This is a genomic window from Neorhizobium sp. NCHU2750 (assembly GCF_003597675.1).
Taxonomy (GTDB): Bacteria; Pseudomonadota; Alphaproteobacteria; order Rhizobiales; family Rhizobiaceae; genus Neorhizobium.
The window spans coordinates 785,031-897,139 of the sequence record NZ_CP030827.1; the positions used below are offsets into that span (position 1 = coordinate 785,031).

Consider the following 112,109-nt stretch of genomic DNA (forward strand, 5'->3'; position numbering starts at 1 on the left):
GCTGAAGGATTGCGCAGGCGATGCGCTTGCCGAACGCGTTCATGTCTCCGACCGCATCGCGCTGATGCAGGCCTTCGACATGCTGCGTCAGGGCGCCTCGAGCGCTGAGGCAGATGTCCGGGTGCGCAAGGCGCTGTCTGCCGAAGACAGCCGCCAGTTCGTCCTCATCCGTTTCGATTTCACCGCCATCCGCAATGCCGAGGGCAGCCTCGTGCAGGTGTTTGCCCAGGCTCGCGACATTTCCGAATATGACGCCCTGCGCCGCGAGGCGGAGCATCGGCAGGAAGAGGCCCGTTCGGCGCATGAGACGAAGTCGCGCTTCCTCGCCGCCGTCAGCCACGAGATGCGCACGCCGCTCAATGCCATTCTCGGCTTTTCCGATGTTCTGGCCGGCGAATATTTCGGCAAGCTCGAAAACGATCGCCAGCGCGAATATGTCGGGCTGATCCGGCAGTCTGGCGGCCACCTGCTTTCGGTCGTCAACACCATGCTCGACATGTCGAGGATCGAGGCCGGCCGCTACGAGCTGATGGTCGAGCCGTTCGCTGCCGCCGATGCGGTGGAAACCTGCCGCGCCATGCTCGACCTGCAGGCGCGCGACAAGGGCGTGCTGCTCACCACCCGCGTCTCGCGCGGCCTGCCGGAGGTCACAGCCGACCGCCGCGCCGTGCAGCAGATCCTCATCAATCTCGCCGGCAATGCCATCAAGTTCACCGATCGCGGCGGCGTCGTGTCGATGGACGCCGCATTGTCGGGGTCCGATCTCGTCATCACCGTCAGCGATACCGGCATCGGCATCGCGCCGGAAAAGCTCGGGCTCCTCGGCCAGCCTTTCACCCAGGTGGAAAACGGCTATACCCGCCATTACGAAGGCACCGGCCTCGGCCTGGCGCTCGTCAAGGGACTGGTTTCGCTTCACCGAGGCACGTTTGCGATATCGAGCCGACCGGGCGAGGGCACCCTTGTGACGATCACCCTGCCGCTGGCCGGCCCCGATGCCGAAGGCGGCGATGACAGGGCGGAAACGGTGGAGTTCCCGCCGCGTCTTTGCCCCGTGCAGTTGAAGACAGTCAATGAAAAGGTCATGATGGAAGAGCCCGCGATGGAGCGGGGCGCAAGAGAGCTGGCAAACGAGCCGGCCAACGGGCTGGGATGTGTGAATGACAACGCGGAAGCGAAAATCGCCTAAAGGGCGACGGACAGCGAAGGAGAGAAGCCTTCCGTCCCGCATCCTTGCGGGCGCGGGCGGCGCTATGGTGTCCGGCGCCGGCGGTGCCGCATCCGGTATCGGCCGCACCATCATCCGCAATCCGAAGCCGAGCTTCTACGCCTCCGTCTTCATCGTCGCCTTCTCCTTCGTCGCCGCCAACGCGCTGTGGTACCAGCCGCAGGGCGGCCACCTGTCGCCCTTCCTTGCGACGCGCGATCCGGGCGATCCGAACGCCATTGCCGGCTACCGGCCCTTCAAGCCTGCCGATCCGGCCGACGTCACGACGTTCCGCATCGAACGCGCGCCGGTGGGCGGCAAGGCTGCCCAGAACCAGCAGGGCCAGAACCAGCAGGGCCAGCAGGCCCAAAACCAGCAAGCTCAGAACCAGCAGGCCCAAAGCCAGCCGGCCCAGAACCAGCCCTATACCGGCCTGCCGGCTGCCGTCCCCGCAAACCAGACCGCGAGCACGGCCGCGCCGACCGACGATGTCCGCGCGCTCATCGCGGGGCAATCCGGCGCCGGGCAGACGGCCTCCGGCTCGACACCTGCGGTCGACCCGATACTCGTCTCCAGCATCCAGAAGGCACTCGCTGGCCGCGGCCTTTATGATGGCGCCGCAGATGGCTTGATGGGCCCGCGCACCCAGGCCGCGATCCTGTTCTTCGAGGAAGCCTCAGGCCTGCCGCAGGATGGCTCCCCGACGCCCGCCGTCCTCGCCGCCCTGCAATCTCAAGCGGGACAATCCCAGCAGAACCAGGTGCAGACCGCTAACCTGCAGTCGTATCCGCAGGCGCCGACGCCGATCCCGCGCCAGGCACCGCGCCCGGTTGTTGCCGCAAGCCGCCCGCAGGCAATGCAGCCGGTCAGCCAGCCCATGGGACAATCCTCGGGCCAGCACGCCGCCCAGCCGGTCAAGGTTGCGGCCCGCGGAATGGACCCGATCACGGCGGCGATCCGCTCCGCCGAACACCAGCCCATGCTGCCGCCTGCCTCCATACCGGGCAGCGGCGGAGCAGCCGTCGTGCCGGTCGCAAAGCGCAGCGATACGCCGCTACCGAGCAATATGGTGCTGCAGATCCAGAAGGGCCTGTCGAACATCGCTTATACCGATGTCGAACTCGACGGCGTTGCCGGCACCCAGACCAAGGCCGCCATCCGCCGCTTCCAGAAACACTACCGCCTGCCCGAAACCGGCGAACCGGACCAGATGGTCCTGAACAAGCTGAAGGCGATTGGGGCGCTCTGAGGCGCTCTGTTGTTCGAAAATTCGTCACCCGCGCGGAACGCCTTAGGGCATCGCCGCCTCTATCCCCGCATCGTTGATCCTCAGCACCGGCAGGGTAAGCTTTGCCGTCTTGTCGTCCTTACGGAGCGCGATCTCCTCGAGAAAATGCGGAATGTTGTTGAACCCGATCCCGGATAAAATCTTCGGGTGATAGGTCCACCATTCGCTTGCGAGCAGGCGTGATATCGTCTCCTCGTCGAAGCGGTAGCGGATGATCCTTGCCGGATTGCCGCCGACGATGGCGAAGGGCGGCACATCCTTGGTGACCAAGCTGTTGGCGGCAATCACCGCGCCGGTGCCGATCGTGATGCCCATCTGCAAGGTGCAGTCGCGGCCGATCCACACATCGTGCCCGAGCGTCGGAAACGGCCTGTTGCCATAGACGTCCCAGTTATATCGGGAGACCTCATCCTCGCTGGTGAAATCGCGGCAGAGCACGTTCTTATCCCGAAAGGTGATGATCGAGGTCGTCACCAGATCGAGCGGGTGATAGCTGTCCAGAATGGTCAGCCCCGATGAGATCGAACAGTAGCGCCCGATCGTCATCGGCTCGGGCAGGGGCGAATAGGCGTATGACAGGAGCCCGATCGAGCTAAAGCCGGAATAGGCAAGCCCGCCGATGCTGGGAACATAGGGGCCGCCATAGAGACCGGTATAGGGTTCCATGGTCACCTCGGTCTTCACCTCCAGCCGCCGCTCGGAACGCAGCCATCCATAGCTGTTTGCCTGCGGCGGCGGCGCATTGGGCTGAAACAGGACGCGAAATTCCCACATCAGGCTGAGGTCCGACGCCGTTAAGATCATGTCCCGTGCTACGCCTCTGAACGATTTGCAAATCCAGTCGATCCCGGTCTCATTTTCGGGGTCTTGCTTGCAATTTATCAGGTGAGTCTACCGGGGGTGGAAGTCGCGCAATGTGCCGCCGCACTGTTTCCCCCAGAAATAATCAACCGGGGGTGGATCGCTCCGGCAGGCCGAGAAACCCATGCGCAGGCGTGCGCCCAGGTGCGACTAAAGCGTGTCGCATTTATTCAGCCTCGTATCCTGCTGCCTTGAAGAAGTTTATGCATTCTGTGACGGAGAAGAGGCTGATGATGTCACCGAGAGCATTGGCAATTGCATCGAAGCTTCGTGCCGCTCGCTTTCGCAGGAGTGCCTTGAGTTTTGAGAATGCCATTTCGATGGGGTTCAGGTCTGGCGAATAAGGCGGCAGGAATAGAAGCCATGCGCCTTCCGCCTTGATCAACTGTTCCGCTCGTTCGCTTTTGTGGAAGCCGACATTATCGAGGATGACGACGTCGCCGGGCGACAGTGTCGGCACAAGCTGTGTCTCAATCCATGTTTCGAAGATGCGGCTGTTCATCGGAGCGTCGACGATCCACGGTGCGGTCAGGCCATGGCAGCGCAGTCCGGCAATGAAGGTCTGCGTCCTCCATTTCCCGAACGGAGCATAGGCGGCAAAGCGACTGCCTTTGGCAGACCATCCGGTGCGTTTTGTCAGGCGCGTATTCGTGGATGTCTCGTCGATAAAAATGAGCCGTGACAAGGCTTTGTTGAAGAACCGCCTTCGACGGTTGATCCACAGGTCACGCGCCTTGGCGATCTCCGGCCTGCGCTGCTCGCTTGCCTTGAGGCTTTTTTTTATTGCTGAGCCCGAGCCGGTGCAAAAACCGCCCGACCGTGGCGCGGTGAACCTCGATGCCGCGCTCGGCAAGCGCAACGCACAGTTCATCCAACGTCGTTTCGCCGTGGGCCGACATCCGCTCGCGGACCCAATCACCATGCGCCAAGAGCTTCGCACCACCAGGCGGGTGCCCCTGCTTGGCGGCGATCAGAGAGCCGGATAACCGATGCAGGATCACCATGTTGTTGACGAACCGAGGCGAAACCCGGAAATGCCGAGCGGCTTCACGGTTACTATGACCCTCATTCACAAACGCAACAACACGCTCACGCAACTCGATCGGATGCGGCTTGCCCATGGTGCTTCTCCTTCCGTGGGCAAAGTGAATCATACTTCAAGCCAAACTGGAATCCTGAATCCGGTTAACGGCGACACGCTTTAGTCCCGTTGCCGGGCCGTCGCTGACGCATTCCACACGGGCTATGGTAACAACCTATGGTGACATGGGGATGACACAATCCAGGCGGTGTATCGGCCCGTCGGCGAGGATCGCCTGCGCTCTACGCCTCGGACACGATCGCGCTCGTCTCGACCATCTCGGCGAAATCGGATTTCAGATGAGCCATCGTCACGTCGAAGATCGTCCGCGCCGACAGGTGTTCGTCGGGCAGGTCGAAGCCCATCACCGCGTCACGCACGACGATCATCGTGAAGCCGAGATCCGAGCCGGCCCTGACCGTCGTGTTGACGCAGAATCCGGCAACCGCGCCGGTGACGACGAGCGTGTCGATACCGGCGTCGCGCAGGTGCCTTTCCATGTCCGTCGAGGCAAAGGGAGACGAAGTGGACTTGACGAACACCGCTTCGCCTTCGCAAGCCTCCGCACCCGGCATGATCTCCTGGGCAGGGGCGCCCGCATGCATGGGGGACGTCGGGTCGGGCTCGGCATGGCGAACATGGATGACGCTCTCGCCGGCCTTGCGAAATGCCGAAAGAAGCGCTGCGATCCTGTCCATCGCATCGCCATTCACGCAGTCACGCCCGGCATCGAGCCGCTGCTGCATCAGCATCTGCATATCGATAATGACAAGTGCCCGTTTCAATGTCTCGATCCCCTTATGCCCGAAGATGCCATGAGGCGGGCCTAGCACGGGAAGGTGTGGGCGGATAGGGGCGGGAATTGGGGGGCTCCCCACTTCCCCGGACCCGCAAACCGCTCTAAACCCTCACCATGCGCCTTCGCTCCGAAATCTATGTCTCCGCCCTTGTCCGCCGCGTCTTCTCGCAGGGGGGCTTTGCGGCTGTGGAGCACAAGGGGGCGGAGCAGGCAGGGGCGATCTTCATTCGCCAGCGGTTCCGTGACGGACTGGAGAGCCTGTTCGCGCCGGCGCCGCAGAATTTCTTCGATGCGGAGGATGACGGCCAGCGCAAGTTCGAGACGCGGCTGGTCCGGGCGGAGGCGGATGACGTCCGCAAGGCACTGGAAAGCGAGCTGCGCTTCGATCCGGACCTGTGGCTCGTCGAACTTGAAATCGACGAGATCGGCGATCTTTTTCCGGTGGTGACGTCCGGGTGAGGCCTTGCCGCGTCAAGCGGTCTCGATCCGGCAATGCCCAGCCTTGCCTGCGTATCCGCGCCGGGTCAGCGCATGCGTGAGCCGGAAACGCGCCGGCGGATGGTCGCCGACGTCCTGTGCGGCCGATCGTGGAGTTCTATACCCTCAAGATCCTGCCAATAGTCCTGATCCCTGTAGAGATCGTCCCCCGAGGCCTGTTCCTCAGCCACGGATGCGGCGGGAGAGGGGGCCAGAGAGGAGGCAAGGGAAGAGGTAAGGGAGGGGTAAGCCTCGGGTGAGGTGGTGGCGAAGGCGGGTTGCGGATGCGTCTGCCGGTCTGCCCGGCGCCAGCCTTCCACCCGCTCGCCGCAGGCATTCTCGTCGAGCGACTGCCACAGGGCTTCCGCCTCGCTGATGCCGTCTTCCGTCTCCGCCAGATGGCCGTAGAGCCGCGTCAGCACATAGACGGCGTCGGAAAGGTTGAGCCCGAGGCCCTTCAGCACGGTGGCAAGCTGGCGGCCGGAAAGGTCGAGCAGGATGCGTTCGGCAAGCCAGCGGCTCGCGGTCAATATGTCGGAAAGCAGCGAGACGATGAAATCCGCCTCGCGGTTGCGGGCAAAGCGGATGAGCAGCGCTTCCTGCACCGGCGTCAGGCTTCTCAAGCCCAGCCGGTCACCGGGCATGCGCTCCATATGGCCGGCGAGAAGCTTGATGCGGCGGCGCAGGTCTTCTTCGCGCGCAAGCCTTTCGGGATCCTGCGGGCCGACGTCGATGGCCGCTTCCTCTGCTGCGACCGGCGTTTCGGCCGCGCCATTGCGGGCCTGCCGCGCGGCTTCCGGGCGGATACCGACCAGCGCATCGATGACGGCAGGCGACAGCGCCTCGCGCCGCACGATCGCGCGCGCATGCTCTGTTCCCTGGCAGCGGGCGATCGCCACCAGCGCCTCGTCGCTCAGGCAGGTCGAGGTCATCAGGAAAGGGGCTGCAATCGCGATCGGCTGGCTGCCGATGAAGAAGGCGACGGGGCCGGGCACCGTCTTCGACTGCGACAGCGCGGCCACCGCCTGGCGGCGCGCCTCGTCGGAGGAGGCGGAAAACAGCGGCATGAAAAGTTCGGCAAACTGCCGCAGTTCCGAACGGGTCGGATGGGGCAAACCCTCGAAGCTCGTCACAGTGGCCATCAGCACGACGTCCTTCCTGCGCATCGCCTGCGGTCTTTCAAGATCTCGAAACTCACCGGTCACGGGCCAACTCTTCGAACGCAATACAAAACAAAGTCGCCGGAAATACATCACCCGCCGGACGGAACCGGCAGTCGATCGCATCCTACCTTGCCTGGGGAACTCCCGGTGAAGGGTTCAAACGAGCGGGCGCCACATGCCCGCACACCTCGCCCCTCTAGGTGAAAATCATGCTAGGGCGGCAGGGTTAACGCTTGGTGAAGACGCCCCGTTTCGGCACAGCTCCGCTGTGGAAAAACTGCGGCGATCCATGGGATTTGTGACGCGATGCCGGATGGCAGCCTGCGTTTAAAGCATCCGCGACAAAACTTCGTCCCGCTTGACGAACCGGTGCCAGATGACGGCCAGCAGATGCAGGCCGAGTATGGTGAAGAAGGCATAGGCGCCGTATTTGTGGACGGTGCCGACCATTCGGCCGAAAGGCTTGTCCTCGGCAAGAAGGTCGGGCCAGGTGAACAGGCCGAACCACGGCACGGTACGGCCTTCCGACGTTGACGTGATATAGCCCGACAGCGGCATCAACAGCATCAGCAGATAGAGGATGCCGTGTGCCGCATGCGAGGCGATCCGCGTTGCCCGGCCGGGAGTAGCCTTCCATCCGGGCTCGCCGCTCGTCACGCGGATGGGAATGCGCAGCACGATCAGCACCAGCGCGGTCATGCCGAGCGACTTGTGGATGGTCATCAGCAATTCCCGTTGCGGCGAACCGTGTCCAAGATAGGCACAATAGAGCCCGAGCCCGAGTGCGGCGATGATCACCAATGCCATGGCCCAGTGCAGCAGGCGCTGGGCGCCGGTATAGCGCAGCCGTGGCCGCGATGAAGCCGCATCGTGATAAGTGGTCGTCATCGAAGTCTCTCGGGTCTGGCAACAGGGGCGAATCTTGTGCCTCCAGCATGGCATGAAGCCGCTGCGGTTGCGCATTAATTCCCGGCAATGTTGTGTTGCCGTCCCCTGTGCCATCTCTTTCGCCATCGCTCGCCGTCGGCAGAGCGTCCGGCCGGCCGGGATAGATCAGCCGAGGGCAGCTTGCTTCGGAGAGATCACCCGGTTGTCGAGGAGCCGCGTCGTGCCGATCCGCACGAACAGCGCCAGCACCACCGGCGCCGTAATACGGGAAATCCGCTCGAGCGTTTCGGCATCGCGCAGGGCAACGATCTCCGCATCGGCAAGCGGCTCGGTCGCGATCAGTGTCCTTGCCCGCGCTTCCACTTCGTCCGGGTCGGTGATGCCCTCGGCGACCAGTCGCTCGGCCTCGTCGAGCACGCGCGGCAGGATGATTGCCGCCCGCCGCTCTGCGGCGTCGAGATAGACATTGCGCGACGACAGCGCCAGTCCGTCGTGATCGCGCACGGTGGCGACCGGGCAGATCGTCACCGGCATGGCCAGATCCTCCACCATCTGCCGGATGACGATCACCTGCTGGTAGTCCTTCTCGCCGAAATAGGCATTGTCCGGCTGGACGATGTTGAACAGTTTCGAGACGACGGTGGCGACCCCGGCAAAATGTCCCGGCCTGACCTCGCCCTCGAGCTGCCTTCCGATCGCCGGCACGTCGACCACCGCCCGCATCGGGCGAGGATACATGTCCTTCACGCCGGGCGCGAAGAGAATGTCGACGCCCGCTTGCCGCAGAAGCGCTGCATCCCCGTCAAGATTGCGCGGATATGTGTCGAGATCCTCGTTTGCCGAAAACTGCAGCGGATTGACGAAGATCGACACGACCGTCACCGCGTTTTCGGCTCGCGAGCGGGAGACGAGGCCGAGATGGCCGTCATGCAGATACCCCATGGTCGGCACGAAGCCGACGCTCTGCCCCGGCTGCCTGAGGGCGGCGATTGCGCTGCGCAATTCGGTGATGGTGGAAATGATCTGCATGGTGTCTCCAGCCCCTTTGACGTGCCGCACCTCTACAGGAGAGGGGGGCCGACCGGTACCGGCTTTGCTGCAATTCTCGTCTGCCAATGCCGGGAAGGTGGCCGGGATGAGGGCCTTGTTTGCGACAACCCCACAGATTTTTGCCGTTCCCGCATCTATCCGGTGAACCAAATCTGCAACACCGCGTTTCTATGGCGGATCGGACCGATGGAATGCTACCGGGCGTTACATTAGCGTTAACCTCTTGTTTACCGCGTTGTGGCTCACTCGAAGACACAACCGGTCGAATGGCCGGAAACGGGCAGTCGGACGAAATGTCCGTTGCCACCTGCCGGCCGAGGCGGAACCGGTGGATGAACTGTCGCTGCGCCCGGAAAGCGGGCGCTTTGACGAGAAAGGCGCGGATGTCCGGGAACTCCCTAATGAGGAAACGGGTGCGTCAGCCCCTTGAGGGCAGGATGAAATAAAACCGTCTTTCATCCGTCTCGATCCCTTGAATGGAGACGAGCATGGCAGAGATAGTGGTAATGAATGCATGGCGGGACCGACAGGGGAAGAAGGCATCTCCCTCCGGCCAGCGTCGTGACAAGGCAACATCCTCCGATCTCGCACTTGCGGGCGAAGTGGTGATGTTCACCGGCATCCGCTACGAACGCTTCGACGACCGCATGGACCGCAAGGCGGAGAACCACGGCGGCCGCGTCGAGCTGATATAAGAGAAGAGATCGACCGGTCTCTAGGGCTGGCCCCGCGTGCGCCACTGGAAGGGTGCGCAGGTTGCCTGATCGAAAAACTGCGACACGGCCGGCGCGACGCTCTGATGCGTGACGAGCCCCCGTAACACCGCATAGCCTTCCGTCTGCTGGCTCTCGACCAGCACAGTCTGTGAAAATCCGCGCGGCAGGCTCTTGCGCAACACCGCAAGCTGCGCCGGTGTCCCGATCACCACATCCAGAACATGGTCTGCCGATGTCCGGTCGTTGATCGAAAACACCTCGTCCGAAGAGGCATCGAACACGCCGAGCGACCAGAACGGTACGCCGCCATTCGGTGCCGCAAGCCTCACCGGTGCATCGCTGATATCGAACGAGCAGACCGCCGTCTCCATCATCGGATCCTCCTTGGCAAGCCCCGCCCGGTCGGGCTTTTCGCCAAGCCGGTAGAAACGATGGCTCTCACCCTCGGCGATGATCCGCGTATAGGCGTCGTGCTGCGAAAACTGCGGCAGCGAGAAGATGATGATCAGATGCAGAAGTGCCGCGCCGACAAGCCCGGTGACGATGGCAAACAGGATCTTCAGCCAGAGAAAATCACGCCGCAACGAGCCGATCCCCAGAAAGCCAAGAAAGCCACGCAAGCCACGAAAACCGGAAAAATCAGGCATGGCCGCATCCGATCTTGCGGATCGACGGCATGGAAAGGTCGATCAGGCCGGAACTGCCGGCCGCCGGGGTGTCGAGCAGCGTCAGCGTCAGCCGGAACGGCGCCTGTGGCGACACCGCAAGCCAGTTTCCGGCGCGCGCCGTGGCGGCGATGGTAATGTCGGCGGAACCATCGGCTTCGCGCAGCACCATACGGGAATTGAGCGCCGTCGGCCGGTCGGCGCCGAAAGAAGGCGGACGCCCGTCCGGCCCGGTGGCAAACAGCGTCCAGTAGCGCGCCGAAGGCGTATCGCCGGAAAGCGCGTAGCTACAGCTGCCGACCAGCCGCGCGCCGCTGTCATCCGTCGAGGCGATGAAGCTTAAGCCCTCCGCCGTCGCATAGAGCAGCTTTCCCGCATTGGCCCGGTGCGATTTGGCATAAGGGTCTGCATCGGCCGTCTGCGCCTGAGGGAATGCTTCCCACGCGCCGAGCTTGATCGCGCCGAAACCGATCGTGGCATTGAGCGCCAGCCGGGTCGACCAGATCCCGCCCGAAAAGGCGATGGCGAGCGCGATTGCGACGAGAAGGGGAACACGCAACACGACTGATTTTCGTCCTCGAATCCTTTGGCCAAGGGGTAGCATTGATTTGGCCGGGACGAAACCGTGTGCAGCAGGCCACCGATTGTCAGCCATAACGCGATGCGTTATGATTGCCTCATGATCCAGGGGTTTACCGATCGCGAGACCGAGAAAATCTGGTCGGGCATCCGCAGTCGCAAACTGCCTGCCGACATGCAGGCCGTTGCTTTGAGAAAGCTGCGTCTTCTTCATCAGTCACGCAGCCTTTCGGATCTGCGCATCCCGCCCGGCAACCGTCTGGAGGCGCTCAAGGGTGATCTCGCCGGGCGTTTTTCGATCCGCATCAATGACCAATGGCGTATCTGTTTCATCTGGACCGAAGGAGGGCCCACCAATGTCGAAATCGTCGATTACCACGGCTGAAGTCGAATGGTTGCCCAATCCGCATCCGGGCATCATCCTCTTGGAGGACTTCCTCAAACCCATGGAATTGAGCCAGAGCGGGCTTGCCCATGCAATCGGTGTTCCGCCGCGCCGCATCAACGAGATCGTGCTCGGCAAGCGCGCGGTGACCGCCGATACCGATCTCAGGCTTGCCCGTTATTTCGGCCTGTCGGAAGGCTTTTTCCTTGGCCTGCAGGCCGATTACGACCTGATGCAGCGCCGCCGGGAACTGGGAAGCGCGCTTGAACGGATTAGTCCGCGAGCTGCCTGACAGGTCGCTTTCAAGTCAGCCCTCACGGTATCGTATTCGTCCGGATCGGGCTTACCACCGCCTTGCCCTTGCGTACATCGCCGGTGCGGAGGCTGTCCGTGCCAGGCCCCAGCAGGGAAGCGGGCACGGCCGCGGGCTTTGCAGCATCGGCGAATTTTTCCGGGTCGGCGGTGATCGGCGGGGCGGTCTTCAGCATCTGGGCGATCTGCTTCAAGACGCGGGTCGTCTCCGAAGACAGGGAGCGCGGCCGCGTCAGCGCCAGGATTGCCGGGTCGGTATCCTTGCGCTCGGCCACCGTGTCGCCCTTGCGGTGGGTGCCGGTCGGCAGCGGATTGTCGATGCCGGGAATGGCGCGAAGCTCGACGCCCTGATGCGCATAGTCCATCAGCTTCTTGAACGCCATTGCCGGCAGCGTGCCGCCGGTCATGTTGTTCATCGGCGAATAGTCGTCGTTACCAAACCATACGGCGGTCGTGTAATTGCCGGTAAAGCCGATGAACCAGGCGTCGCGATAGTTCTGCGACGTGCCGGTCTTGCCGCCGGTGACGATGCCGCCGTCGAGCGCTGCCCGCCTTGCCGTGCCGATCACCGGGATCTGGGTGAGGATGCGGTTCATCGACGAGACCGCCTGTTCAGACAGCACGCGCTTGGCCGCCGGTTCGTCGCGGTTGAAATCGTAGAGAACCTCGCCGCCATAGCCCTGCACCTGCTCGATCCCGTGGCGGCGTGACTGCATGCCGCCGGCCGGCATCACCGCATAACCGGTCGCCTGGTCGAGAACCGTCACTTCCGAGGTGCCGAGCGGCACCGTCTTGTCTTTCCGAAGCGGCGTCTCGACGCCGAAGGCCTTCGCCGTCTTCACGATCGCATCGATGCCGAGATATTCTTTCGCAAGCCGCACCGGCACCGTGTTGAGCGATGCCGCCATGGCCGCAAGCAGCGTCACCTTGCCCTTGTAGGACCGTTCGTAATTCTGCGGCGACCAGCCGTTCCAGGTGATCGGCGCATCCGAGATCGTCGTCTCCGGCGTGAACCCGTGCTCCATCGCCGTCGAATAGGTATAGAGCTTGAAGGAGGAACCGGGCTGCCGCAGCGCCTTGGTGGCGCGGTTGAACTGGCTTTCGCCATAGTCGCGGCCGCCGACCATGGCGCGAACCGCCCCGCCATTCTCGATCATCACAAGCGCGCCCTGCTTGACCTTGTAGTTCTCGCCATATTCGCGAAGGCTCGATTCCATCGCCGCATCCGCCGCCTGCTGCAGGCCGGTATCGATCGTGGTGCGCACCACGAGCGAATGTTCCTTGATCTTGCCTTCCGCCGCCAGCCGCTGCACCTCGTCGAAGGCCCAGTCGAGGAAATAGTCCGGTGCCTTCACCTCGGCCCGGTCGATCGCGGTCGCCGGGTTGCGCCGTGCCCCGATCACCTGGCCCTCGGACATGAAGCCGCTCTGCACCAGGTTGGACAAGACGTCATTGGCACGCGCGCGCGCCGCCGGCAGGTTGACATGCGGCGCGTATTTCGCCGGTGCCTTGAACAGGCCGGCCAGCATGGCGCTTTCGGCAAGATTGATATCGGTGACGTTCTTGCCGAAATAAAACTGTGCCGCCGCCGCCACACCGAATGTGCCGCCGCCCATATAGGCGCGGTCGAGATAGAGCGACAGGATCTCCTTCTTCGACAGGTTGGCCTCGAGCCACACCGACAGGAAGGCTTCCTTGACCTTGCGCTCGATCGACCGCTCGTTGGTCAAAAACAGGTTCTTGGCGAGCTGCTGGGTCAGCGTCGAGCCGCCCTGCACGACACCGCCCGCCTTGGCGTTTTCGGTGAGTGCGCGGGCGAGCCCGATGAAATCGATGCCGTAATGGTCGAAGAAGCGTCGGTCCTCGGTCGCCAGCACCGCCTTGATCAGCGTATCCGGCAATTGGTCGATCGGCACGGAATCCTCGTGAATGATGCCGCGATGGCCGATCACGTTGCCGTAGCGATCGAGGAAGGTGACGGCAAAGTCGCCGCGATTGCGCCAGTCTTCCTTGGTCTCCTCGAAGGCGGGCATGGCAAGCGCCAGCAGCACCAGGGCGCCGGCGGTGCCGAGCGTCATCGCCTCTCCGGCAAGTTCGAAAACGAGCTTTTTCCAGCCGCGCACCCGGAAACGGCGGAAGAAGATGGTGATCTCCTCCCACAGTTCGGCAAGCTTGAAGCCGAGGTTCCAGACGGTCGAATCGATCCAGCTGTCGATACGCAGCAGCAGGTGGCGCTTCTTGCGCGGCCGTTCCTCAGGTGACGTCGATCGGTCCTTGGGTTCGTCCTGCAACTTCTTTCCCCCGTCCGCAAAAGCCCTTGGAACCCCATGAGACCCAGGGAAACATTGCGTTTGGCTTGACGTAGCGCCTGACAACGATCAAGAGCATAAGTTGGCCACGGTTAATCAGCATTAGCTGACAATTGGTTGATGCGCGATCCTAAAATCGCAACATGCAAGGGGCGGCCGACACGATTTGTATCGTCCTGCCGCAAAAGTGATGATGAACGATCTGCCTTTCTGGAAACTGAAGACGCTCGACGAAATGAGCCAGAGCGAATGGGAAAGCCTGTGCGACGGCTGTGGCCTCTGTTGTCTCAACAAGCTCGAGGACTGGGACACCGGCGATGTCGTGTTCACCTCGGTCGCCTGTCGCCTGCTCGATGGTAAGAGCTGTCGCTGCAGCGATTATCCCAATCGCCAGAAGACTGTGCCGGACTGTATCCAGCTCACCCCGCAGGAAGTGCGCGAGATCCACTGGCTGCCGCCGACCTGCGGCTATCGGCTGGTGCGCGATGGCGAGGATCTCTACTGGTGGCATCCGCTCGTATCCGGCGATCCGGACACCGTCCACGTGGCCGGCATCTCCGCCCGCGGCCGCACCGTCAGTGAACTGCAAGTCGATGTCGACGATTTCGAAGACTATGTCGTCGACTGGCCGTTGCATGTCGGAGAGACTGAGCGCGCCGAAAAGGCTTAAGAGTCAATGGCAAGAGATGGTTCGCTCCGCAACGTACGGTAGCGTACCAAAGAAATAAATTTCTCTCGCCATGACGTTTTTCTATGTCATTTAACGCATATATTGTTGATGGGGTGGGCAATACACTCTGCCCGAACGGACAATAGGCGTGAATGTCGTGGTGAATGCTCAAGGCAGTATGGCAGATCGGCTGTATGAGGCAGCTCTTGTTCCGGAATTGTGGACGGAGACTTGCGAGCGGCTGGCCATGGAAGCCGGATCGTCGACCGCCTCGATCTTCACTGTCGATGCCAATGGCAGGCATCGCTATGTGACGACGCCCAATATTGCCGATCTGTTCGCCAAATTCGTCTCAAGCGACCTGAGGTTTCAGAACCCGCGCCCGGCGCGCGCCATGCAGGTCTCGCCCTTCTCCTTCGTGCGCACCTCCGATATCCTGACGGAGGAGGAGATGCAGGGTGACGTGATCGCCCGCGAATTCCTGAAACCCCACGGCATCGATTGGGAAGCCGGCTGGGCCTTTCAGGAGCCGACCGGCCACGTCATCGTCATCACCCTGATGCGCAAGGCCGGCCTCGACAATTTCACCCATGAGCAGATCGCCAGACTGAACGACCTGAAGCCGGATCTCGCCCGTGCCGCCTACATGGCCTCGCGTCTTGCCTTCAACGAGGCGCGCTCGATGACGGAGACGCTTTCCATGCTCGGCCTTCCGGCCGCCGTCATCGGCGATACCGGCCAGATGATCGCCTCCAATCCCGAAATGGAGGCGTTGTCGCCGCGTATCCGCACCGGTGCCGGCGACAGGATCGTGCTGGAAAGTTCGGGCGCCCGCGCGCTGCTCGACGAGGCGATCGAACGCTACAAGGCGCAGGCCGCGCCGACCGTGCAATCGGTGCCGATGGTGTCGCTTCGGGACGGAACGCCGCCGCTGATCCTGCATCTGATGCCGGTGCGTCGTGCGGCGCGCGATATCTTTTCCCGTTCCATGGCGGTTCTCGCCGTCACCCAGGTCGGCCAGGTCGGGCCGCCGGACATGCGGGTTCTCTGCGGCCTCTTCGACCTGACGCCGGCCGAAGCACGTGTCGCCCGCGGGATCGCCATGGCCCAGACGCCCGAAATGGTGGCAGCAGCCCTCGGCATCTCGCTGGAAACCGCCCGCTCGCATCTGAAGCGCATCATGCAGAAGACCGGCACGACGCGCCAGGCCGAACTCGTCCTGCTCCTGTCGGGCCTCAACACGCCGGGCACAGGGCAGGGCGGACGCTGAACCCGAGCCGCAGTCACACTTTCCACCCTTAAGAGGTGGACGCTCCGTTTTCGCCCCCTATCTTCCCCTCCGTCTCCATGGCCTGTCGTCCGGCGGGCCTTCTCACGACCGAGGACTGTGATCGAGGGGGAATACCCGACATGCTGATCAAGTATGCCGCAACGCTTGCCGACCGGATGTTCGAAAAGCGCCTGGCCGGACCGGGCCAGAAGAAGCGCTGGGACGGGCTTTATCAGGTTCCCGTCAAGGAACTGGAGGCTCGGGCCAAGGCAGGCGAAGCCGATGCCGCCTTCGTGCTGGGTGACATGTTCGATCAGGGCAGCAACGGCGTCACGCGCGATCTCGTGATTGCGCTCGACTGGTATCATCATGCCGCCAAGCTCGGCCATGGCGATGCGATGAACAATATCGGCAGCATGTACGAGCATGGCGACGGCCCGCTGAAAATCGATCTCGACAAGGCGCGCGACTATTACGAGAAGGGTACCAAAGCCGGCTGCGGCACGGCAGCCAACAATCTCGGCCATTTCTATGCCAAAGGCGTGGCGGGCCTGAAACAGAACCAGCGCAAGGCGTTCAAGCTGTTTCGCAAGGGTGCCGGATGGGGAGATGGCAATGCCATGATCGGCCTCGGCCTGCGCTACGAAGAAGGGCGCGGCACCCGCCGCCATCCCATCAGGGCGGTCTACTGGTATCGCCGCGCCATGCAGGAGGGCAAGTCCGGCGGTGCGCAGAATCTCGGTGTTGCCTATCACCGTGGCAGCTTCGTCCGTGCCAATCCGAAAAAGGCCGTGGCGCTTTTCCGCGAGGCTCTGCCCGGCGGCATGGGCAACACGCCCTTCATGCTGGCGCTGGCTTATGAGCGGGGCAGCGGCGTCGAGCGCGATCTTTCCGAGGCGCTCTATTATTTTCGCATGGCCGACGACCGGGGTTACAAGGCTGCCGCCGAAGGCATCGACCGTGTGCTTGCTGCAATGGGCGAGGAGTTTTCAACCGCCCTTGCGCCGGAAGATCGTCTGGAAGACCTTCGCCAGATGATCCGCGATCCGAACCGCACCTTCAGCGTTCAGGCGCTGCTGCTCGAACTCGCGCGTGTGTGCGAGCAGCTGGTGGACGACAAGGGAAATCCGGCGGCCGACACGCCCTATGTGCTCGGCAAGTCCACGATGATCCGCGGTTTCGTCCTGTGGAAACAGGGCAATCCCGAGCATGAGGGCCCGGTCGAGACGGCGCTTGCCATTGACGAGAAACATCCGTTCATGACGCCGGGCGAGCGCGTCTCGCTCCTGACCTCGAGGGCCGTCACCCTCGGCCGTCATGGCAAGTGGGACGAGGCGATCGCCCTCCACCGCCGCGTCCTTGCCATACTGGAAAAGGACCCGCCGCCGGAAGAGGTCGTCACCCTCGGCGCCATGGTCGATCTCGCCTATTGTCTGCATGAGAATGATGAGTTCGACGAGGCGCAAAGGGTGAATGCGGAAGTTCTGTCGCGCGCCGAACGGGCCTTCGGCATGGAGGATACCCGTCTGCTGCGGGTGCTTTCCAATCTTGCCCAGAACGAGTTTGCCCTCGACCGGCCCGAGCGCTCGGTGGCCCTTCTGAAACAGCGACTGGCGATCGCCGAAAAGGAGGGACTGCTGGAGGTGATCGATGAGACGCTGCGCGATCTGGCCATTGCGAGCTTCCATATCGGCGAGCGCGACGAGGCCGAACAGCTGTTTCGCCGCCGCATCGCGCTGGTGGAAAAGAACGGTGACAGCCGCGATATCGAACAGGCCCGCCGCGATCTGGAGGAACTCTTCTCGCGGGAATGAAGCCTTGGCGGCAATTTGTCCGCGATCGGCAGGTGCGTGCCCCTTGACCTTCCCATGATGGGAAGCCTTACATGGGAATGCGAAAGGATCGCATCCCATGACCCAGCTCGTTTCAAATCAGGTTCCAGACCATGTCTCAGGCCATCTGCCAGACGATGTATCGGACAAGGCATCGCTCCGTTTCGAGCCGCTGACCATTCCCGTCGAAGGCATGCATTGCGCCTCCTGCGTGCGCCGGGTGGAGACGGGCGCGGCCAAGCTCCCCGGCATCACCTCGAGCGCCGTCAATTTTGCGACGAAGAAGCTGACGGTGGAGACGGGCGAGGGGTTCGATCCAGAGGTTCTGGAAAAGACCATCCGCAAGCTCGGCTACGAAGTCCCCGCCGGCGCCATGGACCATGCGCTGCGCGAAGCGGGGATGGTGGTGGATGGCCTTGGGCCGGAAAGCCATACCGATGGAAACACCCCCTCTGGCCTGCCGGCCATCTCCCCCACAAGGGGGGAGAAGACTCGCGGCTACCGCCCGCTTCATTTGGGGCACGGCGGCTCGGCTGGGTTAAGCCCTCCCCCTTGTGGGGGTCCGAAGGACGGGTTGAGACCGGTGACTCAACCCCGGCATGGTGGGGAGGGGTATTCCTCTCTATCCGCGCCGTCGGCCCACAACCACGCAGCCGCCCACGACCACGCCCACATGCATCACGGCGAGCAGACAGCGCTGAAGCGTGATCTCGCCATCGCCTTCATTCTCACCCTGCCGCTTTTCGTGCTGGAGATGACCGGCCATGTCTACGCGCCCTTCCATCACTGGCTGATGGGCGTCATCGACACGCAGAACCTTTATTATCTCTATTTTGTCCTGGCCACGGCGGTCATCTTCTGGCCCGGCTTGCGCTTCATCCGCATCGGCCTGCCAGCGCTCTTTCGGGGTTATCCCGAGATGAATTCGCTGGTCGCCGTCGGCGTGCTGGCGGCCTATCTCTATTCGCTGGTCACGACCTTCGCGCCCGGCCTCCTGCCGGAGGAGGCCCGCTACGTTTATTATGAAGCCGCCACCGTCATCGTCACGCTGATCCTCTTCGGCCGGTTGATGGAAGCGCGTGCCACCGGCCGCACCGGGGCGGCGATCGAAAAACTCGCCGGCCTGCAGGCAAAGACCGCCCGCGTCGAGCGTGACGGTCGCGAGATCGATGTGCCAGTGGCAGAGGTCGTCCCCGGAGATATCCTCGTCATCCGTCCGGGCGAGCGCATCCCCGTCGACGGCACGGTGATCGACGGTCAGTCCAATATCGACGAATCGATGATATCCGGCGAGCCGATCCCGGTGTCGAAATCCGCCGGCGCCACCGTCATCGGCGGCACGGTCAACACCACCGGCTCGCTGCGCTTCACGGCCGAGAAGGTCGGCCGCGACACGATGCTTTCCGGCATCATCCGCATGGTCGAGCAGGCGCAGGGGGCAAAGCTGCCGATCCAGACGATGATCGACCGAGTGACCGCATGGTTCGTGCCGGCGGTGATCGGGCTCGCCGTCGCAACCTTCGTCATCTGGTATATCGCAGGCCCCGAGCCGAAAATCACCCATGCGCTGATCTCGGCCGTCGCCGTCCTCATCATCGCCTGCCCCTGCGCCATGGGGCTTGCCGTTCCCGTCTCGATCGTCGGCGGCGGCGGGCGTGCGGCCGAGCTCGGCGTGCTGTTCCGCAGGGGTGACGCGCTGCAGGGGCTGCAGGATGTCTCGACCGTCGTCGTCGACAAGACCGGCACCATCACCAGGGGCCGGCCGGAACTGACCGATTTCATCCTGGCCGACGGCCTTGACGAGGCCGAAACGCTGGCGCTTATTGCCGCCGTCGAGGCGCGCTCGGAACATCCGATCGCCGCCGCCATCGTCAAGGCCGCCACGCAGAAAGGCTTGGCCGTTCCGCAGACCGAGGACTTCTCCTCCGTCACCGGCTACGGCATCCGCGCAAATGTCTCCGGCCACGAGATCGCCGTCGGCGCCGACCGCTACATGGAAAAGCTCGGCGTTTCGGTCCAACCTTTCGCCGAGGCCGCAGGCCGGCTGGGCGGCGAGGGCAAGACCCCGCTCTATGCCGCGATCGACGGCAGGCTTGCCGCCATCATCGCCGTCGCCGACCCGTTGAAGCCATCGAGCATCGCAGCGATCCGCGCGCTGAAGGAGATGGGCGTCGAGGTCGCCATGGTCACCGGCGACAACCGCCGCACGGCAGAAGCGATCGCCCGACAGGTCGGCATCGACAAGGTGGTCGCCGAAGTCCTGCCCGAGGGCAAGGTCGAGGCGGTGCATGCCCTGCGCGGCAAGGACTTCAAGAAACTCGCTTTCGTCGGCGACGGCATCAATGATGCGCCGGCACTCGCCGAGGCCGATATCGGCATTGCCATCGGCACCGGCACGGATGTGGCGATCGAAAGCGCCGATGTGGTTCTGGTCGGTGGCGAACTGACCGGCGTCGCCGCCGCCATCGCCGTCTCCCGCGCGACGATGAAGAACATCCGCCAGAACCTGTTCTGGGCCTTCGGCTACAATGTCGCACTGATCCCGCTTGCTGCCGGTGCGCTCTATCCGGCCTTCGGCATCACGCTCTCGCCGATGATCGGCGCCGCCGCCATGGCCATGTCGAGCGTCTTCGTGCTTGGCAATGCGCTGCGGCTGAAGACTTTCAGGCCGGCGGCCACACTGGAGACAAAGGCATGAATATCGGCGAAGCATCCGGCGCATCCGGCGTCTCGGCCAAGATGATCCGCTATTACGAGCAGATCGGCCTGATTTCGCCGAAGGGACGGACCGAGAGCAATTACCGGCTCTATGGCGAGGACGAGGTGCATGTGCTGCGTTTCATCAAGCGCGCCCGCTCGCTCGGCTTCTCGCTGGAAGAGACCGAGACGCTGCTGAAACTCTGGCAGGACAAGAGCCGCGAAAGTTCGGCCGTCAAGGAAGTGGCCACCACCCATATCGAGGATCTCGAACGCCGCATCGCCGAGATGCAGGCCATGGTCGAGACACTGAAACATCTCGCCCATTGCTGCGGCGGCGACCACCGCCCCGATTGCCCGATCCTGGACGATCTGGCCGGCGCAAAACCCGGAAGCCCGAAACATGACCATCACGCATAACCATCTCATCAATCAGGAGTTTCTGACATGACCAGTATTTTCACCGTATCCGACATGACCTGTGGCCATTGCGAAAAGACCGTGCGCGCCGCCCTTGAGGAAGCGCTTCCGGGTGCGGCCGTCACCATCGATCTTTCCGCCCGCAAGGTCACCGTCGAGGGCGACCGCGAAAAGGCCGAGGAAGCCATCCGCGAGGCAGGCTACACGCCGCAAGCCGCTTGAACGGAGACTTGAAAAGTAATACCTCTGTTCAATCGGGTATTACGAGGCTTTCGACATGGCGACGACCGTGACGGCCAAGGGGCAGGTGACGATCCCGAAGGCAGTGCGCGACCTGCTCGGCATAAAGCCGGGCAGTCAGGTGGATTTTCATCGCACTGCCGATGGCAGCATCGTGCTGTCCAAGGCCGGCGGCAAAAAGCCCGAAAGCCGCTTTACCCGCCTCAGGGGCCATGCCGGCGGTGCCGGTAAGGGCCTCGATACGGACGCGATCATGGCGCTTACCCGTGGCGAAAGCCAGGATGACGGCCAGACGCAGGACTACGCCGGCGAGCGCTACGACAGGCGCGGCCAGTGACGCTGGTCGACACCAATGTCCTGCTCGATCTCGTGACCGACGATCCGGTCTGGGCCGGCTGGTCAGTCGAACAGCTCGAGGCGGCAAGCCTTGCCGGCCCGCTCTTCATCAACGATATCGTCTATGCCGAACTTGCCGTTCGCTATCCGCGCATCGAAGATCTCGATGCCTTCGTGGCCGAGGCGGGGCTGGTGATGCTGCCTCTGTCCCGCGCCGCCCTTTTTCTCGCCGGCAAGGCCTTTACCCGCTATCGCCGCTCCGGCGGCCTGCGCACCGGCGTGCTGCCGGATTTTCTCATCGGCGCCCAGGCGGCGGTCGAAGATCTGGCCCTCCTCACGCGCGATACCGGCCGCTACAAGAGTTATTTCCCGACCATCCGCCTGATCGCACCGCAAGCCGCCTGAATGGCAGATACGTTTATCGCCGCTTGCCGGGCGGCGATAAAGCGATAATCATGCCGACGGGCACAGGATCGGGCGAAGAGGGGGACGGTGATGCAATCCCTGCCAAGTCATGCGGAATATTTCGGCCATGTGCGAACCATTATCGGCATGGTTCTGGCGCTGAGCCTCGCCCGGCTGGTCAATGGCCTCACCCGCTTCGTCCAGCATCCGGGCACGATCAAGGTCTATCCCGTTCATCTGGGCTGGGTCGTCTTCCTGCTGATCTCCATCGTGCATTTCTGGTGGTACGAGTTCCATCTGGTACTCGTGCCGGTCTGGACCTTCCCGCTCTACGGCTTCCTGATCTTCTATGCCATGGTATTCGCAGCGCTCACCGCCTTGCTGTTTCCCGACCAGATGACCGAATATGACGGTTTCGAGGATTATTTTACCAGGCGCAAACGCTGGTTCTTCGGCCTTCTCGCCTTCGCCGCACTGCTCGATGTCGGCGATACGCTGGTCAAGGGGCAGGACTATTTCCGATCCCTCGGCATGGAATATCCGATCCGCCAGGCAGCCTTTGTCGGCCTCTCCATCACCGCCATGTTCATCAGTTCGAAACGAGCCCAGCTCGCACTCGTGCTTGCGGCCATCGTCTATCAGGTCAGCTGGATCGTCAGGCTTTACGATATCCTGTGAGGCAGGGGGAGCATGTCGACGCAGGGCGGCCGATGCAATTCATCCCATTCGTCAAAACCGCCCCGCGGCACTGGCCAAAGCCCGTTCCTCCCTTATCTCCCCCAATGCCGAAGGGTGAAGCGCGCCCGCGGCAGCAAACGATATCGGCCGGGGGAGGGCTGAGCCATGCACAAGAACACCATCTGTCTCTGGTATGACGGCGAGGCCGAGGCCGCCGCCCGCTTCTATGCCAAAACCTTTCCGGACAGCGCGATGGGCGCCGTCATCCGCGCGCCGGGCGATTATCCGGATGGTCGTGAGGGCGATGTGCTGGTGGTCGAGTTCACCCTCTGCGGCATTCCCTGCATCGGCTTGAACGGCGGCCCGATCTTCAAGCATAACGAGGCCTTCTCCTTCCAGATCTCAACCGAAGACCAGGAGGAAACCGACCGCTACTGGAATGCCGTCGTCGGCAATGGCGGTGAGGAGAGCGAATGCGGCTGGTGCAAGGACCGCTGGGGCATATCCTTCCAGATCACCCCGCGCACCCTGATGGAGGCGATGAAGGCCGGCGGACCGGAGGCCAAGCGCGCCTTCGATGTGATGATGACGATGAAGAAGATCGACGTCGCCGCCATCGATGCTGCCCGCAAGGGCTGAGCGCGGAAGATTTTAGGTCTGAGAAGTGCCGGTGATCGGGTCGAGATTGACGATCGGCTCGAGATTGGTGATCCGGTCGAGATTGTCGATCAACCGCAGAAGCAAATCGGTAAACTGCTGCCTCTCCTCGTCGCTGAACCCGGTAAGCGCCTCGCGATTGCCGGCAAACAGCGTGTCGATCGCATCCGGCATGCGGGTCTTGGATAGTTCCGTCAGGCTGACAAGACTGCTGCGACCGTCATTCGGGTCGGGCGTGCGGGCAATCAGCCCATCGCGCTCCATGCGCGACAGCATCTGCGCCATCGGCGGCTGTTCCACTCTCGCAAACCGCGCGAGATCACGCTGGGTGCTGGCCTCGCCATCCTGCAATGCCACCAGAACCGGCAATTGCCCGACACCGAAACCCAAAGGCTTCAGCCGCATTTCGCTCAGCCGCGCAAAGCCGCGCGCCGCAAGGCTGATCAGATGCCCCGGCGTCGACAGCACATCCTCGTCCATTCTCTTGCCTTTCCAGACCCGTTGACAGTGATTTACATACGTACATATATATCTGCGCGCCGCGCCGATCAAGCATGGCCTTGACGTTGGAAATCACGCGGGACGAGTAGGAGAACGACATGTCGGAAAACCACGCCGAGCTGGTGAAGCTCATCTATGACCGTTTCAACGCCCGCGATACCGATGGCGTTCTGGCGGTGACATCCGAAGATGTCGCCTGGGCCAATGCGATGGAAGGCGGCCATGTCCACGGCCACGCGGCCCTGCGCGACTACTGGACCCGCCAATGGGCGATCGTCCGCCCGGTGGTCGAACCCGTGGCGATTCGCAGGCTCGCCGGCGATGCCCCGGACGACAAGGCGCAAGGCATTGCGGAAGAGACGATCGAGGTCGAGGTGATCCAGAAGATCTACGATCTCGAAGGCCGCCCGCTGGGCGAGCCGTCACAGGGCCTGAAGGACAAGACGGTGCTGCATCTCTTCCGCCTGCAGGATGGCAGGATCACCCGCTTCGACGTGCGCGACACGGCCTGAACGATCTGGTGATCCATCTTGCCCCCCCGTGATCCGCGGGCCATCCGTGCCATGGCGGCGGGGTGGCTGAGGAAAGCCGCCCGCAACGCTCAAGCCGCCGGTTTCGCTTCACGCTAGGCAAGCACGCCCTAGAATTTCACCACCGACACCACCCGAGCAGGCGTGGTAGTCGGCGCTGCCCGCCAGATTTCCCGCATCGTCTTCATGCCGCCGATCTTTGCCGAAAGCGTGGTGCTGCCGGGAACAGCGGCCTCGATCTGCGCCAGATGGGCATTGCTCACCTTTTCGCGGGCGCAGGCGCCCTTCACCGTCCACAGGTTCTCGGCTATGCCGCTGCCGACCGCAGAGGTGATCGCGCTTGCCGCCACGTCGTCCCGCTGTACCTTCTTCGCCTTGACCAGGCCCTGGATCGCCTCGCCGAGAATGATCGCCGAATCCTTGAACGTGACCCCCGCCATTTTGTCGTATTGGGCATTGCTCTGCTTGTCGACGATGCAGTGCTGCGCGGTAAACAGCCAGTCATGGATCATGTAGGCCGGCGCATAGCCCCACGGATTGAGGCCCTTGAACACCTGCGCGATCCGCGGGATCGAGCCGCCGTCGGTATACATCACACCAGGACGGATCACCTTGGCGGGCCCGTCGCCTGGACGGGTGAAGGTCAGCGGATCCGCCGGATCGGGCACGAAGACGAATTGCCCGTCGCCGCTTTTGTCGCTGCCCGCCCCGACCCACATGACGATCAGGCTGCCGGTAAAGCCGCCGGGTTTCAGCCCATCATAATCGATGCTGACGCAGCCGCCGAGCAGCAGTGCGGCCGTCGGTAGCAGCCGCCGCGCCAATGCCTTCCAGCGCACGCCGGTTTTCAAGACCGGCTTGCCCGGCGCCGTATAGGCTCGGCCACGGTTCGTGAGTTTGACCTCGGACATGCTTCATCTCCCCCATTCTCCCGGTTGAATATTGAAATCAACCAAAGCGGGAAATCAACGAGGAATAAACGTCCATCGCGCATTTGCCGCGAGCTGTGGTCCGGCGATCACGCTCCGGCCATGCCGGCAAAGTCGATGGACGCGCGTGTTGCCGCAGTTGCAACGGTTTGCCCGTAAAATCGTCATGACGCTGCATAAATAGGCAGATAAGCTCTTGCAAAACGTCAGCAATGGCGCATAAGCAGCGCCATTCCAACAGGTATCGAAACGATCCCGGTCAGGCGCGGCGCTTCCATCGCCGGGCATCCTCGGGCGCTTTCGAAAATGGCGTCGCGGAGCGCCTTTTCATCATGAAGACTACAACGGCTTATGCCGTCGGCGGTAACGTCATTCTGGCCGGCATCCTTCTGATGCTGGTGGGCGATTTCATGTTCGCCTTGAACGATGCCATGGGCAAATGGCTGGTCGCAAGCTTCTCGGTCGGGCAGGTCCTGCTCGTCCGCTCGCTGGGTGCCTTTCTCGTGCTGGGGCCGATGCTGTCGCGCGCTCCGGCCAAATCGCTCCTGAAGGTCGACAAACCCCACTGGCAGTTCGCCCGCGTGCTGATGGCAACCGGCGACACGGCGCTGTTTTATGCGGCCGTCACCTATATGCCGCTCGCCGATGTCATGACCTTCTACATGGCCGGACCGATCTATGTCGCGGCCATCTCGCATTTCCTCCTCGGCGAGCGGATCGGCTGGCGGCGCTGGCTGGCGGTCTTAGTTGGCTTCATCGGCGTCGTCATCGCGCTGCGGCCGTCCTCGGCCATGCTCTCCTGGCCGTCGATCTTCGCGCTGGTCGGCAGCCTGTCCTTCGCGCTGTCGCTGGTGCTCGGCCGGGTACTGCGCTCCACCCCGGATGTGACGCTCGTCACCTGGCAGACGCTCGGCAGCCTGTTGACCGGCATCGTCCTGAGCATCGGCACCTGGAGCACCTTCAGTGGCCAGCAGCTGGCAGCCCTGCTGCTGCTCGGCGTCGTCTCCTGCTCGGCGCATCTGATGATCACCCGCTCGCTCAAGCTTGCCCCCGCATCGCTGCTGGCGCCGCTGCAATATACGCTGCTTTTATGGGCGATCGTCTTCGGCTGGACCTTCTTCGGCGATTTCCCCGACAGGCAGACGCTTGTCGGCGCCGTCGTCATCGTCTTTGCCGGCATGTTCATCTTCCATCGCGCCAAGGTGAAGGCGCAGGAGCCCGTCGTGCCGAATAATTCGAGCCACGGCTGACCACGCGGCCTCAGGATGACAAAAGCCGCCCGCGCAGGCTGCACGGACGGCTTTTCCTCGTGCCCTGTCGGGCGCGTCTTCATGAAATTTGGTCGAAACGGCCCTAGAATTTCACCCCGATACCGACCTGGATGATATTCTGGTTGAAATCGACATTGGCGCCGTCGAGGCGGCCATGGCCGTAATCGTTGTAGCGATATTCCAGCCGGCCGAAGACATTGTCGGTAAAGGCGTGGTCGACGCCGGCGCCGATCGTCCAGCCGTTCAGCGTGTCGCTGTCATTGCCGGTCGGCGCCTTCAGCCTGACATCGGTCGCCGTCCAGCCGCCGGCCGCATAGATCAGCGTGCGGTCGATCGCGTAACCCAGCCGGGCGCGCACCGAGCCGTTGACGCCGCCTTCGAGCTTCACGCCGCCGCCGTAATTGTTGTCGTTCCAGTCGTAGTTGATGTCGCCTTCGACACCGGTGACGAAACCGTTGGAGAACTGCCAGTTATAGCCGGCGAACCCGCCGAGCCGCCATCCGTCGAAATCGTCGGAACCGGCACCCTCCAGATGCCCGTCACCCCAGCCATAGCCGGTATGGGCACCGAGATAGGGGCCGCTCCAGGTGAAGACGGGCATCGTATCGACGGCGGCCGGCGCGGTCGGCACTTGCTCCACAGCATCCGCCGCAAAGGCTTCAGTGTAGGCTGCGGTCGACGCGGCAAGGGCCGTGGCCGCAGCAAGAACGAAAATACCCTTCATGGGCATGACCTCCTGATGCGTTACATCGAATGATCTAGGAGCGAATGCTAAAAAAACCAGAGGCGAAATCTCAGGTAGCACAAGAGTGATCGGGCAGGGCGGTGCAGGCGATGGCGAAGGCGGGTTCAAAACCGGTGGCCGGGCGTCTGAAAACGGCTGGTTTGCCGCTGTAAGTGGGCCGGCTTCGGCGCTGGGGCTTGACCGCGGACGGGATTGCAATCCTAAGTCTATACCATGGATGTGAGGGACGCCGAACACGCAAAGGACGGGACGACGCGGCGCGCGACAGGCGCGGCACCCAGCCTCATGTCCGGCGAAAACGGCCGTATGCTGGCACTGATCTCGAGCGGCATCGGGCTGCATGCCTTCAACCAGTTCGCCATCGTCGCCGCCATGCCGCTTGCGGCGGCAGAACTTGGCGGGCGCGGCTGGTTCAGCTGGGTCTACAGCCTCTATTTCATCGGCTCGATCGCCGGCGGCACGCTGGCCGCCTCGCTTCGCGACCGGCTCGGCGTGCGCCTGAGCCTCGCCATCGCAGCACTCGTCTTCGCGCTTGGCGGCGTCATGGCCATGCTGGCGCCGGCCTTCGGCTTCATCGTCGCCGGCCGCCTGCTGCAGGGCGTGGCCGACGGGCTGATCGTGGCGATCTGCTACAGCCTCATCCCGGCCAATTTTTCGGCCGCGCTGATCGCCCGCGTCTTTGCCGTCGAGGCAACCGTCTGGGCGGTGGCGGCATTGCTCGGCCCGCTCGTCGGTGGGCTTTTGGCGCAGGGCATATCCTGGCGGGCATCCTTTCTCGCCGTCCTGCCGCTTCTCGCGGCACTGGCGGCCATGACCGGCCTTACCAGGCCGAAAACGGGCGAGGGCAGGGCTGCAGCCTTTCCGCCGCTCACCATCGGCCTCTGGGTCGCCTCCGCCTTTGTGCTGGCACTCTCCTCGGCCGGCAGAAGCCCGCTCTGGCAGGGCGGCATGCTGGCGGCGGGACTGGCCGTCCTCGTCTTCGCCATCCGCCTTGATGGGCGGTTCGGCGCGCCGCTGTTTCCCGCCGCCGCCTTCAGGCCGGGTTCGGTGCTCGGTCGCGCCTTCCTGATGCTGTTCCTCATGTCGGCCGGCCATTCGGCGGGCAGCACCTATCTGGCACTTCTGCTGCGCGAGGTCTTTCAGCTTGCCCCGGCCATAACCGGCTATGTCATCGTCGTCATGGCACTCACCTGGAGCGCGGTCGCCATGGTCGCCGCCCGCGTCACCGGAAAGACCGCCCGCCACGCCGCAATGCGCGCCGGCCCGCTGTTTCAAGGTGCGGGCTTTGCCACGATTGCCGCGGCACTCGCACTGCAATGTCTGCCGCTCGTCATCCTCGGCCAGATGCTGATCGGCACCGGCTTCGGGCTTGCCTGGGCCAATGTCAACCAGGTGGCAATGGAAGCGGCCGATCAGGGCGAGCGCGACCGGGCAAGCGCGCTGCTGCCCACCATGTCGACTGCCGGCTATGCCGTGGGTGCGGCACTCTCTGGCACGATCGCGGCCGCCACCGGGCTTGCGGCAAGCCTTGGCGCGGGATCGGCCGGCGATACCGCCACCTGGCTTTACGGCACGGCCGCCCTGGGCGCGCTGGCAAGCTTCATTCTCGGTTTCGGCGTCAGGCTGAAACCTGTCGCTTGAGCGCTCCCTTCAATGCCTCGAAAATCCGCCCATCCAGCGTCTGCGAGACATTGAACCGCATGAAGCTTTTCGCCGATTGCGACAGGCTGAAGGCATTGCCGGGGGCAAGCACGATATTCTGCCCGATACAGGCCTGCGCCAGTGCCGCTGCATCGGCCTCTCCCGGCAGCCGGCACCACAGGAACATGCCCGATTGCGGCCGGATCACCGGCTCGATGCCGAGATCCGACAGTCTGCCGCTCACCTCCGCCATCGCTTTCGCAAGCCGTGCCCGCAACAGGTCGAGATGCTTTCTGTATCCGCCATCCGAAAGCGCGGCATGGACCATCTCCTCCGTCAGCCGCGCACTGGCAAACGAGGTGGCGATCTTGAGGTCGGTCAGTCCCTCGATCCAGTCCGGCCGCGCCGCAATGAAGCCGCAGCGCGCCGCAGCCGACAGCGTTTTCGAAAAGCTGCCGATATGGATGACCCTGTCCAGGCCGTCGAAGGCGGCAAGCCGCGGCGCCGCTACCGATCCCGTTTCGAAATCGGCGAAGATGTCGTCCTCGATGATCGTCAGGTCGAATTCCTCGGCGATTTTCAGCACCCGATGCGCCGTGACCGGCGAAAGCACCGCCCCGGTCGGATTGTGGATCGCCGAATTGGTGATGTAGAGCCGCGGCCTGTGCGCCGAAACGGTTGCGGCAAAGGCCGCAAGATCCGGCCCGTTCGCCGTATAGGGCACACCGACGATTTTTGCCCGATGGGCTCTCAAGAGCGCATGAAAGTTGAAATAGCATGGGTCGTCGACCAGAACCGTATCGCCGGGCTCGATCAGCAGGCGGCAGAGAAGATCGATCGCCTGCGTGCCCGAGCCGGCAAGGATGATCTGTTCCGGCGAGGCCTCCATGCCGCGCTCGGCCATCCGCCGCGAGATCAGCCGGCGCAGCGGCAAAAGCCCGAGCGGCGTGCCGTAATCGGCAAGCGAGGTCGCGTCCGCCCGCGCCACACCGCGCAGCGCCCGCCGCATGGCGTCTTCCGGCAGCCAGTCCGGCGGCAGCCAGCCGCAGCCGGGCTTCAGGCTGTCCTCGCGGCTTTCCAGCGATTGCCGCGAGATCCAGAACGGATCTACCGCCCGGTCGAGCTTCGGCCCGGCCTCGGCCGGCGAAAACGCCGCCGCCTGGTTTGCCACATAGAACCCGGAGCCCGGCCGCGAGGAGATCGCCCCCTCCGCCACCAGCCGCTCATAGGCATCGACCACGGTCGAGGTCGAGACCGACAGCGTTGCCGAAAGCGACCGCACCGAAGGCAGCTTCGCCCCCGGCGTCAGGGAACGGCCGGCAATCCGCTGCCGGATCGTCGCCATCACCATCTCCACCTTGCCGGCCGGCTGCTCCGTCGTAAGATCCATGTCCGCACCCTCATCCGTACTGGTCGTGTGACCACAACAGTTTCACCGAATTGTATCAGACTGTTTCTGGCGAGGCGAGGGCTTCGGGAGGATAAGGGCGGTGCATCATCTGCGATGACAATCGGCACGACACCGCGTGCCACTTGAGGACTGGAGAAAACATGGACCGTGGTTTGTCGGGTTGGCTGAACGGCTTTATCGGCGTGCTGATCTTTTCCGGATCGTTGCCGGCCACGCGGCTTGCGGTAATCGGTTTCGATCCCTTGTTCCTGACGGTGGCGCGCGGCGCGATCGCCGGGCTCCTGTCGCTCCTGCTGCTCGTCGCCTTCCGCCAGAAGCGGCCGCAGAGGAGCGAGTTGATGTCGCTCGTCATCATCGCGCTCGGCTGCGTCGTCGGCTTTCCGCTTCTGACCGCCTTGGCGCTGCAGCACATCTCGTCCGCCCATTCGGTCGTCTTCATCGGGCTTCTGCCGCTGGCAACGGCCATCTTCGCCGTCATCCGTGGCGGCGAACGGCCGAAACCGGCCTTCTGGCTGTTTGCCATCCTCGGCAGCCTCCTGGTCACCGGCTTCGCCCTGGCGCAGGGTGGCGCATCTACGGCAATGGGAGCTTCCTCTTTCGGCCTCTCCTTCGGCGACTGGCTGATGCTGGCGGCGATCGTCGTCTGCGGCCTCGGCTATGCGGAAGGTGCGGCCCTGTCGAAAAGCCTCGGCGGCTGGCAGGTCATCTGCTGGGCTTTGGTCGTCTCGCTGCCGGTCATGCTCGTCGGCACGCTGGCGCTGCTGCCGGCAAGCTTTGCCGGCATCGGCGGCCCGGCCTATGCGGGTCTTGCCTATGTCTCGCTGTTTTCCATGCTGATCGGCTTCATCTTCTGGTATCGCGGCTTGTCGCAGGGCGGCACGGCAACCGTCGGCCAGCTGCAGCTGGTGCAGCCCTTCTTCGGCCTGGCGCTGGCGGCGCTGCTTCTCGGCGAGAAGGTGACGCCTGCCATGTTCATCGTCACGCTCGGCGTCATCCTTTGCGTCGCCGCTGCCAAGCGGTTCGCGCGTTAATTCAGGCTCAGCATCGTCGTCCCGATAATGGCGAGCAGCGCTCCGCCCCAGGCATAGGCGCGCGGCATCTGGCCGCTGCGGATCCACACCATCGGCAAAATGACGATCGGCGTCATCGACGACAGGGTCGAGACGATGCCCACGCTTCCCGTCTGCAATGCCGCCAGCAGCAGCGATGTGCCGAGCGAAGTGCCGAAAAAGGCTGCAGCAATGGCGATGCCGAAATCCTGGCGGCGGAAAGTCTCGCCCTTGCTTGCCATGGAGCGGCGACGCAGGAATGGAACGGCGAGCATTGACCAGTAGCATATCGCTGCAAAACCGCAGCGGACTGCCATGCCGGCAAAGGGCTCGACGCCGGAAATCATGGCGGGACGGGCCAGCAGGCTGCCGGATGCCTGACCGAGCGCGGTGATCACGCCGAGAACTATGCCCATGGTCGAAACCGACTGGAGCAACCCTGCCGGGGCAGGTTTCTGCGGGCCATCGGCCAACGGGATCAGCGGCGGAGGTTCTCGTCGGCGAACGCCGATCGCAACGACGATCCCGATAATGATCAGGCTGACGCCGCAAGCCTGCAAAAGCGAGATCGTTTCGCCATAGATGAGATAGCCGAAGAGCAGGGCGAAGGGGGATGCCAGTGAAAACAAAAGGGCGGTCACGCGCGGGCCTGCCGCATAGATTGCCGCCAGATAGGTCGTGCTGGCAATGACGATCCCGGCAAAGCCGGAAGCCACCAGCATTTCAATCTGCCACCAGCCAAGCGTTCTCCATCCGTCAAGCACGGTGGCGGCCGCCGAGGTGAACAGGAAGGATGCCGTCAGCTGCCAGCGGGCAAGCCTCAGCACCGCCACGCGGCCGTTCAGCTCGCTGATAAGCATCGAGCTCAAGGCCGAGCAGACCGCCGCGCTGACCGCGAAAATTTCCGAAATAAGCACTGCGCGCCCCTGCCAGAGATTGTCCTGTCGCCTTCCCCACAGACGGGAATCGGAGGCAGTCTTCGCTTCTGTAGCGCGGGAGGCGCTGCATGGCGAGGGTAGACCCGCAACGGGTTGCCCGTCTCCGTTCATGCTCTCGCCGGTCAGGAACGGGGCCACCCGGCGCTTTCGACGCCGGGTGGCGTTGCGTGATCCGATCCGTCTCAATCGGGGTTCAGCATCGCGAAAATGTGGTCATAGCTGCCGTCGTGTTCGGCAAAACGGCGGACATGGTCGCGGGAAAGCAGAAGCTCGCCTCCCGGATACCGGCCTTCTTCCAGCATGGCCATCACCTCGGCCGTGAAGACGTCGAGCGGCATGGCGCGCGGATCGGCAAGCTGTCCGGCGCCGGTCAGCTTGGTCTGCACATAGGGCGGCGACAGTTCCAGCACCTCGATCGGCATATGGCGCAACTGGTGGCGCAGCGAGACCAGCCAGGAATGCAGGAAGGCCTTGCTGGCGCAATAGCTCGGAAAGTCGGCGCGCGGCACGAAGGCAAGCGCCGAACTGGTCGCCATGATCGTCGCCTGTCGCTGCCGCTTCAACAGCGGCAGGAAGGCCGCCACGGTCCGCAACACACCGACGACATTGGTCTCGACCACCGTCTCGGCATCCTCCGCGCTCCAGTCGTCGGATGTCATGTCCTCGGTTTTCGAAATCCCTGCATTGGCGATCAGCACGTTGAGGTCGGCAAATCGCTGCGCGACCTCGCCCTTCAGCCGGGCAAGCGAGGCGCGATCGGCAAGGTCGAGCACAAGCCCGCTCATGCCGGGGCGGTCTGCGGTCACCGCGTTGATGAGGTCCTGCCGCCGGCCGGTGATGATGACGCGGTTGCTGCGGTCATGCAGGGCTTCCGCCAGCGCCCGACCGATGCCGCTGGTGGCGCCGGTGATCAGGATGGTGTTGTCTGTCATGTTCATGGTTGGATCCTTTCCAAACGTCTGTCGGGGAAAGGCAGGTGCAGGCGTGTATGTCAGTACCCCGCGCCACACCGATCCCTGACCCGCTGGACGGGTTGGAAAAGTCGGTCTGTCAGGGGCTGGATCACTCCATGCCGCGTGCCTTCAGGCCGAGTTCTCCCAGCGGGGACCCTCTCGGCCAAGGACGCGTTGGATGACGGTAACGCCTACGGCAGCGCCAAGCGTGCGGCTGCGCCAGAACACCTATGCGACCGGTCGCAATTGGTCAATCCTGCCGCCGTCGTACGCCGGCACGCGCAAGTGTTCGACGGGTCGATGTCGGGGAAATTGAAAGGACGGCCAGCGTGATCTCGCGGCAGCAACGTGACGTCAATCTGTTGCCCGAACCCGTTCTATAGATAACGGCGGTCGCGTCCCGAAGGTCTACTGGCAGACACGGGCGATCCTGTCCATCGAAATGCGCCATCCGGATGGCGCGAAGATCTCCGCCCTCGGCCATCCGCCGCGTCGGGAAAACATGTCTCCTTGTCGGCATTCTGCTGGTGGTTTTGCTGCATTGCACAGTTGCAATGCTTCGTCGCCAAAGATTTCGCCGGACTTCACCTATATGGGGTATGAAAAGACCATGAAATGGCGTTAAGTTAATTTTTGATGAACAAGGTATACGCCATGGAAAAACTGCCTCGTTACCTTCACGTGCCCTGCGGCTTCTCCAGAATGCTGCTCATGTCGGCCCTTATTTCTGTCGCAAGCCTCGTCACGGGCAACGGCCTGTGGTGGAGCCTCGGCTTTGGCTTTGCTTCGCTCGTCCTCATGCAGATCGGTTATTTCGGTGCACTTCTGCTCGTCGTGCGCCGGGAAAACCAGTCGGTTGAAAGCAGGCTTGCAGAAGCCAGGGTGCCGGACGCCGGATTTGCGGAAGTCAGGCTTACGGAAGCGAGATTGACGGAAGGCAGATTTGCGGAAAGCCGATTTGTCGACGCCAGGCTTGCGGATGGCAGCCTGGGCGAGGCCCGCCAGCCCGATTGAACTGATCTTGAACGGAAGACCCCGCAGGCCACAGGCATGCGGGGCTGTTTCGCTTGCGATGGTCGGGCCGCGGGCCTTTCCCGTTATAATGAGCCCTGAGCCCTAATACCTGGTCCTCAGGCCGGCAGCGGTGCCGCGGGGTTGACCAACCCTTCCTGCCTCAGTTCCCGCCAGAAGTCGGCCGGAACCTTTTCCTTCAGCGCGGCACTGTCCTCGGCGATGCGCGACGGCTGGCTGGCACCGGGAATGACGGCGGCGACCGCCGGATTGGCGAGCGAGAACTGCAGGCCCGCCGCCTTCATGCTGATCCCGTAGCGATCGGCGATCGCCTTGATCCTGGCGATCTTCTGCTTCATCTCAGGCTTCACCGGCGCATATTCGAAATTCGGGCCGCCGACGAGGACGCCCGAACTGTAGGGCCCGCCGACCACGACGCCGAGGCCCCGTTCCGCCACCATCGGCATCACCCGTTGCAGCGCCTTGTCATGGTCGAGCAGCGTATAGCGACCGGCCAGCAGGAAGGCGTCCGGGTTCGGCTCGTCGAGTTCCAGCACCAGCTCGATCGGCTCGACGCGGTTGACCCCGAGCCCCCAGGCCTTGATCACCCCTTCGTCGCGCAGCCGGTCGAGGGCCTTGAAGGCGCCGTTGCGGGCTTCCTCGAACTTTTCCAGCCATTGGTCGCCCCAGAAATCCTGGGCGAGGTCGTGCACGAAGGCGATCTCGATATGGTCGGTCTTCAGCCGCTTCAGGCTGTCCTCGATCGAGCGCAGCGTCGCGTCGTGGGTATAATCGTTGACCACCTTGTTCGGCCGCCCATGGGCAAACACGCCCGTCTTGTCGCCGTCGAGCGCGCTCGTGTCCTCGATCTCGTCGAGGATCACCCGGCCGACCTTGGTGGAGATCACGTATTCATCGCGCGGCCGGCCCGAAAGCGCCTCGCCCATGCGGATTTCGGCAAGCCCGGCGCCGTAGAAGGGGGCATTGTCGTAATAGCGGATGCCGTCCTCCCAGGCGGCCTTCACCGTTGCCAGTGCTTCCTCTTCGGGAATGTCGCGAAACATGTTGCCGAGCGGGGCGGCGCCGAAACCGAGCCTGCTCGGCAGGATATCCTTCAAAGTGGCTTTCCGTGTCATTCTGTCGTCCTCCTGTTGATGGGGCTTCAGCCGAGATCGACGGGGGCAAGCACATAGGCCACCCGCTCCGCCAGGCCGGGGATTTTTGCGGCATAGTCCTTGAAATGCGGCGTCTCGCGATGCGCCGCCACCGCGTCATTGTCGACATAGAGCTCGTCGAGCACGAAACGCTCGGGATTGGCCCGGTCCTGCCAGATATCCCAGCGCAGGTTGCCCGGCTCCGCCCGGCAATCGGCCATCATGCCAAGAAGAAGCGCCTTCAGCGCGTCAGCCTTGCCCGGCAGCGCGGTCAGCGTCGCGGAAATCTTGGCGGGGTTTTTGCTCTCAGTCATTAGATGTCTATCCTTGGATCTTCATAAATTAGCTGTGACAAGGCCCCCTCCCAACCCTCCCCACAAGGGGGAGGGCTTAACCCAGTCGCCCCGCTGAAGCCCGATTCAGGCAGGGGATTGCGGCACGTTTTCTCCCCCCTTGTGGGGGGCTCGAAGAGCGGGTCGAGACCTGTGGCTCGACCCAGGTAAGCCCGGCAGGGCAGAGGGGGTATTGCTTCCGTTAAGGCACAACTCCTTAGGCAGCCTGCCTGCGATCGAGTGCCTCGATCAGGGCGGCGGCGATCGGGTGGTCCGAACGCGGGTTCTGGCCGGTGATCAGCTCGCGGTCGATGACCACGTTCGGCTCGAAATCCACCTTCGTCTTGCTCACGTTACCACCTGCTGCCGTCAGCGCCTCGATCATGTTGAAATAGAGCTTGGCATGCAGAATATAATCCTCGACGACCGTTTCTTCCGTGTCGGAAAATACTGTCATCTTGTAACCGGCATATTGCCAGCCCTTTGCCCATTCGCGAGCCTTTTCTGCGTCGCCGGCAATCAGCGCCGAGCGGAATTCGCGCGCATGCGGCATGGCGGCAACCGTTGCGGCCGGGCCGTGGCAGAGGAAAGCGGAAGGCTTTGCCGCCTCGTGGAAATGGCGGGCGATTTCGCCCATGTCCGGATCGGTCATCAGGTCGACGACCGGGCCCTGGCCGCCGGGCACGAAGATGGCCGCATAGGTGTCGAGACCCTGTTCGATGGCGCCCTTCAGCGTCAGGCCGCTATTCATCGACGGATCGTCGTTCCAGAAAGCCTTGGCCGTCTCATAGGCGGCAACGTCGCCGCCGAAATGTTCGGCGCTGTCGGAGGCCTCGTCCATATGCGGCTTGCCGCCCGTCGGCGTTGCCAGCACCACCTCGTAGCCGGCGGCGATCAGTGCCTGCATCGGCACGACCGTTTCGTTGAGATACTGACCGGTCGCACCCGTGCGTCCGTCCTTCGTTTCGATCCGGGTTGCATTCGACCCGATCACCAGAACCTTGCCCTTGCTTATCGTCTTTCTCCTTTGAAGTGTTCCGTCCGCCTTGGACAAGAATGACGATGCGCCCGCTCGACACATTTCGGAAATTTATTTATGTTATTCCAGATATTCGCTTTGCTATATAACTGAATAGGTATTGTATTCGAATGCGATACGACCTGAACCTCTTGCCGGTCTTCGTCGTGCTGATGGAGGAGCGCAATGTCACCCGCGCCGCCGAGCGCCTCGGCATCACCCAGCCGGCTTTGTCAAACGCGCTGAACCGGTTGCGCGAGACCCTGCGCGATCCGCTTTTCGTCCGCGAGCGCTACGGCATCCGCCCGACGGAACTGGCGCAGGAGATCGCTCCTGCCATCGCCGAGGCGCTGGCAAAGCTCGATGACGTCGTGCTCGGCCAGCAGGAGTTCGATCCCGGCACCGCCGAGCGGCTGTTCACCATCGCACCCAACGACTATGTGGAATTCGTGCTGGTGCCGGCAATCGTTGCCCGGCTGCGTGACGTGGCGCCGGGGATCCGGCTGCGCCTCACGCCCTTCGGCAGCGACCTCTCCGAGACCGGCATTCTATCCGGCACGACGGCAATGGCGCTCGGCCGGCCGGTCGATCCGCCGGATAATCTGGTCGTCCAGCATCTGATGAATGACGGGCTTGCCTGCGTGCTGCGTGCCGATCATCCCGAGATCGGCGACAGCATTTCCCGCGAGGAATACGAGCGGCTGAAGCATGTCAACATGCTGCCGCCCGGCCGCCTGCGTGCCGGCCTGTTCCAGTCGCTCGAAAAGCAGGGGCTGAAGCGCGAGGTAGCGGTCTCCGTCACCCATTTCCTGTCGATCCCCGAACTCATCGCCGTCACCGATTACTGCACCACCCTGCCGACTCTCATCTGCCGCCGCCTCGCGCTCGATCCACGATTGAAGGTGCTGCCCGCACCCGTCGATCTCGGTACCTTCCCGGTCGAGATGGCCTGGCATGTGCGCTATCGCAACGATCCCGCCCACCGCTGGCTGCGGGGGCTGATCGTCGATGTGGCGCGGGACCTGTCACGGTCGGACAGCACGCTTTCGTGACCGCGTTGCAATTTAGCCGATGCCTGGTGCTGCTATTAACGAAATGCTTGTATCGTCACTATCTCGGACGGGGATGACAGATGCAGCCGAGACGAATGAGGGTGATAGCACTGGGGGCAGTGTTGGCGGTCGTCGGGGCAATTGTCCCGCTGGCTGTCATGGCCTATGCGTCCTGGCGGATTGCCACCGGCACTGAACTCGATGCGCTGCAACGGGCCGGCAAAAGGGCGGTGGCGCGGGCCGAGAACACCTTTATGGAAGCAGGCTGGGCGCTCCGCTATGTCGACGCCTCCAGGGTCGAGCCATGCTCGCCGTCCCATATCGCGCTGATGCGGATCGCCACCATCAACACCGATGCCGTCAGCGAGGTCGGCTATTTCGATAATGGCCGGCTGAAATGCACCTCATGGGGTGCGGTGACGGATACCGTCGAGCACTCCCATGTCGACTACATAACGCCGGACGGTTTCGACGTCACGCTTCGGCTCATGCCGACCATCAGCATCGGCAAACCGGTTCTGGGCCTCAGCCTCGGCAGTCACTATGTCCTGATCGCGCCGTCCCGTTTCGTCGATGTCGGCCTTACCCCGGAAGTGTCGTTGGCCCTGATGAATACCACCGGCCTGCTGATCGACATGCGCAACAATGCCGATATCGTCTTTGCCCAGCACCGTATCGGTGGAAAGCCGAGCGGCATCGAGGACGGTCGCATGTTCGCCAAGGTGGAAGGCAAGGGCGTGATCGCCGTCGTCACCGAGCCGGCCCGCATGGTCTATCACCGGCTGAAAACGGAACTCCTGCTGCTGCTGCCGGTCGGCCTGTTCATTGCCGCCTTCATCGTCGCCATCGTCGTTCTTCTGTCGAAACGCCGGCTCTCGCCACGCGCCGAGCTGGAACTCGCCGTCCAGAACCGCGAATTCGTCGTGCATTACCAGCCGATTATCGAGCTTGCGACGAATATCTGCGTCGGTGCGGAGGCGCTCGTCCGCTGGAAGCGGCCCGATGGCACGCTTGTGCGGCCGGACCTGTTCATTCCGCTTGCCGAGGAGACCGGCCTGATCAAGCCGATCACCGATCAGGTGGTCGATGCCGTGGTGCGCGAACTCGGCTCCCTTCTGGTCGAGGATCGCGGCCTGCATGTCGCCGTCAATCTGTCGGCCGAGGATATCCGGACCGGCCGTATCCTCGATCTGCTGGTCAACAAGCTGTCGGGTACCGGCATCCGCAACGAGCAGATCCTGCTGGAGGCGACCGAACGCGGCTTCATCGATATCGAGGCGGCAAACAGGACCTTCGCCCGTGCCCGCAGGGTCGGCCATACGGTCGCCATCGACGATTTCGGCACCGGCTATTCCAGCCTGCAATATCTTCAGGGCTTGCCCATGGATGCCCTGAAGATCGACAAGTCCTTCATCGATACGATCGGGCGAGGCACAGCGACGAGTTCGGTGACGCTGCACATCATCGAAATGGCGCGCGAACTCGGCTTTCTCTCCGTTGCAGAGGGTGTCGAGACGGAAGAGCAGGCAGATTATCTGCGCCGGCACGGCGTCAATTTCGGCCAGGGCTGGCTGTTTTCGAAACCGCTGGAGGCCGCCGCCTTCATCGCTTTCCAGAAGGAGGCCCGCCGGCGCTACGGTGCCGCCCCGGAAGTCATCCGTTCTGCTGCCTGAAGCGCGACAGGAGAACTGATTTTCGCCTGCAAGGCGCTGTTTCATCAGGGTTTGTCGATTCTTCTAACATATATTTCACACGTCATGCTTAGATATGGGATGACCGACCCTTTCTGAGGACATGAAGACCTTGGGCGATAGCCACACCCTGTTGCAGACGGCGCGACTGATGGACGAGGCCGGTGTGCTTGTCGCCGTCTTCGATGATCAGGACCGGCTGTGTTACGCCAACCGCGCCTTTCGGGCGGCGTGGTTCATCGGTGATGACGAAAGGGGCGATGACGAAAGACTTGTGTGGTCCGAGCTGATGCGGCGCAATTTCCATGCGAGGCAGGGGACGATCATCAAGGCTCGGGATTTCGAGACCTGGCTCTCTTCCACCCTGTCGCGCCGCGGCAAGGCCGGCTTCCGCGCCTTCGAGACCGATCTGCACGACGGCCGCTGGCTGTGGATGACCGAGACGACGATGGCCGATGGCTGGATGCTCTGCGTCGCAAGCGACATCACCTCCATCCGTTCCGACGAGCGGACGCTGAGGCAGGATCGCGACGATGCCATTAAGGCCTCGCAGACCGACGAGCTGACCGGCGTGCCGAGCCGCCGCTTCGTCATGGCAAAGCTCAACGACATGCTGGCGGCCCAGGAAGAGATGAGCGAGGGATCGGCCGGTGAGGCGAGATGGGGCCGGGTCGGCTGCATCGCCGTGCTCGATATCGACAATTTCAAATATATCAACGACCGTTTCGGCCATTCGGTCGGCGATCTGGTCTTGAGGGATTTCGCCGCAACGCTGCAGCGCCAGATACGCAAGACCGATGTCTTCGGCCGTGTCGGCGGCGAGGAATTCGTCCTCGTCCTGCCCAATACGATGGCGGACGAAGCCGAAACCCTGGTCGGTCGCATGCTCGATGCGGTGAGGAAGTCGCGTCCGCTGCCCGATCAGACAAGCTTCCGCTACACGTTTTCCGCCGGCATCGCCTCTGCAGAAAGCGGCGAAACGGCCGACGATCTCTATCGCCGCGCCGATCTGGCGCTTTACGCCGCCAAGATGCGTGGCCGTGACCAGATCAGCCTCGACCCGAATGCCAGGCTCGGCTCCGTCTGATCAGAGCCGCCCGGCGCCATTCGTCTCGCCCACCAGCGGCAACACCTGCCTGATATGCTCGCCCAGCATCGCCGCCGCTGCCGAAGGCCGGCTTTCGGCAAATTCCAGCGCAATGCCGATCGTCGGCAAGGGCGGCAGGTCCTCGGCCACGATGAACAGATCCGGTGGAACGGCCGTTTTGGTCAGCACGCTGATGGCATGGCCCGAGCGGGCGATCGCCACCAGCCCGGCCAGGCTGTCGCTGGCAAAGGCCACCCGGTAGCGCCTGTTGACCGCCTCCATCGCATCGCAGGCGGCGCGGTGGTCGAGCGTCGCCGGGGCGGACAGCGCCAGCGGCAGAACCTCGTTGTCCAAGACACGCGGCTGCTTCCTGTCCGCCACCCAGACGAAGCTCTCCCGACGGATCACATCCGGATGGCCGGGATCGGCAAGCGACACCAGCGCCATGTCGATCTGTCGGCGCTGCAGAAGCGGCTTGAGGCCGATCGTCGGGGCGCAGACCATCCGCAATTCCACATCCGGATTGGCGGCGCAGAAACCTTTCAGGAGTTCCGGCAGGAAGGCGATTGAATAATCCTCCGGACAGCCGAGGCTGACCGAACCTTTGAGCGTCGGCCCGCCCATATCGGCCAGAATTTCATCATGCCGGGCAAGCAACTGCTCCGCATGGGCAAGCAGTCGCTCGCCGGACGCCGTCAGCCGCACGCCGGCGCCGGTGCGCTGCAGGAGAGCCTGGCCGACTTGATCGGCAAGCCGCTGCATCTGCATGCTGAGCGCCGACTGCGTCCGCCCGACCTGTATCGCCGCAACACTGATCGAACCGGTGCGGGCCACGGTGACGAAATTCTTCAGCAGGTCGAGATCGAGCATGGGCGTCACGATATCAGATTTATCGATATCGGATTGAAATACTATCAATTGGACTTTGGCGCCAGACACCTGCACCGTGAGGGTCGATTATGGGTTGTCGTATGTGAAAGGACCCTCTCTGGCCTGCCGGCCATCTCCCCCACAAGGGGGGAGAAAACCCGCGGCACTCGCCCGGCACCATTGGGCCTCGGCAGCGCGGCTGGGTTAAGCCCTCCCCCTTGTGGGGAGGGTTGGGAGGGGTCTTTTCTCGACATGCGACAGCCCGCTCCATCACGATCGAAAAAAGGGGAAAACCGCCATGGACAATAGTGCAAAACCGTCCGCTTCATTGAACGACGATGCCGCCTTCTGGGCCGATGCCAACAAGCATCTCACCCGCTACGGACCGGCCTTCGAGGAGGTCATCATCGAGCGGGCCGAGGGAAGCTATGTCTATGATGCCGATGGCCGCGCCATCCTCGACTTCACCTCGGGCCAGATGAGCGCCGTGCTCGGCCACACCCATCCCGACATCGTTTCGACCGTCAACCGCCAGATGGGTGCCGTCGCCCATCTCTTTTCCGGCATGCTGTCGCGCCCGGTGGTGGAGCTTGCCACCCGGCTTGCGGCTCTCGCTCCCGGTCTCGATCGCGTCCAGCTGCTGACCACCGGCGCCGAATCCAACGAGGCGGCGATCCGCATGGCAAAGCTCGTTACCGGCGGGCACGAGATCGTCGCCTTTGCCCAGAGCTGGCACGGCATGACGGGTGCCGCCGCATCCGCCACCTACAGCGCTGGCCGCAAGGGCTATGGCCCGGCCTCTGCCGGCTCCTTCGTCATTCCCGCGCCGAATTCCTATCGCCCGCGCTTCAAGAACCCGGATGGTTCCAACGACTGGCAGGCGGAGCTCGATGATGCCTTCCAGCTCGTCGACAGCCAGTCGACCGGCAATCTCGCGGCCTTCATCGCCGAGCCGATCCTGTCGTCCGGCGGCATTCTCGAACTGCCCGTCGGCTATCTCGCCGCGCTCAAGAAGAAATGCGAGGAGCGCGGCATGCTGCTGATCCTCGACGAGGCGCAGACCGGCATTGCCCGTACCGGCAACATGTTCGCCTTCCAGCGTGATGGCGTCACACCCGATATCATGACGCTGTCGAAGACGCTCGGTGCCGGCCTGCCGCTTGCCGCCGTCATGACCAGCGCCGAGGTGGAGGAAAAGGCGCACCGGAAAGGTTTTCTCTTCTACACCACCCACGTCTCCGATCCGCTGCCGGCAGCCGTCGGCGTCACCGTGCTCGATGTCGTGGCACGCGACAATCTGGTCGGGCAGGCGATTTCTCGCGGCAAGCGCCTCAAGGACGGGCTCCTGCAGCTGCAGCAGCGTTTCGAATGCGTCGGCGATGTCCGCGGCCGCGGCCTGCTGCTCGGGCTCGAAGTCGTCACCGACCGCCACACCAAGGCGCCGGGCTTCGAACTCGGGGCAAGGATCATGGAAGAGGCGATGCTGCGCGGCCTGTCGATGAACATCGTCAAGCTTCCGGGCATGGGCGGCGTCTTCCGCATCGCCCCGTCGCTCACCGTCTCCGAGGCCGAGATCGACCGCGGCGTCGCGATCATGTCCGACGCGATCGAGGCGGCGCAGAGGGGATAACTCTCCGAAGCCGGACCTGAGGTTCGGTGGCCGGCATCTACCTTTCAGCCTGTGCGAACCCGGCGGCATTGTCGCCGGGTTTGGCGTTTCTTTCGGCCGATACGAAACCGGGCGGCTGATTGTCTCCGGGCAGTTCAACCGCCTGCTGCGCCTGTATGATTGCGACATGGAGTCGGATTTCTGGTGCAATGGCGACGAACATCCGGCCGTTGCCGCGCAATGGCGTTGCAACTCTTCAACACAATACTGGAATTTGTGTCCAAAGGACTTTCGTTCGTTGCGAAGCCGCTGCTCGACGCTGGACTTTCCATTTCTGTCCCCGCATCATTTATTGGTTAACCGAGTGCAAGGATGCTTGCAGTTCTTGTTTCATAACTGGACGGCCATGATGACCGATCAGATTATCGCTGCCGGGGACGTGCTCATGATTCGCAGGGTTTATTTTCAGCTGCGTGCAAAAGGCCTGTGCGCCGATGCCGATCCGAAAGTGCTTGCCGCCAATCTCGTCTATCTCTACCGCATCGGCGTGAGAGAGGAAAAACAGCTGCTCGAATTGACGCCCTATGTGACGTGACGCCTTATGTGACGTGAAGACGGGGGCAACGCGCTGACCTTGCGGACTGCTGCATTGGCATCGGTATCCGGCATTTTCCCGTTGTTGCACAAATTGGTCGCCGCAATCACAGGTAATTAAGCATATGTGAATATGCGTTGGCACCATTTCGCATGCTGTCCGTTTTCGCGGACATGCGACGCTTTGATCAGTCATATCGCGGCATCGTCTTGGACCGTGCCGGCAATTTCGGGATGATGACTGCTCTCATCCTGCCGGTTCTGCTTGGCGGTGCGGGACTGGCGATCGACGTCACCAATCTGATGCTCTCCAAACGCCAGCTGCAGGAGGCGACCGATGCGGCGGCGCTTGCCGTCTCCGGTGCCATGGCCAATGGCGCCGATACCGCCACCGCCCAGACGCTCGGCAAGGATTTCGTCGCGGGCCAGCTTGCCAATTATGTCGACAGCACCCAGATCGCCGCCGTCAAGAATGCGACGGTGGTCTCGATCAATTCCGCCACCGATGCAGCAACCGGCGCCAAGACCTATGCCGTCGCCGTCACCTCCAACGCCAATATCGCCTTGACGCCGCTGACCGGCCTGTTCGCCGGGCAGTCGGTCGCGGTCTCGGCCGCCAGCAATACCCTGTCGGGTGCAGGCGCGGGCGCGGGAAGCGGCACGGCGGCGGCGTCGAACGGCATATCCATGGATATCCTCCTCGACGAATCCGGCTCCATGGCCGAAAATACCACGACGGTGAAGGGCACGACCTGTATCCTCAACCTGCTCGGCATCTGCATCGGCCAGCAGACCACCTATGTGACGAAGATCGAGGCTTTGAAAAAGGCGGCGGCCACGCTGTTCGATGCGCTCGATAAGTCCGATCCCAACACCCGCTATGTCCGCACCGGCACGATCTCCTATACCAATGGCATCAAGGGCCAGTCGGCCATGGCCTGGGGCACGACGGCGTCGCGCACCTATGTCACCAGCATGACGATGAACCCGACCGGCGGCACCGATGCCACCAGTTCGGTCACCACCGCCACCACCAACATTCAGAAGAACCAGTACGGCACAGACCCGGAAAGCGTTGCCCAGGCCAAGAAGAACAACAAGACCTCCGACCGCATCATGGTGCTGATGACCGATGGCGAGATGACCGGCAATGGCACGACATGGAGCCAGAAGCTCGATCTGAGCGTTCGCAATGGCTGCGATGCCGCCAAGGCATCCGGCATCCGGATCTACACGATCGCTTTCATGGCGCCCGATCGCGGCAAGGCGCTGCTCCAGTATTGTGCCTCGACGGCGGCCAACTACTACCAGCCGGACACGATGGATGCGCTGGTCGCCTCTTTCAAGGCGGTCGCCGACAACACGATCAAGCCGGTCAACCGGCTGACCAACTGAAACTCGACACGGCTGAGAATATTCCTTTGGGAACACCGGCACGAGTTGACTGTTCTGCTGTGAATGAAAAGAAAGGGAACCGCCATGCAAGATATGGATGCGTTAAAGACCCATGCACTTGAACTGGCCGAGGAATATCGCCGTCTCGGCGGCACGCGTCTTGCCAAGATGGATGACGATATCATCGAGACGCGGCTATGGGACGAGGAACCCTACATGGCGGCCGAGTTCTGGCGAGAGCAGGTCGAGGTGCTCGACGACCGGGCCCAGGCGGAAGTCGTCAGCCACCTGAAAAGCCTGAATTCCTGACTGCAGCCTAAAAACGTCTCCCAGGGCGAAAGCCGCCCCGCTCCGGCGGGTCCCGCAGAGAATTCCTCGCAGGGCCCGCCGGAGCGAAGGACAAGGCGATGGCTCGCCTCAAAACGTGGCCTCAGAACACGGCAAGGTATTTCAACAGCGAGATGATGCCGATGATGATGACGATCACGCGGGCGATCTGGCGCATCCGCGCATCGAGCGGCAGCATGTTGATGAGATAGAGAACCAGCACGATCACCAGGAAGGTGATCAGGATGCTGATCAGAATTGAAAGACCCATAGCCCCATTCTCCTTTTTCGGGCGCGTCCTGCGCCACTCACCCCGGCGTAATTATGGGCCGATCGTCAAAAGGGAAGGGGAGACAACAAGATAGCGGCGGCTTTGTACGCTGGTGCGCAATCGCATCCGCCGGATCGGAGCAAGGCGTGACGGAAAGGCCCGCCTGCGCGAGCCTTTCTTTGCAAGCATCTGGCAGGTCAGCCCTTTTTCAATGTGACGGAAGACGAGGCATTGGTGCCGCGCCAGGTATAGGTCACCGCATCCTCGCCCTTCGGCGTCAATGTCACCTTGGCGCCTTCCGCATGGGTGATCGACACGGTCGACTTCGACACCGACGAGGCGCCGATCTTCTGCGACTGGCCGTTGGACGACCATGAGACGACCTTGCCCTTGGCGATCTTGATCACCGTGCTGCGGCCATTGGCGGCCTTGCCGCTCCAGGTGCCGTTCCAGTCGAATTCGGCGGCCGATGCCATCGGCGCGGAAAAAAGCGCGACGGCGGAAATTACGGTCAGAAAACTGCGTCTTGCCAGCATGTTACCCCCTTGGCATGGTTGTCGGACATGCCATGGCTAGCAGGCCGGCAAAGTGTGGGCTTCACCCGAATGAGGGATATCGGCTTGTTCGCATGCGCTAATTTCCCATATTGGTAAAAAGCCCGCGGCAATCTGTTTCGCTGCCCCGGCGACAGGTCAAGCCTCGCCCTTGGGAGACACCCCGTGTTCCATTTCGACAATTCCTATTCGCGCCTTCCGGAGAAGTTCTTCGCCTCCGTCTATCCCGAGCCGGTGGAGGGGCCAAAACTTCTGAAATTCAACGAGAAGCTGGCAAGCGAACTGGGCATAGAGGTCGATCTTTCCGACCCGGACCGGCTCGCTGCAACGCTTGCCGGCAATGTCGTGCCGCAGGGGGCGTCGCCGCTCGCCATGGCCTATGCCGGCCACCAGTTCGGCAATTTCGTTCCCCAGCTCGGCGATGGCCGCGCCATCCTGCTCGGTGAAGTGGTCGATCAGAAGGGCCTGCGTCGCGATATCCAGTGGAAGGGCGCCGGCCCGACGCCCTTTTCGCGCCGCGGCGATGGCCGCGCGGCACTCGGACCGGTCTTGCGCGAATATATCGTCTCCGAAGCCATGCATGCGCTCGGCATCCCGGCCACACGGGCGCTGGCAGCCGTTGCCACCGGCGAACAGGTCTATCGCGAAATGCCGGAACAGGGCGCCGTCTTCGTCCGTGTCGCGGCAAGCCATGTGCGCGTCGGCACCTTCCAGTTCTTTGCCGCCCGCGGCGATACCGAGGGCGTCAAGACGCTCGCGGACTATGTCATCGACCGGCATTACCCCCAATTGAAATCGGCCGAAAACCCCTATGCCGCGCTTTTGCGTGCCATCGCTTTCGCCCAGGCGGCGCTGATTGCCCGCTGGCTCGGCATCGGCTTCGTCCATGGGGTGATGAACACCGACAACATGACCATCTCGGGCGAGACGATCGATTTCGGCCCCTGCGCCTTTCTCGACGAATACCACCAGATGAAGGTGTTTTCCTCGATCGACCAGGGCGGCCGCTACGCCTATCGCAACCAGCCGGGCATCGGCCAGTGGAATATTGCAAGGCTGGCAGAATGCCTGCTGCCGCTGATCGACGAGGATCAGGACAAGGCGGTGGAGGCGGCAAATGCCGTGCTGGGTGAATTCGGCGAGCGCTTCCAGGCCGAATGGATCGCCGTCTTCCGCGCCAAGCTCGGGCTTGTTACGCAAGGCGAGGGCGATGGCGAACTGGTGCAGGAGCTGATGTCGATCATGCAGCAGCAGGAAGCCGATTTCACCCTCGTTTTCAGGGCCCTGGCCAATGCCGCCGAAGGTGATGACGAGCGTTTCCTGGGAGAGTTCTCCGAGCCTGAGAAACCTGCCGAATGGCTGGCATCGTGGCGCAACAAGCTTGCCGCCGAGCCGGATGCCGCTGCCGCAAGACCGGCCGCGATCCGCGCCGTCAACCCCGCCATCATCCCGCGCAACCACCGCATCCAGGAGGCCATCTCGGCCGCCAATTACGGTGATCTCTCCTTCTTCGAGCGCTTGCTCGAAGCTCTCGAAAAACCCTATGAGGAGCGCCCGGATTTTTCCGACCTGATGACCCCGCCGACACCGGAAGAGCGGGTGACGCGGACGTTTTGCGGCACGTGACGGTCAGCCGATCCGCCTGCCGTTCCCGTCGATCACCGCTTCGCCGTCTTCCTTGGAAAACGGCCCCTTGTGGCTGTCCGGCAGGATGTCGAGAACTCGTTCCGAAGGCCGCGCCAGACGCGTGCCGAGCGGGGAGGTGACGAAAGGTCGGTTGATCAGGATCGGGTGTTCGAGCATCGCCTCGATGAGCGCCGCGTCGGAGAGCGCCGGATCGTCGAGCCCGAGCTCCAGATAGGGCGTTCCCTTTTCACGGATTGCCTGCCGCACGGTGAGCCCCGCATCGGCAATCATCGTAAGGAGCGCCTCGCGCGAGGGCGGGGTCTTCAGATATTCGATCACCAGCGGCTCGATGCCGGCATTGCGGATCATCGCCAGCGTGTTGCGCGAGGTGCCGCAGGCCGGGTTGTGGTAGATGGTGACGTCCAATCCCTCAGGCCTCCAGATCCGCGTCTTCCAATGCGGCCAAAGCCGCCTCGATTGCCGGCATGGCGTCGGCCGCCGGCGGCAGCACCGGCAGCGGCGGTTTGGCGTTGAAAAGCCCCATCAGGTTGGCCGCCGCATAGACGACGCGCAGGCTGCCATGCGTCTTGAACAGCGTCCAGAGCGGGGCAAAAAGCGCATCGAGACGTGCCGCCTCGGCCCGGTCGCCGGCCATCGCCGCGCGGGCGAGGGCAAGCGTCTGTTTCGGCAACAGGCCGGCCACCACGCTGTACCAGCAGTCGGAGCCTTGCAGCAGCGCCTCGGTGCAGCCCCAGTCGGCGCTGTAGCCGACGGCGAAATTCGACGGCACGGCCGCGCGCAGCCGTTTGATCTCGCTTGCAAAATCACCGTCCTTCGGCAGCGGCATCTTCACCGCGCTGACATTGGCAAGCGTGGCAAGCCTCGCGATCAGCCCCTCGGAGAAGGAGAAATGCGTCGTCGACGGATTGTTGTAGATGGCAAGCGGCAGGTCGGTCGCCGACGCCACGGCCTCAAAATGCAAAAACGCTTCGTCTTCCGTCAGGGGCGTATAGGAAACCGGTGCGAGCAGCAGCGCATCGGCCCCGGCCGACGCCGCATCGCGGGCAAGCGCCACCGCCTCGTCGGTGCGCATCGCGCCCACTCCGACGATCAGCGGGATCTTTCCACCGACGCATTCGACAGCCGCCGCAACCGCCCGCCGCCGCTCCTCGCGCGACAGATACATATAGGTGCCGGTGCTGCCGAGCAGGCCGATACTGTTAGTTTCAGCCTCGGCGATGCGCGAAAGAAGCCGCTGCAGGGCCTCGGTATCGACCCGGCCGGCCTCACTGGCAGGCGTCATCGGAAAGGCGGAAAGACCGGTAAAGGCAGGCGCTGTGGCAGGCATCGAAAACTCCGGCAGAGGGGGCATGAGGTAACGGCACTAGGGGACGCAATGGGTGAGGGCCCTTGGGTGAGGGTCGGCATAGGGACGGCCACTATGAGGGATTGCATCCGGCGGGCAAGGGGCCAGATTCCGGCGTCGACGGTGCCAGAAGTGATGCCGGAGCCGACCGACAGTGTCGGCGGTCGAGGTTTGCGCCGGGCCGCTCTCAGGCGGCCAGCTGGCGCATCCTTGCGCTCTGTATCTCCTTTACCGGCGGCAGGCCGAACATGCGGCGATATTCGCGGTTGAACTGCTGGACGCTTTCATAGCCGACGCTGAAGGCGGCCATGCTGGAATTGGCGCCTTCGGCCAGCATCAGTCGCCGCGCTTCGATAAGGCGCAACTGCTTCTGGAACTGCAGCGGCGACAGCGATGTGACAGAGCGGAAATGCTGGTGAAATGACGACGGGCTCATGCCCGCCAGCGCGGCGAGCTCCTCGACCGGCATGGCCCTGGCGAAATCGGCGCGCAGCACATTCACCGCCCGGCCTATGCGCTGGACATGGCCATCCGCGCTTCCAAGCCGGCGTATCGCGGCGCCATGCCGCCCGGCGAGCAGCCAGTAATGCATCTCGCGAACGAGCGAGGCATGAAGATGCGGGATTGCACTCGGACGATCGAGCAAATGCATAAGCCTGAGCGCGCTGTCGGCAACCTCGGTATTGGTGGGTTCAAGACGCAACGCCGTGCCGCCCGGATCCGGTGCAGCATCCATCTCCTCGATCAACCCGGCGATGATGGCTGCATCGAGCGTGATGACCATCGAGAAGTAGGGTTCCTTCGCGCTCGCTTTGGTGATCTGGCTGACCGTTGGCACGTCGGCGGTAATCAGCATCGAATCTCCCGCCTGAAAATCAACGGCCTGATTTCCCATCATCACATGCTTGCTGCCTTGCAACACCAGGCAGGCGAGCGGCGAGGCGATCATGTGCTGCAGCTCGCTCGGCGCCGTGGCCCGGATCACCGTCAGGCCACTGATCGGCGTCGACGCCACACCTGTGTGATCGGCATGGGCGAAGGAATAGCGGCGAACGGCGTCGAGCAATGTGTCTGTCATGGCCGCAAGACTACACAGGCTTCAGCTCGGCGTAAATCGCATTTGGAGGAATAGGCAAAGAACGCCGAGCTTCCGGCAACCGCGGACCGCGTGTCCGGGCGATAGTCGCCTCGTCAACAGAGGCCGTCCCTTCCATCGGGTTCTGGCCGGCACATGAAAGCAAGGAGTTCCGCCATGACGACGATGAATACGACAACGACGAACATCACAGCAAACGGCGCAAAGATCGCCATCGTCACCGGGGCAAGCCGCGGTCTCGGCCGCAACACGGCCCTCAGGATCGCCGCCAAGGGCAGCGACGTCATCATCACCTACCGCAGCAAGAAGGAGGAAGCCGACGCCGTGGTGGCCGAGATCCGGGCGCTGGGCCGCAAGGCCGCCGCCTTTCAGCTCGATACCGGCAATGTCTCGTCCTTCCCGGCCTTTGTCGGAGAATTGCGCGCGGCATTGCAGCACACGTTCGGCCGCGACACATTCGATCACCTCGTCAACAATGCCGGTCATGGCGAATATGCACTTCTGGCCGATACGACCGAGGCGCAGTTCGACGGACTGGTCAATGTCCACTTCAAGGGCGTGTTTTTCCTCACCCAGGCACTTCTGCCGCTGATCGCCGATGGTGGCCGGATCGTCAACCTGTCCTCGGGCCTGACCCGCATTTCCGCTGCCGGCTTTTCCGCCTATTCCGCGGTCAAGGGCGCCATCGAAATCCTCAGCGTCTACATGGCCAAGGAACTCGGCGCGCGCGGCATTGCCGTCAACACGGTGGCACCCGGCGCGATCGAGACGGATTTCCTCGGCGGCGCGGTGCGTGACACGCCCGAGATGAACAAGACCTTTGCCGACATGATCGCCCTTGGCCGGGTCGGCGTTCCCGACGATATCGGCCCGATGATCGCCAGCCTGCTGACCGAGGACAATCGCTGGATCAACGCCCAGCGGATCGAAGTCTCCGGTGGCCAGGTCATCTGAGGCAGGTCATTTGAGGCACGTCGTCCGAACTGTGTGAAGGCATTCGGTGTCAGGCGGACAGGCATTGCCGCGAAAGCGACGACGCGTGCCCGCCTGAAGAAAGATTCCGCATATAGGAAAATAATCCTTGACGGCGTGACGGTGCTTTGATAGGGTTCATGCATGGTCGAAGAGCTGCGCCGGTGCGGCCCCGAACGAGGGTCTGGCGAAAGACACGACCGATCCTATCAACACATTGCCGGACGGGGATGCAGACGCTGCGGGCGAAAATGCCGGCGGCGCGTTTTTTTGCCTGCCCGCGATTGCATATCCTTGATCGACACGCTTTTCGGGGACCTTCCTCATGCCCTCAGCCCAACCGGATCAATTCGACAGGTTCGACCCCGCCTTGTTCGGCCTCTGGCAGGATCGCCCGCGTTATGAAGCCGACTTTCAGATGGAGGATGGTGAACTGATCGGCGAGGTGCGTACCGTGCTGGAGGTCAAGTCGGCCGATGCCCTGCCGTCTCCCGCCGACCAGCTGCGCCAGATCCTGAACGACATGACGGTGGAGATGCGCGAGCAGTTTTCCACCTTCCGCAAGATGCGCGAGAGCGCCGCAGCGGCGCTGACCGATGGCGACGAGGCAGCACAAAAACTTGCCCGCGCCGATGTGAAGGCGGCGACCGACGCGATGAGCCTGATCGTCCGCACGCTGGAAAAGGTCGACAGCCTGCAGCGCCAGCTCGCCCGTGATCGCGAGATCGAGGCCGAACGGCTGGCCGACGAGGGTGGCTATGAGGAGGCGGTTCGTGAGGTTGACGGGCTTATCTGGCAGCGCGCGCAGGAGATGTTTGAAAAGCGCTGTGTCGCACTTGGCATTGATCCAGGCAAGCGCTGCAGTGAGGGAGGGGATCAACCGCAACCGACCGACACCGGCTGAAGCCGAAGCCATAGTGATGCTGCAGCAGCATGAGGGCGAGATGACGGCCATAGATGAAGTCTTGCAGCGGCAACGCAATGCCTTGGCGGCGGGCGCCTTCAGCAGCACCGACAATCCGCGGCAAGAGAAACCACTGGTGGAGGAGAAACCACTGGACGACAAGCCGCCATTGCGGCCCGTCGCCGAGGGGGATGCCGGATGGGTGCCGCACGCTCCCCGCCTTCAGCGTCTCTGGTCTCTCAACGGCCGCGACGAGCAAAAGCCGCCTTCCGGCGACTGGCGCACGTGGCTGATCATGGGCGGGCGCGGTTCGGGCAAGACGCGGGCCGGCGCCGAATGGGTGCATGCGCTTGCCTCTGAGGGCGCACGTTCTTCGCTGAGAATCGCGCTGGTGGCCGAGACGCTCGGCGATGCCCGCGAGGTGATGATCGACGGTGTCTCCGGCATCTGCCGCATCGCCCGCAGCAAATGCCCGGATTTCGAGATATCGCGGCGCAGGCTCGTCTGGCCGAATGGCGCGGTGGCGCAGATCTTTTCCTCCGAAGACCCGGAGGCGCTGCGCGGCCCGCAATTTCACTTCGCCTGGTGCGATGAACTGGGCAAATGGAAACATGCCGAAGAGACGTTCGACATGCTGCAGTTCGGCCTGCGCTTGGGCCGCGATCCGAGGCAGCTGGTGACGACGACGCCGCGGCCGGTGCCGGTCCTGAAGCGGCTGATCGCCGACCCTTCGACCCGGCTGGTAAAAATTGCGACCGGCGGCAACCGCAACAATCTGGCGCCGGGCTTCATCGAGGCGCTCGAAAGGCGCTATGGCGGCACAAGGCTGGGAAGGCAGGAACTCGACGGTGAAATGATCGACGACCGCGACGACGCGCTGTGGAAGCGGGCCGAGATCGAGGCCTGCACCATCCGCCTCGTTCCGGCCTTGCGGCGCATCGTCGTGGCGGTCGATCCGCCATCGGGCATGGGAGAATATTCCTGTTGCGGCATCGTGGTGGCCGGCATCGATGGCGATGGCCGCGCTGTGGTTCTGGCCGACCGCTCGGTGGAAGGCGCATCACCTGCCGGCTGGGCAAAAGCGGTGGTCGATGCCTACAGGCAGTTCGAGGCCGACCGGGTGGTGGCGGAAGGCAACCAGGGCGGCGAGATGGTGGCGGCGATGTTGAGAAGCGTCGAGGTGGCGCTGCCGATCACCATGGTCCATGCCACGCGCGGAAAATTCACCCGCGCCGAACCTGTGGCCGCACTTTACGAGCAACGGCGCGTCGCCCATGCCGGGCGGTTCGTCGAACTGGAAGACCAGATGTGCGATTTCGGCCCGGATGGCCTCTCGTCAGGCCGCTCTCCCGACCGGCTGGATGCGCTCGTCTGGGCATTGACGGCGCTGGTCCTGGAAGGGCAGGGCGAGCCGCGGGTGAGGGGCTTGTAGCTCCCGGTTCGCGGCCCGCAAAGTGAAGATCAGCGCTGGTTCGGCTGGCGCGTAGTGTTGTCCTGCATCTGCTTCCATTCGGATTCCATGCGATCCAGAACGTCCTGGGGGATCGGTTTCGAAGGGGCTGCAGGGCTGGTCTGCTGCATCATCATGATCTCCTTTTTTGTTGCGCTGCACCATCATGGAAGAGCGCCGACATAACGTCGCATGGCGATATTGGTTCCATAGCCGGCGGCAAAAGTAAATCGGCCCTTAAGCCGTTAAAACGATTTAGTTTTCTTAAACCGATTGAAACTCGGAACGCGGTGAACGACCGCGGTAAAGGGGTATGCTTAACATGGCGACGGATCGACGCGGTTTCTGCGATTGCCTGCGCAAAACCCTGTTTCGCGGGCATTTGACCACAGCTCAGCTCAAGGGCCTGGAGGCGATTCTCGATGGCTGGGAAGCGCTGCCGGAAACGGCGAGGGCGAAGGCCGGTGGCGATGACGCCCTAGCCTATATTCTCGCCACCGCCTTTCACGAGACGGCGGCCACCATGCAGCCGGTGCGCGAGACATTGGCACCATCCGACGAGGAGGCCGTGCGGCGGCTCGACCGCGCCTTTGCAGCCGGCCGGCTCGCTTCGGTCAAAACACCTTACTGGCGCTATGATGCAGACGGCAGGACCTGGCTCGGCCGTGGCTTCCTGCAATTGACCCACAGGAAGAATTACCAGGCCATGTCGGCGCTGACCGGCATCGATCTCGTCGCCGATCCGGCCCGCGCCATGGAGCTTCACACCACAGTCGCGATCCTCATCGGCGGCATGCGGGCCGGCTCTTTTACCGGCAAGAGCCTCGCCGACTATTTTTCGGGCGGCCGGGCCGATTTTGCGAGCGCCAGAAAGATCATCAACGGCACTGACAGGGCGGCGCTGGTGGCGAGCTATGCGAGAACATTTCGCGCAGCGCTTGGGGCCGGGCTCTCGCCTGAGCATGGGAACGAGTATCAGTCCGCGCATTGAAGCCTTGAGGCACGCATGATAGGCAGCCTGCAGCCATTGATGAGGTTCGCAGAGGTTTCATGATCCGCCATATCGTGTTTTTCACGGCCACGCCCGAAAATCTCGAAGAGGTTCGGGCAGGGCTTTCGATGCTGACCGCAAACCCGCATGCGACGCTGCTCGAGATCGGCACCAATGTGAAGACCGACCAGTGGGGCACCGAGATCGACCTCATCGTCTATGGCGAATTCGAGGATGAAGCGGCACTCGCCGCCTACAAGGCGCACCCGATCTACAACAAGTCGACCGAGACGGTGCGGCCGATCCGCGAAGTCAGGATTGCCGCCGATTTCGACAGCGACAAGGCGGTCAAGACGCCGCTCAAATAACGAAAAGACTTAAAGCGTGAACCGCGATCTTCAGGATCGCGCCACGCTGCAGGCCCGCGACAGCGATCCCCATCACTCTGTCCGCATCACACACAAGGATGTTTCACCATGAAATCTCCCTTTCGCCTGCCGTGGCCTGCCACGGGGGAACGCAAAACCGTGCCTGATCGTGAGGCGATGGCAGGCCACATGCCGGTGACGGATGTGAAGATGGCAGCAGGGGCGGGGTCCGCCTTCGCCGTGCTTTCGGGCGAAGGGACGGCGCACTGGTCGGGCCGCTCCTATGCGGCGCTGGCCAGGGCCGGCTTCATGAGGAACCCCGTCGCCCACCGGGCGATGCGCATGGTCGCCGAGGCCGCCGCCGCCGTGCCGTGGCTCGCCTATCGGGGCACGCAGGAAGTGGTCGACCATCCGGCGCTTGCGCTGCTCTCCCGGCCGAACGGGCGACAGGGCGGCCCGGATTTCTTCGAGGCGCTTTACGGCCACCTGCTTCTGTCGGGCAATGCCTATGTCGAGCCGCTGGCGATCGGCGGCACGCTGCGCGAACTGCATCTGCTGCGGCCCGACCGGGTGAGTGTCGTCGAGGGTCGCGACGGCTGGATTGCGGCCTATGACTATCGTGCCGGCGCAACCACGCGAAGGCTGCCGGCAGAGGTGGATGACGGCCGGCTTGCGCTGCTGCATCTGAAACTGTTTCACCCGCTCGACGATCATTCCGGCTTCTCGCCGCTTGTCGCAGCCGGTGCGGCCCTCGACCTCTCCAATGCCGCCGCAGGCTGGAACAAGGCGCTGCTCGACAATTCCGCAAGGCCGTCCGGCGCGCTCGTCTACCAGCCGAAGGATGGCGGCAATCTCTCTGCCGACCAGTATCAGCGGCTGAAGGAGGAGCTGGAGGCCGGTTATGCCGGTGCCGTCAATGCCGGCCGGCCGCTCCTGCTCGAAGGCGGGCTCGACTGGAAGGCGATGGGCCTTTCGCCGAAGGACATGGATTTCATCGAGGCGAAGAACGGGGCTGCCCGCGATATCGCCCTGGCGCTCGGCGTGCCGCCCATGCTGATCGGCATTCCCGGCGACAATACCTATGCCAACTACCAGGAGGCCAACCGCGCCTTCTACCGCCTGACCGTCCTGCCGTTGATCGCCCGCACGGCGGCAAGCTTTTCCGCCTGGCTGTCGGAGATGCATGACGGCCTGCGGCTGGAACCGGATCTCGACCGGATCGCCGGCCTGTCCGGCGAGCGCGAGGCGCTCTGGGCCCGTGTCGGCTCAGCCGCCTTCCTCACCGACGAGGAAAAGCGCCAGGCGGTGGGCTATTGAGCCGAACCGCCTGCGGGTGTAATTTGTAATACGCCGTATTACAAATTGGAGGCCGGTCATGGTGAACAGGAAAGATGCGGACCAGAAAAGCGCCGAGAAGAAAGGCGCGGACAAGCCCGCACTGTCCGACCCGATCACGCTGCGCGTGCCGCAGGATATCCTCGACGATATCGAAAAGATCGCCGAAACCGCCGATCGCAGCCGCAGCTGGGTGATCGTGCGGGCGCTGAAATATTACCTCATTAATGAGGGAAGCGATCTGCTTGAGATTCGACAGGGCCTTGAGGATGTCAAGGCTGGCCGCGTTCATGATGCCGACGAGGTCTTCGCCGAGCTTGAGCGTCTTTCACGAGAAGATGCCGCCTGATGAAAACCAGGATCTCGGATCGAGCCTTGGCCTATCTCAAACGGGAGCAGGGCTATCTGGCAAAATTCGATAGGCGCGTCGCACTGGCCGTCGTCCAGCAGATCAGGGCTGCGGTCAAGTTGATCGGTGAATACCCACAGATCGGGCCGCCAGTAGATGGGACCGAAGGCGTTCGGCGCTATGTTTCAGCGCCCTATCAGATCGACTATCAGGAAGACGAGGCAGGCATCATGGTGGTCGCTATTCGTCATGGCCGTCAGGTACCGAGAGACGTGGAGCTCGAATATCCGCAGTTCAAACTCGATTGAGCGTAGCTACCTGCCTCCACCCCTTCACTCAATCTCTGAGCCTGACGACTCAATCTCTCAAGTGCGCGCCCCAAGCGATTCTGAACATTGAGCAATAGCGCCGTGGCAAAAGCGGCAATCCGATACCGCGAGCTTGGTCTGGGCTTCAGGCACATACCCATGCCCGAAGGCCCGCGACCGGTGTGGCGCATGGCGCTGCCCGCTCCTCCAACCGACAGGATGTTGACTATGGCTGACCTCGGACAGGATCCGGGCGCGTTCCTTGGCGTCTGGGCGGCAAAGACGGCAGGCGCCTTCGCAGGTGCCGGCGTGTCGCTGATCTATCTTCTGCCGAAGAGCCGTCGCGAGGCGGCAAGCCGCTTTTCGACCGGCATGACCTGCGGCCTGATCTTCGGCGGCCCGACGGGCTTGTGGCTCGCCGAACGGCTCGGCCTTGCCGGCATGATCTCCGGGCCTGAGACGATGCTCGCCGGTTCGGCCGCCGCAAGCCTTTGCGCCTGGTGGGCGCTCGGCGCGCTGTCGCGGGTGGCGGAACGCTACGGGGGCAGGCGGTAAAGTCCTCTCCCCTTGCGGGGAGAATGGAGACTGCCGCGCCCGTAAGGCCGCAATAATCCAAATCAGGGAGACCTTCATGCACGCTGACCGCGGGCACCGCGCCCCCATGCGCTCCACTAAGACGCGCAGCCCCTCGCACCGGGCACTCCGCCCCGATGCACGCAAATTCGCCAGCCTGGAACTTGCCGGCATCACCGGCGACGGGATGTTTTCCGGCTATGCCAGCGTCTTCGGCGAGGTCGATCTCGGCAAGGACAGGATCGAGCGCGGCGCATTTCTGAACTCGCTCGTCTCCCGCGGCGCGCCCGGTGTGCGGATGCTCTACCAGCACGATCCGAACGAACCGATCGGCGCCTGGAAGACGATCCGGGAGGATGCCCGAGGCCTCTATGTCGAGGGCGTGCTGGCACCGGGCGTCGGCCGCTCCCGCGAGGTCTTCTCGCTGATGAAATCCGGCGCTCTGGATGGGCTGTCGATCGGCTTTCGCACGGTCAAGGCCCGCACCGATGCGAAGACCGGTGTCAGGCGCATCCTCGAAGCCGACCTCTGGGAAATCTCCGTCGTGACCTTTCCGATGCTGCCATCGGCCAGGGTCTCCGACGTCAAGCATGCGCGGTTCTTCCGCGACCGCGAAACCGAACTCGTCCACCAGATGCGGCGGGCGGCGAAGATGATGTGGACCTCAAGCCTCAAGGGAAGATCGATATGAGTGAACAGGCAATGAAAGCGGCACCGGCCAAGGTCGCACCTGAAGTGAAGGCAGTGCCGGAAACCATGACGGCCGCCTTCGACGACTTCATGGAGGCGTTCGAGGCCTTCAAGGATGTTAATGACCAGCGGCTCGGCGAGATCGAGCAGAAACTCACAGCCGATGTCGTCACTCGCGACAAGGTCGACCGCATCAACCGGGCCATCGACGACCAGAAGAAGCTTCTCGACCAGCTGGTGCTGAAAAAGGCCCGGCCGCAGCTCGGCTCTTTCCGTGGCGGCATGGGGGGCGGCATGGGTGGTGAATTGTCGCCGGAGGCGGTCGAGCACAAGGCGGCCTTCGACGCCTATATCCGCCGCGGCGACGAGGCGGGCCTGCGCGATCTGGAAGCCAAGGCGATGTCGGCGGGTTCCGGCGCCGATGGCGGCTATCTGGTGCCCGACGAGACCGATACGGAAATCGGCCGGCGCGTCTCGGTCGTCTCGCCGATGCGGGCGCTGTCTTCCGTGCGCACCGTCTCGACCTCCGTGTTGAAGAAGCCGTTCAACACGGCGGGCCTTGCCACCGGCTGGGTGGCGGAAACGGCGGCCCGCCCGCAGACCAATGCGCCGCAGCTTGCCGAACTCTCCTTCCCGACCATGGAACTCTATGCCATGCCGGCGGCAACCCAGGCGCTGCTCGACGATGCCGCGGTCGATATCGAGGCCTGGATCGCCGGCGAGGTGGATATCGTCTTTGCCGAACAGGAGGGCGATGCCTTCATCCGTGGCGACGGCATCAACAAGCCGAAGGGCTTTCTCGCCTATACCGCTGTCGCCGACGATGGCTGGAGCTGGGGCAATCTCGGCTATATCGCCACCGGTGCGGCGGGCGCATGGAAATCGACCGGTCCCTCCGACACGCTGGTCGATGTCATCTATGCGCTGAAGGCCGGCCACCGGCAGAACGGCACCTTCATGCTGAACCGCAAGGTCCAGGCCGATATCCGCAAGTTCAAGGATGCCGATGGCAACTATCTCTGGCGCCCGCCGGCCACAGCCGGCCAGCCCGCCTCGCTGATGGGTTTCCCGGTGGCGGAAGCCGAAGAAATGCCGGATGTGGCGGCGGGTTCGCTGTCGATCGCCTTCGGTGACTTCCGCTCCGGCTACCTCGTCGTCGACCGGGCCGGTGTCCGCATCCTGCGCGATCCCTATTCGGCCAAGCCCTATGTGCTGTTCTACACCACCAAGCGCGTCGGCGGCGGGGTGCAGAATTTCGAGGCGATCAAGCTGGTGAAGTTCGCCGCGAGCTGACGGCAAGCCGTCGGAAAAGACCCCTCCCAACCCTCCCCACAAGGGGGAGGGCTAACCCGGCCGCGCCGCCGAAACTCAAGTCGGGCAGACGGTTGCCGCGGGTCTTCTCCCCCTTGTGGGGGAGATGGCCGGCAGGCCAGAGGGGGACTTCCTTCATGCTATGGCTCCCGATCGGGTGGCCAATCCTTGATCTTCCAATCTGCGGATATCTCCCCATGACCTACGCCCTGATCACCCCGCCCACCGCGGAGCCGTTGACGCTTGCCGAGGTGAAGGCGCATCTGCGGCTCGATGGTGCCGACGAGGATGCGCTCGTCCTCTCGCTCGTCAGGACCGCCCGCCAGTTCATTGAGCGCGAGACGGGCGTCTGCCTGATCGCGCAGGTCTGGCGGCTCTATCTCGACCGCTGGCCGAGGGATGGCGTCATCCGCATCTTCAAATCACCGGTGCAAGCGATTCAAACCATTCGCGTTTACGGCCTCGATGGCGTGCCGGTTCAGGTATCGCTTGAAGATCATCTGCTGGATGGCGAGGGTCGCCCGGCGCGGCTGTGGCTTAAGAACACGCCGGTTACCGGCCGCACCGTCAACGGTATCGAGATCGATTTTGCCGCCGGCTATGGCGAGGCCGGGACGGATGTGCCCGATACGCTGAAACGGGCGATGCTCATCCATATCGGCCACATGTTCGCCTTCCGCGGCGTCGTCTCGCCCGACCAGCAGCCGGCAGGCCTTCCCGAAGGCTACGAGCGGCTGATTGCCCCCTTCCGCATGCGGAGGCTCTGATGGTGGTGTTTTTCGATCCGGGCCAGATGACGGCCCGGCTCACGCTCGAAGACCAACTCGCCGAACCGGATGGGCAGGGCGGTGCGACGTTGGCCTGGACCGAGATCGCCGCCCTTTGGGCCAAGGTCGAGCCGGTCTCGTCCCTGGTTGTCGATCGGGCTGGCGGCGAGATCGGCACAATCACCCATCGCATCTGGGTGGCGTTCCGAAGCGACATCACGGCCGGCCGGCGGTTTCGCAAGGGCGCCCGGCTGTTTGCGGTCAAGCTGGTTGGCGACCCGGATGAAACCGGCCGCTACCTGACCTGCCTTTGCGAGGAGAACGCGCCATGACGGAAACCCGCACGGCAGCCATCTCTCTGCTGCAGGCCGTTCATGCGCGGCTTGCCGGCGATGCCGGGCTTGTCGCCATGCTCGGGCCGGGCGGCATTCATGACCGGCTTCTGCCGCGGCCGAAACTGCCGGCAGTGGTGATTGGCGAACTCGAGACCCGCGATCTCTCCACCTCGACCGAGGCGGCCGAGGAGCATTTTTTGACGCTGGAGGTCTGGACGGAGGGTGAGGGGCGAAGAGGGGCGCAGGAGATTGCCGCCAAAACCATCGCCTTGCTCGACGATGCGGATCTTGCGCTTGATGGCGCGGTTCTGGTCAGTCTGCTGCGCACGGTCACGCGCGCGCGGCGGGAGCCGAAGACACGCAATTATCTGGTAGAAATCCGCTTCAGGGCGGTAACGGAATAGCCGTGTTGCCTGCGCGCCGCTCTTCCGCTCTGGCTTTGCGGACCAGCGAGATCAGCGTGATGATCGAGGCAAAGGCGATGAAGGCGAGCGCGATGGAGATGGCAAGCACGATCCCCACCCCGGTCCTGTCGAGAAGTGCGGTGAACAGGATCGGTGCCGCCGCATTGGCGATATTCTGCGGCAGCATCAGCCGCGAGGCCTGGCGCCCGTATTCCCGCGGCGAAAACAGTGCCAGCGGCAGAAGTGCGCGGGCGACGACGAGAATGCCGGCGCCGAAGCCGTAAAGCGTGATGAAGGCATAGAGCTTGAAGCCGGAGGGCGGCAGGAAGAACAGGCAGGCAAAGCTTGCGATCATCAGGCTCATCCCCGTCACCGAGGTGAGGAACGGGTTGCCGCGCTTGCCGAGCGCCATGTCGAAACCGCGTGCCGAAATACCGAGCACGCCGCGGGCCGCCGCAAGCTGCAGCGCAAGTTCCGGCGTTGCGCCCGACTGGCGCAGCACTTCCTGCAGCGACGGCGACAGGCCGAACGTGACGAAGGAGGCGATCGCAGTCGCCATCGCAACCAGCACGAAGGCGAGCTTCTTGCCCGCCGGCGTCAGCGGCACGGGAGCAATATCGGCGCTCGTCCCGCTCCGGGTAAACGCGGTCGCCTTCGGCAGGCCGAAGAGATAAAGCGGCAGGCAGACGAAGATCTGCAGTGCCGCGCCGCAGAGAAATGTCGTCCGCCAGCCGATCATGTCATGCGACAGGTTGAGCAGCGGCCAGGCAATGCTGGGCGAAAGACCGGTAAACAGCATCAATATCGTGATCGTCCGCTTGCCTTCATATCCCTCGCGCTCGACCACCGCCGTGAATGCCGGCGCATTGAGGCAGAAGGCGCCGCCGAGCCCGAGAATGGTCCAGGCGACGACATAGCTGATCACGCCTTGCGCGCTGGCAAGCACGCAAAGGCCCAGCGCGAAGAACAGCGTGCCGATCGAAAGCACGCGCGACGCTCCCATCCGGTCGAGCATCCGTCCGGTGAGCGGGCTTGCGAGCGCGCTCGTCACCATCATCACCGAGAGGCCGGCAAAGACGATCTCGTTCGGCAGGCCGAGATCCGGGGCAAGCTTGCGGCCGATCGCGCCCACCGCCTCGAAGGTCGTGCCCCAGCCCAGCAATTGCCCCACGGCAAGCACGCTGACGGTTCTGAACGAACTGAGGGAAAAGCTCATGGGCAGGGCATCGCGGACATTTCGGGCACAGAGACCGGTCATTGGCGCCGCTCACTGGGACCGGCAATTAGGGCAGGCAACGCAGGCAGATAATGGAAGCTGGCATCGGCTGTAGCAGGTCGGGCGGTGGCCGGGAAGTGGCCGGTTGAGACAAGACGAACCTATCTTGAAGGAAGAGCGGCATGACAGCGCAAAAGGGCAGGGACCTGCTTTTGAAGATCGATGACGGTGGCACATTCGTGACGGTGGCCGGGCTGCGCTCGAAACGGCTCGCCTTCAATGCCGAGACGGTCGACATAACCGATGCCGAAAGCGCCGGGCGCTGGCGCGAACTGCTCGGTGGGGCGGGCGTGCAGCGGGCATCGCTGACCGGCGCCGGCATTTTCAAGGACCAGGCGAGTGACGCGATGGTGCGCGCCGCCTTCTTTTCCTCCGCCATCCTCGGCTGGCAGGTTCTTGTGCCGGATTTCGGCATGATCAGCGGGCCGTTCCAGGTGACGGCACTCGAATATTCCGGCGAGCATGATGGCGAAGTGCGCTTCGAGCTGGCGCTCGAATCGGCCGGCGCCCTGACATTCGGAGCGCTGTGATGGCGGGACGCGAGATAGGTGGCAGCCGTGCCAACCGAAGGCGCGGCGAGGTTGAGGCGTTTCTCGACGGCGAGCGGCGCATCCTCTGCCTGACGCTCGGCGCATTGGCCGAGCTGGAAACGGCCTTTGCCGTCGACGACCTGTCGGGACTGGCGGCCCGCTTCTCCTCCGGCAGGCTGAAGGCGGCCGACATGATCCGCATCATCGGCGCCGGCTTGCGCGGTGGCGGCAATCTCCTCTCCGACGACGAGGTGGCGGCAATGAGCGCCGATGGCGGGCTTTTGACCTATGCCGGCATCATCGGCGAGCTTCTGACGGCCACTTTCGGCGGAGAGGAAGGTCAGGCTGGGCCAAACCCTTGAGGGCCGCAGCAGGTGAGGGAACGGATCGCGGGGGCGACCGGCAGGCGATGCCGGTGCCGGCGCTAAAGCCATTCCCACCGTTTCCCTGGGAGGCCGTGATGCATGTCGGCTTCTGCCTGCTGCGGCTGTCCTCACGGGATTTATGGGCGCTGACGCCCACCGAATTCGCCGCCATGGCCGGCAGTTTGAAGCCGCGCGGCGAGGCGACGAACAGGGCAGGCCTCGATGCGCTGATGCGGGCGTTTCCGGATGGGGCATGAGTGGAAGATATCGGCAGCCCCTCACCCCCGCCTCCGTTTCGCTCAGTGGACCTTCTCCCCGTCTCTGCGGGGAGAAGGTGCCTGCAGGCGGGTGAGGGGCATCAACACGAGAGAAGAACGACATGGCAAACGACGATACGACAGCGTCCGAAACGCTATCGACCGCAAGCGATCTGTCCGGCGTGATGGCCGATCTCGAGGCGCGGTCGCAGCGTTTCGGCGCAGCACTCACCGGCGCGCTGAAATCGGCCACCACCGGCGGCAAGGGGCTGGACGACGTGTTGAAGGGGCTGGCGAACCGGCTGGCCGACATCACCCTTTCGGCAGGCCTGAAGCCGCTCGAAAGCCTGCTCGGCAATGCCGTCGGCTCGCTTATCGGATCGGTGACGCCCTTTGCCGATGGCGGGGTGGTGCGCACGCCGAGCTATTTTCCCATGGATGGCGGAACCGGCCTGATGGGCGAAGCGGGCGCTGAGGCGATCCTGCCCCTGAAGCGCGGCCCGGACGGCGCGCTCGGCGTGGCAACGGCCGAAGGCGGTGGGTCGTCCCAGATCGTCTTCAACGTTACGGCGACCGATGCTGCGAGCTTCAGGAAAAGCGAGGGCCAGATCTCGGCCATGCTCGCCCGCAGCGTCATGCGCGGGCGCAGAGGGTTGTGAGAGGTGGGCTCTGAGTGTGGGCATTGAGGAGCGGAGCCCGAAGGGCGGACGTTGAGGGCAAACGATGACCAGCGGTTTTCATGACGTGCGCTTCCCGCTGCGGGTGGCGCTGGGGTCAAGCGGTGGGCCGGTGAGGCGCACCGATATCGTCAACCTGTCGAACGGCCGGGAGCAGCGCAACCAGCGCTGGCGCGATTCGCGTCGCAGCTACGATGCCGGCTCCGGCATCCGCTCGCTGGCCGATCTCTATGCCGTGCTGGAATTCTTCGAGGCGCGGCGAGGGCAGCTCTACGGTTTCCGCTTCCGCGACCCGGTCGACTGGGCCTCCTGCGCGCCGGGAGGGATGATCTCCGCGCTCGACCAGCCGATCGGCGGGGGCGACGGCGAGACGGCGGCTTTCCAGCTCACCAAAACCTACCGGGATGCCGGCGGCAGCTGGACCCGGCAGATTACCAGGCCGGTGGCCGGCACGGTGCAGGTGGCAGTCGATGGCGTGGTGATGCCGGCCGCAGCCTATGCGGTGGATCCGGCAGGCGGGTTCGTCACCTTTGCCGAAGGGCATTTGCCGGCAGCCGGCGCGCAGGTCCGTGCCGGTTTCGAATTCGACGTGCCGGTGCGTTTCGATACCGACCGGATCGACGTCAATCTCGCCCATTTCGATGCCGGACGCATTCCGAGCATTCCCCTGACAGAAATATTGGCATGACGGAGATACGGACATGAGTACTATCCCCGCAGCGCTGAAGGCGCATCTCGAGCGCGAGGCGACGACCACCTGCCATTGCTGGCGCGTCACAAGGCGCGACGGACTTGTCATCGGCTTTACCGACCACGACCGTGACCTTTCCTTCGACGCCACGACCTTTCTCGCCGCAAGCGGCTTTGCCGCCAGCGAAAGCGAGGCTGCGACCGGGCTTTCGGCCGAAGCGGACGAGGTGGCGGGCGGCTTTTCGAGCGAAGCGATCGACGAGGCCGACCTTGCCGCCGGCCGCTATGACGGCGCAAGCGTCGAGTTGTTTCTGGTCAACTGGGCGGCACCCGACGCGCATATGCGGCTCACCATGCGCGAGATCGGCGAGGTGGTGCGGGCGGGCGGCCAGTTCCGCGCCGAGCTGCGCAGCATGGCCCACCGGCTCGATCAGCCCCAGGGCCGGCTCTACAATCGCCGCTGTGACGCGACGCTTGGCGATACGCGCTGCCGTGTCGATCTTTCGAGCTGGCGCGGCGACGGGACAGTGGTCGACATGCTCGACCGCAGCCGTCTTCTCGTCTTGGGCCTCGACACCTTCGCCGACGGCTTTTTCAACCTCGGGCGGATCGATTTCTCAGGCAGTCTTTCTGCCGAGCTGGATCGCCATCAGCGGCAGGCGGACGGCACGGTGCTCCTGTCGTTCTGGCTGCCGCTTGAAGAGGATATCGAGGCGGGCCAGGTCTTTACCGTCACGGCCGGTTGCGACAAGACATTCGAAACCTGCCGGCAGCGCTTTGCCAATCCTCTCAATTTTCGCGGCTTTCCACATGTGCCGGGCGCCGATTTCGCCTATTCCTACGCAGACGGGGAGCGGGTCCATGACGGCGGCCCGATCTTCGAATGAGCGCGGTCGGAGAAAAGGTCGTGGCAATGGCCGAGGATTGGATCGGCACGCCCTACCGGCATCAGGGGGCGACGAAGCGGATTGGTTGCGACTGTATCGGCCTGATCCGCGGTATCTGGCGTGAACTCTATGGCGAGGAACCGCAAACGGTGCCGCCCTACGCCCCGGACTGGGCCGAGCGGAGCGGCGAGGACAGGCTGGTCGAGGCAGCACAAAGACTGTTCGGCGCCTCCCTGCCGCCCGCTGAGGCAGAACCGGGAGACCTGCTCCTGTTTCGCTGGCGGCCGGACTGCGCGGCAAAGCATGCTGGCATTCTGGTGGCCCCTTCACACTTCATCCACGCTTATGAACAGGCGGCCGTCACGCGTTCCGCTCTGGTCCCTTCATGGCGTCGGCGCATCGCTGCCGTGCATCGGTTTCCGCCAACGCGGCCATCAAGCCGGCCATAAGCCCGCATTGATTGAAACCGGCTGGTGGTTGAGCTATATTGCTGAAGTGGTGAGCGGGGTTGCACCCCCGCCCACCTTGGACTTATCTTTTGAAGTGTACCCGGACGGCTATAGACCAGCCCGTCCGGGTCATCCTCCAGATAAGCGTAATGCCAATCGGCTTTAGCCTCATAACATCACCTCCAGGTTTGAAAGCAGGGCTCCTGCCGAAGTCGGTGTAGCCAATCTCCGCCGATGCGCTGGTATGACCCTGCGCGTGCTGCTTTCGCTTCCAGACATCCACACCCTATCACAATTTTTACGTGCATCCAGTCGTCAGGACTGTTGCGCCGGGAGAGCCTATGGCCACGCTTCTTTTTCAGGCTGCGGGTGCGGCACTCGGCAGCGTGTTCGGCCCTGTCGGCGCGATCGTCGGGCGCGCTGCCGGCGCGCTGGCGGGCAGCGTCGTCGATCGTGCCCTGATCAATGGAAGCCGCACCGTCTCGGGCGCACGGCTTGCAACGGCAAGGATTCCGGGTGCCGACGAAGGGACGGCGATAACCCGCCTCTATGGCACGGCGCGGATCGGCGGCACGCTGATCTGGGCGACACGTTTCGAGGAAGAGGTGACCAGCGAACGCACCGGCGGCAAGGCGACGGGAGCGCGCGTGAAAACCTTCAGCTACTTCGCCAATTTCGCCATTGGGCTGTGCGAGGGGCCGATCGCGGCGGTGCGCCGCGTCTGGGCCGACGGGCGCGAGATCGATCTCACGACAATCGAGATGCGCGTCTATCGCGGCGACGAGGCGCAACTGCCCGATCCGCTGATCGAGGCCAAGCAGGGGGAGGGCATGGCGCCGGCCTATCGCGGCCTTGCCTATGTCGTGTTCGAACGGCTGCCGCTCGATGTCTATGGCAACCGCATCCCCGTCCTGCAATTCGAGGTGTTGCGCCCGGTCGGCAGGCTGGAAAGCCAGATCCGCGCCGTCACCATCATTCCGGGGGCGACCGAGCACGGCTACCAGACCCGGCAGGTGACGGAAAAGACCGGCGAGGGCAGCGGCCGCATCATCAACCGCCACACGACGGCAGCGCTCACCGACTGGCAGGCCTCGCTCGACGAGTTGCAGGCGCTCTGCCCGGCGCTTGAAAGCGTGGCGCTGGTCGTCTCCTGGTTCGGTACGGACCTGCGCGCCGGGCAATGCCGCATCGTGCCGGGTGTCGAGGTCGCGGCAAGGATGGACGAGAGCGATCCCTGGTCGGTGGCGGGGATTGCGCGGGGCGAAGCGCATCTGGTCAGCAGCCATGACGGCGGCCCTGCCTATGGCGGCACGCCGAGCGATACAAGCGTTCGCTCGGCGATTGCCGATCTCAGGGCGCGGGGCCTGAAGGTCTATCTCTATCCCTTCCTGATGATGGACATTGCACCGGGCAACGGCCTGCCGAATCCTTACGGAAATGCAGAGCAGGCGGCCTATCCCTGGCGCGGCCGCATTACCTGCCACCCAGCACCGGGCGTGGTTGGAACGGTGGATCGCACTGCCGCGTCACGCGCTCAGATCGAAGCCTTTGCGACGGGGGCCGAAGGCTATCGGCGCATGCTGCTGCATTATGCCGATCTTGCCGTCGATGCCGATGGCGTCGACGGTTTCATCATCGGCTCGGAACTGCGCGGGCTGACGCAGGTTCGCGACGAGGCCGATCGCTTTCCCTTCGTCGAACAACTGGTGGCGCTCGCCGCCGATGTCAGGGCGAAGGTCGGAACGGCCACGAAGATGACCTATGGCGCCGACTGGAGCGAATATTTCGGCTATCACCCTGACGATGGTTCCGGCGATGTCGTCTTCCATCTCGACCCGCTCTGGGCCTCGCCGGATATCGATGCGGTCGGCATCGACAATTACATGCCGCTCTCCGACTGGCGCGATGACGATCTCTCCGCCACAAACCCGGATGGCTTTGCCTCGCGCGACGACGTCGATGCCATGCCCGCCCAGATTGCCGCCGGTGAAGGCTACGACTGGTACTATGCCGGCGAGGCCGATCGCAGGAACCGTATAAGGTCGCCGATTACCGACGGGCTGGCAGGCAAGCCTTGGGTCTTCCGCTACAAGGATATCGAAAACTGGTGGGCAAACCACCATTTCGATCGTCTGGCTGGTGCGGAAAGGACCGTCTCGACCGGCTGGGTGCCCGGCATGAAACCGGTCTGGTTCACCGAACTCGGTTGCCCAGCGGTCGACAAGGGGGCCAACCAGCCGAATGTCTTCGTCGACCCGAAATCGGCCGAAAGCAACCTTCCCTATTTCTCCTCGGGCGGCAGGGCCGACAGCCAGCAGCGGCGGTTTCTTGAAGCCCATCACCATCACTGGCAGGGTGGTGATGTGCCGTCGGGCATGGTCGATCCCGGTCATCTCTTCGTCTGGACCTGGGACGCACGGCCGATGCCGGCCTTCCCGGACGACCTTTCGGCATGGAGCGATGGCGAAAACTGGCGCACCGGCCACTGGCTGAACGGCAGGCTGGGTGCTGCGACGCTCGCCGACACGCTCGCGGCGATCCTCACGGATCATGCCGTTACCGATTTCGACGTCTCGGCCGTCACCGGCGATTTGACCGGTTACGTCCAGGCCGACCTGACCTCGGCGCGTGCGCTCATCGAGCCGCTGCTCGATGCCTTCGGGATCGATGCCTTCGAGGATGACGGCAGGCTGACCTTCCGCTCGCGCCAGGGCGCAAGCCTCGTGGGCCGCAAGATCGATCTCGTGGCGGATGTCGAGGACGAACCACTCTGGAGCGAGAACCGGGCGCATGACAGCGACCTGCCGGCAGAAGCCGTCATCACCTTTGCCAACCCGGTGCTCGATTACGAGCAGTCGAGCCTGCGCTCGCGTCCGGTTGCCTCACAGAGCCGGCGCATCCTGAGTTTCGATCCGCCGGCAACGCTGGCCGAGGAGACGGCGCTCGGCGCGGTCGAAGCGGTATTGCGCACAAGCCGCCTGTCCAATCGCACGCTGAGCTTTGCGCTTTCGCCGGGCGAACAGTCGGTCGGCCTCGGCGACGCCTTGACGCTTGCGCCGGGACCGGGGCCGGGACCGGAAGGAACATTCCTCGTCGAGCGCATCGAGGAAGGGGCCGTGCGGCGTATCGAGGCCCGTCATCACGTCGCTTTGCCGCCCTCCGGGTCGTCATCCGGCATTTCCGCAGTGACGGGTGGGCGTGACGTGGGTGGGGGAAGCGGCACCTCCGATGCCTTCCTGCCCGTCCTGCATTTCCTCGATCTGCCGCGGCTCACCGATGCCGCGCCGGAGACCTTCGCCTCGGTCGCGGCCTATTGCCGGCCCTGGCGGCGCATGGCGATCTCGTCGTCGCAGACCGGTGAGGGCTATCGTTCAAGGGCGACGGTCGACCGTCCGGCCCGTCTCGGCGCGCTGGCGCAACCGTTGCAGCCGGGCGTGTCCGGCCGCCTCGACCGGGCAAATGTGCTGGAGATGGACCTCTACTTTGGCGGCCTCGCAACGGCCGACGAACTCTCCGTCCTGTCGGGCGAAAACCGCATCGCCGTGAAGGCGGAAAACGGCGCCTGGGAAATCATCGGCTTCGTCTCTGCGCAGGAAGTTGCCGCTGGACGCTGGCAAGTGTCGGGCCTCTTGCGCGGCCTGGCCGGGACGGAGGATGCCTGCGCTGCCGGCGCATCGGCCGGATCCGAATGCGTCCTGCTCGATGAGGCTGTCGTCTCGCTCGGGCTCGCCAGCGAGGAACGCGGCCGGGCCTTCAACTGGCTGGCCGAGAGCCTCGGTGCGGGCGGCGGGCGATCCGGCCCCTATGTCTTTGCCGGGGGCGAGCGGGCTGAAACGCCGCTTTCGCCTGTCCATCTGCGAGCGGGACGAAATGCCGCCGGCGACATCGCGATTGCCTGGATCAGGCGCGGCCGGATCGATGCCGATGGCTGGCAGGCATCCGACATCCCGCTCGACGAACCGCAGGAGCGCTATCGCCTGGAACTGATGGCGGGAGAGGCGGTCGTCAGGAGCGCCGATCTGGATATCGCCTCATTCCTCTATCCGGCGGCAGACGAACTCGCCGATTTCGGTATGCGGCAGGGCACGATCGATATCCGGGTCAGGCAGATGGGTCGGGCGATATCGCTCGGCATGTCTGCGAGAAAAGTGATCAATCTTTGATAACAAGGAGATGAACTGATGGATGAGCAGCTTGGTGTCATGAAGAACTGGTACCAGTCGAAGACCGTCTGGGGTGCCCTGATTGCCGTTGCGGCCTCGGCGCTGCAGCTTGCAGGCCTCGATATCGGGGCCGACGAACAGGGCGAAATGGTCAATATCGCGGTGACGCTGGCCGGTGCCGTCGGCGGCCTTCTGGCGCTTTACGGTCGGATCGTCGCGACCGGCCGGATCGGTGGAAAACCATCGGAAACGCCAAGCTGAAGGAGGCTATTACGGAGCATTCATTTGCCATTCAGCCGTCAACAAGTACATAATCCATAACATGCTTTGGACATGATCTTTTGTCGCTAGAGTGGAAACGGGTACAAATGGCGCGACTGCCAATCATCGCGATTCTGGCCGCCGGCACTGCATTTGCAGCGCTGCCCGGCGAGCCTGCGACGGCCCGGAACTACCTCGTTCTGGTCGCCGGCGATTGCGGCATGGCGGCCTCTAGGGTGGTCCGCGACACAGGCGGGCAGCTCCTGTCCGCCCAGCCGTCCTCCGATGGCCAGACCTGCATCGTCACCGTGCTGGTTCAGGGCAGCGGCAGCGAGCGCCCGCGCAAGGTCACCGTCCGGGTGCCGATGTAACGCGAATTCAGGTAAGGTACCTGCCGGGACGGCAGGGTAGGGACGGTTCATGCGCATTCTCGTGGTCGAAGACGACGTCAATCTCAATCGCCAGCTTGCCGAGGCTCTGAAGGAGTCCGGCTATGTCGTCGATACGGCGTTTGATGGCGAGGAAGGCCATTTTCTCGGCGATACCGAACCCTATGATGCCGTCATCCTCGATATCGGCCTGCCGGAAATGGACGGCATCACCGTCGTCGAAAAATGGCGTGCCAACGGCAAGGGCATGCCGGTTCTGATGCTGACCGCCCGCGACCGCTGGAGCGACAAGGTGGCCGGTATCGATGCCGGTGCCGACGACTATGTGGCAAAGCCCTTCCATGTCGAGGAGGTGCTGGCGCGCGTGCGTGCCTTGATCCGCCGTGCGGCCGGTCATTCCTCCTCGGAAATCGTCTGCGGCCCGGTGCGCCTCGATACCAAGGCATCCAAGGCGACCGTCGATGGCGTGGCGCTGAAACTCACCTCCCACGAATTCCGGCTTCTCTCCTATCTCATGCATCACATGGGCCAGGTCGTGTCCCGCACGGAATTGGTGGAGCATATGTACGACCAGGATTTCGATCGCGATTCCAACACGATCGAAGTCTTTGTCGGGCGCCTGCGCAAGAAGATCGGCGTCGACCTGATCGAGACGGTGCGCGGGCTCGGCTACCGGATGCAAGCTCCGGCCGATGCCCAATAGTATCCCGAAACAGCCCCAGGGTCAGGGCATGGGAGGATTGAGGTCGCTCACCGCCCGCGTCCTGCTCCTGGCGACCGCCTGGTCTGCCGTGGCGCTGGTGGTGATCGCCATCGTCATTTCCCAGCTCTACAGGCAATCCTCCGAACGGGCCTTTACCGACCTGTTGCGCGCCCAGCTCTACAACGTCATCAATTCGATCACCATCGGCGACGACAACAAGCTGTCCGGCAATCCGCAGCTCGGCGACCTGAGATTCTCCCAGCCGGAAACAGGCTGGTATTGGATCATCGAGCCGCTCGGCACATTCGCCGCGACACCGTTGTCTTCCTCCTCGCTCGGCACCTCCAACATCAAGGTGCCGACCATTTTGAGCGTGCCGTTCAACAACCGTTACGAACGTTTCTACCGCACCAACGATGCCTTCGGAAACCACGTCCTGGTGGCCGAGACGGAGGTCGTGCTCGATGGCGAAGGGCGTGCCGCCCGCTTTCGCGTGTCCGGCAACCTTGCGGTCGTCGAAGATGACGTGAAGGCCTTTTCCCGCAATCTCTACATCACGCTCGCCGTCTTCGGCCTCGGCAGCCTCATCGTCAACGGCATCGCCATTCTCTATGGCCTGCTGCCGCTGAAAGGTGCCCGTCGTTCGCTGGAACGTGTGCGGCGCGGTGAGGGCGAGCGGCTGGAAGGCCAGTTCCCCCGTGAAATCATGCCGCTGGCCAACGACATCAATGCGCTGATCGAAAGCAACCGGCGCATCGTCGAGCGCGCCCGCATGCAGGTCGGCAATCTTGCCCATTCGCTGAAGACGCCGATCGCCGTGCTGCTGAATGAATCGCGTATGGCCGGGAAGGTGCAGTCGGATCTGGTGCGCTCGCAGGCCGAGGCGATGCAGGGCCAAGTTCAGGCCTATCTCAACCGCGCCCGCATTGCCGCCCAGCGGGAATCGCTTCTTGCGCGTAGCGATGTCGAGCCGGTGATGGAACGGTTGGTGCGCGTCATGCGTCGCCTCAATCCCGAAACCGAGTTCCATCTCTCCGTCTCCCCGACCACACTGGCGATCGCGCTCGAACAGCAGGATTTCGAGGAAACCGTCGGCAACCTTCTGGAAAACGCCGCCAAGTTCGCCGAGGTCGGCGTCTGGGTCCATGCCGCGCCAGCATCGGCGCCGGAAGGGGCCGAGGGTGAAATGGCCCGCCGTCCCTGGGTCGAGGTGATCGTCGAGGATGACGGTCCGGGCCTCGAGCCGGACCAGATCGTCATTGCCATGAAGCGCGGCAAGCGGCTCGACGAGAGCAAGCCAGGCGCCGGGCTCGGCCTTTCGATCGTCAGCGAGATCACCGCGGAATATCAGGGATCGGTCAAGCTCGACCGCGGCACGCATGGCGGCCTGCGCGTGCGGTTGCTGCTGCCCGGTGTCGTCAAGTGAGCGCGCCGGTGACGATCGACGGATAGGGTGAGACACTGTTGCCGATGAGCAACGCACGAAGACTTGCTATCCTGACTTCTGGACGACTGCATCGCCTGCTATATCATTGAAGGCAAAGGCGCCCGGCCGGGTTTTGGGATCAGGTTTTGGCGCCACTTCCTGTGTCGGGGCCGCTGGTGACAAGGCTGCCTGTCCATTATGATGTGGCCAAAGATCGAGACGACGTGCCAATGTATGTGAAGCCGGAGACTGTTCCAGAAGCGATGCGATTGAACAACCCTGTAACCGTTATGATGGTCCTTTGCGGCCTGGCGTTTGCCTCAGGCTGCTCGACCACCTCGCGCGGCGGCTCCGTCGCCGGTGGATTGCTGTCGCCGAAACCCTCCGCATCGGCACCCTATATCACGGCGCTGCAGGGCGGCATTGTCAGCAGGACCGGGGCGGAACTCTCCGCAAGCGATAATGCCCGCGCGCTCGAGGCCGAATATCGGGCGCTGGAAGACACCGCCGGTGGCCAGACGATTTCCTGGAAGGGTGACAAGGCGAGTGGCGAAGTCACCGCCAATGCGCCCTATCAGGTTGGTGAGCAGAATTGCCGCCAGTACCGCCACTCGGTGACCGTCGACGGCAAGCAGTTGATGGCGAGAGGTGCTGCCTGCCGCAACTCTAACGGCACATGGACGCCGCTCTCGTGACGCATTCGTGAAGTTGATGCAGGTCATGGCTCGTTTTGGCCATTTTCAATAGTCTTGAAAAGTTCTAAAGACCGTGCCCGGTGACGTGGCCATTCGCCGCGCCTGAGCTCTCAAATTCACGTCGACGGCGAGGCCCTGTTGGAATGCTCCCGCCGTTGCAGTAATTGGCGAACATGATTTTATGGATCCTTCTCGCGCTCCTGACCGCCCTGGTCGCGGCAGCGCTTCTCTATCCGCTTTACCGGCATTCCGGGGAGGTCGAGCCCGATAATGCCGGTGAGGTCGCCGTCTATCGCGACCAGATGAAGGAGCTGGATCGGGATCGTCTTGGTAACCTGATCAGCGCCGAGGAAGCGGAATATGCGCGTGCCGAAATCGGCCGGCGCCTGCTCTCGGCTACGGCCAAGAATGAACTGGCTGCCGGCGGCAAGGCGAAGCCGAGCGGTTGGCGCAAGTTCGCCGCCGTCAGCGTCGTCGTCCTGCCTCCCGTCATCGGGCTCTGTCTTTACGTCATGCTGGGTAGCCCCGGTCTGCCCGACCAGCCGCTTGCGGCCCGGCTCGCCAATCCCGGCAATGACATCAACCTGTTGGTTGCCAAGGCCGAGCGGCATCTGGCCGAAAACCCGGATGACGGCGCCGGCTGGGATGTGCTCGCACCGATCTATTTCCGCACCGGCCGTCTTGGCGATGCCGAGCTTGCCTATCGCAACGCGATCCGCCTCAACGGTTCGAATGCTGCACGCCTTTCGGGCCTCGGTGAAACGCTGGTCGCCTCCAATGACGGCGTCGTCACCGACGATGCCCGTTCCGCTTTCGAAGAGGCGGTGAAGCTCGAGCCGGCAGATGTACGTGCGCATTTCTATATCGGCATGGCGCAGGAACAGTCGGGCAAGGTCGAGGATGCGCGCAAGACCTTCGAAGACATCGCCAGGGCGTCGCCCCCCGATGCGCCCTGGATGGGGCTGATCAACGAGCACATCGCCAAGAATGGAGGCAAGGCCGCGCAGGCGCCCGTTGCGCCGCCGTCGACACTCGGCGGCCCGACGACCGAGGACGTGGCGGCGGCCCAGAACATGTCGCAGGGCGATCGCATGGAGATGATCCGCGGCATGGTCGACAGTCTCGCCGAAAAGCTTCAATCTGATCCGAACAATATCGAGGGCTGGCTGCGTATCGTCCGGTCCTACATGGTGCTGGGCGACAGGGACAAGGCAATGGCGGCGCTGAAGGCCGGCCTCGACCACTTTCCACCGGACGGCAATGAAGGGCGTCAGCTTGTTGCGCTCGCCGGCCAGCTGGGCCTGCCAGCTGACGCGACGTCGTCGCAGGGCGCTACGCCCGACCTGGCTCCGGCCAAAGGTGAGCAGACAAGAAATGCGCCCGACCGGGGAACCTCGGCGCAGGGCGTGACGGCCCAGGGAGTAACGGAATGACGCGCAAACAGAAACGACTGGCCGTGATCGCCGGCGGCATGGGCTTCATCGTCGTCGCCGTCTTCCTCGTCATGTTCGCCTTCTCGCAGTCGATCGCCTATTTCTTCATGCCGGGCGATCTCGCTGCCGCCAATCTCCAGCCGGGAACCCGCATCCGCCTCGGCGGGCTGGTCGAAGAAGGCTCGGTCAAGCGCGGTCAGGGATCGACGGTGACCTTCAGCGTCACCGACGGCAAGGCAAGCGTGCCGGTCAGCTATACCGGCATCCTGCCGGACCTGTTCCGCGAGGGGCAGGGCGTCGTCACCGAAGGGGCATTCGATGCGACGACCCACGGCTTCGTCGCCGACAGCGTGCTTGCCAAGCATGACGAGAAATACATGCCGAAGGAAGTTGCCGACCGCCTGAAGAAGGACGGCGTATGGGAAGACGGATCGGGCAAGGGCATGGCACCGAAGAAAGACGGTGACGAAGCCGAGAACAATACCGGAAACGGACAGGTCGTGGGGAGCACGAAACCATGATCGTCGAAATTGGCCATTATGCGCTGGTGCTGGCACTGGCGACCGCGATCATCGTTTCCACCCTTCCGGTCGTCGGGGCAAGGCGCCGCGATGCCAATCTGATGGCGCTCGCCACCACCGGCTCGCTGGTCACGTTCGGCCTTGTGGCACTGTCCTTTGCGGCACTGACCTGGGCCTATGTCGTGTCCGACTTTTCGGTGAAGAACGTCTGGGAGAATTCCCATTCGCTGATGCCGCTGATCTACAAATATTCCGGCGTCTGGGGCAATCACGAAGGCTCCATGATGCTCTGGCTGCTGATCCTCTCCTTCTTCAGCATGCTGGTCGCGGCTTTCGGCCGTAACATTCCCGAGACGCTGAAGGCGAATGTGCTGGCCGTCCAGGCCTGGATCGCCGTTGCCTTCCTGCTGTTCATCCTTTTGACCTCCAATCCCTTCATCCGGCTCAACCCGGCGCCGGCCGAAGGCCAGGACCTCAATCCCGTCCTGCAGGACCTCGGTCTGGCGGTCCATCCGCCGCTGCTCTATCTCGGCTATGTCGGCTTCTCGGTCTGCTTCTCCTTTGCCGTCGCAGCCCTGATGGAGGGCCGCATCGATGCTGCTTGGGCGCGCTGGGTTCGGCCCTGGACGCTTGCCGCCTGGTGCTTCCTGACTGCCGGCATCGCCATGGGCTCCTACTGGGCCTATTACGAGCTCGGCTGGGGCGGCTGGTGGTTCTGGGATCCGGTCGAAAACGCCTCCTTCATGCCCTGGCTCGCCGGCACGGCACTCCTCCACTCGGCACTCGTCATGGAAAAGCGCGAGGCGTTGAAGATCTGGACCGTGCTTCTGGCGATCATGACCTTCTCGCTGTCGCTGCTCGGCACCTTCCTCGTCCGCTCCGGTGTATTGACCTCGGTCCATGCCTTTGCCACCGATCCGACGCGCGGCATCTTCATCCTCTTCATTCTGGCGATCTTCATCGGCGGCGCATTCTCGCTGTTTGCCTGGCGGGCACCGATGCTGAAGGCCGGCGGTCTCTTCGCGCCGATCTCGCGCGAGGGTGCGCTCGTCCTCAATAACCTGATCCTGACGGTCGCCTGCGCCACGGTGCTGACCGGCACGCTCTATCCGCTGGCGCTCGAGACGCTGACCGGCGACAAGATCTCCGTCGGTGCGCCTTTCTTCGACATGACCTTCGGCCTTTTGATGCTGCCCCTGCTGGTCGCCGTTCCCTTCGGCCCCATGCTCGCCTGGAAACGCGGCGATCTGCTCGGCGCCCTCCAGCGTCTCTATGTCTTCGCGGCCCTCTCGCTCGCCGCAGGCCTCGTCTACTGGTATCTCCATAATGGCGGTCCGGTTCTAGCCATCTTCGCGCTGGCGCTCGGCTTTTGGGGCATGTTCGGTGCGGTGGCGGATCTCTGGCACCGCGCCCAGTTCGGCAAGCAGAAGACCTCCGTCGCCTTCCGCCGCCTCGTCGGCCTGCCGCGCTCGGCCTTCGGCACCGCGATTGCCCATTTCGGCCTCGGCGTTACCGTTCTCGGCATCTTCTCCGCTTCCGTCTACGGCACGGAAGCCGTGGTCGACCTCAAGCCCGGCGCCACGGTCTCGACAGGCGGCTACGAGCTAACCTTCCAAGGCATGAAGGACGGCGTCGGCCCGAACTTCACCGAACAGCGCGGTATCTTCATCGTCCGCCATGGCGGCCATGTTATCGGCGATATCTCGTCGTCGAAGCGTCTGTTCACCGCCCGCCGTCAGGCCACCACCGAATCCGGCATCCGCACCTATGGGCTGAGCCAGCTCTACGTGTCGCTCGGCGATGCCACCAACGACAAGGGCATGGTCGTGCGCGTCTGGTGGAAACCGTTGATCGTCTGCATCTGGGGCGGCGCGCTGGTCATGATGTTCGGCGGTTTCGTCTCCCTTTCCGATCGCCGCCTGCGCGTCGGCGCTCCGAGCCGCAAGGCGAAGGCGGTCAAGGTCGTGATGGAGCCGGCGGAATGATCGACCTGCGTCTTTCCCGCATCCTCGTGGCACTTGTCCTGCTTCTGGCGCCCGCCTCTGCATTCGCCGTCAATCCGGACGAAATGCTCAAGGATCCGGCCCTCGAACACCGCGCGCGGGAGATCTCGTCGCAACTGCGCTGCATGGTCTGCCAGAACCAGTCGATCGACGACAGCAATGCCGAGCTTGCCAGGGATCTGCGCGTTCTGGTGCGCCAGAAGCTCACCGAGGGCGACAGCGACAGGCAGGTAATCGACTATGTCGTGTCGCGCTACGGCGAATTCGTGCTGCTCAACCCCCGCTTCAGTGAAAAGACGCTGATCCTCTGGGCCATGCCGTTCGGCCTTCTAGTCGTCGGCATTCTGGCGCTCGTCGTTTTTATCCGCAGCCGCCCGACCAGGCGGCCGGGCGACGCATTGACGGCCGAGGAAAAGGCAAGGATCGACGAAATCCTTGGTCGTTGACCAGATCTCGTCGGTTTGAACTGCAACTCCGGCGGTTACGAATATTACGAACATTTCATGCGCTAGCCACCTCCAGTTAAGGTGACGCCTCCTATATCTCTGTCATCGAACGACGCCGGATGAACCGGCCAAGATTGAGTGACGAAGAGAAGAAGGTAGCTTTCACCATGAGCCCAATTGGACGCCCCTCCCTCAAGACAGCATTGAAGGCCACGACTGTTGCAGGCATCGCCGCCGTCATGCTTTCGACCGGCATTCCCGCCCAGATCATGCCGACTTTCGCGGCCCCCGTCAGCGTCAACGCTCCGCAGGCCCCGAGCTTCGCGGATGTGGTTTCCGCCGTTTCTCCCGCAGTTGTTTCCGTCCGCGTCAAGTCCGACACCCAGCCGGTTTCCGATGACAGCGGCAACTATTCCTTCAACTTCGGTGGCCGTGGTCTGGACGAACTGCCGGACGACAGCCCGCTGAAGCGTCTCTTCCGTCAGTTCGGTGGTCAGATGCCGGGCGGCCCCGATGGCGGCCAGAATGGCAAGGGCAAGCAGGAACATGCCGAACGCGGCAAGCAGCATTATCTTCGCCCGGTCGCACAGGGCTCCGGCTTCTTCATCTCCGAAGACGGCTATATCGTCACCAACAACCATGTGGTTTCCGATGGTCAGGCCTATACGGTCGTGCTGAACGATGGGACCGAGCTTGACGCCAAGCTGGTCGGCAAGGACAGCCGCACCGATCTGGCGCTGCTCAAGGTCGATGCGCCGGCCCGCAAGTTTACCTATGTATCCTTTGCCGATGACAGCAAGGTCCGCGTCGGTGACTGGGTCGTCGCCGTCGGCAATCCGTTCGGCCTCGGCGGCACCGTGACCGCCGGCATCGTCTCCGCCCGCGGCCGCGATATCGGCTCCGGCCCCTATGACGATTATATCCAGGTCGATGCGGCCGTGAACCGGGGCAACTCGGGTGGCCCGACCTTCGACCTTAACGGTCAGGTCGTCGGCATCAACACCGCGATCTTCTCTCCGTCGGGCGGCAATGTCGGCATCGCCTTCGCGATTCCCGCCTCCACCGCCAAGGACGTGATCGCCGACCTGATGAAGGACGGCAAGGTCGCCCGCGGCTGGCTCGGTGTGCAGATCCAGCCGGTGACCCAGGATATCGCCGACTCGCTCGGCCTGAAGGAAGCCACCGGTGCGCTGGTCGTTGCCCCGCAGGAAGATTCTCCTGGCCAGAAGGCCGGCATCAAGCAGGGTGACATCATCCGCCAGGTCAACGGTCAGCCGGTCAAGGATGCCCGCGATCTCGCCCGCCGCATTGCCGCCTTCGGCCCCAATGCCAAGGTCGACCTTGACGTATGGCGTGAGGGCAAGGAGCAGACCATCCCGGTCACGCTCGGCGACATGGCCAAGGACGATACCGCATCGGCCGACGACGATCAGGGCCAGGAAGCCCCGACGCCGTCGAGCGAGAAGGCGCTGGCAAACCTCGGCATCACCGTTTCTCCGGCTGAAGACGGTAAGGGCCTGGCCGTTACCGATGTCGACCCCGACTCCGAAGCTGCAGCCCGCGGCCTGAAGAACGGCGAGAAGATCATCTCGGTCAACAACAAGAAGGTCGCCTCCGCCGGTGATGTCGGCAAGGTTCTCGACCAGGCCAAGAAGGACGGCCGCACCCGCGCGCTGTTCCAGGTCGAGGCCGACGGCTCCAGCCGCTTCATTGCCCTGCCGATCAGCGAAGGCTGATCGGCGGCACGGATTGGTTCTGCGGTAGTGGCACCTCCAGGCTAACCGCAGGGCCCAGACGAAGGGGGCGCCGCCGGCAACGGCGACGCCCCGTTCCGTTGGACACGTCGCCCCAAGGAGTTTTGAATGCAGATCACCCCCCCACATTCTCGCTCGGCCGGCGATTCCTTTGGTGCAAAAATCGCCGGCGACGCTATTGTCCCGCACATGAAGATTCTGGTTATCGAAGACGATCTCGAGGCGGCAGCCTACATGACGAAGGCCTTTCGTGAGGCAGGCATCATTGTCGACCACGCAAGCGACGGCGAAAGCGGTCTGTTCATGGGCAGCGAGAATGCCTATGACGTCATGGTCATCGACCGCATGCTGCCGCGCCGCGACGGACTTTCCGTCATCAGCGAATTGCGCAAGCGCGGCGTCAATGCGCCGGTCCTGATCCTGTCCGCTCTCGGCCAGGTGGACGACCGGGTGACAGGTCTGCGCGCCGGCGGCGATGATTACCTGCCCAAGCCCTATGCCTTTTCCGAGCTTCTGGCCCGCGTCGAAGTGCTGGGTCGCCGCAAGGGCGCGCCCGAGCAGGACATGATCTACCGCGTCGGCGATCTGGAACTCGACAGGCTTTCCCATGAGGTCAAGCGCGCCGGCAAGGACATCCTGCTGCAGCCGCGCGAATTCCGCCTGCTCGAATATCTGATGAAGAATGCCGGCCAGGTCGTCACCCGCACCATGCTGCTCGAAAACGTCTGGGACTATCACTTCGATCCGCAGACCAACGTCATCGACGTGCATGTCTCGCGCCTGCGCTCGAAGATCGAGAAGGATTTCGAGAAGCCGCTCCTGAAGACCATTCGCGGCGCCGGATACATGATCAAGGACGAGGGATAATGCTCGCCCGCCTCGGCCAGCGGTCGCGTCTCATGTTCCGCTCGACGGCAGTCCGCCTGTCGGCACTTTACATGCTGCTCTTCGCGCTCTGTGCCGCGTTTCTCGTCATCTATGTCACGGCTTTGTCCGAACGGACGCTGGTGCAGCAGACGCGCCAGACGATCCAGGAAGAGATTAGCGACATCCAGCGCGCTTATGATCGCGGCGGCGTCAATCTCGTCCTGCGCATCATGGAACGCCGCGCCCGCCAGCCCGGTGCCAATCTCTATGTGATTGCCGGGCCGAGCGGCGATATCCTGGCGGGTAACGTATCCTCCGTACAGCCGGGCGTGCTCGACAATGCCGGCTGGACCGACACGCCTTTCATCTACGAGCCCTTCGCCGAACAGGCGGACCGCAGACGTCATCTCGCTGTGGCCGACGTGCTTCTGATCGAAAACGGCCTGCGGGTGATGATCGGCCGCGACCTCGGCGATCCGAGCCGCTTCCGCTACATCGTCCGCCAGGCATTGATGGTGGCGCTTGCCATCATGGGCCTCGGCGCTCTGGTGATCTGGTTCGGCATCGGCCGCAACGCGCTGAAACGCATCGACCGCATGTCGGCCGCCAGCCAGAAGATCATGGCTGGCGATCTGTCGCAACGCTTGCCGGTCGGTCGCTCCGGCGATGAATTCGACCGCCTGTCCGGCTCGCTGAATGCCATGCTCGGGCGCATCGAGAAGCTGAACGAGGGGCTGCGGCAGGTTTCCGACAACATCGCCCACGACCTGAAGACACCGCTGACAAGATTGCGCAACAAGGCCGCCGATGCACTCGGCGAGGATCGCGAGGATGTGCGAAAGACTGCGCTCGAAGGTATTATCGGCGAGTCCGACCAGCTGATCCGCACCTTCAACGCGCTCCTGATGATCTCGCGCGTCGAGGCGGGCTCGCTTGCCGCCGAAATGTCCAAGGTCGATCTCTCGGCCATTTCCGCCGACAGCGCCGAACTCTACGAGCCGGTGGCCGAGGAGGCGGGGATTGCGCTCGTCACCGAGATAGATCCCGGCCTCACCGTCAACGGCAATCGCGAACTGGTCGGCCAGGCAATCTTCAACCTTCTCGACAATGCGATCAAATATGCCTGCGAGGGCAATGACCAGCCCATGATCCGGGTCGCGCTAACCTCTGCCGCCACCGAGATCAGGCTGGCAATCTGCGACAACGGTCCGGGCGTGCCCGCGGACAAGCGCGGCGAGGTGATCAAGCGCTTCTTCCGCCTCGATGAAAGCCGCTCCAAGCCGGGTACAGGGCTCGGCCTGTCGCTGGTCGAAGCCGTGATGGAACTGCATGGTGGACGGCTCGAACTCTCCGCCATCGACGAGACGAACACCGCGGCCCCCGGCCTGACGGTGACGATGGTGTTCCCGGTGGTGAAGTGAGCAGTTCCAAAGGCTGCCCCTCACCCTAGCCCTCTCCCCGCAAGCGGGGCGAGGGGACGTGCCCCGATTGAGGCGAGGAGAGTGCTGCTTATGTCCTTCTCCCCGTCACTACGGGGAGAAGGTGGCGGCAGCTGGATGAGGGGCTTCATCCAACGCGAAGATTGACCTCGCTTCACACCAGCGCCGGCGCCAGGTTCATCAGCAGCACCATCACCAGCCCGACGACCGAGACGATCGATTGGATGATCGAGATCGTTGCCGTGGCTTCGCCCATCGACATGCCGAAGGATTCCTTCACCAGCCAGAAACCTGCATGGTTGGCATAGTTGAAGAACAGCGAGCCGCAGCCGACCGAGAGTGCCAGCAGCGAGGCATTGAGCGACGGGTCGTGCGCGACGAGCGGCGCGAGCAGGCCGGAGGCCCCGACGATGCCGACGGTTGCCGATCCGGTCGAGACAGACAAGAGCATGGCGATGATCCAGCCGAGCGCCAGCGGCGAAACCGCCAGATGCTGGCTCATATGCATGATCGCATCGCCCACTTTCGCATCGGTCAGCACATGCTGGAATGCGCCGCCGCCGGCGATGATCAAAAGCACGTTGGCGATCGGCTTGACGCTGGCCGACATCGACGAGCGCAACTGCTCGCTATTGCCGCCGCGGCTGTAGATCAGCGAACAGGCTGCAAACAGCACGCCGATCAGCATGGCGATCGCCGGGTCGCCGACGAAGTCGGTCACCGACAGGATCGCCGAGCCCTTCGGCAGGATCAATTCGGCCACGGCATGAAACAGCATCAGGACCGCAGGCAGAAGTGCCGCGAGAAGGCTGAGGCCGAGGCTGGGCGGCGTCCGTGTGACGGATGAATCCTCGTCGCTTTCCGCCGAAAACTGTTCGATCAGGCCCTGATCGGGTTTGACCTTCAGGCGCGGCGTGATGATCGCGCCATAGAGCGGGCCGCCGATGATGATCGCCGGGATGGCGGCGATGAAGCCGTAAAGCATCGTCGCGCCGACATTGGCATTGAGCGAGGCGATGGCGGTCAGCGGGCCGGGATGCGGCGGCACCATGCCATGCATCGAGGCGAGGGCGGCAATGACTGGCACGCCGACATAGACATAGGCCGATCCCTTGATGCTCGAATTCTGGTCGAGCTTGCGGGCAACGCTGAAGATCAGCGGCAACAGAACGACGAGCCCGACCTCGAAAAACATCGGAATGCCGATGATGAAGGCAGCGCCCGCCATCGCCCATGGCAGCATGCGGGTCGAGGTTTTCGACAGGATCAGGTTGGAAATGCTGTCGGTCACGCCGCCTGCCGCAAGGATCCGGCCGAGCATGGCGCCGAGCGCGACGACAAGCCCAACTGCGCCAAGCGTATTGCCGGCACCCGTCTCGATCGACTTGATCAGCTTGTCGCCCGGCATGCCTGTCACCAGTCCGACGGCGATTGAGGTTATCAGCAGCGCCAAAAGCGGATGAAGCCGCACGCGCGAGACGATCAGCATGACGAGGAAAAGCACGCTGGCGAGTGCGGCGCCAAGCAGCCAGATATCGGTGGAACTCATGATTACTCCCGGGGGTATATGGCGGGCTGCGGCAATCGCGATGGCTCCAGACACCAGGATTGCCGAAGGATAACCCGCAAGAAGCGGAGCCGGCTCGACTCCGACGAGGCAGGGCCTATCTAAAACGCCTATATTTGCCGTTCGTCAATTGCTTGTGGATCGAGCGTGCCGATTGTCGCTTCCCGCTGTTTGTGTTTGCGACGGCTGCAGCTATGAAACGGCAGGGAGGAAACCGATGAATGAACGGGATCGGCTCGATGCCGTGGCGGCAGACGTCGTCAGGCCATTGAACCAGACGGAGGCAAAGGCCGCTCTGGCCGTGCTGAAGGAAATCGGCGCGTCACAGCCATCCGTGGCCCGGATGCTGAAACAGCCTTCGGCCCTGAAGGAATTTCTCGTCGCGGCCTTCTCGCTCTCGCCCTATCTGCGCGACACCGCCGGCACCCATCCGGGTCTTGTCGCCGATGCCATCGCCCGGCCGATCGGACCGTGGTTGTCGGAGCTTGTCGAACAGGCACGTCAGAGTTGGCGGCCTGTCGGCGAAAGGATCCCGACCGAGGCCGAGTTGATGACTGCGCTGAGGACGGCCAAGCGAGCCTTCAGCTTCGTCCTCGCACTCGCCGATCTCGCCCGCATCTTCACCGCCGTCGACACGACGCGCTGGCTGAGCGACTTCGCCGAGGCCTCGGTTGCTGCGGCCATTGATCATCTGGCTCTCGCAGCCCATCACGGCGGCAAGCTGACGCTTGTCGATGAGGCCGATCCAAGCCGCGGTTCGGGCCTGATCGTGCTCGGCATGGGCAAGCTCGGCGGACGCGAGCTCAACTATTCCTCCGACATCGACATCGTCGTCTTCTACGATCCTGATGCAGGTATCCTTGCCGATCCGCTCGATGCGTCGGAGACCTATAGCCGGATGATGCGCCGGCTGGTGCGCATCCTGCAGGACCGCACCGCAGATGGCTATGTGTTCCGCACCGACCTGCGCCTGCGCCCCGATCCGGGCTCCACACCGCTTGCCGTCTCCGTCGATGCGGCGCTGATCTACTATGAGGGCAGGGGCCAGAACTGGGAACGCGCCGCCTTCATCAAGGCGCGGCCGGTGGCGGGCGATATCGAGGCCGGCGAGAATTTCCTCAGGCTCCTGACGCCCTTCGTCTTCCGCAAATATCTCGACTACGCGGCGATCGCCGATATTCATTCGATCAAGCGGCAGATCCATGTCCACAAGGGGCACGGTGCCATTGCCGTCAAGGGTCATGACGTCAAGCTCGGCCGCGGCGGCATTCGCGAGATCGAGTTCTTCGCCCAGACTCAGCAGCTGATTGCTGGCGGCCGCATGCCGGCACTGCGCACGCGGCAGACGCAAGGAGCGCTGGAAGCGCTGGCGGAGGCGAAGTGGATCAAGCCGGAAATCGCCACGGCGCTCACCGAGGCCTACTGGTTCCTGCGCGATATCGAGCATCGCATCCAGATGGTGCATGACGAGCAGACCCACCGCCTGCCGGAGACCGATGCCGAATTGAAGCGCATCTCCTTCATGCTGGGCTATGCCGATCTGGCGCCCTTCTCGACGCGGCTGGAGGCCGTGCTGAAGACCGTCGAGCGTCGCTATTCGCGGCTGTTCGAGCAGGAGGAACACCTGTCGGGCGGTGCCGGCAACCTGGTCTTCACCGGCCAGAAGGACGATCCTGACACGCTGAAGACATTGGCGGAACTCGGCTTCGACCGCCCGGCCGACATGTCGCGGATGATCCGCACCTGGCATTCCGGCCGCTACCGCGCCACCCAATCGGTCGAGGCGCGCGAGCGGCTGACGGAAATGATGCCGGCTTTGCTGAAAGCTTTCGGCACCAGCCGCCGGGCCGACGAGGCGCTATTGCGCTTCGACAGCTTTCTGAAGGCTCTGCCGGCCGGCATCCAGCTTTTTTCGCTGATCGGCAACAATCCGCCGCTCCTGTCCTTGATCGTCACCATCATGGCCTCGGCGCCGCGGCTTGCCGATATCATTGCCTCGCGCCCGCATGTCTTCGACGGCATGCTCGATCCCGGCCTGATGGCCGAATTGCCGACGCGCGACTATCTGGCGAGACGGCTCGATACCTTCCTCTCCGGTTCCCGCCATTATGAAGATCGCCTCGACCGGCTGCGCATCTTCGCCGCCGAGCAGCGTTTCCTCATCGGCGTCAGGTTGCTGACCGGAGCGATCTCCGGCGCCGATGCTGGCCGCGCCTTCACCCATCTGGCGGATCTCCTGATCGATGCCGCCCTGCAGGCGGTCGTCAGTGAGATCGAATCCGCCCACGGCCCCTATCCGGGCGGCCGGGTGGCGGTGATGGGCATGGGCAAGCTCGGCTCGTTCGAGCTGACCGCAGGCTCGGACGTCGACCTCATCCTTCTCTATGACTATGATGGCGATGCTGCGGAAAGTACGGGCCCCAAGCCGCTCGATCCGCAGCGCTATTTCACCCGCCTGACGCAGCGGCTGATCGCGGCTCTCTCCGCGCCGATGGCGGAAGGCGTGATCTTCGAAGTCGACCTTCGCCTTCGCCCCTCCGGCAACAAGGGCCCGGTCGCCACCCGCATCGGCGCCTTTGCCAAATACCAGCGCGAGGAAGCCTGGACCTGGGAACATATGGCCCTGACCCGCGCAAGGATGGTCTGCGGCGACGAAAGCCTCAAGGCCGAAGCGAAGGCGGTGATTTCGGACGTCCTGTCGGTCCGGGCCGATATCGGAAGGATCTCCGCCGACGTCATCGAGATGCGGGCCCTGATCGAGACGGAAAAGCCGCCTGTCGATATCTGGGACCTGAAGCTCGTGCCCGGCGGTCTGGTGGATATCGAATTCATCGCCCAGTATCTGCGCCTGATCGCACCGGCAAAGAATATTTCCGCCGACACCTACGGCTTGTCGACGGGCGAGGCATTGAAGGCGCTGGGCGATAGTCTCATGGCGCCGGCCGATCTCGATACTTGCCTCGAAGCACTCGGGCTTTTCACCGAACTGTCGCAGATCATCCGCCTGTGTGTCGAAGGCACGTTCGACGCCGCCGATGTGCCCTCAGGCCTTGCTGAACGCATCTGCCGCGCCGGCGACTGCCCGGATATGGGCACGCTGGAAGGAGAGGTCAGGCGGCTGTCGGAGAAGGTTCGGGAAGTTTTCGGAAAGGTCGTGGGGTAAGATTAGCCCCTCTCCAACAAAATCTAGCACTTAGCTTTGCTAAGATGCTGATTTTGTAACCTCTCCCGCAGGGGGAGAGGGAATATCTGCTGCTGCCGCGGGCGCCTGTCTCTCCCCTTGCGGGAGAGAAAGCGATTTCAACATCTTAGCGTCAGCTAAGTGTTAGAAATCGCAAGAGAGGGGCTTTTCTGCGTCAGGAGTTCTCATTCCCTCTTCACGCCACCCTCTTGTGTGTTTCCGGTCGGCGTTGCTCGACGAAGGCGCGGTCGGGAATATGTAGCGACACGGCGGTACCCTTGCCCATCTTCGAGCGGATGCGCATCTTGCCGCCATGCAGCGCCACCAGCGAGCGGGAGATCGCAAGGCCGAGGCCGGAGCCGCCCTTGCTCTTGGCATACTGGCTCTGCACTTGTTCGAACGGCTGGCCGATCTTCGACAGCGCTTCTTTCGGAATGCCGATGCCGCTGTCGGCGATCGTCAGCATCAGGCCCTTTTCCAGCCGGCGCACGCGCAGTTCGATACTGCCGCCGGCATTGGTGAATTTCACCGCGTTGGAGAGAAGATTGAGCATCACCTGCTTCAGCGCGCGGCGGTCGCCGATCATTTCCAGCGCCTCAGGCAGATGGTGGTGGATCGAGATGTTCTTCTCCTGTGCGGCAATCGCCGTCAGACGCAGGCTCTCCTCGACCAGCGGTGCCAGATCGACCAGCTCCGAATGGATGCGCATATGGCCAGCCTCGATCTTCGACATGTCGAGAATGTCGTTGATGACGTTGAGCAGATGCTTGCCGCTGTCGTGGATGTCCTTGGAATATTCGCCATACTTGGCCGAGCCGAGCGGACCGAACATGTTGTTCATCAGGATTTCGGAGAAGCCGAGAATGGCGTTGAGCGGGGTGCGCAGCTCGTGGCTCATATTGGCGAGGAATTCCGACTTCGCCTTGTTGGCGGCCTCGGCGCGTTCCTTCTCTGCCTGGTAATTGGCATTGGCGACGGAAAGCTCGGCCTTCTGGCGTTCCAGCGTCTTCTGCGAGGCGGAAAGGTCGCCGATCGTTGCCATCAGCCGGCGCTCGCTGTGGCGCAGGCGGTCCTGGTGACGCTTCAACAGCGTGATGTCGGTGCCGACCGAAACCGTGCCGCCATCGCGGGTGCGGCGCTCGTTGATCTGCAGCCAGCGCTCGTCGGCAAGCTGCACTTCCGTCGTGCGGGAAAATCCACTTCCATCCGCATCGGCGACGCGGCGTTCGATCACCGGGCGGGCCGCCGCGGCATTGACCGTGGTCCGCTCCGTGCCCGGAACCAGAACATTGTCCGGCAATCCATAAGCCTGCTGGAAATGCGCGTTGCACATGACGAGCCGGTCGTTCTTGTCCCACAGCACGAAGGCTTCCTGCGTGCATTCGATGGCGTCGGCCAGCCGCTGGTCTGCCTCGGCATAACGCTGGGCCAGACGGTGCTGCTCGGTCACGTCCATGGCAATCCCGATCACATGCACCCGGCCGGCGGAGTTGCGGATCACCTGGGCGCGGGCGCGCATCCAGACATAGTGGCCGGCCGCATGGCGCATGCGGAACACCTGATCGACCTGCTTGGCATTGCCGCGGCCGATGGCACGCGCCAGCGCATAGATATTGCCGTCCGACGGATGCATCATCCGGGCCGCATCGGCAAACGAAATGATGCTGCCGGCCGGCGGCAGGCCGAGCATTTCATACATTGACCCCGACCAGAAAAGCCGGCGGTTGGTAACGTCGAAATCCCAGAGCCCGCAGCGCCCGCGCGACAGCGCCGCCTCGATCCTCAGGTTCGATTCGAAGAATGTCTCGTCCGCATCGCGGGCCCGCTTCACCTGCGTGTAATAGGCATAGAGGATGACGAGAAGAACCGCCGAGATGCCGGTGAAGATCGTCACGTTGAGCGACACTTCGCTGCGCATGAACTCGTCCGCCGTCGCCAGCGAATGGGCCGTCACGATCAGCGCGCCATTGTCGCCGACCGGCAGGATCGAGGCATAATGGGCAATATCGCCGAGATAGGTTTCGATCACGCCGCCGGTATCCCCGAAGCGGCGGATGGTGGCGGTTTCGGGCAGAAGCGAGGCGAGGCGGTGGCCGATATAGGGAGCGGCCTGCTTGGAGCCGCCGAAGATCACGCCCGCGCTGTTGACCAGGAGGGTGAACGATCCATGCGCCTCGGAATCGGACGGCAGGAATGCGGAAAGGCGGGCTTCGGCGGCGCTGCGGTCGCCGGCGGTAAACAAGGCATCCTGACCGGAAAAGACCGCCTTGGCCGCTGCGGCCATCACGGCGGTCGACCGGCGCGCCTCGTCCTGCATCCGGCCATGTTCGCCCATGATGCCGAGAATGCGCGACGCGGCAACGACGATCAGGAAGGCGATGATCAGCAGCGGGATCGCGCGCTTGAGGATCAGTTCCAGACGGGAGGGCTGATGCAGAACAGGCTTGGCCGCCATCGACGGTTCGCCGGAAACCGCTCTTTTCAGAGCCGTTACTTTCGGAAATTTAAGGCACAGTTTAGCGCCGGCCGCGGTGACCCGCTGCACATCCGAGATCGTGTTCATCTAGTCCCTCATGGATGATTCGGTGCGCCGCCCGCCCGAATCTGCCCTAATGAATCATAGAGTGATTCTTCGTGTCCAGAGGCTTGGTAATATTTCGTTAACCATATGAAAAAGGCTGCATTTCAGGCCTTTTGAAGAGGCAAATCACCGCCTCGTGCCGGCAAAATCCGGATGCCAGATTTGTCGTCGCGTCAAGCAACCTGTGCTGAAATGTGTCAATTGTGGCAAAAAACATCAGCCCTGCGGACCGCGCCAAAAGACCTTGCGCGGCCCGTGGAGTGTCATGCGCGAACCGCGCCACCCCTGGCCGTCGCCATCGATAGGGTGGCAAGCGAAATCATCACCACACCATAGATATAGGCAGTGGTCGTCAACCCGATCGCAGGCGCGGCAAAGCCCGCAATGATCGCCGGCACCGCAAAGGCGAGATAGCTCTCTATGAGAAAGGCGGCGAAGAGCTCGGCCCGCTCATGCGGCTCGGCGAGCGGCAGGAGGATGCGCAGGATATTGGAGAAGACCGCGCCGAAGCCCAGCCCCGCCAGCGCCGTGCCGGCAAACAACACGCCGACGGCCTGCAGATGAATGCCCGATAGCGTGATGGCGACACCGGCAATCAGCGCCGTCGTGCCGTTGAACAGCACCCGTTGAGGCGAAAATGTGCGGAAGATCAGCACCGAGGCCGTGCCGCTCAGCATCAGGGTTGCAACCACTGCAGCGCCGACAAAGGGCGAGGCGATGCCGGTTGCGATCGTCACAAGGCTCGGCATCAGCGACAGGTAGAGGCCGCCGAGCGACCATGCGGCGACATTGACCGGCGTCATGCGCAGGAGCGTCGCACGGGCCTGCCGCGGTACGCTGACATGCGGGCGAAGTGCGGTAAGCGCGCCGGGGCGGGGCGAGATCGTCTCCGGCATCAGCGCCAGCGCGACAATCGCCATGCTCGTCAGCGCCAGAAGCACGATATAGACGAGCTGTGTCGGGTAGGGCGCATAGCTGACCAGCACGCCGCCGAGCAGCGAACCGATGGTCAGGCCGAGAAAGGCGGTGATGCCGTTCAGCAGCGGCGCCCGTGCCTTGTCCGTGTCGAGGATCGTCGCACCGAATGTCGGAAAGGCGATGCCGGTGGCAAAGCCCTGGATGATCCGGGCCGCAAGCAGCATCGTGCCGGATGAGGCATAGATGAAGACGACCATGGCAACGGCATTGATGATGAGCGCCAGAAGCATCAGCGGGCGCCGGCCGAGAAAGTCGGAAAGCCCGCCGAAGGTCAGCAGCGCTGCCAGAAGCGCGAAGGCGTAGGATCCGAAGATCACCGTGATCATGCCGGGCGTCAGGTGGAAGGTCTGCTGGTAGAGATGGTAGATCGGTGTCGGCGCGCTGCTGCAGGCCAGCATCATCACCGCACCGAGAAAACTGAACACCGTCATGCGGGAAATGCCGGAGCCAGCCGGGGATGCGACAGGATTGCTCATGATATCACCTTAACGCAAATTATTAGCGTTAGTGGCATATAGTTGCGATTGCGATCTAATGCAATATATTTGCGTTAAGGCGCATCGAGAAGATTTGCATTCGCCTTTTATCGGCGAGCTGTGAAAAAGACGGCGCGGACAGGGCGCCTCATCGCGGCGATGATGCTCCTAGACTAAGATCGCGGACCGGCAGGTCCGGCAGGAGACTATGATGGCAAGGGAAATGTTGCGTCAGGGTGGGCGCAGTGCGCGTATCCAGACGGCAGTCCATGAGACGGTACGCGAGCTTCTGAAAACGGTCGATCGCAGCGCCATCACGGTGCCGATGATCGCCGAAAAGGCGGGCGTCACGCCATCGACCATCTATCGCCGTTGGGGCGATATCGGCGATCTTCTGGCCGATGTCGCACTCGCCCATATGCGGCCGATCTCGCAACCCGCGGATACCGGTGCCATGCGCACCGATATCGAGACCTTCATCGTCGAATATGCCGAGGAAATGTCGTCGCGTCTCGGCCGCGAAATGCTGCAGGATATTGTCGGCAGCTCCTCGGGCGGTGGTGCGGCGGAGCGCTGCTGCCACTACACGATCCATCACCTCGAAACCCTGCGCGACAGGGCCGAGCAGAGGGGAGAGGCGGTATTCGACGTGGATGCGGCCATGGACAAGCTGGTGGCGCCGATCGTCTACCACATCATGTTCCGCGATCGCGACGTGACGCCCGACTATTGCCGGGCGCTGATTTCGGAATTTCTGGAGGAGCGCGCCGGCAACTGATTGCCGGCAGGAGCGCTCAGCCCTTCAGCATCCGCTCAACGATATCGCGGACATCGGTGGAGAGCGCTGCGGCCTTCTGGATCTTTTCGAGCGCCTTGCGCGCCTTGGCGGCCCGCACCGACTCCAGCGAGCTGAACGAGCGCATCGAAGTCAGGATGCGGGCGGCAAGCTGCGGGTTCTTCTTGTCGATCGCGAGAATCTGTTCGGCGAGGAAATCATACCCCTTGCCGTCGGTGCGGTTGAAGCCGGTCGGGTTGCCGAAGGCAAGCGCGCCGACGAGCGAGCGGACCCGGTTCGGGTTTCCGGCGTTGAAGCGCGGGTTTTCCATCAGTCCCTTGACCCGCTCCAGCGCATCTCTGCCCGGAATGGTCGCCTGGATCGAGAACCACTTGTCGATGACGAGAGGATTGCCGTCGAAGCGGGTGAGGAAGCTTGCAAGCGCCGCCGTCGTCTCGGATGCATCCGGGAAGCGGTGTGCCATGAGCGTCAGCGACTGCGCGAGATCCGTCATGTTGTCGGCGGCACCGAATGCCTCGGCGGCTCGCGACGGCGTGCCTTCCGCGTAGGTGAGATAAGAGAGGGCGGCACTGCGCAGCGAGCGCTTGCCGGCACTTTCCGCATCCGGCGAATAGGCGCCTTCGGTCTTCATCTCGTCATAGAGGCGAACGAAGATTTCTTCTCCGGCCTTGGCGATTGCCTCGTGCACGGCCTTGCGGCCGGCATGGATCGCGTCGGGATCGTTGTTGCCGCCGAGTGCGCGGGCAATGTCGGCCTCGCTCGGCAGATTGAGGGCCTGCGCCCGGAAGGCAGGCTCCAGATTGCTGTCGCCGGCACATTCCAGCAGTGCCGAGACGAAGGCGTCATCGCACACGACTTCGTGGCCCTCGCGCGCATCGGCGGCCGCCTTGGTCAGGTTCGGCAGGGCGAGATCCGTCAGTGCCTGCCAGCGCGAGAACTGATCGCTGTCATGGCGGGCGATATGGACGAGATCGGCCGACGACTGGTCGAAGGCAAGGTTGATCGGCGCCGAGAAGGATCGGTTGAGCGACAGGACCGGCCGCGACGAGATACCGGAAAAGGTGAAGCGCTGGCTGCGCTCGGTCAGGTGCAGCACATCGCCCGTCACCTCACCACCGGTTACCGACTTCGGCTCGGCGATCGATCCATTGTCGAGGATCAGCGCGAAGGAGAGCGGAACATGCACCGGCTCCTTGTTCGGCTGGCCGGGCGTGGCAGGCGTCATCTGCTCGAGCGACAGGGTGAACTCTCCGCTTGCCGCATCATAGGCGCCGGATGCCGTCACCAGCGGCGTTCCCGCCTGCACATACCAGCGGAAGAACTGCTTGAGGTCCCGGCTGCTCGCCTCTTCGAAGCAGGCGACGTAATCCTCCACCGTGACGGCCTGGCCGTCATGCCGTTCGAAATAGAGGTCCATGCCCTTGCGGAAGGCGTCGTGTCCGAGCACGGTGGCGATCATCCGGGTGATCTCGGCACCCTTTTCGTAGATCGTCATCGTGTAGAAATTGTTGATCTCGCGATAGCTATCGGGACGCGGCGGATGCGCCAGCGGGCCGGCATCTTCCGGGAACTGCTCCGATTTCAGGTTGCGAACGTCGGCAATCCGCTTGACCGGGCGCGAGCGCATGTCGGAGGAAAATTCCTGGTCGCGATAGACCGTCAGGCCTTCCTTCAGGCAGAGCTGGAACCAGTCGCGGCAGGTGATGCGGTTGCCGGTCCAGTTGTGGAAATATTCATGCGCGATGATGCGCTCGATATTGGCATAGTCCTGGTCGGTCGCCGTTTCCGGGTCGGCCAGCACGTATTTGTCGTTGAAGATGTTGAGGCCCTTGTTTTCCATGGCCCCCATGTTGAAGTCGGACACGGCGACGATCTGGAAGATGTTGAGATCGTATTCGCGGCCGAACCGCTCCTCGTCCCATTTCATCGATCGCTTCAGCGCATCCATGGCATAGGCGGCGCGCGGCTCCTTGCCGTGCTCCACATAGATTTTCAGCGCCACTTCGCGGCCCGACATCGTCTCGAACGTGTCTTCGACGACGCCGAGATCGCCGGCAACCAGCGCAAACAGATAGGCAGGCTTCGGATGCGGGTCGAACCAGGCTGCAAAGGCGCGGCCTTCGTCATAGCCTGCGCCGCCGAGGAAGTTGCCGTTCGACAACATGACCGGATTGGCCGCCTTGTCACCGATGATGGTGATCGTATAGGGCGCCAGCACATCCGGGCGGTCCGGGAAATAGGTGATGCGGCGGAAACCCTCCGCCTCGCACTGGGTGCAATAGACGCCGTTGGTGCGATAGAGACCCATCAGCTTGGTATTGGCTTCCGGGTTGATGAAGGTGGTGATCGTCAGTTCGAAGGGCGTCTCGGCCGGCAGGTCGCGAACCGTCAGGCTCTGCGGCGTTGCGTCATACTGGCTGGCCGGCATCTCCTTCTGATCGAACAGCAGGCCGGAAAGCGAAAGCTCGTCACCGTCGAGCACCAGCGGCACGGACACATCCACACCTTCGCGCCGATGGAAGATCAGCCGCGCCTCGACCTTGGTATTGGTTGGATCTAGCTCAAACGTCAGGTCCACCCGTTCCAGGACAAAGTCAGTGGGGCGGTAATCCGCCAGATGCACGATCTGGCCCGTATCTGTGCGCATGATGTTTCCTGAAACGACTTGACGACTGGACGCGGCTAAGGGTTACCAGCCTCCGTTCAGACAGGCACGTTCCCCAACGCCGCGGCCATGATTGCACCCAATGCTAAACGATTGTTGAAGCCAGCCTAAAATAAAGTGTCGCAGCGACAGTATAGTGACCCATTCTTGAACAGCACTTACCGCGCACCGCTCTTATGAGGAGGAAGGCGCGCCTTCATGCGGTGGATGTGAAGTCGCATATGCTTCCTGTAATCTGCGGTCTTTTACTTGAAGCGACGACATGACGGGCGGGCTCTTGCAGATTCCGGGATGCCGAAACGAGGCCGCAGAATGATCTGCGGCCATAGGCTCAAATTTAGCACACGCTTCCCCACTTTTGCGTTACTCTGGCTGCCGAGTCCCCGCCAGTCGTCGTGTCAGATCGGTTAAGGCCGGTCGCAAAAGAGTTCCCAATGGCCTCCGATGCCCTCAATCCCCTTCGCGGGATCACGCTGAAAGTGTGTTCTGTCGTTGTCTTCGTCATGATGCAGGCCTGTATCAAGGCCGCTGGGCCGGATATTCCGGCCGGCCAGATCACCTTCTACCGGTCCGCCTTCGGCCTGGTACCGATCATGGCCTATCTCGCCTACCGCCGGGAACTTCTCCACGCCTTCCATACCGACAGCCCGTTCGGGCATCTCAAGCGCGGCACGCTTGGCATCCTCTCGATGATATTCGGCTTTTACGGTCTCATTCATCTGCCCATGCCGGATGCCATCGCGCTCGGCTATTCCATGCCGCTGATCGCCGTCGTCTTTGCTGCCGTGATCCTCAAGGAGACGGTGAGGCTCTATCGCTGGAGCGCGGTGGCGATCGGTTTCGTCGGGGTCGTTATCATTTCCTGGCCGAAACTCACCCTGTTCAGCTCCGGCGGCGCAGGCTCCGAACAGGCGCTGGGCGCGGTGGCGGTGCTGGTTGCCGCCGTCATGGGCGGATTTGCGATGATCCAGGTGCGCCAGCTCGTCAGCACCGAAAAGACGGCGACGATCGTGCTTTATTTCTCGCTGACGGCGGCGCTCTTCTCGATCATCAGCTTGCCGTTCGGCTGGGCGCCGCTGCCGATCGGCGTGCGCGCCTGCCTGATCGCGTCAGGCCTTTTCGGGGGGCTGGGCCAGATCCTTCTGACGGAAAGCTATCGCCAGGCGGATGTCTCCACCATTGCGCCCTTCGAATACACCTCGATCATTCTGGGTATCGCCATCGCCTATACGCTGTTCGGAGACATACCGACCGCCAGTACCCTGATCGGATCGGCCATTACCATCTCGGCCGGCATATTCATCATCTACCGCGAACATCAGCTTGGCCTGGAACGCAAGGCCGCGCGCAAGGCTTCTCCGCCGGGCGCGTGAGCGGAGCGGCACAGCAAAAATCCCCTGCGACGTCAGGCAAATGCCTTGGTCGAAGAGGATCACGTCGGTTCGAAAACGTTGGTGCCTTAAAGCGGTATGGCGGAGGAGGCGGGCGCTTCGCTGCGGGCCTTGCCGGCCTCGGAAAATTCGCGCGCAGCATTGACCGCAATGCCGATATGGCGAAGGTTTTCCCGGAGCGTGCGAAGAGCCCTGAAGATCGTTCTCATCACGCCCTCCTGTTCTCAGCGTTCGCGAAAATCGGCAAAGACTGCCGAGGGACGCGTGATGCTGTGCAGCGACGCCATGGCGCGCGACGTCATCTGTTCGTTCGTGGCCGAGCCGAAACGGTGATAGCCCTGCGTCGAACGTGGGCCGATCCCTGCGGCACGGAGTGTTTCAAAACCCGAATGGATCGGGCGGTAGCGGCTGGTCATTGCCTTGGTCCTTAAAGTGGTCCCTCCCAAGACATGGCTAATATTGTTTGAGCGCCGCTGATTCAGCAATGTGGCAGAACGCCACGCTGCCATGCATTTCGCGCATAGCGTGCTTCATAATTCCGTAATTTTTGCGCTTCGTCAGTTGATATGCACGAATAATGTGCAATCAGCCGCCGTTCATTCGGGTGCTGAAGGTGAGCAGGTCCTGCCAGGCGAATGCCTTGTTGGCAGGCGCAGCCAGCAATTCCTGGGGATGGAAGGTGGCGAGGGCGGCAATCTCCAGCCCTGCAATCGATGCATTGCGCCATTCGCCGCGCATGCTGTGAATGGTTCCGTTGCCGCCAAGGAAGAAGCGCGCCGGAAAATTACCGAGCAGGAGCAGTGTCTTAGGTTCTGCCAGCGCAACCTGCCGCTCGATGAACGGCCGGCAGATGTCGAGTTCCGCTTGCGATGGCATGCGGTTGCCCGGCGGCCGCCAAGGAATGACATTGGTCATCATCACGCGGTCGCGTGACAGGCCGATCGCAGCAAGCATGCGGTCCATCAACTCGCCGGCGCGGCCGCTGAACGGCGCCCCGTCGCGGTCGTCATCGGCATTCGGCATCGGCCCGACGATCATGATGCCGGAGGTAATGTCGCCGCTGGCAAACACGGTCGAGCGGGCGCTGTTCTTCAGATTGCAGCCGCCAAAGGCCTCAACTGCGTCCTTGAGTTCGCCAAGCGACCGGGCGCTCTCGGCAGCAAACCGGGCAGCCGCCACGGCGCCACCATCCGGCACGGCGGCAGAGGATTGCATGGAAGGGGGAGGGGAAGCCGCCTGCCTGCTGCGCGATGCCGGGCCGGTGCCGCTCGCAGCCTGCTGGCCGCCATTGCCTGCGTCCCGGTTGCCCGCATCTCTGGCACTGGCCGGCACGCGAGCCTGCGCCTTGGCCGCCTTCTGCGCTTCGAACTGGGCGATCCGATCGATCGGCGCATCGTCGACCAGCCACTCGACCCCGGCATCCGTATAGAAATGCAGGAGTGCTGAGAGTTCGGCCGGATCGAGGTTCGAGGCGCTGGAGTTCATGGGGGCACCCTATAGCATGTGTGCGCCGGGTGGGAACGGGGCTGGCCAAGATTGTAAGGGACCACTCGAAAGAATTGCCTCGAGTGAAGCTCGGCAGATCGACTGAGTTTTGACCCTAGGCCCTCCCCCTTGTGGGGAGGGTTGGGAGGGGAATTTCTTGCAAGCCGCTCAGTCGCTGGTGGGCATATCCGCTCACGCTGCCCATTCGCCGACATTGTCGCTTTCGCCGATCAAAGCCAGGCCATGGGCAATCGACAGCAGCTCGCCGCCGCTTTCGATCTTGAATGCATCGAAACGCTCCGTGAAGATGCGCCTGACCGCCGGCACGAAGGACGTGCCGCCGGTCAGGAACACCTTGTCCACCTGTTCGGGCGTGGTCTTGGTCTTCTCCAGCACATCGTCGAGCGCGCCTTCGATGCGACCGAGATCGTCGGCGATCCAGGTCTCGAAATCGGCCCGCTTGACCACCTTGCGCCCCGCCTTGCCGAGCGGCGAAAAATTGAACTCCGCCTCTTCCGCCGAAGACAGCGCCATCTTGGTCGCCGAGATCGACTGATAGAGCGGATAGCCCTCGTCATGCTCGACGAGATCGATGAACAGTTCCAGCTTGTCCGGATCGACCGCCGACCGCACCAGCGATTTCAGGTCGTTGAATTCACGGGTGGTCTTGAAGATCGACAGCTGGTTCCAGCGCGAGAAATTGGCATAGTAGCTCGACGGCACCTCGAGCAGCTTGTCGAAGCTCTTGAACATCGTGCCCTTGCCGATTTCCGGCGCCACCAGATGTTCGATCATCCTCGCGTCGAAATGATCGCCGGCGATGCCGACGCCCGAATGGCCGATCGGCTTTGCCGTCAGCTTGCCGCCGTGGCGTTCGAAGCGGATCAGCGAATAGTCGGTCGTACCGCCGCCGAAATCGGCGACCAGCACATTGGCATCGCTCTTCAGCGTCTGGGCGAAGTAATAGGCGGCCGCGACCGGCTCGTAGACATAGTGGATCTCGGGAAAGCCGAGCCGCGTCAGCGCCTCGTTATAGCGCTCGGTGGCCAGCTTCGGGTCGGGGCTGGCGCCGGCAAAATGCACCGGCCGGCCGGCCACGAGACGGGACACTTCCGATGGCCAGTAGCCCTCCGCATAGGCCTTCAGCCGCTTGAGGAAGATCTCCATCAGGTCTTCGAACGTGTGACGCCGGGCAAAGACCAGCGTGCCCTGGAAGAGCGCACTTGCCGCAAAGGTCTTGATCGACTGCAGGAAGCGTGCGTCGCCCGGATTGTCGATGAACTGACGGATCGCCGCCTGTCCGGCCTCGACCTTCAATGCCTGCGCGCCGAGCTGCGCATCCTTCATGAAGGACAGCGCCGTGCGCATGGAATCGGTGACGCCGGCGCTGCTCGAAAACTGCATCGAATGCGTGCTGTTGTCGCCGTCCGCCAGCGCCATCACCGTATTGGTCGTGCCGAAATCAAGCCCGAGCGCCCGTGCCATGGCCGTGCTCCTTGTCGTTTGCAAAAATCAATGAGACCCGGAGATCGCCGGGCATGGGGAAGGGGCGTCGGTGCCGCCCGCGTTTTTTGAGAGCGCGCCTGATGCCACAGGACAAGCAGGAGCGCAAGGTGGGGGCAGGGCAAAACGCAAAAGGGGCGCTTTCCTGGCGCCCCTTGCATGGATCTGGCCGACACCGGCCTTTCCGGTGAAACCCGCTCAGGCTTCCGCGTACCAGCGCTCCGCCAGGGAGCTCGTCTGCTGTGAATCGTCGTGGTCGAACAGCTGCAAGTCGCTGTCGCCGTTCGCCGTCATGCCGTCGAGCATGCGCTTGACCATTTCGTCCTGGATATTGACCACGGCGCGGCGCCGGCTTGCGCTATCTGCGTCGTCCGTGCTGTCCGAGCCGCCCGAGCCGGATGTCTGGCGATCGCGGATGTTCTGGAGGTTGGAGAGCAGCGGTGTCAGGAAGTCGGTCACGCCGTCGCTGCTTGTGCTGCCGGATGCGCGCGTCGTGCCGGCCTGCGCGGCCGCGGTTTCGAGATCGGGTGCGGCGCTCTCGCCGGAGCGGGCATCGGTCGGCTCGGCCTCGTCCGCGGCACCGGCGCTCGTCGGCTCAGTCGCCCCGTCGTCTGCCGCGGACAATGCACCTGTGTCGTCCTTATCGCCATCCACAGTACTGTCGTCTTCAGCGGCGGGCACCGTGCCACCGTCTGCAGCCGCTGCAGTGTCGCCCTGTGAGGTTGGCTCGGTTGCTGCCGCCTGATCATCGCCGACCGGCTTCGGGGAGGCTTCTGCGGAGGTCGCATCGCTATCCGCCGGTTCGGTCGCCATACCGTCGGACGTGCCGTCTGCAACAGTGTCGTCGCCGTTAACGGTCGACGGTGCGGGGCCGTAGGTGCCGTCGTCAATGTCCGCCGGGCTGCTGTCCTGCTCGTCATAGTCCGAAGTCGGTGCCGATGCCGTGGTCTGGTCCTCGGTCGCGGCTTCGGACGAACTGGTGTCCTGCGTTCCGCCGGAGGTTGTCTGGCTGGTCGAACTGGCCTGACTTCCACCGCCGAATATATCTTGAAGAAGCACGTTATACTCCGCTTACAAACTAATGTAGCGGCGCCTGTAACAGCTATCTCTTGCCGTCGTGTCAAAACGCATAAGACAAATAAATTCAATATTTAAGCATAGGGCTGAAACGACAGGAAGGCGGTGAGTTTCTCACCGCCTTCCTGTCGTTTTCATGCTCTTGTCTGACCAGAAAACCCTGTATCGGTTTTGCTCGGATGGCCTCATTCCGCCGCGATTGCAGGCGGTGCCTCATCGTCGTTCGCCTCGTGACGATCCTTCGACTTGCCGCCCAGCAGCCGGCCGAGGAACTGGCCGAAGCGGTCCATTTCGACGAAGATCACCGGGGTGATGAACAGCGTCAGCATCTGGCTGACGATGAGGCCGCCGACCACCGCGACGCCGAGCGGCTGGCGCAGTTCCGACGACGCACCGCCGCCGATGGCGATCGGCAAGGCGCCGAGCAGGGCGCAGAAGGTGGTCATCATGATCGGCCGGAAGCGTCGTACGCAGGCCTCGTGGATCGCCTTGGTGGGGGCCTCGCCCTTTTCGCGGATCAGTTCCACCGCCACGTCGATCATCATGATCGCGTTTTTCTTGACGATACCGATCAGCATCAGGAGGCCGATGAGGGCGATGATCGACAGGTCGAAGCCGAATACCTTGAGGGCGAGCAGGGCGCCGAAGGCGGCGGCCGGCAGGCCCGACAGAATGGTCAGCGGATGGATGAAGCTTTCGTAGAGCACGCCGAGAACGACGTAGATCGTCAGAACCGCAGCCAGGATGAGATAAGGCGTATTGCCCTGGCTCTGCTGGAAGATCTGCGCCGTGCCGCCGTAAGAGGTGATCACGTCCGCGGGCATGTCCATGCCGGCCTTGAGCTGGTCGATGGTGGCGGTCGCGGTGCTGAGAGACGCGCCTTCCGGCAGGTTGAACGACACGGTGGTCGAGACGAGCTGGCCGGTCTGGTTGATCGTCACCGGCGAGTTCTTGCGGGTGACGGTGGCAAAGTTGGACAGCGGCACAAGTGCGCCGGTGCTGGACAGGACGCGGATGTCATGCAGCGACTGGTCCGTCCAGTCGTGATGAACGTCGAATTCGGTCAGCACGTCGTAGCTTTCGCCGGTGGACTGTATTTCGGCAGCCGTATAACCGCCGAAGGACATTTCCAGCGTCTCGCGCAGCACGTCGTCGGTGATGCCGTAGGCGGCAGCCTTTTCCGTATCCACCTTGATGTCGGCCTCGATCGCCGCGTTTTCCGCATCCGAGGTCACGTCGGTGAAGTGAGCATGGTCCTTCTGCATCGCTGCAAGCAGCTTGCCGGACCACTCGTTGGTTTCCTTGGCACTCAGCGCCTGGACAACCAGCTGATATTGCGCCGCCGTCTTGCGTCCGCCGAAGCGAAGGCTCTGCTGGGGCGTGATATAGGTCTTGATGCCGGCAACCTTGCCGGTTGCTGTACGCAGTTCCCGCAGCGTCTGTTCCAGCGGCGCGCGCTGGCTCTTGTCCTTCAACTCGGCCCAGATCGTGCCGTTGTTCAGCGGGTTGCGGGTCGTGCCGCCGACCGTGGACGTGACATGCGCCACGGCGGGGTTCTTGGAGATGATCGCCACGATCTGGTTCTGCAGGTCGCTCATGGCGGCATAGGAGATGTCGTCACGGGCGCGGGTGGAGATGTTCAGGCGGCCAATGTCTTCCTGCGGGAAGAAGCTGGAAGGCAGGGTCTTGAACAGATAGATCGAACCACCGACCGACGCGAGGAAGACCAGCATGATGATCCCCCGGTGGTTGAGACACCAGCCGACGCATTTGTCGTAACCGCTCAGCGTCCGGTCGAAAACCGCATCGAATGCCCGGACGACCAGGCTCGGCTTGTGATGGGCATCCGACATCCGCGAGCCGAGCATCGGCGTCACGCTGAGCGAGACGATGGCGGATGCGACGATGGCGATGGCGACGACCATGCCGAATTCGTTGAACACGCGTCCGACGACACCACCCATCAGCAGGATCGGGATGAACACGGCGATCAGCGACACCGACATCGAGATGATCGTGTAGCTGACTTCGCCGGCACCCTGGAGTGCCGCCTGCCTGACCGGCATGCCCTCTTCGACATGCCGCATGATGTTCTCGAGCATGACGATAGCATCGTCCACCACCAGACCCACCGCGAGTGTCAGGCCGAGAAGGGAGATGTTGTCCAGGCTGTAGTTCAGCACATACATCGCGCCGAAGGTCGTAACCAGCGACAGCGGCACGGCAAGCGTCGGTACGATGGTTGCCGATACCCGTCCGAGAAAGAGGTAGATGACGGCAACGACGAGAACGATAGTCAGGCCGAGGGTGAACTTGACGTCCGAGACGGCATCGCGGATCGACGTCGAGGCATCGTTCATCACGTTGATTTTTACCGAGCCGGGCAGTTCGGCGGTCAGCATGGGCAGCTTGGATCGCACCGCGTCCACCACGTCGACAGTGTTGGCGTCAGGCTGGCGCTGTACCGCAAGGATGATCGCCTGCTTGCCGTCATAGGTACTGCCGACATTGGTGTTCTCGACGCTGTCCTCGACGCGGGCGACATCTCCGAGATGGATCGGCGCGCCGTTCGGGCTGGCGATGACCAGCGAGCGGAATTCCTGTGCATTGGTCCGCTGGGTGTCGGCATTGATGGTCAGCTGCTGATCCTTGTTCTGCAGCGAACCGACGGGATCCTGGCTGTTAGCGTTGGCGAGCGCTGTCGTCACCGTCTGCACGCCGATGCCGCGGGCCTGCAGCTTGGCCGGATCGACCTCGACACGCACCGCATAGGTCTTTGCACCGTAGACGGTTACTTCGGCGACGCCATTGATCGTTGACAGCGCCGGGGAAACGATGTTCTCGGCAATATCGTCGACCTTGCTCTGCGGCATGGAATCGCTGCTGATCGCCAGCAGCAGGACAGGGGCGTCTGCCGGGTTGGTCTTGCGGTAGCTCGGCGGCGTCGTCATGTTGTCCGGCAATTGCCGGGTCGCCTGCGAGATTGCCGACTGCACGTCGGCCGCAGCCGCGTCGATATCGCGGTTGAGGTCGAACTGCAGCACGATCGAGGTGTTGCCGAGCGAGTTGGTGGCACTGATTTCGCTGATGCCCGGAATGGTCTCGAATTTCTTCACCAGCGGTGTCGTCACCGAAGTCGCCATCGTTTGCGGCGAGGCGCCGGTCAGCTGGGCGGAAACATTGATCGTCGGAAAGTCGACCTGCGGCAGGGCGGCGACGGGCAGCAGCTGGTAGCCGGCAAGGCCGGCCAGCACGGCGCCGATCGCCAGCAGCGTGGTGGCGACCGGTCGCCGAATACAGAAAGCTGGGATCATAGCGCATCTCCTACCACGATCGAGCCGTCATCGCTCTTCTTGTCGGCGGTACCGCTTGTCTGGTTGGGACCGAATTCCTCATGCACGGTGGCACCGTTGCTGAGCTGCACCTGGCCCTCGACCACCACATGGGTGCCTTCGCTCAGACCCTTGGCGATTGCTGTCCTGTTGCCGTTGGCACGCGCGACGGTCACCGGCGTCATATGCACCTTCTTGTCGTCGCCGACCGTATAGACGAAGGAGGAGGTCGGGCCGGGCTGTACGGCGACGGTCGGGACGACGAGCTGCTGCTGGTCGCTCTGGAAATGCACCACGACATTGACCGACTGGCCGGGCCACAGCGAGCCGTTCGGATTGTCGAAACGGGCCTTGGCGAGAATGGTTCCGGAGGCGGAATCGACCGTGTTGTCGAAGAAGTTCAGCTTGCCGGTCAGCGGCTTCTCGTCGGAATCCTGCGCCAGCGCATCGACCGTGACATTGCCGGCGGCAAAGCCCTTGCGGATTTCCTCCATGTAACCTTCCGGAATATGGAAATTGACGTAGATCGGGTCGTATTTGGCGATCGTCACCACGGCCGAGCCTGCGGTGAGATAGGCGCCGACGCTTGGCGTGATATCGCCGAGGCGGCCGTCGAACGGCGCCCGGATCTCGGTATGCTCGACGACGATCTCGTCGGCGGCGATCGATGCCTTGTCGCTTTCGATCGTGGCGGCGGCCGTATCGCGTGCGGCACGGGCCTCGTCGAGCGACTGCTGCGTGCCGGCGTTGCGATCGACGAGGTTCTGGGCACGGGTCAGTGCCGTCTCGGCCTGGGCGAGCGTCGCCTGGTCGCGCAGAAGCACGGCCTTGTCCTTGTCGCGATCGGCCTTGGCGGTGCGGTCGTCGAGTTTGGCGATCAGGTCGCCCTGCTTGACCACGTCGCCGTCATGCGCCTCGATATTCATCACCAGACCGGCCTCCTGCGCCGCGATCGTGGTGTTGGCATCTGCATCCGCAGCTCCCGTCGCCGTTACGTCCAGCGGCAGTACGCCCATGGTCGCCTCGACCGTCTTGACGACGGGAGGCTGCCCGCCGGCACCATGGCCGTGGGTTTGAGCGTTTTGTCCGCCGCCGGTCTCGGCCGCCTGCTGGCCGCTATCCTTCGGTGTCGTCAGACCTGACAGGTAGGGTATCTGATCGCGAAATTCCCACGCGGCGACGCCCGCTGCGAGAATGATAATTGCAAGAGGCCATGTCTTCTTCATGGGAGGGCTCGCAGGTCCTGTCTTAAGTGTTTCGGGGCGCCAGGGTTGAGGCGACGACAAAATACGCGAAGTCAGGGTAGTGGCGGCATTAATTCTCTGTAATGCAGGCAGCGAAACCGTTTTCTGGTGCCAATTTCACCGAATGGTGAGCGGATTGTTATCGGAATGCAGGTTTTTTCGGGAAAACGACCGCTGACGCAATCTGCACGGGATTGCGAGCCGTGACGATAGGCCTCGTTTGGAGGCGTGTTTGACCGGAAAAGAGGCAGAGAATCGCCGGTCTGTCGCTCAGACCGGCGAAAGGTGCATATCTCGATCCGTTCAGAGAGAACGTGCCGCACCGCCATCGACGCGCAGCATCGTGCCGGTGATGTAGCTTGCCGGCTCAGAGCAGAGGAAGGCGCCGGCCGCGCCGAACTCCTCGACCGTGCCGAGCCGTCCTGCGGGAATGGTCTTGACCGAAGCTTCGCGGATCTCCCCGGCGCTCTTGCCGAGCCGCTTGGCATTGGCGTCGTCGAGTTCCTGGATACGGTCGGTCAGGATGCGGCCGGGAAGTAGCATGTTGGCGGTGATGCCCGAACCGGCAACTTCGCTCGACAGCGTCTTGTTCCAGCCGACCAGCGCGCCGCGCAGCGTGTTGGAAAGCGCAAGGTTCGGGATCGGCTCAAGGACGCCCGAGGAGGCGACGGTCAGGATGCGGCCCCAACCCTGTTCCTTCATCTGCGGCAGGAAGGCGTTGGTCAGCGTGATGACCCGCAGCACCATGGACTGGAAGAAGGTATCGAGCTTGTCGGCGCTCATGTCCTGTGCACCGCCGGGCGTCGGGCCACCGGTATTGTTGACCAGGATGTCGATGCCGCCGAGCTTCTCCTTGACCGCAGCCGTCATCGCTTCGACGAAATTCTCCTCGGCCAGGTCGCCCCACACCCAGTCGGCCTTTCCTTTGCCGGCCGAATTGATCGCCTTGCAGTTTTCGGCAAGCCTGTCGCCGGAACGTCCGACCAGAAGGACGTTGACACCCTCGTTGGCGAGCGCGGTCGCGATCCCAAGGCCCAGTCCGCGCGACGAGGCGAGTACGAGAGCCCTCTTGCCTGAAATTCCAAGATCCATTGCTGCATTCCCTTTGGCACTGTTGTCTGTCGCGTTGCTTATAGCTGTCATGGACCGCATTGGAAGCCGCTCAGTGAGCCTTACTCATCAAGGCAGCGTGTAGGAGACAGAGCGGCGATAGGACGCAAGGGGGCAAACGGACTTGGAATGGCCATTGATTTGACATTAGGGATGTCGACCGGCACAAGCAGGTTGCAAGTTATCAGGTTGTATGACAACGAGAAGAAGGGTGGGCAGAGTAATTTTACGTTGACGTAAACGTAATTTATTCTGCAGATTGGGCTGGGTATCTTCATGTCAGGTCAGCCGGTGTCGCATCCCGGCTCGACAACGATCTTGGCATTTGCCAAGTAGGAGGCTGACAAAAAAAGGGGATACCGCCAAGGCGGAGGCAGTTGAGCATGAGCGAAGAGATGGAACTTCCCGAACGGGAATCGATGGAATTCGACGTTGTAATCGTCGGCGCGGGTCCGGCCGGCCTGTCTGCGGCGATCCGGCTGAAACAGGTCAACCCGGATCTGACGGTGGTCGTGCTGGAAAAGGGCTCGGAAGTCGGCGCCCATATCCTGTCGGGCGCAGTGGTCGATCCGGTCGGCATCGATGCGCTTTTGCCCGACTGGCGCGAGGATGACAGCCATCCGTTCAAGACCGAGGTCACCGACGACCAGTTTCTCTTCCTGACCGGCTCGAGCGCCATCCGCCTGCCGAATATCGCCATGCCGCCGCTGATGAACAATCACGGCAAGTATATCGTCTCGCTCGGTAATGTCTGTCGCTGGCTGGCGGGCAAGGCGGAGGAGCTCGGCGTCGAGATCTATCCGGGCTTTGCCGCATCCGAAGTGCTTTATGACGAGGACGGCCGCGTCATCGGGGTGGCGACCGGCGACATGGGCATCGAGAAGAACGGCGAGCCCGGCCCGAATTATACCCGCGGCATGGCGCTTCTGGGCAAATATACGCTGATCGGCGAGGGCGTGCGCGGTTCGCTCGCCAAGCAGCTGATCGAAAGGTTCGCGCTGTCGAAGGACCGCGACGTCCAGAAGTTCGGCATCGGCATCAAGGAACTGTGGGAAGTAAAGCCCGAGAAGCACAAGCAGGGCCTCGTGCAGCATTCCTTCGGCTGGCCGCTCGACCTGAAGACCGGTGGCGGCTCCTTCCTCTATCACCTGGAAGACAATCTCGTCGCCGTCGGCTTCGTCCTGCATCTCAACTACAAGAACCCCTATCTCTTCCCCTTCGAGGAGTTCCAGCGGTTCAAGACCCATCCGGCCATCCGCGGCACGTTCGAGGGCGCCAAGCGCATCTCCTATGGTGCGCGCGCGATCACCGAGGGCGGCTACCAGTCGGTTCCCAAACTCTCCTTCCCCGGCGGGGCGCTGATCGGCTGTTCGGCGGGCTTCGTCAACGTGCCGCGCATCAAGGGATCGCACAATGCGGTCCTGTCGGGCATTCTGGCGGCCGACAAGCTTGCCGCAGCGATTGCCGATGGCCGTGCCAATGATGAGGTCGTCGAGATCGAGACCGCATGGCGCGACGGCCCGATCGGCAAAGACCTGAAGCTTGTGCGCAACGTCAAGCCGCTCTGGTCGAAGTTCGGCACCATCATCGGCATCTCGCTCGGCGGGCTCGACATGTGGACCAACCAGCTGTTCGGCTTCTCGCTGTTCGGCACGCTGAAGCATGGCAAGACCGATGCGGCCTCGCTCGAGCCGGCCTCGAAACACAGCAAGATCGACTATCCGAAGCCGGATGGCGTGTTGACCTTCGACCGCCTGTCGTCCGTCTTCCTCTCCAACACCAATCATGAGGAAGGCCAGCCGGTCCACCTGAAGGTGAAGGATATGGCGCTGCAGAAGCGTTCGGAACACGATATCTTCGCCGGCCCGTCGACCCGCTACTGTCCGGCCGGCGTCTATGAATGGCGCGAGCAGGATGGTGAGGAGACCTACGTCATCAACGCGCAGAACTGCGTCCACTGCAAGACCTGCGACATCAAGGACCCCAACCAGAACATCAATTGGGTTCCCCCGCAGGGCGGCGAGGGGCCTGTCTATCCCAATATGTGATGGAGAAGGCAGGGCCGCCGGGCGCCCTGGCAACAAGGCGGCTGCAACGGCCCTACCGATCTCGGGGAAAGGTCATCCGCGGCAAGGCCGGTCGCGGCCTATGGAAAAGCGTCGGAGCCATGCTCATATTTTGTTGCAGGCCTGCTCTCTTTCGTGTTGACAGAAAGAGAGATAGTTTGACGGCCGAAAGGCCAACGGAAACCTGCTGCTCCATGGATCTGGCTGCAATGTATATTCGGCACCTTTTCTCAACGCTCGCGGCGGCCCTGGCACCCTGGCGGCGCGTCGCGGGGCTCGCCCTTCTGCTTGCCTGCGTGGGCGCTCTCCAGGCGAACGCGGCTGCGGCCGCCGATTGCCGCGCCGATCCCCAGCCGGGCGTCAACTGGACGAGCTGCAAAAAGCGGCTGCTGATGCTTGACGACAGCAATCTTGAAGGCGCCGATCTTTCCGGTGCCGACTTCTCGATGACCGACCTCAGCCGCACGAACATCAAGAAAGCCAATTTCAACAAGACCATGCTGGTCCGCGCCTCGCTGGCCGACGCGAAGGCCGAAGGTGCGAATTTCGAGCGGACCGAAGGCTATCGCAGCAATCTTTCCGGTATTTCGGCGCCGGGTGCGAGCTTCGTCTCCTCGGAAATGCAGCGTGCCAACTTCTCCGATGCCGACCTTCAGAACGCCGATTTCACCAAGGCGGAATTGGGGCGGGCGATCTTCTACAAGGCCAAGCTCGCCAATGTTCACTTCGCCATGACCAACCTCTCGCGGGCGAATTTTCACAATGTGGCGATCACCGGCACGCTGGATTTCGCCAATGCCTTCCTGTTCCTGACAAGGATCGAGGGTGTCGACCTGTCGAATGCCACCGGCCTGAAGCAGGATCAGGTCGCGCTTGCCTGCGGTGACAACAGGACGAAACTGCCCCCGGATCTGCACACGCCCGAACAGTGGCCCTGCGACGACGACGATCCTTAGCGCAATCATGAGCAGCATGCGCCATGAAACACGCCCTGTTAGCGAATGATTAACCATAACGTCCTTAGCTTGCGTCATCTTTTCGACGCATCAGGGACACGATCATGCCGATTTCTCGCCGCTGCCTTCTGGCTGGCCTGCCGCTCCTTTTGGCCGGTTGCGCATCGACCTATAACGATCAGCAGAACTATGCCGCCGTGCCGGAGGAAGAGTTTCCGCTGCGCCAGGTACCGATCGACAAGATCAAGCCCGAACTGCGCCGCCAGCAGGTCGCCTATTCCGGCCCTTACGAGGCCGGCACCGTCGTCGTCGATACGCCAGCCCGGCGCGCCTATTACATTCTCGGCGGCGGACAGGCGATCCGCTACGGCGTCGGCGTCGGTCGCGAAGGCATGGCCTTTTCCGGGACGGCCTATGTCGCCCGCAAGGCGGAATGGCCGCGCTGGACGCCCACCCTCAACATGCAGCGCCGCGAGGAGCGTTATCGCAAGCTCGCAGGCGGCCTGCCGGGTGGCCCGAACAATCCGCTCGGCGCCCGCGCCATGTATCTGTATCGCGCCGGCGTCGACACGCATTTCCGCATCCACGGCACCAACCAGCCCGAATCGATCGGCCACGCCATGTCGAGCGGCTGCATCCGCATGATGAACCACGACGTCATCGACCTCTACAACCGCGTCGAGGTCGGCGCCAAGGTGGTCGTCATCCAGGCATAAGCCGACATATATCTTGACCTGAAGACGGCCCGTCATGTCCTCATGGCGGGCCTTTCGTCGTCCTGTCAGCGTGCCTTCCAGGCCACCACCATCAGTCCGCCGATGACGGTGATATGCTCCATTACCACATAGAATTCCAGCGTCCTGAACGGCTCCTCCATCGTCCAGAAATGATGCACGATCGGGATGGTCAGCACCGTGAATACGCCGAGTGCGCCGGCGCCGAGCCATGTCCAGCGATTGAGGATGACGAGAAGCGCACCGCCAAGCTGGGTGACGATCGTCGCGATATTGAAGGCGACGGCCGGTTCAAGTCCGAAATGCGCCATCTCCGCCACGCCGCCCTGAAAGTCGATGAGCTTGGAAAGCCCGCTCCCCCAGAAGCTGAAGGTCAACAGGATGCGTGCGAGATAGCCGAACCAGCTTGAACTGGTCAGTGCCTCGACCGGATTGCCGAAGGATGTCGTCTGTGATTGCGCCATGAGAGCCCCCTCCATGTGAAGGCGCAATCATAGCGCGAAATTTGACGTCTGATAAGCGGTAAGCGGTCGCGGATGCCATCCGCCGCCCGGCCTCAGAAGCCGGAGAGAACCAGCTTGCCGCGCGTCCGGCCGCCTTCGATCAGCGCATGCGCCTTCTTGAGGTTTTCCGCATTGATCGGCCCCAGCACGTCGGAAAGCGTGGTGCGGATCTTGCCCTGGTCGACCAGTTCGCTGACATGGTTCAACAGCTTGTACTGCTCGATCATGTCCGGCGTCTGGAAGACCGGCCGGACGAACATCGTCTCCCAATGGATCGACAGGGCCTTGCGCTTGAACTGGCGCACGTCGACCGGCTCCTTCGGGTCGTCGATCAGCCCGAGCCGCCCCTGCGGCGCGATGAGTTCGAGAATGTCGCCGATATGCTGCGAGGTCTCGGTGATCGAGAACACGAAACCCGGCGCACCGATCGCCATCTGCGCGATCTGCTTGGCCAGCGGCTGGGAGTGGTCGAGAACGTGATGGGCGCCGAGTTCGCGCATCCACTCCTGCGTCTCCGGCCGCGAGCCCGTGCCGATCACGGTCACGTCGGAGAGTTCGCGCAACAGCTGGATGGCGATCGACCCGACGCCGCCGGCGCCGCCGATCAGGAGAACCGCATTCCAGGCGCCCGACACCTTGTCCTGCACGCGCATCCGGTGAAACAGCGTCTCATAGGCGGTGATCGCCGTCAGCGGCAGCGCTGCGGCCTGTTCGAAGCTCAGTGTCGCGGGCTTCTTCCCGACGATCCGCTCGTCGACAAGATGGAATTCGGCATTGGTGCCCTGGCGGTTGATCGCCCCGGCATAGAACACCTCGTCGCCCGGCTTGTAGAGTTTCACATCCGGACCGACGGCCGTCACGATGCCGGCAGCGTCATAACCGAGAACCTTGTATTGCCCGGCCTCGAGGACGGCATTTTTGCGGGTCTTGGTATCGACCGGATTGACCGAGACCGCCTTGATCTCGACCAGCAGGTCGCGGCCCTTTGCCTCCGGCATGGGAAGATCGATATCGACAAGCGATGTCTCGGATGAAATCGGCTGGTTCTGGTTGAAGCCTACGGCACGCATCGCTCACCTCCACGGATATCGGCATTGATCGTGGATGATAGATGGCGCGAAGGAGAGGCCGATGCAAGCGCGACCCGGTCGCCCGCGGTACGCCCGTCTCTGCCTCGATCTCCCGCTCAGGCGTGGCCGAGCCGGCGTTCCACCTTGAGCGAGATCAGGAAGACGCAAAGTCCCAAGAGCGAGAGCAGTGCGCCGACATAACCGGTCGCGGCAAAGCCCCAGCCCCAGGAAATCACCAGCCCGCCGAGCCAGGCGCCCGAGGCATTGGCGATGTTGAACGCCGAGTGGTTGGAGGCGGCAGCCAGCGTCTGCGCTTCGGCCGCGACATCCATCAGCCGGGTCTGGATGGCCGGGCCGCCGGCAAAGCCGCAGCCGACCAGGAAGACGGTGCAATAGAGCAGGACGGGAATATGCGCGACCATGGCAAAAGCCAGCATGACGACGGTATAGAAGGCCATGGAGCCTGCGATCGTGCCCTTCAGCGACACGTCGGCAAGCCGCGAGCCGACGATATTGCCGACATTCATGCCGATGCCGAACAGCGCCAGCACGAAGGCCACCTGGGTGGCCGGCAGGCCGGCGGTTTCCGTCGTCGTCGAGGCGATATAGCTGAACACGCAGAACATGCCGCCGAAGCCGGTCGCCGAGACGGCAAGCGTCAGCCAGACCTGCGGCTTGGCAAAGGCGCCGAGTTCGCGGCGAATGCTGGCGCCTTCCTCGACCTTGTCCTTCGGCTTGAAATACCAGACCAGCGCCACCGTCAGGAGGCCGATGCCGCCGACCAGGAAGAAGGCCGCCCGCCAGGAAAGCAGCTGCCCCATGAAGGTTGCAAGCGGCGTGCCGACCAGCGTGGCGATCGTCAGGCCCAGCATGACGCGCCCGACGGCGCGCGCCCGCTTGTTGGGCGGCACCATCGAGGCGGCCACCAGCGAGGCGACACCGAAATAGGCGCCATGCGGCAGGCCGGTGATGAAGCGCAGCGCCGTGAAACTCCAGAAACCCGGTGCGATCGCCGACAGGATATTGCCGATGGCAAACAGGCCCATCAGCGAAAGCAGCAGCGTGCGCCGCGGCAGGCGGGCAGAAAGCACGGCGATGATCGGTGCGCCGACGACGACGCCGAGCGCATAGGCGCTGATCACATACCCGGCCATCGGGATGCTGACATCATAGGTCTTCGCCACATCGGGCAGCAGGCCCATGATGACGAATTCGCCCGTGCCGATGCCGAACCCGCCGACGGCGAGCGCCAATTCGATCAGGAGAATGGCAATCGGCGAAAGAGCCTGATGCCCGGCTTCTTGCCGCACGGCATCGACGGAAGGTGCACTGTCGGTCATGATATCGGTTCGTCAGAATTAACAGGGGGAGGGGGGCGCCGGCCTCCCGGATGGAACTTT

The 112,109-nt window shown here is 63.1% G+C and carries 109 protein-coding genes and 1 pseudogene (1 of these 110 only partly in view); 69 read left to right on the forward strand and 41 right to left on the reverse strand.

Going from position 1 to position 112,109, the window contains the following annotated elements; all coding sequences use genetic code 11:
- Window positions 1–1,189, forward strand: partial view of a sensor histidine kinase gene (locus NCHU2750_RS03900; RefSeq protein WP_245480327.1) — the 3' portion only. The gene continues 416 nt to the left of window position 1, outside the view; 1,189 of the gene's 1,605 nt are visible here — the last part of the coding sequence; its start codon lies off the left edge, out of view; it ends in the stop codon at window positions 1,187–1,189.
- A 64-nt stretch (window positions 1,190–1,253) separates the two neighbouring features.
- Entirely contained in the window at window positions 1,254–2,456 is a 1,203-nt protein-coding gene (locus NCHU2750_RS30890; RefSeq protein ID WP_245480328.1) for a peptidoglycan-binding domain-containing protein, read from the forward strand.
- Window positions 2,457–2,498: 42 nt separating this feature from the next.
- Here NCHU2750_RS30890 and NCHU2750_RS31200 read toward each other — a convergent pair whose 3' ends face one another.
- The 3 genes from NCHU2750_RS31200 to NCHU2750_RS03920 all read right to left on the reverse strand — a co-directional run bounded on the left by NCHU2750_RS31200 (window position 2,499) and on the right by NCHU2750_RS03920 (window position 5,222).
- Window positions 2,499–3,299 (reverse strand): CatB-related O-acetyltransferase, encoded by an 801-nt coding sequence (locus tag NCHU2750_RS31200; protein ID WP_119939268.1) that lies wholly within the window; start codon window positions 3,297–3,299, stop codon window positions 2,499–2,501.
- A 223-nt stretch (window positions 3,300–3,522) separates the two neighbouring features.
- Window positions 3,523–4,477 (reverse strand): IS630 family transposase gene (locus NCHU2750_RS03915; RefSeq protein ID WP_119939269.1). Its coding sequence is split into 2 segments (ribosomal slippage): window positions 3,523–4,140 and window positions 4,142–4,477, totalling 954 coding nucleotides; the frame shifts between segments, so codons are not numbered across the junction.
- A 202-nt stretch (window positions 4,478–4,679) separates the two neighbouring features.
- Window positions 4,680–5,222 carry an isochorismatase family protein gene (locus NCHU2750_RS03920; RefSeq protein WP_119939270.1) on the reverse strand — a complete coding sequence of 181 codons (543 nt, stop codon included), beginning with the start codon at window positions 5,220–5,222 and terminating at the stop codon, window positions 4,680–4,682.
- Between the two features lie 128 nt (window positions 5,223–5,350).
- On the opposite strand from NCHU2750_RS03920, the gene NCHU2750_RS03925 reads away from it, so the two are divergent.
- Complete coding sequence (locus tag NCHU2750_RS03925) at window positions 5,351–5,695, forward strand: DUF1491 family protein (RefSeq protein ID WP_119939271.1); 345 nt, start codon at window positions 5,351–5,353, stop codon at window positions 5,693–5,695.
- 65 nt (window positions 5,696–5,760) lie between these two features.
- Here NCHU2750_RS03925 and NCHU2750_RS03930 read toward each other — a convergent pair whose 3' ends face one another.
- From NCHU2750_RS03930 to panC, 3 genes are all read right to left on the reverse strand, one after another.
- Window positions 5,761–6,918: a DUF2336 domain-containing protein gene (locus NCHU2750_RS03930; RefSeq protein ID WP_119939272.1), complete on the reverse strand. Its 1,158-nt coding sequence runs from the start codon at window positions 6,916–6,918 to the stop codon at window positions 5,761–5,763.
- A gap of 285 nt (window positions 6,919–7,203) precedes the next feature.
- On the reverse strand, window positions 7,204–7,764 hold the full coding sequence (locus tag NCHU2750_RS03935) for a cytochrome b (RefSeq protein ID WP_119939273.1): 561 nt from the start codon (window positions 7,762–7,764) through the stop codon (window positions 7,204–7,206).
- 165 nt (window positions 7,765–7,929) lie between these two features.
- A complete protein-coding gene (gene panC, locus NCHU2750_RS03940; protein WP_119939274.1) occupies window positions 7,930–8,793 on the reverse strand; it encodes a pantoate--beta-alanine ligase in 864 nt (287 codons plus the stop codon).
- 509 nt (window positions 8,794–9,302) lie between these two features.
- Here panC and NCHU2750_RS03945 point away from each other — a divergent pair.
- The gene (locus NCHU2750_RS03945; protein ID WP_162939479.1) at window positions 9,303–9,509 is read left to right on the forward strand and encodes a hypothetical protein; all 207 of its coding nucleotides are present in this window, start codon (window positions 9,303–9,305) and stop codon (window positions 9,507–9,509) included.
- A gap of 20 nt (window positions 9,510–9,529) precedes the next feature.
- On the opposite strand, the gene NCHU2750_RS03950 is transcribed toward NCHU2750_RS03945, so the two are convergent.
- Together NCHU2750_RS03950 and NCHU2750_RS03955 are read right to left on the reverse strand one after the other, a co-directional pair.
- Window positions 9,530–10,177, reverse strand: a complete 648-nt coding sequence (locus NCHU2750_RS03950; protein ID WP_119939276.1) for a DUF1254 domain-containing protein — start codon at window positions 10,175–10,177, stop codon at window positions 9,530–9,532.
- Window positions 10,170–10,757 (reverse strand): DUF1214 domain-containing protein, encoded by a 588-nt coding sequence (locus NCHU2750_RS03955; protein WP_119939277.1) that lies wholly within the window; start codon window positions 10,755–10,757, stop codon window positions 10,170–10,172. Before NCHU2750_RS03955 ends, NCHU2750_RS03950 begins: the two co-directional genes overlap by 8 nt.
- Before the next feature lie 117 nt (window positions 10,758–10,874).
- Here NCHU2750_RS03955 and NCHU2750_RS03960 point away from each other — a divergent pair, with 117 nt between their 5' ends.
- Window positions 10,875–11,159 carry a type II toxin-antitoxin system RelE/ParE family toxin gene (locus NCHU2750_RS03960; protein WP_119942901.1) on the forward strand — a complete coding sequence of 95 codons (285 nt, stop codon included), beginning with the start codon at window positions 10,875–10,877 and terminating at the stop codon, window positions 11,157–11,159.
- Window positions 11,131–11,451, forward strand: coding sequence for a HigA family addiction module antitoxin (locus NCHU2750_RS03965; protein ID WP_119939278.1), 321 nt, complete (start codon window positions 11,131–11,133; stop codon window positions 11,449–11,451). The genes NCHU2750_RS03960 and NCHU2750_RS03965 overlap by 29 nt, the downstream gene beginning before the upstream one ends.
- A 22-nt stretch (window positions 11,452–11,473) precedes the next feature.
- Here NCHU2750_RS03965 and NCHU2750_RS03970 read toward each other — a convergent pair whose 3' ends face one another.
- Window positions 11,474–13,762 (reverse strand): transglycosylase domain-containing protein, encoded by a 2,289-nt coding sequence (locus NCHU2750_RS03970; RefSeq protein ID WP_119939279.1) that lies wholly within the window; start codon window positions 13,760–13,762, stop codon window positions 11,474–11,476.
- A 211-nt stretch (window positions 13,763–13,973) separates the two neighbouring features.
- Between NCHU2750_RS03970 and NCHU2750_RS03975 the strand changes: the two genes are divergently transcribed.
- The 10 genes and pseudogenes from NCHU2750_RS03975 to NCHU2750_RS04020 all read left to right on the forward strand — a co-directional run bounded on the left by NCHU2750_RS03975 (window position 13,974) and on the right by NCHU2750_RS04020 (window position 22,967).
- Window positions 13,974–14,450, forward strand: coding sequence for a YcgN family cysteine cluster protein (locus NCHU2750_RS03975; RefSeq protein ID WP_119942903.1), 477 nt, complete (start codon window positions 13,974–13,976; stop codon window positions 14,448–14,450).
- Between the two features lie 178 nt (window positions 14,451–14,628).
- A complete protein-coding gene (locus NCHU2750_RS03980) occupies window positions 14,629–15,720 on the forward strand; it encodes a helix-turn-helix transcriptional regulator (protein ID WP_119939280.1) in 1,092 nt (363 codons plus the stop codon).
- Window positions 15,721–15,860: 140 nt separating this feature from the next.
- Window positions 15,861–17,534, forward strand: a complete 1,674-nt coding sequence (locus NCHU2750_RS03985) for an SEL1-like repeat protein (RefSeq protein WP_162939480.1) — start codon at window positions 15,861–15,863, stop codon at window positions 17,532–17,534.
- Between the two features lie 211 nt (window positions 17,535–17,745).
- Entirely contained in the window at window positions 17,746–20,250 is a 2,505-nt protein-coding gene (locus tag NCHU2750_RS03990) for a heavy metal translocating P-type ATPase (RefSeq protein WP_245480382.1), read from the forward strand.
- On the forward strand, window positions 20,247–20,669 hold the full coding sequence (gene cueR / locus NCHU2750_RS03995; RefSeq protein WP_119939283.1) for a Cu(I)-responsive transcriptional regulator: 423 nt from the start codon (window positions 20,247–20,249) through the stop codon (window positions 20,667–20,669). Before NCHU2750_RS03990 ends, cueR begins: the two co-directional genes overlap by 4 nt.
- 27 nt (window positions 20,670–20,696) lie before the next feature.
- Window positions 20,697–20,891 (forward strand): heavy-metal-associated domain-containing protein, encoded by a 195-nt coding sequence (locus NCHU2750_RS04000; RefSeq protein WP_119939284.1) that lies wholly within the window; start codon window positions 20,697–20,699, stop codon window positions 20,889–20,891.
- 55 nt (window positions 20,892–20,946) lie between these two features.
- Window positions 20,947–21,186 (forward strand): annotated as a pseudogene (locus tag NCHU2750_RS04005) (AbrB/MazE/SpoVT family DNA-binding domain-containing protein); the annotation flags it as partial.
- Window positions 21,187–21,242: 56 nt separating this feature from the next.
- Window positions 21,243–21,650 carry a type II toxin-antitoxin system VapC family toxin gene (locus NCHU2750_RS04010; RefSeq protein WP_119939286.1) on the forward strand — a complete coding sequence of 136 codons (408 nt, stop codon included), beginning with the start codon at window positions 21,243–21,245 and terminating at the stop codon, window positions 21,648–21,650.
- A 90-nt stretch (window positions 21,651–21,740) separates the two neighbouring features.
- A complete protein-coding gene (locus NCHU2750_RS04015) occupies window positions 21,741–22,328 on the forward strand; it encodes a hypothetical protein (protein ID WP_119939287.1) in 588 nt (195 codons plus the stop codon).
- A 165-nt stretch (window positions 22,329–22,493) separates the two neighbouring features.
- Window positions 22,494–22,967, forward strand: coding sequence for a VOC family protein (locus tag NCHU2750_RS04020; protein WP_119939288.1), 474 nt, complete (start codon window positions 22,494–22,496; stop codon window positions 22,965–22,967).
- 12 nt (window positions 22,968–22,979) lie between these two features.
- Here the strand turns inward: NCHU2750_RS04020 and NCHU2750_RS04025 are convergent, their stop codons facing one another.
- Window positions 22,980–23,465: a MarR family winged helix-turn-helix transcriptional regulator gene (locus NCHU2750_RS04025; protein WP_119939289.1), complete on the reverse strand. Its 486-nt coding sequence runs from the start codon at window positions 23,463–23,465 to the stop codon at window positions 22,980–22,982.
- Window positions 23,466–23,584: 119 nt separating this feature from the next.
- On the opposite strand from NCHU2750_RS04025, the gene NCHU2750_RS04030 reads away from it, so the two are divergent.
- Window positions 23,585–23,998 (forward strand): nuclear transport factor 2 family protein, encoded by a 414-nt coding sequence (locus NCHU2750_RS04030; RefSeq protein WP_119939290.1) that lies wholly within the window; start codon window positions 23,585–23,587, stop codon window positions 23,996–23,998.
- A gap of 128 nt (window positions 23,999–24,126) precedes the next feature.
- Here the strand turns inward: NCHU2750_RS04030 and NCHU2750_RS04035 are convergent, their stop codons facing one another.
- Window positions 24,127–24,927: a hypothetical protein gene (locus tag NCHU2750_RS04035; protein ID WP_119939291.1), complete on the reverse strand. Its 801-nt coding sequence runs from the start codon at window positions 24,925–24,927 to the stop codon at window positions 24,127–24,129.
- A 350-nt stretch (window positions 24,928–25,277) separates the two neighbouring features.
- On the opposite strand from NCHU2750_RS04035, the gene NCHU2750_RS04040 reads away from it, so the two are divergent.
- Window positions 25,278–26,195, forward strand: coding sequence for a DMT family transporter (locus NCHU2750_RS04040; RefSeq protein ID WP_162939481.1), 918 nt, complete (start codon window positions 25,278–25,280; stop codon window positions 26,193–26,195).
- Between the two features lie 103 nt (window positions 26,196–26,298).
- Here the strand turns inward: NCHU2750_RS04040 and NCHU2750_RS04045 are convergent, their stop codons facing one another.
- Window positions 26,299–26,940 (reverse strand): outer membrane protein, encoded by a 642-nt coding sequence (locus NCHU2750_RS04045; protein ID WP_119939293.1) that lies wholly within the window; start codon window positions 26,938–26,940, stop codon window positions 26,299–26,301.
- A gap of 234 nt (window positions 26,941–27,174) precedes the next feature.
- Between NCHU2750_RS04045 and NCHU2750_RS04050 the strand changes: the two genes are divergently transcribed.
- On the forward strand, window positions 27,175–28,602 hold the full coding sequence (locus NCHU2750_RS04050) for an MFS transporter (protein ID WP_119939294.1): 1,428 nt from the start codon (window positions 27,175–27,177) through the stop codon (window positions 28,600–28,602).
- Here the strand turns inward: NCHU2750_RS04050 and NCHU2750_RS04055 are convergent.
- Complete coding sequence (locus NCHU2750_RS04055) at window positions 28,580–29,992, reverse strand: aminotransferase-like domain-containing protein (RefSeq protein ID WP_119939295.1); 1,413 nt, start codon at window positions 29,990–29,992, stop codon at window positions 28,580–28,582. The two genes, NCHU2750_RS04050 and NCHU2750_RS04055, sit on opposite strands and share 23 nt — an antisense overlap.
- 161 nt (window positions 29,993–30,153) lie before the next feature.
- On the opposite strand from NCHU2750_RS04055, the gene NCHU2750_RS04060 reads away from it, so the two are divergent.
- Window positions 30,154–31,044, forward strand: a complete 891-nt coding sequence (locus NCHU2750_RS04060; protein WP_119939296.1) for a DMT family transporter — start codon at window positions 30,154–30,156, stop codon at window positions 31,042–31,044.
- Here the strand turns inward: NCHU2750_RS04060 and NCHU2750_RS04065 are convergent.
- Window positions 31,041–31,979 carry a DMT family transporter gene (locus NCHU2750_RS04065; protein WP_162939482.1) on the reverse strand — a complete coding sequence of 313 codons (939 nt, stop codon included), beginning with the start codon at window positions 31,977–31,979 and terminating at the stop codon, window positions 31,041–31,043. The genes NCHU2750_RS04060 and NCHU2750_RS04065 overlap by 4 nt on opposite strands.
- Window positions 31,980–32,182: 203 nt before the next feature.
- On the reverse strand, window positions 32,183–32,938 hold the full coding sequence (locus tag NCHU2750_RS04070) for an SDR family oxidoreductase (protein ID WP_119939298.1): 756 nt from the start codon (window positions 32,936–32,938) through the stop codon (window positions 32,183–32,185).
- 669 nt (window positions 32,939–33,607) lie between these two features.
- On the opposite strand from NCHU2750_RS04070, the gene NCHU2750_RS04075 reads away from it, so the two are divergent.
- Window positions 33,608–33,967 carry a hypothetical protein gene (locus tag NCHU2750_RS04075; RefSeq protein ID WP_162939483.1) on the forward strand — a complete coding sequence of 120 codons (360 nt, stop codon included), beginning with the start codon at window positions 33,608–33,610 and terminating at the stop codon, window positions 33,965–33,967.
- A 116-nt stretch (window positions 33,968–34,083) separates the two neighbouring features.
- On the opposite strand, the gene NCHU2750_RS04080 is transcribed toward NCHU2750_RS04075, so the two are convergent.
- The 3 genes from NCHU2750_RS04080 to NCHU2750_RS04090 all read right to left on the reverse strand — a co-directional run bounded on the left by NCHU2750_RS04080 (window position 34,084) and on the right by NCHU2750_RS04090 (window position 36,444).
- The gene (locus NCHU2750_RS04080; RefSeq protein ID WP_119939300.1) at window positions 34,084–35,100 is read right to left on the reverse strand and encodes an aldo/keto reductase; all 1,017 of its coding nucleotides are present in this window, start codon (window positions 35,098–35,100) and stop codon (window positions 34,084–34,086) included.
- Window positions 35,101–35,126: 26 nt separating this feature from the next.
- On the reverse strand, window positions 35,127–35,432 hold the full coding sequence (locus NCHU2750_RS04085) for a putative quinol monooxygenase (RefSeq protein WP_119939301.1): 306 nt from the start codon (window positions 35,430–35,432) through the stop codon (window positions 35,127–35,129).
- A 235-nt stretch (window positions 35,433–35,667) separates the two neighbouring features.
- Window positions 35,668–36,444: a type 1 glutamine amidotransferase domain-containing protein gene (locus tag NCHU2750_RS04090; protein ID WP_245480329.1), complete on the reverse strand. Its 777-nt coding sequence runs from the start codon at window positions 36,442–36,444 to the stop codon at window positions 35,668–35,670.
- Window positions 36,445–36,599: 155 nt separating this feature from the next.
- Between NCHU2750_RS04090 and NCHU2750_RS04095 the strand changes: the two genes are divergently transcribed.
- From NCHU2750_RS04095 to NCHU2750_RS04105, 3 genes are all read left to right on the forward strand, one after another.
- Window positions 36,600–37,520: a LysR family transcriptional regulator gene (locus tag NCHU2750_RS04095; RefSeq protein WP_119939302.1), complete on the forward strand. Its 921-nt coding sequence runs from the start codon at window positions 36,600–36,602 to the stop codon at window positions 37,518–37,520.
- An 80-nt stretch (window positions 37,521–37,600) separates the two neighbouring features.
- Window positions 37,601–39,193 (forward strand): EAL domain-containing protein, encoded by a 1,593-nt coding sequence (locus NCHU2750_RS04100; protein ID WP_119939303.1) that lies wholly within the window; start codon window positions 37,601–37,603, stop codon window positions 39,191–39,193.
- 121 nt (window positions 39,194–39,314) lie between these two features.
- Window positions 39,315–40,298, forward strand: coding sequence for a GGDEF domain-containing protein (locus NCHU2750_RS04105; RefSeq protein ID WP_119939304.1), 984 nt, complete (start codon window positions 39,315–39,317; stop codon window positions 40,296–40,298).
- Here the strand turns inward: NCHU2750_RS04105 and NCHU2750_RS04110 are convergent, their stop codons facing one another.
- Window positions 40,299–41,168 (reverse strand): LysR family transcriptional regulator, encoded by an 870-nt coding sequence (locus tag NCHU2750_RS04110; RefSeq protein WP_162939484.1) that lies wholly within the window; start codon window positions 41,166–41,168, stop codon window positions 40,299–40,301. It lies immediately after the preceding gene.
- Window positions 41,169–41,466: 298 nt separating this feature from the next.
- Between NCHU2750_RS04110 and NCHU2750_RS04115 the strand changes: the two genes are divergently transcribed.
- The 4 genes from NCHU2750_RS04115 to NCHU2750_RS04135 all read left to right on the forward strand — a co-directional run bounded on the left by NCHU2750_RS04115 (window position 41,467) and on the right by NCHU2750_RS04135 (window position 45,075).
- Entirely contained in the window at window positions 41,467–42,798 is a 1,332-nt protein-coding gene (locus NCHU2750_RS04115) for an aspartate aminotransferase family protein (RefSeq protein ID WP_119939306.1), read from the forward strand.
- Between the two features lie 166 nt (window positions 42,799–42,964).
- On the forward strand, window positions 42,965–43,372 hold the full coding sequence (locus NCHU2750_RS30330) for a hypothetical protein (protein WP_162939485.1): 408 nt from the start codon (window positions 42,965–42,967) through the stop codon (window positions 43,370–43,372).
- Between the two features lie 233 nt (window positions 43,373–43,605).
- Window positions 43,606–44,766 (forward strand): pilus assembly protein TadG-related protein, encoded by a 1,161-nt coding sequence (locus NCHU2750_RS04130; RefSeq protein WP_245480330.1) that lies wholly within the window; start codon window positions 43,606–43,608, stop codon window positions 44,764–44,766.
- Window positions 44,767–44,850: 84 nt separating this feature from the next.
- A complete protein-coding gene (locus NCHU2750_RS04135; RefSeq protein WP_119939309.1) occupies window positions 44,851–45,075 on the forward strand; it encodes a hypothetical protein in 225 nt (74 codons plus the stop codon).
- Window positions 45,076–45,196: 121 nt separating this feature from the next.
- Here NCHU2750_RS04135 and NCHU2750_RS30335 read toward each other — a convergent pair whose 3' ends face one another.
- Together NCHU2750_RS30335 and NCHU2750_RS04140 are read right to left on the reverse strand one after the other, a co-directional pair.
- Window positions 45,197–45,364 carry a Thivi_2564 family membrane protein gene (locus NCHU2750_RS30335; protein ID WP_162939486.1) on the reverse strand — a complete coding sequence of 56 codons (168 nt, stop codon included), beginning with the start codon at window positions 45,362–45,364 and terminating at the stop codon, window positions 45,197–45,199.
- A 197-nt stretch (window positions 45,365–45,561) separates the two neighbouring features.
- A complete protein-coding gene (locus NCHU2750_RS04140; protein ID WP_119939310.1) occupies window positions 45,562–45,900 on the reverse strand; it encodes a hypothetical protein in 339 nt (112 codons plus the stop codon).
- Window positions 45,901–46,083: 183 nt separating this feature from the next.
- Here NCHU2750_RS04140 and NCHU2750_RS04145 point away from each other — a divergent pair, with 183 nt between their 5' ends.
- Window positions 46,084–47,544, forward strand: coding sequence for a protein adenylyltransferase SelO (locus NCHU2750_RS04145; RefSeq protein WP_119939311.1), 1,461 nt, complete (start codon window positions 46,084–46,086; stop codon window positions 47,542–47,544).
- 3 nt (window positions 47,545–47,547) lie between these two features.
- Here NCHU2750_RS04145 and arsC read toward each other — a convergent pair whose 3' ends face one another.
- The 3 genes from arsC to NCHU2750_RS04160 all read right to left on the reverse strand — a co-directional run bounded on the left by arsC (window position 47,548) and on the right by NCHU2750_RS04160 (window position 49,988).
- Complete coding sequence (gene arsC / locus NCHU2750_RS04150) at window positions 47,548–47,970, reverse strand: arsenate reductase (glutaredoxin) (protein WP_119939312.1); 423 nt, start codon at window positions 47,968–47,970, stop codon at window positions 47,548–47,550.
- Between the two features lie 4 nt (window positions 47,971–47,974).
- Window positions 47,975–48,892: a dihydrodipicolinate synthase family protein gene (locus NCHU2750_RS04155; protein ID WP_119939313.1), complete on the reverse strand. Its 918-nt coding sequence runs from the start codon at window positions 48,890–48,892 to the stop codon at window positions 47,975–47,977.
- Window positions 48,893–49,097: 205 nt separating this feature from the next.
- On the reverse strand, window positions 49,098–49,988 hold the full coding sequence (locus tag NCHU2750_RS04160) for an AraC family transcriptional regulator (RefSeq protein WP_119939314.1): 891 nt from the start codon (window positions 49,986–49,988) through the stop codon (window positions 49,098–49,100).
- A 174-nt stretch (window positions 49,989–50,162) separates the two neighbouring features.
- Here NCHU2750_RS04160 and NCHU2750_RS04165 point away from each other — a divergent pair, with 174 nt between their 5' ends.
- The 3 genes from NCHU2750_RS04165 to NCHU2750_RS04180 all read left to right on the forward strand — a co-directional run bounded on the left by NCHU2750_RS04165 (window position 50,163) and on the right by NCHU2750_RS04180 (window position 53,314).
- A complete protein-coding gene (locus NCHU2750_RS04165) occupies window positions 50,163–50,960 on the forward strand; it encodes an SDR family NAD(P)-dependent oxidoreductase (RefSeq protein WP_245480331.1) in 798 nt (265 codons plus the stop codon).
- Between the two features lie 343 nt (window positions 50,961–51,303).
- The gene (locus NCHU2750_RS30815) at window positions 51,304–51,882 is read left to right on the forward strand and encodes a hypothetical protein (protein WP_205583874.1); all 579 of its coding nucleotides are present in this window, start codon (window positions 51,304–51,306) and stop codon (window positions 51,880–51,882) included.
- A 16-nt stretch (window positions 51,883–51,898) separates the two neighbouring features.
- Entirely contained in the window at window positions 51,899–53,314 is a 1,416-nt protein-coding gene (locus NCHU2750_RS04180) for a DNA-packaging protein (RefSeq protein ID WP_245480332.1), read from the forward strand.
- Window positions 53,315–53,343: 29 nt separating this feature from the next.
- Here the strand turns inward: NCHU2750_RS04180 and NCHU2750_RS31125 are convergent, their stop codons facing one another.
- Window positions 53,344–53,469, reverse strand: coding sequence for a hypothetical protein (locus tag NCHU2750_RS31125; RefSeq protein WP_256377700.1), 126 nt, complete (start codon window positions 53,467–53,469; stop codon window positions 53,344–53,346).
- 185 nt (window positions 53,470–53,654) lie between these two features.
- Here NCHU2750_RS31125 and NCHU2750_RS04185 point away from each other — a divergent pair, with 185 nt between their 5' ends.
- The 11 genes from NCHU2750_RS04185 to NCHU2750_RS04235 all read left to right on the forward strand — a co-directional run bounded on the left by NCHU2750_RS04185 (window position 53,655) and on the right by NCHU2750_RS04235 (window position 60,763).
- A complete protein-coding gene (locus NCHU2750_RS04185; protein ID WP_119942913.1) occupies window positions 53,655–54,323 on the forward strand; it encodes a hypothetical protein in 669 nt (222 codons plus the stop codon).
- Between the two features lie 59 nt (window positions 54,324–54,382).
- Window positions 54,383–54,691, forward strand: coding sequence for a Dabb family protein (locus tag NCHU2750_RS04190; protein ID WP_119939316.1), 309 nt, complete (start codon window positions 54,383–54,385; stop codon window positions 54,689–54,691).
- Window positions 54,692–54,799: 108 nt separating this feature from the next.
- Window positions 54,800–56,008: a phage portal protein gene (locus NCHU2750_RS04195; protein WP_119939317.1), complete on the forward strand. Its 1,209-nt coding sequence runs from the start codon at window positions 54,800–54,802 to the stop codon at window positions 56,006–56,008.
- A gap of 58 nt (window positions 56,009–56,066) precedes the next feature.
- A complete protein-coding gene (locus tag NCHU2750_RS04200) occupies window positions 56,067–56,375 on the forward strand; it encodes a CopG family ribbon-helix-helix protein (RefSeq protein WP_119939318.1) in 309 nt (102 codons plus the stop codon).
- Window positions 56,375–56,683 (forward strand): type II toxin-antitoxin system RelE/ParE family toxin, encoded by a 309-nt coding sequence (locus NCHU2750_RS04205; protein WP_119939319.1) that lies wholly within the window; start codon window positions 56,375–56,377, stop codon window positions 56,681–56,683. Before NCHU2750_RS04200 ends, NCHU2750_RS04205 begins: the two co-directional genes overlap by 1 nt.
- A 228-nt stretch (window positions 56,684–56,911) precedes the next feature.
- Entirely contained in the window at window positions 56,912–57,238 is a 327-nt protein-coding gene (locus NCHU2750_RS04210; RefSeq protein ID WP_119939320.1) for a DUF6107 family protein, read from the forward strand.
- 106 nt (window positions 57,239–57,344) lie between these two features.
- Window positions 57,345–57,947 (forward strand): HK97 family phage prohead protease, encoded by a 603-nt coding sequence (locus tag NCHU2750_RS04215; protein WP_119939321.1) that lies wholly within the window; start codon window positions 57,345–57,347, stop codon window positions 57,945–57,947.
- Window positions 57,944–59,239, forward strand: coding sequence for a phage major capsid protein (locus NCHU2750_RS04220; protein WP_119939322.1), 1,296 nt, complete (start codon window positions 57,944–57,946; stop codon window positions 59,237–59,239). Before NCHU2750_RS04215 ends, NCHU2750_RS04220 begins: the two co-directional genes overlap by 4 nt.
- Window positions 59,240–59,454: 215 nt before the next feature.
- A complete protein-coding gene (locus NCHU2750_RS04225) occupies window positions 59,455–60,024 on the forward strand; it encodes a head-tail connector protein (protein ID WP_119939323.1) in 570 nt (189 codons plus the stop codon).
- Window positions 60,024–60,356 carry a phage head closure protein gene (locus tag NCHU2750_RS04230; RefSeq protein ID WP_502703818.1) on the forward strand — a complete coding sequence of 111 codons (333 nt, stop codon included), beginning with the start codon at window positions 60,024–60,026 and terminating at the stop codon, window positions 60,354–60,356. Before NCHU2750_RS04225 ends, NCHU2750_RS04230 begins: the two co-directional genes overlap by 1 nt.
- The gene (locus NCHU2750_RS04235; RefSeq protein ID WP_119939325.1) at window positions 60,353–60,763 is read left to right on the forward strand and encodes a DUF3168 domain-containing protein; all 411 of its coding nucleotides are present in this window, start codon (window positions 60,353–60,355) and stop codon (window positions 60,761–60,763) included. Before NCHU2750_RS04230 ends, NCHU2750_RS04235 begins: the two co-directional genes overlap by 4 nt.
- Here the strand turns inward: NCHU2750_RS04235 and NCHU2750_RS04240 are convergent.
- Window positions 60,744–62,021: an MFS transporter gene (locus NCHU2750_RS04240; protein WP_502703819.1), complete on the reverse strand. Its 1,278-nt coding sequence runs from the start codon at window positions 62,019–62,021 to the stop codon at window positions 60,744–60,746. The genes NCHU2750_RS04235 and NCHU2750_RS04240 overlap by 20 nt on opposite strands.
- 140 nt (window positions 62,022–62,161) lie before the next feature.
- Here NCHU2750_RS04240 and NCHU2750_RS04245 point away from each other — a divergent pair, with 140 nt between their 5' ends.
- The 20 genes from NCHU2750_RS04245 to NCHU2750_RS04340 all read left to right on the forward strand — a co-directional run bounded on the left by NCHU2750_RS04245 (window position 62,162) and on the right by NCHU2750_RS04340 (window position 81,976).
- Entirely contained in the window at window positions 62,162–62,569 is a 408-nt protein-coding gene (locus tag NCHU2750_RS04245; protein WP_119939326.1) for a phage major tail protein, TP901-1 family, read from the forward strand.
- Window positions 62,569–62,931 carry a gene transfer agent family protein gene (locus NCHU2750_RS04250; RefSeq protein WP_119939327.1) on the forward strand — a complete coding sequence of 121 codons (363 nt, stop codon included), beginning with the start codon at window positions 62,569–62,571 and terminating at the stop codon, window positions 62,929–62,931. The genes NCHU2750_RS04245 and NCHU2750_RS04250 overlap by 1 nt, the downstream gene beginning before the upstream one ends.
- Window positions 62,932–63,029: 98 nt before the next feature.
- Window positions 63,030–63,191 carry a rcc01693 family protein gene (locus NCHU2750_RS04255; protein ID WP_349509021.1) on the forward strand — a complete coding sequence of 54 codons (162 nt, stop codon included), beginning with the start codon at window positions 63,030–63,032 and terminating at the stop codon, window positions 63,189–63,191.
- Between the two features lie 122 nt (window positions 63,192–63,313).
- Entirely contained in the window at window positions 63,314–63,850 is a 537-nt protein-coding gene (locus tag NCHU2750_RS04260) for a phage tail tape measure protein (protein WP_119939328.1), read from the forward strand.
- A 64-nt stretch (window positions 63,851–63,914) separates the two neighbouring features.
- The gene (locus NCHU2750_RS04265) at window positions 63,915–64,556 is read left to right on the forward strand and encodes a DUF2460 domain-containing protein (protein ID WP_119939329.1); all 642 of its coding nucleotides are present in this window, start codon (window positions 63,915–63,917) and stop codon (window positions 64,554–64,556) included.
- A gap of 13 nt (window positions 64,557–64,569) precedes the next feature.
- Entirely contained in the window at window positions 64,570–65,445 is an 876-nt protein-coding gene (locus NCHU2750_RS04270) for a phage/gene transfer agent baseplate hub protein (protein ID WP_119939330.1), read from the forward strand.
- On the forward strand, window positions 65,442–65,894 hold the full coding sequence (locus NCHU2750_RS04275; protein WP_119939331.1) for an NlpC/P60 family protein: 453 nt from the start codon (window positions 65,442–65,444) through the stop codon (window positions 65,892–65,894). The genes NCHU2750_RS04270 and NCHU2750_RS04275 overlap by 4 nt, the downstream gene beginning before the upstream one ends.
- A gap of 341 nt (window positions 65,895–66,235) precedes the next feature.
- Entirely contained in the window at window positions 66,236–70,057 is a 3,822-nt protein-coding gene (locus tag NCHU2750_RS04280) for a baseplate multidomain protein megatron (RefSeq protein WP_119939332.1), read from the forward strand.
- A gap of 18 nt (window positions 70,058–70,075) precedes the next feature.
- Complete coding sequence (locus NCHU2750_RS04285) at window positions 70,076–70,318, forward strand: hypothetical protein (RefSeq protein WP_119939333.1); 243 nt, start codon at window positions 70,076–70,078, stop codon at window positions 70,316–70,318.
- Between the two features lie 107 nt (window positions 70,319–70,425).
- Window positions 70,426–70,689: a hypothetical protein gene (locus NCHU2750_RS04290; RefSeq protein WP_119939334.1), complete on the forward strand. Its 264-nt coding sequence runs from the start codon at window positions 70,426–70,428 to the stop codon at window positions 70,687–70,689.
- A 49-nt stretch (window positions 70,690–70,738) separates the two neighbouring features.
- Window positions 70,739–71,410, forward strand: coding sequence for a response regulator transcription factor (locus NCHU2750_RS04295; protein WP_119939335.1), 672 nt, complete (start codon window positions 70,739–70,741; stop codon window positions 71,408–71,410).
- A 28-nt stretch (window positions 71,411–71,438) separates the two neighbouring features.
- Window positions 71,439–72,836, forward strand: coding sequence for an ATP-binding protein (locus NCHU2750_RS04300; RefSeq protein ID WP_119939336.1), 1,398 nt, complete (start codon window positions 71,439–71,441; stop codon window positions 72,834–72,836).
- 263 nt (window positions 72,837–73,099) lie between these two features.
- The gene (locus tag NCHU2750_RS04305; protein WP_119942919.1) at window positions 73,100–73,531 is read left to right on the forward strand and encodes an RT0821/Lpp0805 family surface protein; all 432 of its coding nucleotides are present in this window, start codon (window positions 73,100–73,102) and stop codon (window positions 73,529–73,531) included.
- Window positions 73,532–73,704: 173 nt separating this feature from the next.
- Window positions 73,705–74,964 (forward strand): c-type cytochrome biogenesis protein CcmI, encoded by a 1,260-nt coding sequence (gene ccmI, locus NCHU2750_RS04310; RefSeq protein WP_119939337.1) that lies wholly within the window; start codon window positions 73,705–73,707, stop codon window positions 74,962–74,964.
- On the forward strand, window positions 74,961–75,485 hold the full coding sequence (ccmE, locus tag NCHU2750_RS04315) for a cytochrome c maturation protein CcmE (RefSeq protein WP_119939338.1): 525 nt from the start codon (window positions 74,961–74,963) through the stop codon (window positions 75,483–75,485). The genes ccmI and ccmE overlap by 4 nt, the downstream gene beginning before the upstream one ends.
- Window positions 75,482–77,470: a heme lyase CcmF/NrfE family subunit gene (locus tag NCHU2750_RS04320; protein ID WP_119939339.1), complete on the forward strand. Its 1,989-nt coding sequence runs from the start codon at window positions 75,482–75,484 to the stop codon at window positions 77,468–77,470. Before ccmE ends, NCHU2750_RS04320 begins: the two co-directional genes overlap by 4 nt.
- Entirely contained in the window at window positions 77,467–77,934 is a 468-nt protein-coding gene (locus tag NCHU2750_RS04325) for a cytochrome c-type biogenesis protein (protein ID WP_119939340.1), read from the forward strand. The genes NCHU2750_RS04320 and NCHU2750_RS04325 overlap by 4 nt, the downstream gene beginning before the upstream one ends.
- 119 nt (window positions 77,935–78,053) lie before the next feature.
- A complete protein-coding gene (locus tag NCHU2750_RS04330) occupies window positions 78,054–79,670 on the forward strand; it encodes a Do family serine endopeptidase (protein ID WP_502703820.1) in 1,617 nt (538 codons plus the stop codon).
- Window positions 79,671–79,796: 126 nt separating this feature from the next.
- Window positions 79,797–80,555, forward strand: coding sequence for a response regulator transcription factor (locus NCHU2750_RS04335; protein WP_119939341.1), 759 nt, complete (start codon window positions 79,797–79,799; stop codon window positions 80,553–80,555).
- Window positions 80,555–81,976: a sensor histidine kinase gene (locus NCHU2750_RS04340; RefSeq protein ID WP_119939342.1), complete on the forward strand. Its 1,422-nt coding sequence runs from the start codon at window positions 80,555–80,557 to the stop codon at window positions 81,974–81,976. The genes NCHU2750_RS04335 and NCHU2750_RS04340 overlap by 1 nt, the downstream gene beginning before the upstream one ends.
- A gap of 172 nt (window positions 81,977–82,148) precedes the next feature.
- Here NCHU2750_RS04340 and NCHU2750_RS04345 read toward each other — a convergent pair whose 3' ends face one another.
- Window positions 82,149–83,543: a GntP family permease gene (locus NCHU2750_RS04345; RefSeq protein WP_119939343.1), complete on the reverse strand. Its 1,395-nt coding sequence runs from the start codon at window positions 83,541–83,543 to the stop codon at window positions 82,149–82,151.
- A gap of 235 nt (window positions 83,544–83,778) precedes the next feature.
- Between NCHU2750_RS04345 and NCHU2750_RS04350 the strand changes: the two genes are divergently transcribed.
- The gene (locus NCHU2750_RS04350; protein WP_119939344.1) at window positions 83,779–86,724 is read left to right on the forward strand and encodes a bifunctional [glutamine synthetase] adenylyltransferase/[glutamine synthetase]-adenylyl-L-tyrosine phosphorylase; all 2,946 of its coding nucleotides are present in this window, start codon (window positions 83,779–83,781) and stop codon (window positions 86,722–86,724) included.
- A gap of 214 nt (window positions 86,725–86,938) precedes the next feature.
- Here the strand turns inward: NCHU2750_RS04350 and NCHU2750_RS04355 are convergent, their stop codons facing one another.
- Window positions 86,939–89,296: a PAS domain-containing sensor histidine kinase gene (locus NCHU2750_RS04355; RefSeq protein WP_119942923.1), complete on the reverse strand. Its 2,358-nt coding sequence runs from the start codon at window positions 89,294–89,296 to the stop codon at window positions 86,939–86,941.
- Between the two features lie 290 nt (window positions 89,297–89,586).
- On the reverse strand, window positions 89,587–90,777 hold the full coding sequence (locus NCHU2750_RS04360) for an MFS transporter (RefSeq protein WP_119939345.1): 1,191 nt from the start codon (window positions 90,775–90,777) through the stop codon (window positions 89,587–89,589).
- 208 nt (window positions 90,778–90,985) lie between these two features.
- On the opposite strand from NCHU2750_RS04360, the gene NCHU2750_RS04365 reads away from it, so the two are divergent.
- Window positions 90,986–91,555: a TetR/AcrR family transcriptional regulator gene (locus tag NCHU2750_RS04365; RefSeq protein ID WP_119939346.1), complete on the forward strand. Its 570-nt coding sequence runs from the start codon at window positions 90,986–90,988 to the stop codon at window positions 91,553–91,555.
- Between the two features lie 16 nt (window positions 91,556–91,571).
- Here NCHU2750_RS04365 and pepN read toward each other — a convergent pair whose 3' ends face one another.
- Window positions 91,572–94,220 (reverse strand): aminopeptidase N, encoded by a 2,649-nt coding sequence (gene pepN / locus NCHU2750_RS04370; RefSeq protein ID WP_119939347.1) that lies wholly within the window; start codon window positions 94,218–94,220, stop codon window positions 91,572–91,574.
- A 452-nt stretch (window positions 94,221–94,672) separates the two neighbouring features.
- Between pepN and NCHU2750_RS04375 the strand changes: the two genes are divergently transcribed.
- On the forward strand, window positions 94,673–95,611 hold the full coding sequence (locus tag NCHU2750_RS04375; protein ID WP_119939348.1) for a DMT family transporter: 939 nt from the start codon (window positions 94,673–94,675) through the stop codon (window positions 95,609–95,611).
- Between the two features lie 86 nt (window positions 95,612–95,697).
- Here NCHU2750_RS04375 and NCHU2750_RS30340 read toward each other — a convergent pair whose 3' ends face one another.
- The 8 genes from NCHU2750_RS30340 to NCHU2750_RS04410 form a co-directional block, all read right to left on the reverse strand.
- Window positions 95,698–95,838: a hypothetical protein gene (locus NCHU2750_RS30340; protein ID WP_162939487.1), complete on the reverse strand. Its 141-nt coding sequence runs from the start codon at window positions 95,836–95,838 to the stop codon at window positions 95,698–95,700.
- Between the two features lie 15 nt (window positions 95,839–95,853).
- Window positions 95,854–96,045 (reverse strand): hypothetical protein, encoded by a 192-nt coding sequence (locus tag NCHU2750_RS04380; RefSeq protein ID WP_119939349.1) that lies wholly within the window; start codon window positions 96,043–96,045, stop codon window positions 95,854–95,856.
- A gap of 169 nt (window positions 96,046–96,214) precedes the next feature.
- Entirely contained in the window at window positions 96,215–97,114 is a 900-nt protein-coding gene (locus tag NCHU2750_RS04385) for a uracil-DNA glycosylase (RefSeq protein ID WP_119939350.1), read from the reverse strand.
- A gap of 192 nt (window positions 97,115–97,306) precedes the next feature.
- Window positions 97,307–98,599, reverse strand: a complete 1,293-nt coding sequence (locus NCHU2750_RS04390) for an Hsp70 family protein (protein WP_119939351.1) — start codon at window positions 98,597–98,599, stop codon at window positions 97,307–97,309.
- Window positions 98,600–98,815: 216 nt separating this feature from the next.
- Window positions 98,816–99,676 carry a prolipoprotein diacylglyceryl transferase gene (locus tag NCHU2750_RS04395; protein WP_119939352.1) on the reverse strand — a complete coding sequence of 287 codons (861 nt, stop codon included), beginning with the start codon at window positions 99,674–99,676 and terminating at the stop codon, window positions 98,816–98,818.
- Between the two features lie 203 nt (window positions 99,677–99,879).
- Complete coding sequence (locus NCHU2750_RS04400) at window positions 99,880–103,008, reverse strand: efflux RND transporter permease subunit (protein ID WP_119939353.1); 3,129 nt, start codon at window positions 103,006–103,008, stop codon at window positions 99,880–99,882.
- Window positions 103,005–104,252, reverse strand: a complete 1,248-nt coding sequence (locus tag NCHU2750_RS04405) for an efflux RND transporter periplasmic adaptor subunit (RefSeq protein ID WP_119939354.1) — start codon at window positions 104,250–104,252, stop codon at window positions 103,005–103,007. The genes NCHU2750_RS04400 and NCHU2750_RS04405 overlap by 4 nt, the downstream gene beginning before the upstream one ends.
- A gap of 321 nt (window positions 104,253–104,573) precedes the next feature.
- Window positions 104,574–105,362, reverse strand: a complete 789-nt coding sequence (locus NCHU2750_RS04410) for an SDR family oxidoreductase (protein WP_119939355.1) — start codon at window positions 105,360–105,362, stop codon at window positions 104,574–104,576.
- Window positions 105,363–105,763: 401 nt separating this feature from the next.
- Here NCHU2750_RS04410 and NCHU2750_RS04415 point away from each other — a divergent pair, with 401 nt between their 5' ends.
- From NCHU2750_RS04415 to NCHU2750_RS04425, 3 genes are all read left to right on the forward strand, one after another.
- Window positions 105,764–107,428, forward strand: coding sequence for an electron transfer flavoprotein-ubiquinone oxidoreductase (locus tag NCHU2750_RS04415; RefSeq protein WP_119939356.1), 1,665 nt, complete (start codon window positions 105,764–105,766; stop codon window positions 107,426–107,428).
- A gap of 227 nt (window positions 107,429–107,655) precedes the next feature.
- Window positions 107,656–108,402 carry a pentapeptide repeat-containing protein gene (locus NCHU2750_RS04420; protein ID WP_119942925.1) on the forward strand — a complete coding sequence of 249 codons (747 nt, stop codon included), beginning with the start codon at window positions 107,656–107,658 and terminating at the stop codon, window positions 108,400–108,402.
- Between the two features lie 104 nt (window positions 108,403–108,506).
- Window positions 108,507–109,118, forward strand: coding sequence for a L,D-transpeptidase (locus NCHU2750_RS04425; protein ID WP_119939357.1), 612 nt, complete (start codon window positions 108,507–108,509; stop codon window positions 109,116–109,118).
- Window positions 109,119–109,183: 65 nt separating this feature from the next.
- Here NCHU2750_RS04425 and NCHU2750_RS04430 read toward each other — a convergent pair whose 3' ends face one another.
- The 3 genes from NCHU2750_RS04430 to NCHU2750_RS04440 form a co-directional block, all read right to left on the reverse strand.
- Window positions 109,184–109,600, reverse strand: coding sequence for a DoxX family protein (locus tag NCHU2750_RS04430; protein ID WP_119939358.1), 417 nt, complete (start codon window positions 109,598–109,600; stop codon window positions 109,184–109,186).
- 92 nt (window positions 109,601–109,692) lie between these two features.
- Window positions 109,693–110,709 carry a zinc-binding alcohol dehydrogenase family protein gene (locus NCHU2750_RS04435; RefSeq protein ID WP_119939359.1) on the reverse strand — a complete coding sequence of 339 codons (1,017 nt, stop codon included), beginning with the start codon at window positions 110,707–110,709 and terminating at the stop codon, window positions 109,693–109,695.
- A 116-nt stretch (window positions 110,710–110,825) separates the two neighbouring features.
- A complete protein-coding gene (locus tag NCHU2750_RS04440) occupies window positions 110,826–112,049 on the reverse strand; it encodes an MFS transporter (protein WP_119939360.1) in 1,224 nt (407 codons plus the stop codon).
- Between the last annotated feature and the right edge of the window lie 60 nt (window positions 112,050–112,109).

Coding starts and splice junctions, on each gene's coding strand:
- NCHU2750_RS04410 (WP_119939355.1), bottom strand. CDS start 105,362: ATGGATCTTGGAATTTCAGGCAAGAGGGCTCTCGTACTCGCCTCGTCG.
- NCHU2750_RS30335 (WP_162939486.1), bottom strand. CDS start 45,364: ATGGGTCTTTCAATTCTGATCAGCATCCTGATCACCTTCCTGGTGATC.
- NCHU2750_RS30890 (WP_245480328.1), top strand. CDS start 1,254: ATGGTGTCCGGCGCCGGCGGTGCCGCATCCGGTATCGGCCGCACCATC.
- NCHU2750_RS03965 (WP_119939278.1), top strand. CDS start 11,131: ATGTCGAAATCGTCGATTACCACGGCTGAAGTCGAATGGTTGCCCAAT.
- NCHU2750_RS04255 (WP_349509021.1), top strand. CDS start 63,030: ATGCATGTCGGCTTCTGCCTGCTGCGGCTGTCCTCACGGGATTTATGG.
- NCHU2750_RS04060 (WP_119939296.1), top strand. CDS start 30,154: ATGGACCGTGGTTTGTCGGGTTGGCTGAACGGCTTTATCGGCGTGCTG.
- NCHU2750_RS04080 (WP_119939300.1), bottom strand. CDS start 35,100: ATGACACGGAAAGCCACTTTGAAGGATATCCTGCCGAGCAGGCTCGGT.
- NCHU2750_RS04260 (WP_119939328.1), top strand. CDS start 63,314: ATGGCAAACGACGATACGACAGCGTCCGAAACGCTATCGACCGCAAGC.
- NCHU2750_RS31125 (WP_256377700.1), bottom strand. CDS start 53,469: ATGATGATGCAGCAGACCAGCCCTGCAGCCCCTTCGAAACCGATCCCC.
- NCHU2750_RS04350 (WP_119939344.1), top strand. CDS start 83,779: ATGAATGAACGGGATCGGCTCGATGCCGTGGCGGCAGACGTCGTCAGG.
- NCHU2750_RS04335 (WP_119939341.1), top strand. CDS start 79,797: ATGCAGATCACCCCCCCACATTCTCGCTCGGCCGGCGATTCCTTTGGT.
- ccmE (WP_119939338.1), top strand. CDS start 74,961: ATGACGCGCAAACAGAAACGACTGGCCGTGATCGCCGGCGGCATGGGC.
- NCHU2750_RS04000 (WP_119939284.1), top strand. CDS start 20,697: ATGACCAGTATTTTCACCGTATCCGACATGACCTGTGGCCATTGCGAA.
- NCHU2750_RS04135 (WP_119939309.1), top strand. CDS start 44,851: ATGCAAGATATGGATGCGTTAAAGACCCATGCACTTGAACTGGCCGAG.
- NCHU2750_RS04405 (WP_119939354.1), bottom strand. CDS start 104,252: ATGAAGAAGACATGGCCTCTTGCAATTATCATTCTCGCAGCGGGCGTC.
- NCHU2750_RS03950 (WP_119939276.1), bottom strand. CDS start 10,177: ATGCCTGATTTTTCCGGTTTTCGTGGCTTGCGTGGCTTTCTTGGCTTT.
- NCHU2750_RS03925 (WP_119939271.1), top strand. CDS start 5,351: ATGCGCCTTCGCTCCGAAATCTATGTCTCCGCCCTTGTCCGCCGCGTC.
- NCHU2750_RS04240 (WP_502703819.1), bottom strand. CDS start 62,021: ATGACCGGTCTCTGTGCCCGAAATGTCCGCGATGCCCTGCCCATGAGC.
- NCHU2750_RS04115 (WP_119939306.1), top strand. CDS start 41,467: ATGGACAATAGTGCAAAACCGTCCGCTTCATTGAACGACGATGCCGCC.
- NCHU2750_RS04235 (WP_119939325.1), top strand. CDS start 60,353: ATGACGGAAACCCGCACGGCAGCCATCTCTCTGCTGCAGGCCGTTCAT.
- NCHU2750_RS04430 (WP_119939358.1), bottom strand. CDS start 109,600: ATGGCGCAATCACAGACGACATCCTTCGGCAATCCGGTCGAGGCACTG.
- NCHU2750_RS04330 (WP_502703820.1), top strand. CDS start 78,054: ATGAACCGGCCAAGATTGAGTGACGAAGAGAAGAAGGTAGCTTTCACC.
- ccmI (WP_119939337.1), top strand. CDS start 73,705: ATGATTTTATGGATCCTTCTCGCGCTCCTGACCGCCCTGGTCGCGGCA.
- NCHU2750_RS04345 (WP_119939343.1), bottom strand. CDS start 83,543: ATGAGTTCCACCGATATCTGGCTGCTTGGCGCCGCACTCGCCAGCGTG.
- NCHU2750_RS04245 (WP_119939326.1), top strand. CDS start 62,162: ATGACAGCGCAAAAGGGCAGGGACCTGCTTTTGAAGATCGATGACGGT.
- NCHU2750_RS04300 (WP_119939336.1), top strand. CDS start 71,439: ATGGGAGGATTGAGGTCGCTCACCGCCCGCGTCCTGCTCCTGGCGACC.
- NCHU2750_RS04365 (WP_119939346.1), top strand. CDS start 90,986: ATGATGGCAAGGGAAATGTTGCGTCAGGGTGGGCGCAGTGCGCGTATC.
- NCHU2750_RS04285 (WP_119939333.1), top strand. CDS start 70,076: ATGGATGAGCAGCTTGGTGTCATGAAGAACTGGTACCAGTCGAAGACC.
- NCHU2750_RS04425 (WP_119939357.1), top strand. CDS start 108,507: ATGCCGATTTCTCGCCGCTGCCTTCTGGCTGGCCTGCCGCTCCTTTTG.
- NCHU2750_RS04040 (WP_162939481.1), top strand. CDS start 25,278: ATGAAGACTACAACGGCTTATGCCGTCGGCGGTAACGTCATTCTGGCC.
- NCHU2750_RS04205 (WP_119939319.1), top strand. CDS start 56,375: ATGAAAACCAGGATCTCGGATCGAGCCTTGGCCTATCTCAAACGGGAG.
- NCHU2750_RS04185 (WP_119942913.1), top strand. CDS start 53,655: ATGGCGACGGATCGACGCGGTTTCTGCGATTGCCTGCGCAAAACCCTG.
- NCHU2750_RS04435 (WP_119939359.1), bottom strand. CDS start 110,709: ATGCGTGCCGTAGGCTTCAACCAGAACCAGCCGATTTCATCCGAGACA.
- NCHU2750_RS03990 (WP_245480382.1), top strand. CDS start 17,746: ATGCATTGCGCCTCCTGCGTGCGCCGGGTGGAGACGGGCGCGGCCAAG.
- NCHU2750_RS04280 (WP_119939332.1), top strand. CDS start 66,236: ATGGCCACGCTTCTTTTTCAGGCTGCGGGTGCGGCACTCGGCAGCGTG.
- NCHU2750_RS04095 (WP_119939302.1), top strand. CDS start 36,600: ATGCGATACGACCTGAACCTCTTGCCGGTCTTCGTCGTGCTGATGGAG.
- NCHU2750_RS04050 (WP_119939294.1), top strand. CDS start 27,175: ATGGATGTGAGGGACGCCGAACACGCAAAGGACGGGACGACGCGGCGC.
- NCHU2750_RS04295 (WP_119939335.1), top strand. CDS start 70,739: ATGCGCATTCTCGTGGTCGAAGACGACGTCAATCTCAATCGCCAGCTT.
- NCHU2750_RS04275 (WP_119939331.1), top strand. CDS start 65,442: ATGAGCGCGGTCGGAGAAAAGGTCGTGGCAATGGCCGAGGATTGGATC.
- NCHU2750_RS04130 (WP_245480330.1), top strand. CDS start 43,606: ATGATGACTGCTCTCATCCTGCCGGTTCTGCTTGGCGGTGCGGGACTG.
- NCHU2750_RS04070 (WP_119939298.1), bottom strand. CDS start 32,938: ATGAACATGACAGACAACACCATCCTGATCACCGGCGCCACCAGCGGC.
- NCHU2750_RS03985 (WP_162939480.1), top strand. CDS start 15,861: ATGCTGATCAAGTATGCCGCAACGCTTGCCGACCGGATGTTCGAAAAG.
- NCHU2750_RS04180 (WP_245480332.1), top strand. CDS start 51,899: ATGCTGCAGCAGCATGAGGGCGAGATGACGGCCATAGATGAAGTCTTG.
- NCHU2750_RS04045 (WP_119939293.1), bottom strand. CDS start 26,940: ATGAAGGGTATTTTCGTTCTTGCTGCGGCCACGGCCCTTGCCGCGTCG.
- NCHU2750_RS04020 (WP_119939288.1), top strand. CDS start 22,494: ATGCACAAGAACACCATCTGTCTCTGGTATGACGGCGAGGCCGAGGCC.
- NCHU2750_RS03935 (WP_119939273.1), bottom strand. CDS start 7,764: ATGACGACCACTTATCACGATGCGGCTTCATCGCGGCCACGGCTGCGC.
- NCHU2750_RS30330 (WP_162939485.1), top strand. CDS start 42,965: ATGGAGTCGGATTTCTGGTGCAATGGCGACGAACATCCGGCCGTTGCC.
- NCHU2750_RS04195 (WP_119939317.1), top strand. CDS start 54,800: ATGAAATCTCCCTTTCGCCTGCCGTGGCCTGCCACGGGGGAACGCAAA.
- NCHU2750_RS04055 (WP_119939295.1), bottom strand. CDS start 29,992: ATGGATCTTACGACGGAGCAGCCGGCCGGCAAGGTGGAGATGGTGATG.
- NCHU2750_RS04400 (WP_119939353.1), bottom strand. CDS start 103,008: ATGATCCCAGCTTTCTGTATTCGGCGACCGGTCGCCACCACGCTGCTG.
- NCHU2750_RS03975 (WP_119942903.1), top strand. CDS start 13,974: ATGAACGATCTGCCTTTCTGGAAACTGAAGACGCTCGACGAAATGAGC.
- NCHU2750_RS04015 (WP_119939287.1), top strand. CDS start 21,741: ATGCAATCCCTGCCAAGTCATGCGGAATATTTCGGCCATGTGCGAACC.
- NCHU2750_RS04110 (WP_162939484.1), bottom strand. CDS start 41,168: ATGCTCGATCTCGACCTGCTGAAGAATTTCGTCACCGTGGCCCGCACC.
- NCHU2750_RS04390 (WP_119939351.1), bottom strand. CDS start 98,599: ATGGCACGGGCGCTCGGGCTTGATTTCGGCACGACCAATACGGTGATG.
- NCHU2750_RS04030 (WP_119939290.1), top strand. CDS start 23,585: ATGTCGGAAAACCACGCCGAGCTGGTGAAGCTCATCTATGACCGTTTC.
- NCHU2750_RS04325 (WP_119939340.1), top strand. CDS start 77,467: ATGATCGACCTGCGTCTTTCCCGCATCCTCGTGGCACTTGTCCTGCTT.
- NCHU2750_RS04375 (WP_119939348.1), top strand. CDS start 94,673: ATGGCCTCCGATGCCCTCAATCCCCTTCGCGGGATCACGCTGAAAGTG.
- NCHU2750_RS04140 (WP_119939310.1), bottom strand. CDS start 45,900: ATGCTGGCAAGACGCAGTTTTCTGACCGTAATTTCCGCCGTCGCGCTT.
- cueR (WP_119939283.1), top strand. CDS start 20,247: ATGAATATCGGCGAAGCATCCGGCGCATCCGGCGTCTCGGCCAAGATG.
- NCHU2750_RS03980 (WP_119939280.1), top strand. CDS start 14,629: ATGGCAGATCGGCTGTATGAGGCAGCTCTTGTTCCGGAATTGTGGACG.
- NCHU2750_RS04360 (WP_119939345.1), bottom strand. CDS start 90,777: ATGAGCAATCCTGTCGCATCCCCGGCTGGCTCCGGCATTTCCCGCATG.
- NCHU2750_RS04100 (WP_119939303.1), top strand. CDS start 37,601: ATGCAGCCGAGACGAATGAGGGTGATAGCACTGGGGGCAGTGTTGGCG.
- NCHU2750_RS04085 (WP_119939301.1), bottom strand. CDS start 35,432: ATGACTGAGAGCAAAAACCCCGCCAAGATTTCCGCGACGCTGACCGCG.
- NCHU2750_RS04290 (WP_119939334.1), top strand. CDS start 70,426: ATGGCGCGACTGCCAATCATCGCGATTCTGGCCGCCGGCACTGCATTT.
- pepN (WP_119939347.1), bottom strand. CDS start 94,220: ATGCGCACAGATACGGGCCAGATCGTGCATCTGGCGGATTACCGCCCC.
- NCHU2750_RS04305 (WP_119942919.1), top strand. CDS start 73,100: ATGCGATTGAACAACCCTGTAACCGTTATGATGGTCCTTTGCGGCCTG.
- NCHU2750_RS04160 (WP_119939314.1), bottom strand. CDS start 49,988: ATGACAGACACATTGCTCGACGCCGTTCGCCGCTATTCCTTCGCCCAT.
- NCHU2750_RS04210 (WP_119939320.1), top strand. CDS start 56,912: ATGGCTGACCTCGGACAGGATCCGGGCGCGTTCCTTGGCGTCTGGGCG.
- NCHU2750_RS04190 (WP_119939316.1), top strand. CDS start 54,383: ATGATCCGCCATATCGTGTTTTTCACGGCCACGCCCGAAAATCTCGAA.
- NCHU2750_RS04225 (WP_119939323.1), top strand. CDS start 59,455: ATGACCTACGCCCTGATCACCCCGCCCACCGCGGAGCCGTTGACGCTT.
- NCHU2750_RS04270 (WP_119939330.1), top strand. CDS start 64,570: ATGAGTACTATCCCCGCAGCGCTGAAGGCGCATCTCGAGCGCGAGGCG.
- NCHU2750_RS04420 (WP_119942925.1), top strand. CDS start 107,656: ATGTATATTCGGCACCTTTTCTCAACGCTCGCGGCGGCCCTGGCACCC.
- NCHU2750_RS04385 (WP_119939350.1), bottom strand. CDS start 97,114: ATGAACTCCAGCGCCTCGAACCTCGATCCGGCCGAACTCTCAGCACTC.
- NCHU2750_RS04415 (WP_119939356.1), top strand. CDS start 105,764: ATGAGCGAAGAGATGGAACTTCCCGAACGGGAATCGATGGAATTCGAC.
- NCHU2750_RS04380 (WP_119939349.1), bottom strand. CDS start 96,045: ATGACCAGCCGCTACCGCCCGATCCATTCGGGTTTTGAAACACTCCGT.
- NCHU2750_RS04340 (WP_119939342.1), top strand. CDS start 80,555: ATGCTCGCCCGCCTCGGCCAGCGGTCGCGTCTCATGTTCCGCTCGACG.
- NCHU2750_RS04250 (WP_119939327.1), top strand. CDS start 62,569: ATGGCGGGACGCGAGATAGGTGGCAGCCGTGCCAACCGAAGGCGCGGC.
- NCHU2750_RS31200 (WP_119939268.1), bottom strand. CDS start 3,299: ATGATCTTAACGGCGTCGGACCTCAGCCTGATGTGGGAATTTCGCGTC.
- NCHU2750_RS04215 (WP_119939321.1), top strand. CDS start 57,345: ATGCGCTCCACTAAGACGCGCAGCCCCTCGCACCGGGCACTCCGCCCC.
- NCHU2750_RS04165 (WP_245480331.1), top strand. CDS start 50,163: ATGACGACGATGAATACGACAACGACGAACATCACAGCAAACGGCGCA.
- NCHU2750_RS04320 (WP_119939339.1), top strand. CDS start 75,482: ATGATCGTCGAAATTGGCCATTATGCGCTGGTGCTGGCACTGGCGACC.
- NCHU2750_RS30815 (WP_205583874.1), top strand. CDS start 51,304: ATGCCCTCAGCCCAACCGGATCAATTCGACAGGTTCGACCCCGCCTTG.
- NCHU2750_RS04025 (WP_119939289.1), bottom strand. CDS start 23,465: ATGGACGAGGATGTGCTGTCGACGCCGGGGCATCTGATCAGCCTTGCG.
- NCHU2750_RS04200 (WP_119939318.1), top strand. CDS start 56,067: ATGGTGAACAGGAAAGATGCGGACCAGAAAAGCGCCGAGAAGAAAGGC.
- NCHU2750_RS04265 (WP_119939329.1), top strand. CDS start 63,915: ATGACCAGCGGTTTTCATGACGTGCGCTTCCCGCTGCGGGTGGCGCTG.
- NCHU2750_RS03945 (WP_162939479.1), top strand. CDS start 9,303: ATGGCAGAGATAGTGGTAATGAATGCATGGCGGGACCGACAGGGGAAG.
- NCHU2750_RS03960 (WP_119942901.1), top strand. CDS start 10,875: ATGATCCAGGGGTTTACCGATCGCGAGACCGAGAAAATCTGGTCGGGC.
- NCHU2750_RS04075 (WP_162939483.1), top strand. CDS start 33,608: ATGGAAAAACTGCCTCGTTACCTTCACGTGCCCTGCGGCTTCTCCAGA.
- NCHU2750_RS04230 (WP_502703818.1), top strand. CDS start 60,024: ATGGTGGTGTTTTTCGATCCGGGCCAGATGACGGCCCGGCTCACGCTC.
- NCHU2750_RS04155 (WP_119939313.1), bottom strand. CDS start 48,892: ATGCCTGCCACAGCGCCTGCCTTTACCGGTCTTTCCGCCTTTCCGATG.
- NCHU2750_RS04220 (WP_119939322.1), top strand. CDS start 57,944: ATGAGTGAACAGGCAATGAAAGCGGCACCGGCCAAGGTCGCACCTGAA.
- NCHU2750_RS04035 (WP_119939291.1), bottom strand. CDS start 24,927: ATGTCCGAGGTCAAACTCACGAACCGTGGCCGAGCCTATACGGCGCCG.
- NCHU2750_RS04440 (WP_119939360.1), bottom strand. CDS start 112,049: ATGACCGACAGTGCACCTTCCGTCGATGCCGTGCGGCAAGAAGCCGGG.
- NCHU2750_RS04105 (WP_119939304.1), top strand. CDS start 39,315: ATGAAGACCTTGGGCGATAGCCACACCCTGTTGCAGACGGCGCGACTG.
- NCHU2750_RS30340 (WP_162939487.1), bottom strand. CDS start 95,838: ATGAGAACGATCTTCAGGGCTCTTCGCACGCTCCGGGAAAACCTTCGC.
- panC (WP_119939274.1), bottom strand. CDS start 8,793: ATGCAGATCATTTCCACCATCACCGAATTGCGCAGCGCAATCGCCGCC.